99 protein-coding genes, 11 pseudogenes, 2 riboswitches and 1 other annotated feature (1 of these 113 running past the window's edge) are annotated in these 115343 nt (G+C 32.3%); of the genes and pseudogenes, 86 read left to right on the plus strand and 24 right to left on the minus strand.

Features of this window, described 5'->3' with window-relative positions; genetic code table 11:
• From RCJ96_RS14075 to RCJ96_RS14090, 4 genes are all read left to right on the plus strand, one after another.
• A partial coding sequence (locus RCJ96_RS14075) for an RNA-guided endonuclease TnpB family protein (protein WP_446699806.1) occupies positions 1–854 on the plus strand: 854 nt, incomplete at its 5' end.
• 208 nt (positions 855–1062) lie between these two features.
• Positions 1063–1656: an SGNH/GDSL hydrolase family protein gene (locus RCJ96_RS14080; protein ID WP_416503826.1), complete on the plus strand. Its 594-nt coding sequence runs from the start codon at positions 1063–1065 to the stop codon at positions 1654–1656.
• Between the two features lie 221 nt (positions 1657–1877).
• A complete protein-coding gene (locus RCJ96_RS14085; protein ID WP_000438317.1) occupies positions 1878–2411 on the plus strand; it encodes an RNA polymerase sigma factor in 534 nt (177 codons plus the stop codon).
• Entirely contained in the window at positions 2401–3228 is an 828-nt protein-coding gene (locus RCJ96_RS14090) for an anti-sigma factor (RefSeq protein WP_074610992.1), read from the plus strand. Before RCJ96_RS14085 ends, RCJ96_RS14090 begins: the two co-directional genes overlap by 11 nt.
• An 11-nt stretch (positions 3229–3239) precedes the next feature.
• On the opposite strand, the gene RCJ96_RS14095 is transcribed toward RCJ96_RS14090, so the two are convergent.
• Positions 3240–5006, minus strand: coding sequence for a peptidoglycan D,D-transpeptidase FtsI family protein (locus RCJ96_RS14095; protein ID WP_416503827.1), 1767 nt, complete (start codon positions 5004–5006; stop codon positions 3240–3242).
• Between the two features lie 364 nt (positions 5007–5370).
• On the opposite strand from RCJ96_RS14095, the gene RCJ96_RS14100 reads away from it, so the two are divergent.
• From RCJ96_RS14100 to RCJ96_RS14130, 7 genes are all read left to right on the plus strand, one after another.
• The gene (locus RCJ96_RS14100) at positions 5371–7503 is read left to right on the plus strand and encodes a peptidoglycan D,D-transpeptidase FtsI family protein (RefSeq protein WP_416503828.1); all 2133 of its coding nucleotides are present in this window, start codon (positions 5371–5373) and stop codon (positions 7501–7503) included.
• A gap of 230 nt (positions 7504–7733) precedes the next feature.
• Complete coding sequence (gene bla / locus RCJ96_RS14105) at positions 7734–8660, plus strand: class A beta-lactamase Bla1 (protein ID WP_416503846.1); 927 nt, start codon at positions 7734–7736, stop codon at positions 8658–8660.
• A 248-nt stretch (positions 8661–8908) separates the two neighbouring features.
• Positions 8909–9751, plus strand: coding sequence for a metallophosphoesterase (locus RCJ96_RS14110; RefSeq protein ID WP_074610376.1), 843 nt, complete (start codon positions 8909–8911; stop codon positions 9749–9751).
• Positions 9752–9965: 214 nt separating this feature from the next.
• Positions 9966–10217, plus strand: coding sequence for a hypothetical protein (locus tag RCJ96_RS14115; protein WP_000548624.1), 252 nt, complete (start codon positions 9966–9968; stop codon positions 10215–10217).
• A 185-nt stretch (positions 10218–10402) separates the two neighbouring features.
• A complete protein-coding gene (locus RCJ96_RS14120; protein WP_074610374.1) occupies positions 10403–11128 on the plus strand; it encodes an ABC transporter ATP-binding protein in 726 nt (241 codons plus the stop codon).
• Positions 11125–12144, plus strand: a complete 1020-nt coding sequence (locus RCJ96_RS14125) for an ABC transporter permease (RefSeq protein ID WP_001266741.1) — start codon at positions 11125–11127, stop codon at positions 12142–12144. Before RCJ96_RS14120 ends, RCJ96_RS14125 begins: the two co-directional genes overlap by 4 nt.
• A gap of 24 nt (positions 12145–12168) precedes the next feature.
• Positions 12169–12822 (plus strand): TetR/AcrR family transcriptional regulator, encoded by a 654-nt coding sequence (locus RCJ96_RS14130; protein ID WP_074610371.1) that lies wholly within the window; start codon positions 12169–12171, stop codon positions 12820–12822.
• 121 nt (positions 12823–12943) lie between these two features.
• Here the strand turns inward: RCJ96_RS14130 and RCJ96_RS14135 are convergent, their stop codons facing one another.
• A complete protein-coding gene (locus tag RCJ96_RS14135; protein WP_000728162.1) occupies positions 12944–13243 on the minus strand; it encodes a WGxxGxxG family protein in 300 nt (99 codons plus the stop codon).
• A 232-nt stretch (positions 13244–13475) separates the two neighbouring features.
• Here RCJ96_RS14135 and RCJ96_RS14140 point away from each other — a divergent pair, with 232 nt between their 5' ends.
• From RCJ96_RS14140 to RCJ96_RS14175, 8 genes are all read left to right on the plus strand, one after another.
• A complete protein-coding gene (locus tag RCJ96_RS14140) occupies positions 13476–14444 on the plus strand; it encodes a YbgA family protein (protein WP_416503829.1) in 969 nt (322 codons plus the stop codon).
• A gap of 216 nt (positions 14445–14660) precedes the next feature.
• Positions 14661–15806 carry an acyl-CoA dehydrogenase gene (locus tag RCJ96_RS14145; protein WP_000397274.1) on the plus strand — a complete coding sequence of 382 codons (1146 nt, stop codon included), beginning with the start codon at positions 14661–14663 and terminating at the stop codon, positions 15804–15806.
• Positions 15807–15821: 15 nt separating this feature from the next.
• The gene (locus RCJ96_RS14150; RefSeq protein ID WP_270795022.1) at positions 15822–17159 is read left to right on the plus strand and encodes an acetyl-CoA carboxylase biotin carboxylase subunit; all 1338 of its coding nucleotides are present in this window, start codon (positions 15822–15824) and stop codon (positions 17157–17159) included.
• Between the two features lie 26 nt (positions 17160–17185).
• A complete protein-coding gene (locus RCJ96_RS14155; protein WP_001985297.1) occupies positions 17186–17401 on the plus strand; it encodes an acetyl-CoA carboxylase biotin carboxyl carrier protein subunit in 216 nt (71 codons plus the stop codon).
• 21 nt (positions 17402–17422) lie between these two features.
• Positions 17423–18334: a hydroxymethylglutaryl-CoA lyase gene (gene mvaB, locus RCJ96_RS14160; protein ID WP_000775434.1), complete on the plus strand. Its 912-nt coding sequence runs from the start codon at positions 17423–17425 to the stop codon at positions 18332–18334.
• 4 nt (positions 18335–18338) lie between these two features.
• Positions 18339–19127 (plus strand): enoyl-CoA hydratase, encoded by a 789-nt coding sequence (locus RCJ96_RS14165; protein ID WP_242303890.1) that lies wholly within the window; start codon positions 18339–18341, stop codon positions 19125–19127.
• Between the two features lie 2 nt (positions 19128–19129).
• Complete coding sequence (locus tag RCJ96_RS14170) at positions 19130–20671, plus strand: acyl-CoA carboxylase subunit beta (protein ID WP_000566937.1); 1542 nt, start codon at positions 19130–19132, stop codon at positions 20669–20671.
• 49 nt (positions 20672–20720) lie between these two features.
• Positions 20721–22661 carry an AMP-binding protein gene (locus RCJ96_RS14175; protein WP_416503830.1) on the plus strand — a complete coding sequence of 647 codons (1941 nt, stop codon included), beginning with the start codon at positions 20721–20723 and terminating at the stop codon, positions 22659–22661.
• Positions 22662–22898: 237 nt separating this feature from the next.
• On the opposite strand, the gene RCJ96_RS14180 is transcribed toward RCJ96_RS14175, so the two are convergent.
• The gene (locus RCJ96_RS14180; RefSeq protein ID WP_416503831.1) at positions 22899–23135 is read right to left on the minus strand and encodes a hypothetical protein; all 237 of its coding nucleotides are present in this window, start codon (positions 23133–23135) and stop codon (positions 22899–22901) included.
• 886 nt (positions 23136–24021) lie between these two features.
• Between RCJ96_RS14180 and exsK the strand changes: the two genes are divergently transcribed.
• The 5 genes and pseudogenes from exsK (at position 24022) to RCJ96_RS14205 (ending at position 26202) form a co-directional block, all read left to right on the plus strand.
• Positions 24022–24351 carry an exosporium protein ExsK gene (gene exsK / locus RCJ96_RS14185; protein ID WP_000535712.1) on the plus strand — a complete coding sequence of 110 codons (330 nt, stop codon included), beginning with the start codon at positions 24022–24024 and terminating at the stop codon, positions 24349–24351.
• Positions 24352–24471: 120 nt separating this feature from the next.
• On the plus strand, positions 24472–25011 hold the full coding sequence (locus RCJ96_RS14190) for a GNAT family N-acetyltransferase (RefSeq protein WP_416503832.1): 540 nt from the start codon (positions 24472–24474) through the stop codon (positions 25009–25011).
• A gap of 51 nt (positions 25012–25062) precedes the next feature.
• Complete coding sequence (locus RCJ96_RS14195) at positions 25063–25623, plus strand: hypothetical protein (protein WP_242303888.1); 561 nt, start codon at positions 25063–25065, stop codon at positions 25621–25623.
• 49 nt (positions 25624–25672) lie between these two features.
• Positions 25673–25741, plus strand: a pseudogene (locus RCJ96_RS14200) (alpha/beta hydrolase); the annotation flags it as partial.
• 2 nt (positions 25742–25743) lie between these two features.
• Positions 25744–26202, plus strand: a complete 459-nt coding sequence (locus RCJ96_RS14205) for a DinB family protein (RefSeq protein ID WP_242303887.1) — start codon at positions 25744–25746, stop codon at positions 26200–26202.
• 58 nt (positions 26203–26260) lie between these two features.
• Here RCJ96_RS14205 and RCJ96_RS14210 read toward each other — a convergent pair whose 3' ends face one another.
• The 3 genes from RCJ96_RS14210 to RCJ96_RS14220 form a co-directional block, all read right to left on the minus strand.
• On the minus strand, positions 26261–27277 hold the full coding sequence (locus RCJ96_RS14210) for a D-alanyl-D-alanine carboxypeptidase family protein (protein WP_416503833.1): 1017 nt from the start codon (positions 27275–27277) through the stop codon (positions 26261–26263).
• 181 nt (positions 27278–27458) lie between these two features.
• Positions 27459–28616: a sensor histidine kinase gene (locus RCJ96_RS14215; RefSeq protein WP_001243300.1), complete on the minus strand. Its 1158-nt coding sequence runs from the start codon at positions 28614–28616 to the stop codon at positions 27459–27461.
• On the minus strand, positions 28606–29301 hold the full coding sequence (locus tag RCJ96_RS14220) for a response regulator transcription factor (protein ID WP_048554489.1): 696 nt from the start codon (positions 29299–29301) through the stop codon (positions 28606–28608). Before RCJ96_RS14220 ends, RCJ96_RS14215 begins: the two co-directional genes overlap by 11 nt.
• A 192-nt stretch (positions 29302–29493) precedes the next feature.
• Between RCJ96_RS14220 and yqeK the strand changes: the two genes are divergently transcribed.
• From yqeK to RCJ96_RS14295, 15 genes and pseudogenes are all read left to right on the plus strand, one after another.
• The gene (gene yqeK, locus RCJ96_RS14225; protein ID WP_074610354.1) at positions 29494–30102 is read left to right on the plus strand and encodes a bis(5'-nucleosyl)-tetraphosphatase (symmetrical) YqeK; all 609 of its coding nucleotides are present in this window, start codon (positions 29494–29496) and stop codon (positions 30100–30102) included.
• A 12-nt stretch (positions 30103–30114) separates the two neighbouring features.
• Positions 30115–30676 (plus strand): annotated as a pseudogene (locus RCJ96_RS14230) (DUF3885 domain-containing protein).
• Positions 30673–31410 (plus strand): phosphorylase family protein, encoded by a 738-nt coding sequence (locus RCJ96_RS14235; protein ID WP_416503834.1) that lies wholly within the window; start codon positions 30673–30675, stop codon positions 31408–31410. The pseudogene RCJ96_RS14230 and the gene RCJ96_RS14235 overlap by 4 nt, the downstream one beginning before the upstream one ends.
• A gap of 15 nt (positions 31411–31425) precedes the next feature.
• Positions 31426–32061: pseudogene (locus RCJ96_RS14240) on the plus strand (SDR family oxidoreductase).
• Between the two features lie 93 nt (positions 32062–32154).
• A complete protein-coding gene (locus RCJ96_RS14245; RefSeq protein ID WP_416503835.1) occupies positions 32155–33003 on the plus strand; it encodes a GNAT family N-acetyltransferase in 849 nt (282 codons plus the stop codon).
• 108 nt (positions 33004–33111) lie between these two features.
• Positions 33112–33486 carry a hypothetical protein gene (locus tag RCJ96_RS14250; protein WP_076873935.1) on the plus strand — a complete coding sequence of 125 codons (375 nt, stop codon included), beginning with the start codon at positions 33112–33114 and terminating at the stop codon, positions 33484–33486.
• 170 nt (positions 33487–33656) lie between these two features.
• Positions 33657–36332: a M4 family metallopeptidase gene (locus RCJ96_RS14255; RefSeq protein ID WP_416503836.1), complete on the plus strand. Its 2676-nt coding sequence runs from the start codon at positions 33657–33659 to the stop codon at positions 36330–36332.
• A gap of 182 nt (positions 36333–36514) precedes the next feature.
• Positions 36515–37075 carry a class I SAM-dependent methyltransferase gene (locus tag RCJ96_RS14260; protein WP_416503837.1) on the plus strand — a complete coding sequence of 187 codons (561 nt, stop codon included), beginning with the start codon at positions 36515–36517 and terminating at the stop codon, positions 37073–37075.
• A gap of 136 nt (positions 37076–37211) precedes the next feature.
• Positions 37212–37951, plus strand: a pseudogene (locus tag RCJ96_RS14265) (hypothetical protein).
• Positions 37952–38037: 86 nt separating this feature from the next.
• A complete protein-coding gene (locus RCJ96_RS14270; RefSeq protein ID WP_270795003.1) occupies positions 38038–38517 on the plus strand; it encodes an SRPBCC family protein in 480 nt (159 codons plus the stop codon).
• A 79-nt stretch (positions 38518–38596) separates the two neighbouring features.
• Positions 38597–41767 (plus strand): ATP-binding cassette domain-containing protein, encoded by a 3171-nt coding sequence (locus RCJ96_RS14275; RefSeq protein WP_270795002.1) that lies wholly within the window; start codon positions 38597–38599, stop codon positions 41765–41767.
• A gap of 432 nt (positions 41768–42199) precedes the next feature.
• Positions 42200–42505 carry a PadR family transcriptional regulator gene (locus RCJ96_RS14280; RefSeq protein WP_001992369.1) on the plus strand — a complete coding sequence of 102 codons (306 nt, stop codon included), beginning with the start codon at positions 42200–42202 and terminating at the stop codon, positions 42503–42505.
• On the plus strand, positions 42502–43032 hold the full coding sequence (locus RCJ96_RS14285) for a hypothetical protein (protein WP_074608813.1): 531 nt from the start codon (positions 42502–42504) through the stop codon (positions 43030–43032). Before RCJ96_RS14280 ends, RCJ96_RS14285 begins: the two co-directional genes overlap by 4 nt.
• Positions 43013–44458 carry a serine hydrolase gene (locus RCJ96_RS14290; RefSeq protein WP_416503838.1) on the plus strand — a complete coding sequence of 482 codons (1446 nt, stop codon included), beginning with the start codon at positions 43013–43015 and terminating at the stop codon, positions 44456–44458. Before RCJ96_RS14285 ends, RCJ96_RS14290 begins: the two co-directional genes overlap by 20 nt.
• Positions 44459–44579: 121 nt before the next feature.
• Positions 44580–45389 (plus strand): MerR family transcriptional regulator, encoded by an 810-nt coding sequence (locus RCJ96_RS14295; RefSeq protein WP_416503839.1) that lies wholly within the window; start codon positions 44580–44582, stop codon positions 45387–45389.
• Positions 45390–45480: 91 nt separating this feature from the next.
• Here the strand turns inward: RCJ96_RS14295 and RCJ96_RS14300 are convergent, their stop codons facing one another.
• Entirely contained in the window at positions 45481–46707 is a 1227-nt protein-coding gene (locus RCJ96_RS14300) for an MFS transporter (protein ID WP_074608808.1), read from the minus strand.
• Between the two features lie 224 nt (positions 46708–46931).
• Here RCJ96_RS14300 and RCJ96_RS14305 point away from each other — a divergent pair.
• The 3 genes and pseudogenes from RCJ96_RS14305 to RCJ96_RS14315 all read left to right on the plus strand — a co-directional run bounded on the left by RCJ96_RS14305 (position 46932) and on the right by RCJ96_RS14315 (position 49349).
• A pseudogene (locus tag RCJ96_RS14305) lies at positions 46932–47507 on the plus strand (NUDIX hydrolase).
• A gap of 181 nt (positions 47508–47688) precedes the next feature.
• On the plus strand, positions 47689–48483 hold the full coding sequence (locus RCJ96_RS14310) for a VOC family protein (RefSeq protein WP_000628019.1): 795 nt from the start codon (positions 47689–47691) through the stop codon (positions 48481–48483).
• A 116-nt stretch (positions 48484–48599) separates the two neighbouring features.
• Complete coding sequence (locus RCJ96_RS14315; protein ID WP_416504500.1) at positions 48600–49349, plus strand: aminoglycoside phosphotransferase family protein; 750 nt, start codon at positions 48600–48602, stop codon at positions 49347–49349.
• Positions 49350–49431: 82 nt separating this feature from the next.
• Here the strand turns inward: RCJ96_RS14315 and RCJ96_RS14320 are convergent.
• Positions 49432–50379, minus strand: a pseudogene (locus RCJ96_RS14320) (phosphotransferase enzyme family protein).
• A gap of 322 nt (positions 50380–50701) precedes the next feature.
• Here RCJ96_RS14320 and RCJ96_RS14325 point away from each other — a divergent pair.
• Positions 50702–51796 carry a helix-turn-helix domain-containing protein gene (locus RCJ96_RS14325; RefSeq protein ID WP_416504501.1) on the plus strand — a complete coding sequence of 365 codons (1095 nt, stop codon included), beginning with the start codon at positions 50702–50704 and terminating at the stop codon, positions 51794–51796.
• Between the two features lie 14 nt (positions 51797–51810).
• Here the strand turns inward: RCJ96_RS14325 and RCJ96_RS14330 are convergent, their stop codons facing one another.
• Together RCJ96_RS14330 and RCJ96_RS14335 are read right to left on the minus strand one after the other, a co-directional pair.
• Positions 51811–53502 (minus strand): M3 family oligoendopeptidase, encoded by a 1692-nt coding sequence (locus tag RCJ96_RS14330; RefSeq protein ID WP_416504502.1) that lies wholly within the window; start codon positions 53500–53502, stop codon positions 51811–51813.
• A gap of 17 nt (positions 53503–53519) precedes the next feature.
• The gene (locus RCJ96_RS14335; RefSeq protein ID WP_262726234.1) at positions 53520–54458 is read right to left on the minus strand and encodes a DMT family transporter; all 939 of its coding nucleotides are present in this window, start codon (positions 54456–54458) and stop codon (positions 53520–53522) included.
• A 127-nt stretch (positions 54459–54585) separates the two neighbouring features.
• Here RCJ96_RS14335 and RCJ96_RS14340 point away from each other — a divergent pair, with 127 nt between their 5' ends.
• Positions 54586–55956 (plus strand): aminotransferase-like domain-containing protein, encoded by a 1371-nt coding sequence (locus tag RCJ96_RS14340; protein ID WP_270796707.1) that lies wholly within the window; start codon positions 54586–54588, stop codon positions 55954–55956.
• 136 nt (positions 55957–56092) lie between these two features.
• Complete coding sequence (locus RCJ96_RS14345) at positions 56093–56296, plus strand: hypothetical protein (RefSeq protein ID WP_000290885.1); 204 nt, start codon at positions 56093–56095, stop codon at positions 56294–56296.
• A gap of 27 nt (positions 56297–56323) precedes the next feature.
• On the opposite strand, the gene RCJ96_RS14350 is transcribed toward RCJ96_RS14345, so the two are convergent.
• On the minus strand, positions 56324–56566 hold the full coding sequence (locus RCJ96_RS14350) for a hypothetical protein (RefSeq protein WP_011732930.1): 243 nt from the start codon (positions 56564–56566) through the stop codon (positions 56324–56326).
• A 111-nt stretch (positions 56567–56677) separates the two neighbouring features.
• Here RCJ96_RS14350 and RCJ96_RS14355 point away from each other — a divergent pair, with 111 nt between their 5' ends.
• The 4 genes from RCJ96_RS14355 to RCJ96_RS14370 all read left to right on the plus strand — a co-directional run bounded on the left by RCJ96_RS14355 (position 56678) and on the right by RCJ96_RS14370 (position 60830).
• A complete protein-coding gene (locus tag RCJ96_RS14355; protein WP_270796705.1) occupies positions 56678–57604 on the plus strand; it encodes an alcohol dehydrogenase catalytic domain-containing protein in 927 nt (308 codons plus the stop codon).
• 77 nt (positions 57605–57681) lie between these two features.
• On the plus strand, positions 57682–58179 hold the full coding sequence (locus tag RCJ96_RS14360; protein WP_270796703.1) for a DUF421 domain-containing protein: 498 nt from the start codon (positions 57682–57684) through the stop codon (positions 58177–58179).
• A 262-nt stretch (positions 58180–58441) separates the two neighbouring features.
• Positions 58442–59071, plus strand: coding sequence for a class I SAM-dependent methyltransferase (locus RCJ96_RS14365; protein ID WP_270796702.1), 630 nt, complete (start codon positions 58442–58444; stop codon positions 59069–59071).
• Between the two features lie 259 nt (positions 59072–59330).
• Positions 59331–60830: a UDP-N-acetylmuramoyl-L-alanyl-D-glutamate--2,6-diaminopimelate ligase gene (locus tag RCJ96_RS14370; RefSeq protein ID WP_446699807.1), complete on the plus strand. Its 1500-nt coding sequence runs from the start codon at positions 59331–59333 to the stop codon at positions 60828–60830.
• 155 nt (positions 60831–60985) lie between these two features.
• Here the strand turns inward: RCJ96_RS14370 and RCJ96_RS14375 are convergent.
• Together RCJ96_RS14375 and RCJ96_RS14380 are read right to left on the minus strand one after the other, a co-directional pair.
• A pseudogene (locus RCJ96_RS14375) lies at positions 60986–61686 on the minus strand (class I SAM-dependent methyltransferase).
• Positions 61683–62584: pseudogene (locus RCJ96_RS14380) on the minus strand (SMP-30/gluconolactonase/LRE family protein). The pseudogenes RCJ96_RS14375 and RCJ96_RS14380 overlap by 4 nt, the downstream one beginning before the upstream one ends.
• 143 nt (positions 62585–62727) lie before the next feature.
• Between RCJ96_RS14380 and RCJ96_RS14385 the strand changes: the two are divergent.
• Both RCJ96_RS14385 and lysS read left to right on the plus strand, forming a co-directional pair.
• Positions 62728–62898: a DUF2197 domain-containing protein gene (locus RCJ96_RS14385; RefSeq protein WP_000551046.1), complete on the plus strand. Its 171-nt coding sequence runs from the start codon at positions 62728–62730 to the stop codon at positions 62896–62898.
• Between the two features lie 72 nt (positions 62899–62970).
• Positions 62971–63227: a binding site (T-box leader), on the plus strand.
• A gap of 82 nt (positions 63228–63309) precedes the next feature.
• On the plus strand, positions 63310–64863 hold the full coding sequence (gene lysS, locus RCJ96_RS14390) for a lysine--tRNA ligase (protein ID WP_416504505.1): 1554 nt from the start codon (positions 63310–63312) through the stop codon (positions 64861–64863).
• Between the two features lie 59 nt (positions 64864–64922).
• Here lysS and RCJ96_RS14395 read toward each other — a convergent pair whose 3' ends face one another.
• Complete coding sequence (locus RCJ96_RS14395; RefSeq protein WP_001128419.1) at positions 64923–65351, minus strand: cell wall hydrolase; 429 nt, start codon at positions 65349–65351, stop codon at positions 64923–64925.
• 155 nt (positions 65352–65506) lie between these two features.
• Between RCJ96_RS14395 and RCJ96_RS14400 the strand changes: the two genes are divergently transcribed.
• The 8 genes from RCJ96_RS14400 to RCJ96_RS14435 all read left to right on the plus strand — a co-directional run bounded on the left by RCJ96_RS14400 (position 65507) and on the right by RCJ96_RS14435 (position 74697).
• Positions 65507–66421, plus strand: a complete 915-nt coding sequence (locus tag RCJ96_RS14400; protein WP_074608784.1) for an acetamidase/formamidase family protein — start codon at positions 65507–65509, stop codon at positions 66419–66421.
• 125 nt (positions 66422–66546) lie between these two features.
• The gene (locus tag RCJ96_RS14405; protein WP_446699808.1) at positions 66547–67254 is read left to right on the plus strand and encodes a response regulator transcription factor; all 708 of its coding nucleotides are present in this window, start codon (positions 66547–66549) and stop codon (positions 67252–67254) included.
• The gene (locus tag RCJ96_RS14410; RefSeq protein ID WP_416504507.1) at positions 67251–68234 is read left to right on the plus strand and encodes a sensor histidine kinase; all 984 of its coding nucleotides are present in this window, start codon (positions 67251–67253) and stop codon (positions 68232–68234) included. Before RCJ96_RS14405 ends, RCJ96_RS14410 begins: the two co-directional genes overlap by 4 nt.
• 457 nt (positions 68235–68691) lie before the next feature.
• Positions 68692–70320, plus strand: coding sequence for a ribosomal protection-like ABC-F family protein (gene abc-f / locus RCJ96_RS14415; RefSeq protein WP_416504508.1), 1629 nt, complete (start codon positions 68692–68694; stop codon positions 70318–70320).
• Between the two features lie 20 nt (positions 70321–70340).
• Positions 70341–70925, plus strand: coding sequence for a GNAT family N-acetyltransferase (locus tag RCJ96_RS14420; RefSeq protein WP_416504509.1), 585 nt, complete (start codon positions 70341–70343; stop codon positions 70923–70925).
• 362 nt (positions 70926–71287) lie between these two features.
• The gene (locus RCJ96_RS14425; RefSeq protein ID WP_074608773.1) at positions 71288–72058 is read left to right on the plus strand and encodes an ABC transporter ATP-binding protein; all 771 of its coding nucleotides are present in this window, start codon (positions 71288–71290) and stop codon (positions 72056–72058) included.
• Entirely contained in the window at positions 72033–73958 is a 1926-nt protein-coding gene (locus tag RCJ96_RS14430; RefSeq protein ID WP_074608771.1) for an ABC transporter permease, read from the plus strand. The genes RCJ96_RS14425 and RCJ96_RS14430 overlap by 26 nt, the downstream gene beginning before the upstream one ends.
• Before the next feature lie 67 nt (positions 73959–74025).
• Positions 74026–74697 (plus strand): lipoprotein BA_5634 family protein, encoded by a 672-nt coding sequence (locus RCJ96_RS14435; RefSeq protein WP_074608819.1) that lies wholly within the window; start codon positions 74026–74028, stop codon positions 74695–74697.
• A 76-nt stretch (positions 74698–74773) separates the two neighbouring features.
• On the opposite strand, the gene RCJ96_RS14440 is transcribed toward RCJ96_RS14435, so the two are convergent.
• Positions 74774–75115, minus strand: a complete 342-nt coding sequence (locus tag RCJ96_RS14440; protein WP_242303871.1) for a DUF3914 domain-containing protein — start codon at positions 75113–75115, stop codon at positions 74774–74776.
• A 255-nt stretch (positions 75116–75370) separates the two neighbouring features.
• Here RCJ96_RS14440 and RCJ96_RS14445 point away from each other — a divergent pair, with 255 nt between their 5' ends.
• From RCJ96_RS14445 to tenA, 5 genes are all read left to right on the plus strand, one after another.
• Positions 75371–76612 carry an esterase/lipase family protein gene (locus tag RCJ96_RS14445; protein ID WP_416504510.1) on the plus strand — a complete coding sequence of 414 codons (1242 nt, stop codon included), beginning with the start codon at positions 75371–75373 and terminating at the stop codon, positions 76610–76612.
• 87 nt (positions 76613–76699) lie between these two features.
• A complete protein-coding gene (locus RCJ96_RS14450) occupies positions 76700–77743 on the plus strand; it encodes a homoserine dehydrogenase (protein ID WP_070172271.1) in 1044 nt (347 codons plus the stop codon).
• A gap of 121 nt (positions 77744–77864) precedes the next feature.
• Positions 77865–79298, plus strand: coding sequence for a MocR-like pyridoxine biosynthesis transcription factor PdxR (gene pdxR / locus RCJ96_RS14455; protein ID WP_242303869.1), 1434 nt, complete (start codon positions 77865–77867; stop codon positions 79296–79298).
• Positions 79299–79465: 167 nt separating this feature from the next.
• On the plus strand, positions 79466–80380 hold the full coding sequence (gene ddlB / locus RCJ96_RS14460; RefSeq protein ID WP_416504512.1) for a D-alanine--D-alanine ligase: 915 nt from the start codon (positions 79466–79468) through the stop codon (positions 80378–80380).
• Positions 80381–80452: 72 nt separating this feature from the next.
• Positions 80453–80558: riboswitch (TPP riboswitch) on the plus strand.
• Between the two features lie 123 nt (positions 80559–80681).
• On the plus strand, positions 80682–81371 hold the full coding sequence (tenA, locus tag RCJ96_RS14465) for a thiaminase II (RefSeq protein ID WP_000144490.1): 690 nt from the start codon (positions 80682–80684) through the stop codon (positions 81369–81371).
• Between the two features lie 752 nt (positions 81372–82123).
• Here tenA and RCJ96_RS14470 read toward each other — a convergent pair.
• Together RCJ96_RS14470 and RCJ96_RS14475 are read right to left on the minus strand one after the other, a co-directional pair.
• The gene (locus tag RCJ96_RS14470; protein WP_416504513.1) at positions 82124–84067 is read right to left on the minus strand and encodes a YVTN family beta-propeller repeat protein; all 1944 of its coding nucleotides are present in this window, start codon (positions 84065–84067) and stop codon (positions 82124–82126) included.
• A gap of 358 nt (positions 84068–84425) precedes the next feature.
• Entirely contained in the window at positions 84426–84632 is a 207-nt protein-coding gene (locus RCJ96_RS14475; protein WP_074608760.1) for a hypothetical protein, read from the minus strand.
• A gap of 164 nt (positions 84633–84796) precedes the next feature.
• Between RCJ96_RS14475 and RCJ96_RS14480 the strand changes: the two are divergent.
• Positions 84797–85046: pseudogene (locus RCJ96_RS14480) on the plus strand (hypothetical protein).
• A gap of 390 nt (positions 85047–85436) precedes the next feature.
• Here RCJ96_RS14480 and RCJ96_RS14485 read toward each other — a convergent pair.
• Positions 85437–85901 carry an exosporium protein D gene (locus RCJ96_RS14485; RefSeq protein WP_074608758.1) on the minus strand — a complete coding sequence of 155 codons (465 nt, stop codon included), beginning with the start codon at positions 85899–85901 and terminating at the stop codon, positions 85437–85439.
• Positions 85902–86283: 382 nt separating this feature from the next.
• Positions 86284–86625, minus strand: coding sequence for a septum formation initiator family protein (locus RCJ96_RS14490; protein ID WP_074608756.1), 342 nt, complete (start codon positions 86623–86625; stop codon positions 86284–86286).
• A gap of 1563 nt (positions 86626–88188) precedes the next feature.
• Here RCJ96_RS14490 and RCJ96_RS14495 point away from each other — a divergent pair.
• The 4 genes from RCJ96_RS14495 (at position 88189) to RCJ96_RS14510 (ending at position 92461) form a co-directional block, all read left to right on the plus strand.
• Positions 88189–90576: an RNaseH domain-containing protein gene (locus RCJ96_RS14495; RefSeq protein ID WP_446699809.1), complete on the plus strand. Its 2388-nt coding sequence runs from the start codon at positions 88189–88191 to the stop codon at positions 90574–90576.
• A gap of 211 nt (positions 90577–90787) precedes the next feature.
• Positions 90788–91558 carry a DUF3959 family protein gene (locus RCJ96_RS14500; RefSeq protein WP_242303865.1) on the plus strand — a complete coding sequence of 257 codons (771 nt, stop codon included), beginning with the start codon at positions 90788–90790 and terminating at the stop codon, positions 91556–91558.
• Positions 91559–91700: 142 nt separating this feature from the next.
• Positions 91701–92117 carry a DUF3995 domain-containing protein gene (locus tag RCJ96_RS14505; protein ID WP_274431495.1) on the plus strand — a complete coding sequence of 139 codons (417 nt, stop codon included), beginning with the start codon at positions 91701–91703 and terminating at the stop codon, positions 92115–92117.
• A gap of 140 nt (positions 92118–92257) precedes the next feature.
• Positions 92258–92461: a hypothetical protein gene (locus RCJ96_RS14510; RefSeq protein ID WP_000878375.1), complete on the plus strand. Its 204-nt coding sequence runs from the start codon at positions 92258–92260 to the stop codon at positions 92459–92461.
• A 243-nt stretch (positions 92462–92704) separates the two neighbouring features.
• Here the strand turns inward: RCJ96_RS14510 and RCJ96_RS14515 are convergent, their stop codons facing one another.
• Entirely contained in the window at positions 92705–92917 is a 213-nt protein-coding gene (locus RCJ96_RS14515; RefSeq protein ID WP_000416564.1) for a hypothetical protein, read from the minus strand.
• 176 nt (positions 92918–93093) lie between these two features.
• Between RCJ96_RS14515 and RCJ96_RS14520 the strand changes: the two genes are divergently transcribed.
• The 6 genes and pseudogenes from RCJ96_RS14520 (at position 93094) to RCJ96_RS14545 (ending at position 98442) form a co-directional block, all read left to right on the plus strand.
• Positions 93094–94098, plus strand: coding sequence for a DUF1835 domain-containing protein (locus RCJ96_RS14520; RefSeq protein ID WP_416504515.1), 1005 nt, complete (start codon positions 93094–93096; stop codon positions 94096–94098).
• A gap of 144 nt (positions 94099–94242) precedes the next feature.
• Positions 94243–94647: pseudogene (locus RCJ96_RS14525) on the plus strand (hypothetical protein).
• Positions 94648–94806: 159 nt separating this feature from the next.
• Positions 94807–96042: a cytochrome P450 gene (gene cypA, locus RCJ96_RS14530; RefSeq protein WP_416504516.1), complete on the plus strand. Its 1236-nt coding sequence runs from the start codon at positions 94807–94809 to the stop codon at positions 96040–96042.
• A 268-nt stretch (positions 96043–96310) separates the two neighbouring features.
• Positions 96311–97594 carry an MFS transporter gene (locus RCJ96_RS14535; protein WP_416504517.1) on the plus strand — a complete coding sequence of 428 codons (1284 nt, stop codon included), beginning with the start codon at positions 96311–96313 and terminating at the stop codon, positions 97592–97594.
• Complete coding sequence (locus RCJ96_RS14540) at positions 97584–98216, plus strand: Vat family streptogramin A O-acetyltransferase (RefSeq protein ID WP_416504518.1); 633 nt, start codon at positions 97584–97586, stop codon at positions 98214–98216. The genes RCJ96_RS14535 and RCJ96_RS14540 overlap by 11 nt, the downstream gene beginning before the upstream one ends.
• Positions 98217–98286: 70 nt before the next feature.
• A complete protein-coding gene (locus tag RCJ96_RS14545) occupies positions 98287–98442 on the plus strand; it encodes a DUF1540 domain-containing protein (RefSeq protein WP_000046091.1) in 156 nt (51 codons plus the stop codon).
• Positions 98443–98543: 101 nt separating this feature from the next.
• Here RCJ96_RS14545 and RCJ96_RS14550 read toward each other — a convergent pair whose 3' ends face one another.
• Positions 98544–99041: a PadR family transcriptional regulator gene (locus tag RCJ96_RS14550; protein WP_074610341.1), complete on the minus strand. Its 498-nt coding sequence runs from the start codon at positions 99039–99041 to the stop codon at positions 98544–98546.
• A 140-nt stretch (positions 99042–99181) separates the two neighbouring features.
• On the opposite strand from RCJ96_RS14550, the gene RCJ96_RS14555 reads away from it, so the two are divergent.
• From RCJ96_RS14555 to RCJ96_RS14580, 6 genes are all read left to right on the plus strand, one after another.
• A complete protein-coding gene (locus tag RCJ96_RS14555; RefSeq protein WP_416504519.1) occupies positions 99182–100396 on the plus strand; it encodes a cytochrome P450 in 1215 nt (404 codons plus the stop codon).
• Between the two features lie 107 nt (positions 100397–100503).
• Positions 100504–101082: a cysteine dioxygenase family protein gene (locus RCJ96_RS14560; protein ID WP_074610336.1), complete on the plus strand. Its 579-nt coding sequence runs from the start codon at positions 100504–100506 to the stop codon at positions 101080–101082.
• A gap of 177 nt (positions 101083–101259) precedes the next feature.
• Positions 101260–102111, plus strand: a complete 852-nt coding sequence (locus RCJ96_RS14565) for a Cof-type HAD-IIB family hydrolase (protein ID WP_416504521.1) — start codon at positions 101260–101262, stop codon at positions 102109–102111.
• 476 nt (positions 102112–102587) lie between these two features.
• On the plus strand, positions 102588–104375 hold the full coding sequence (locus RCJ96_RS14570) for an ATP-binding protein (protein WP_416504522.1): 1788 nt from the start codon (positions 102588–102590) through the stop codon (positions 104373–104375).
• A gap of 222 nt (positions 104376–104597) precedes the next feature.
• The gene (locus tag RCJ96_RS14575; RefSeq protein ID WP_416504523.1) at positions 104598–106724 is read left to right on the plus strand and encodes a peptidoglycan D,D-transpeptidase FtsI family protein; all 2127 of its coding nucleotides are present in this window, start codon (positions 104598–104600) and stop codon (positions 106722–106724) included.
• Positions 106725–107061: 337 nt separating this feature from the next.
• Positions 107062–108240 carry a macrolide family glycosyltransferase gene (locus RCJ96_RS14580; protein WP_416504524.1) on the plus strand — a complete coding sequence of 393 codons (1179 nt, stop codon included), beginning with the start codon at positions 107062–107064 and terminating at the stop codon, positions 108238–108240.
• A gap of 49 nt (positions 108241–108289) precedes the next feature.
• Here the strand turns inward: RCJ96_RS14580 and RCJ96_RS14585 are convergent, their stop codons facing one another.
• Complete coding sequence (locus tag RCJ96_RS14585; protein ID WP_074610856.1) at positions 108290–108970, minus strand: aspartate/glutamate racemase family protein; 681 nt, start codon at positions 108968–108970, stop codon at positions 108290–108292.
• Between the two features lie 153 nt (positions 108971–109123).
• Positions 109124–109239, plus strand: a riboswitch (SAM riboswitch).
• Between the two features lie 139 nt (positions 109240–109378).
• Here RCJ96_RS14585 and RCJ96_RS14590 point away from each other — a divergent pair.
• The 4 genes from RCJ96_RS14590 to RCJ96_RS14605 all read left to right on the plus strand — a co-directional run bounded on the left by RCJ96_RS14590 (position 109379) and on the right by RCJ96_RS14605 (position 112674).
• Positions 109379–109927 carry an ECF-type riboflavin transporter substrate-binding protein gene (locus RCJ96_RS14590; protein ID WP_416504525.1) on the plus strand — a complete coding sequence of 183 codons (549 nt, stop codon included), beginning with the start codon at positions 109379–109381 and terminating at the stop codon, positions 109925–109927.
• A 10-nt stretch (positions 109928–109937) separates the two neighbouring features.
• The gene (locus tag RCJ96_RS14595; RefSeq protein WP_416504526.1) at positions 109938–111638 is read left to right on the plus strand and encodes an ABC transporter ATP-binding protein; all 1701 of its coding nucleotides are present in this window, start codon (positions 109938–109940) and stop codon (positions 111636–111638) included.
• The gene (locus tag RCJ96_RS14600; RefSeq protein WP_416504527.1) at positions 111631–112431 is read left to right on the plus strand and encodes an energy-coupling factor transporter transmembrane component T family protein; all 801 of its coding nucleotides are present in this window, start codon (positions 111631–111633) and stop codon (positions 112429–112431) included. Before RCJ96_RS14595 ends, RCJ96_RS14600 begins: the two co-directional genes overlap by 8 nt.
• Positions 112432–112566: 135 nt before the next feature.
• On the plus strand, positions 112567–112674 hold the full coding sequence (locus RCJ96_RS14605; protein WP_000120182.1) for a YjcZ family sporulation protein: 108 nt from the start codon (positions 112567–112569) through the stop codon (positions 112672–112674).
• 92 nt (positions 112675–112766) lie between these two features.
• Here the strand turns inward: RCJ96_RS14605 and RCJ96_RS14610 are convergent, their stop codons facing one another.
• Both RCJ96_RS14610 and RCJ96_RS14615 read right to left on the minus strand, forming a co-directional pair.
• A complete protein-coding gene (locus RCJ96_RS14610; RefSeq protein ID WP_270796557.1) occupies positions 112767–114035 on the minus strand; it encodes a LytS/YhcK type 5TM receptor domain-containing protein in 1269 nt (422 codons plus the stop codon).
• A gap of 105 nt (positions 114036–114140) precedes the next feature.
• The gene (locus RCJ96_RS14615; protein WP_074610864.1) at positions 114141–115004 is read right to left on the minus strand and encodes a serine/threonine protein kinase; all 864 of its coding nucleotides are present in this window, start codon (positions 115002–115004) and stop codon (positions 114141–114143) included.
• Between the two features lie 127 nt (positions 115005–115131).
• Between RCJ96_RS14615 and RCJ96_RS14620 the strand changes: the two are divergent.
• Positions 115132–115343: pseudogene (locus RCJ96_RS14620) on the plus strand (GrpB family protein); its annotated part runs 208 nt beyond the window's last position; the annotation flags it as partial.

A 115343-nucleotide genomic window follows, 5' to 3' on the forward strand; every position in this document is an offset into this window, starting at 1 on the left:
AGGTGAAAAAAAGTAAATACAAAGTTATTCCGATTCTAAAGAGACCTGTTTGTGTATGGAACAATCAAAACTATTCGTTTGACTTCACGCACATTTCAGTTCCACTCATGGTAAATGGAAAATCAACTCGCTTAAAGATTCATGCTTTATTAACTGATAAATATAATCGCAATTTTAATTTGTTAACACACAAGTTAGGTACGCTTCGTATCACGAAGAAATCTAATAAGTGGATTGCTCAAATATCTGTCACGATTCCTACAAATGAAAAAACAGGAACGAAGATTTTAGGGGTAGATTTAGGTCTTAAAGTCCCTGCGGTAGCCATCACAGACAATGATAAAGTTCGTTTCTTCGGCAATGGTAGACAAAACAAATATATGAAACGTAAGTTTCGTAGTGTTCGTAAGAAGTTAGGTGAAAATAAGAAATTAAATGCCATTCGACAACTTGATGATAAAGAACAAAGATGGATGCAAGACCAAGACCACAAAGTAAGTCGTGAAATCATTGACTTTGCAACCGATAATAACATTTCTGTTATTCGTTTAGAACAACTAACGAATATTAGACAGACGGCAAGAACAAGCCGTAAAAACGAGAAAAATCTACACACTTGGTCATTCTATCGTTTAGCACAATTCATTGAATACAAAGCGAATTTAGTTGGTATTAAGGTAGAATATGTGAACCCTGCTTATACAAGTCAAACATGTCCGAAATGTTCTGAAAAGAACAAAGCATCAGACAGAAAATACAAGTGCCGATGTGGATTTGAGAAACATCGTGATATTGTTGGGGCGATGAATATTCGCTATGCAACTGTGATTGATGGTAACAGTCAATCAGCCTAAGATGCTATACGCACTGTCTTAGGAGGGGCAATGAGATGCCCTCATCTTGAAGTCTGTTCAAAACAGAAATGGACTGCGAACGTTTAGTCATTCAAGAATCCCACCCGTCAATCCGTAAGGATTAGGGCTTGCGACTTTAGTCGTGGGAGTCTCAAGTTCCGAGCTATTGTATAGTAGAGATATGGTTCATAATAAAGGGGGAATACATATGTGGAAGCGATTTGTAGCGATTGGTGATAGTTTTACAGAGGGGATAGGGGATGAAGTTGAGGGTATAGCATTAAAAAGCTGGGTAGATCATTTTGTTCAACTGTGTGTAAACGATATAGAATATGCCAATTTTGCAAAGCGTGGGTTAGTAACGCGAGAAATTCGCTCGCAACAATTGGAAAAGGCGTTAACTTTTAATCCAGATTTGGTTAGCCTCATTGCAGGTGCAAACAACGTATTAAAAGGACGTTGGAATCATTATGCATATAAGGAAGATATGAAATGTATGATAGATACATTAAGTAAAACAGGTGCTGATATTATGATAGCAAACCTTCCAGATTTTACAGTCAGACTTCCATTTTCTACAGAAAAAAAACAAGTGTTAAAAGAACAATTATTAGAGGCAAATGAAGTTATACTTTCATTGAGTAGAGAGCATCAGCTTCATCATATTGACTTTTGGAATCATCAGTTAGTTAATGACAATACGCTTTGGTCTAAGGATTTCATTCATCCAAACTCAAAAGGATATGTAAAAGTTGCTGAACTGATCTTTAGTAGTTTGCCTGTACATGATGCTTCTAAATAAGCTTTTGAATGAACTAATCCCTTGCGCAGGGGGCTTTTCATATTTTCTGTTGCAGAACCCTTAGTATAAGGGTTCTTTTTTGTATCAAAAATCTAAAAAAGATACAATTGGAGAACTCGAACTAAATGGAACAAATGAAACTTGTATCTTGTCTATATATTGAAACCATAATAAAAGTGAGGGTAGTTTTATGTTTATTCAAATAAGTTTGAGGTGTGGAAATGGAACAGACGTTTATTGAAAAGTGTAATCATGATGAGCTGGACGATGTTATAAAAGACTATTGGCAAGATGTATGGAATTATTCATTTATTATTACGAAAGATCCACACTTATCAGATGATATTACGCAAGATGTATTTATAAAGGTATTTAAAAATTGGAATTCATTTCGAAAGGAGTCATCTATTAAAACGTGGATATTAAAAATCACAAGAAATACGGCAATAAACTATTTGAAATCATCTTATTTTAAAAGAATATCTTTAATAGGTTTTTTTAGTGACGATAAGCAATCCCAGTCGGCAGAACAAGAATTTTTTAAGCAAGAAGAAATGAATGATGTGTGGAAAGTTGTATTAAAGCTACCTAAAAAGCACCGTGAAATAATCATATTGGATGCAAAATATGAATTATCTTATGAAGAAATGGCTGAAACGTTAGGAGTATCCATTGGAACTGTAAAATCTAGATTAAGTAGAGCAAGAAGTAAGGTTTCAAAATTAATAGGGGAGGGTAGTAGTGATGAAAAGTAAAAAAAATCCTGACTGGTATAGTAAATTAAAGAACGGACCAATGGAACACCGTAAAGATGAAGAAGAATACGTTTATAAAATAAAGCAATCTATATATGAAAGTAATGAGGGAGGTTCTCCAAAACATACAAGACTGTTTCGTAAAAAAGCATTGCCAATTGTAGTGGTTTTAGCTTGTACATTTTTATTTTTTATTGTTCAACAACCTTGGCTTGATGATAATAAATCACCAGTACAAAGTAGTACACAAATTAAGCCTAAAACAAAAGATGAGTCTGCTCAAGATCCATCACTAAAACAATTTATGAATGAACTATATCAAAGTACGAACTCAAAAAATGAAAATGAGCTGTACAAAGCGTTAAATGATGAAGTTCTTTTTAAAGGGAAGAGTTATAAGAAGGATGAATTGAAGTTTGATGAAGATATTTTTCATGAGTTGCAAGTCGCTCTTACAATGGGAGGAGAATTTGCAAATGATACAAAACAAGTATACAGAGTACCAAGTGGATTGACAGAAAGTAACCAACCAAAGCAAGCACACTTTATATATGCAACTGTTACTGGAAATAAAACGAAAATTTTAGCTGAACCAAAGCGAGAATCTCAAGTTTTATATGAAGTATCTAATGAAATGGTAAAAGCTTGGATTCCAGAAAAAGTGCAGAATGATGAATATATAAAAATATCGACAATTAACGGTAATACTGGATATGTACAAAAAGAGTACGTTTTAACTGACATTAAATACTCATTTATGTTTGAAAAGAATAATGAAGGTGAATGGAAAATAATAAATATAGATTCTATTTGGTAAAAAAGGAAGGTTCACTTTAATGAACCTTCCTTTTTGTTTTTATTCTCTTTTTGAAGAGTATTCCAGGACTCTAAAATTTCTGATGTAACGAGAGCAGCAATGTTTTTTTCTGAATTACTACCAGGAATAACGACAGAAACGGCAATCTGTGGATCTTCGGTAGGAGCATATGCAATGAATAGAGAATGATTGATCATTCTTGCTTGCTCATTCGGAAAACCTGTAATACCTGTTTTACCAGCGACGTCGAAGGGCAACTTTTTAATCTCCTCTATATTTTGACTCATTCCACCTTGTACGACACTCCAAAATTTCGTCGGGTAACGATTTGAACTTTCTAAAATTGGTTTAAACTTTTTTGTTTCTTTACCATCTTGACCAATAATAGCACTTGCCATTTGTGGTTTATATTTATCACCTTTACTTGCTAAAGTTGCTGCATATTGAGCGAGTTGAAGAGGAGTATGCACTTCATTTCCGCCCCACGAGGCATTTAATAAAGCGGAGATTCCATTTTCAAACTTATTAGAAGGATGGAATTCATACTGACCGTCTTCTTCAAAGGGTAAATCAATCCCGGTTTTAGAACGTAGGCCGAATTGCATTAAATAATCTGTCCATATATGTGCCACTTTTTCTATATTGCCATTATGTTGGTTAAATAATGGAAGAGCTACTTTTGCTGTCATAAATGTGTTAGATGAATTAATGATAGCCTGCCTCGGTGTAATCTCACCTGTTGGCGTTCCGGGTGCATTTGTAATGTTATTTTGATTATCATACTCAAAAGTACCGTTATCTAAATACGTATCTTCAGGTTGAAAAAGCTTTTCGTTTAATCCAATTAAAATAGTAAGTGGCTTTATAGTAGAAGCCATATTTACATAAGATTCACCATATTTTAATTTTTGAATTGCTTTATTTTGCGAAAGTGATTTTATGTTATTTATTTTAGTTGTTACATGTGTATGTAATATATTTGGATCAAAAACTGCTGAGTTGGCCATAGTTAAAATCGCGCCAGTTTTTGTATCGCTCACTACAGCATAACCAGCTTTAGCATCAGGTAATTTCTTAATTTGTGATTGTAATGCTTCCTCTGATTTTTGTTGCAATTTAGAATCTAAAGCTAGCCTGATATCCTTACCTTTTTGTACTTTTTGAATGTTCCATAAGAACTCTTTGTTATTCATTTTAAAAATAAGAGTTTTACCCGGTTTTCCTTTTAAATCACCTTCATATTGCAGCTCAATCCCACTTTTTCCAACCGGCATATGCTTTGAATTAAGGTTATTTTCTACATACCCAATTACCTGTGAACCAATTTCATGTTTAGGATAATATCGAATCCATTCATCTTTAATTATTACATTATTCGGTTTGTTTTTGTTTATGAATGCAAGTTCATTCTCAGCTATATCAGAGTATAACGGTATATCATGCATAGTCTGTTTTTTACAAGATTGTTGTAATTGAGATTTTATGCTCTCTGAAGAAATATCATGTTGAAACTTACTTGAAAAGTTATCGAAAAAAGCTAATGTGTTTGATGTATCTTGTTTCGATAGCTTTTCATCATTAGAAGTACAATATAGAGACTTAACTTTCTTATTTGTAGCCAGTATTACACCATTTTGATCAAAGATTTTTCCTCTTTCGGCTGAAGAAGTTGCGATAGTAATTGAAATGAAGTTGATTTTAAATAGAATTAGTAAAATCAAACCTACAATAGAAAGAACCGCAAAAAATCCCCATTTTTTTATTTTTGTATGTAACATAAAATCCTCCCTTTTGTAGCCTACTTCATCTTATAGTTAATTATTTTTTTTGTAAATGTGGAACAACTTTATTATTTAGATTGTCTATTAAGTACTACAGCATGAAGAAAGGAATAATCAGTATGAAAAGTTACTAGTCAGCCTATGTGTAAATATATTATGAGTCACATTGCAAGCGACAAAAAACAAGTGAGAAAAAAGGAAGGGAGATGTATTAATTACGCGGCTATACAAAAAGGAATTAATACTTACAAAGATTTAGAAAAAAAGATAAGACACTATTTATAACCGAATAATGGTTTCAAATATATAGGGAACGTTTAAGTATTAGTGATAAGTTCCAGAAGAATTATATGGAGGATTTATGAAAGAACAAAAAGGAAAGAAGCAGAAGACATATATATCTATTCGATTAAATATAATGTTCCTTTGCATATTTTTACTATTCTCAGCTATTATTATGCAGCTAGGAAAAGTACAAATCGTTGAGGGAGAGGCTTATAAGAATCAAGTGGAAAACAGTCAAAATGCAACAACTAGCATTCCAGTTCCGCGTGGACAGATTTTAGATCGAGAAGGGAAAACGGTCGTTAATAATAAGTCTCTTCGTACAATTACGTATACAAAGGTGAAGGGGATTACGAGTGAAGATATTTTAAAAACAGCAAAAGACTTGGCGAAAGTACTTGAAATATCTGAACAAGATATTAATAAATTAACTGATATCGATAAAAAAGATTTTTGGATGCAGTTGAATACGAAACGTGCGGATACAAAGATTACTAAAAAAGATATAGAAAAGTTTAAAGAAAAGGGAATAGAGGGAAAAGAGTTAGATAAAAAAATAGAAGATTTAAGACGAAGTCGCGTTACAGAAGTAGAATTGGGTGAGTTAACAGAACAAGATTTAAAGGTGTTAGCTATTAAAAGTAAAATGAGTTCAGGTTATCAACTAACACCACAAATTATTAAAAAAGATGTAACAGATGAGGAGTATGCGCGGATAAGTGAAAATCTTGCGGATTTTCCAGGAGTAGATGCAACGGTTGATTGGGAACGTAATTATGTAAATGGTAATTTGTTTCGTTCCGTATTAGGTAATATTACGAGTAGTGAAGAAGGTCTGCCGAAAGAAAACTTAGATTCTTATTTGGTACGTGGATATAACCGTAATGATCGTGTCGGAAAAAGTTATATTGAACAACGATATGAAGATGTATTACATGGTACAAAAGAAGAAGTGAAAAACATAACTGATAAATCAGGAAACATTATAAATACAGAAGTAATCGCTAAAGGAAAAAGTGGAAAAAGTTTAACATTAACGATTGATATGGAATTACAAAAGAAAGTGGAAGAAAGTATAGAGAAAAACTTGAGAGCTTTTAAGAGTTCTGAGCCGCTACTCGATCGAGCTTTTGTCGTCATGACGAATCCAAATAACGGACAGATTTTATCTATGGCAGGCAAAAAGATTGTAGAAAAAGAAGGGAAAACAGAGATTGAGGATTTGGCATTAGGCAATATGACAACTTCGTATGAGCTAGGTTCTGCTGTAAAAGGTGCTACTTTATTAACTGGATATGAGACAGGAGCAATACATCCAGGAGATCAATTTTATGATGCACCGATGAAATTTAAAGGTACACAAGCTAAGAAATCGTGGAATGTATCTGGATTTGGTAATATTAATGATTTACGAGCTTTACAAGTATCTTCGAATGTATACATGTTCCAGACAGCTTTAAAAATTGCGGGAGTTAATTACGTACCAAATGGCTCATTGGATATTAAACAAGGAGCATTTGATACGATGCGCTATTATTTCAAGCAATTTGGTTTAGGCGTCCCAACAGGTATCGATTTACCAAATGAAATAATTGGACAAACTAGAAAAGTAGATAGTCAACCTGGGTTTTTACTAGACTTTTCCATCGGTCAGTATGATACGTATACGCCATTGCAATTAGCTCAATATATTTCAACGATTGCGAATGGTGGTTATAGAATGCAACCTCAAATTGTACAAGAAATACGAGAACAATCAATAAAAGACGAGGTTGGTAAAGTTATACGCTCTATAGAACCTGTCGTATTAAATCGAGTTGATATGAAGAAAGAACATATTGACCGGATAAAAGAAGGGTTTAGATGGGTATTCCAAGAAGGGGATGGAACTGGCGTAAAGTATTTCAAAAATGCGCCATATAAACCCGCTGGAAAGACAGGGACAGCCCAAACTGTATATGGCGGAGATGATCCAATTGGTAGAAATGCAAAAGGAGAACGTATGGAATGTTATAACTTAACGTTAGTCGGATATGCTCCATATGATAATCCAGAAGTAGCGTTTTCTGTAGTAGTCCCATGGCTTCATAATGACAAAAGTGGAATTAATTCTATAATCGGAAAGGAAGTTTTAGATGCATATTTTGATTTAAAACAGCAACGTATACATGGTGAGGGTGCTAGTACAGATAGTCCTAATCAAAATTAGTGAAATTTGATTACTTTTCTCAGGGGAAGAGACCCTATTTTATATAAAGCATTTATAAGTAAAAAGATGAGGTGTGAAATAAGGGGTAGCGTCGATCATAGTTGCTACTCTTTATTTTGTTAATAACACCGATATTAGTTATAAAGTTTTTTAAGATAATGGAACAAATTTATTTCGGTGATTGTCTATTATATGTAAGTAAAAAAAGTGTTAAGAACTTGAAAGGAATGATGATTTTGAAAAATAAGAGGATGCTAAAAATAGGAATATGCGTTGGTATATTAGGTATAAGTCTTACAGGTCTAGAAACTTTTAAAGGAGGAACATTGCAAGTTGAAGCGAAAGAAAAGACTGGACAAGTGAAACATAAAAATCAGGCGACACATAAAGAATTCTCTAAACTTGAGCAAAAATTTGATGCTCGATTAGGTGTATATGCGATTGATACTGGTTCAAATCAAACAATCTCTTATCGACCTAACGAAAGGTTTGCCTTTGCATCAACTTATAAGGCTTTAGCAGCAGGAGTATTACTACAGCAAAACTCTACTGAGAAATTAAATGAAGTTATTACTTATACGAAAGAAGACTTAGTGAATTATTCACCTGTTACAGAGAAATATGTAGATACTGGAATGACACTAGGAGAAATTGCGGAGGCTGCTGTTCGTTACAGTGATAATACTGCAGGGAATATTTTATTTAACAAAATAGGTGGACCGAAAGGATATGAAAAAGCGCTTAGACAGATGGGGGACCGGGTTACTATGTCTGATCGTTTTGAAACAGAATTAAACGAGGCTATTCCAGGAGATATTCGTGATACTAGTACAGCGAAAGCAATTGCTACGAATCTTAAAGCTTTTACGGTCGGAAATGCACTTCCTGCTGAAAAACGTAAGATACTTACAGAGTGGATGAAAGGAAATGCGACAGGAGACAAACTTATTCGTGCAGGCGTGCCAACTGACTGGGTAGTTGCAGATAAATCAGGTGCTGGAAGTTACGGGACACGAAATGATATTGCGATCGTTTGGCCACCAAATAGAGCACCTATTATCATCGCAATTTTATCTAGTAAAGATGAGAAAGAGGCTACCTATGATAATCAACTAATTAAAGAGGCGGCTGAAGTTGTAATCGATGCTATTAAATAATACTCTCTTAGTTATTTCAGTTCTTTACCATATGTTATTGGATGTATAAAATTAGAAAACGATTCTTTTTCGTATGAAAAGAATCGTTTTTGTGTTTTTATTATTAAGAGGATAAAGGTAAAATAAATATATATGACGTATCCGATGTGAAATTTCATGTACTGTACTATATTCAATAAAAATCAAAAATGTATCATATAATTCTGTTAACATAAAATAAGTGTTTTATGAAAATAAAAGGAGAGAATATGAAGAGAAATATTAATAGAATCATATTGTTTATTGGCATATTAGTAGCTTTTATTACTTTTTTATATTTACAGAACAATTTAATAGGTATAACTGAGGTTAAAATAACCTCTAGTAAAATACCCTCCTCTTTTAAAGGGTATAAAATTCTACAAATTTCAGACTTACACAATAAACAATTTGGCGATAAACAAGATGTGTTAATTCAAAAAATTGAAAGCATAGACCCAGATATTATTGCGATTACGGGTGATTTAATTGACAGTAAATCATACGATGCAGAAGTTAGTATGCAATTAATACGAGAAATTGTAAAGAAGTATCCTGTATATTTTGTGACAGGAAACCATGAACAATGGTCTGGAAAGTATAACCGTTTAGAAAAAGAGTTGAAGAAATATGATGTCAATGTTTTAAGGAATGAACATGTAAGCATTCGAAAGGGTGAGCAAGAAATAAACTTGCTAGGTATTGATGATCCAGAGTTTGGTACTGGAAACCGTGATGAAGGAAATATTATAATAGATGAAATTAAAAAAGCAAAAATTGAAATGCAGCCAGATAGATATAATGTATTATTATCCCACAGGCCTGAATTTATAAAGGAATATACGAATGAGAGGTTGGATTTGGTTTTATCGGGACATGCTCATGGAGGGCAAGTTAGATTGCCATTTATCGGTGGATTAGTTGCTCCAAATCAAGGTGTTTTACCTAAATATACAGCAGGTTTATATGTAGAACAAAATACATCAATGGTAGTGAGTAGAGGATTAGGAAATAGTATCATTCCGCAAAGAATTTTGAATAGGCCAGAGATTGTAGTCGTGCAGCTAAATTAAGTTGTACGATTTTTTTATACAATAATGAGTAAAGGTGTTTTATGTATTTTGCAGGAGTTAACATTACAATTTTGTTAAAAATTTTCTACGTTACATAAAGTAACAAAATTTGACCCTGATTGTTTGTTATAGTGTAAATAATCAAAAAACTTAAAATTTGTCGAGTGAAAATTGTGATAAGTAATTCATGTAAAAAACTTAAAGGGGTGTACACATGCATAAAGAATACGAAATTGAAGAGTATACGGCGATTGAGGAACAAATACATTATTATTGTAAATGTTTATTAGTAACTCATCCTGATCAAATTATAAAGTATTTAGAAAAAAGATTAGAAAAATATGCAGAAACATTACAATATGCACATTTATATCCCGACACAGTTATATTACCGTTACAGCAATTAGTTATCGAATATTCTTTAGATGTTGCTAGAATTAGAAAGTATATGAATTTAAAAACGTAAAGTAAAATTTATAGTTTAAATGAAACAGAGTCGACTTTAGGAAATGAAATTCTAATGTCGACTCTGTTTCATTGTTTAATATCGTCGAGTGAAAATACATACTAATCAATGAAGTTTGACATATAATTACGCAAGAGTAAAATAAAAGTGAGTACTCACTCATTTTAGAGAAGGGGGAAGAATATGTGAAGCAACCTGCCATTATTTTACGGACTGTATCAAAAAGTTTTGGGAAAAAAGAAGTTTTACACAATCTTTCATTACAAGTTGAAAAAGCAGAGATATTTGGTTTAGTTGGGCCTTCAGGTTCAGGGAAAACGACTCTTATTAAATTGATTGCGGGTATTAATGAGGCAACGGAAGGTGAAGTGATTGTTAATCATACTAATATGCCTAATTTAAATGAAATGAAAAGAATTGGTTATATGGCTCAGGCTGATGCATTATACGAAGAATTATCAGCATATGAAAATGCAGATTTTATGGCAACGATGTATGGATTAAAGGGAAAGCATAAAAAAGAAAGAATTGAAGAGGTTTTTGATCTCGTACAATTATCACAACATATGAAAAAGCAAGTGCAGCATTTTTCAGGCGGGATGAAGAAGCGTTTATCATTAGCAATAGCACTCCTTCATGAACCAGAAATATTAATTTTAGATGAGCCAACAGTGGGGATAGATCCGCTTCTTAGAAAAACGATTTGGGAAAAATTTTATGATTTGAAAAAGAAAGGCACTACCATTATTGTAACAACACACATTATGGACGAAGCTGAATTTTGTGAACGCCTAGGGTTAATTAGAGAAGGAAAGCTAGTTGCGAATGGAACACCTGAAGAATTGAAAAAATGGGTATCATCAGGACGAATTGAAGATGTCTTTTTGCTGGAAGAGGTGACTCTATCATGAGAGTTACCGGTGTAATCATTCGTATTATTCGCCAATTTTTTCGAGATAAACGTTCGTTAGCGATGATGTTTGGGGCACCTATGTTATTACTTTGGTTATTGTCACTAGTGTTTACACAAAAAGACTATGTACCGCATATTGCTGTTGTTGATATGCCCGCTCAGTTAGTAAAAGTGATGAAAAATCAGGAAGCGTCAATTTATGAATATAATATAGAAAAGGCAATGTCTGAGCTGGAAAATCAAAAGGTAGATGCAGTCATTCGTTTAGAAAATGGAAAAATGAATATTGTATTAGAAGGTAGCGATTCGTCAAAAAATCGTGCTGTACTTCAAATATTACAAAAAAGTACAGAGAAGAACGATATATCGATTATGAAACCTGAAGTGAATTATTTACATGGCTCTAAAAACTTTACAATGTTTGATGGACTTGGTCCTGTATTAATCGGTTTCTTTACCTTTTTCTTTGTATTCATTTTATCAGGGGTGTCTTTCGTAAGAGAACGTTTAAGTGGTACTTTAGAAAGGTTATTATCAACTCCAATTAAAAGATGGGAAATAGTTGTAGGATATATTATTGGTTTTGGGATCTTTGCATTTATACAATCCATTATTATCGTAAGTTTTTCAGTTTACATTTTAGACTTGTATGTAGCTGGCTCCATATGGCTAACGCTACTTATTACATGTATGCTTTCTTTAACGGCATTAACTTTAGGGACGTTTTTATCGGCATACGCAAATAATGAATTTCAAATGATCCAGTTTATACCGCTTGTCATTGTGCCACAAATTTTCTTTTCTGGTTTGTTTCCAATTGAATCGATGAATAAGTGGCTTCAAATGTTAGGGAAATTATTTCCACTCACATATGGCGCTGACGCAATGAGACAGGTGATGATTCGAAATCAAGGATTTACAGAGATTGCATTAGATCTTACCGTATTATTACTTTTTTCAATATTATTTGCAGTAGGAAATGTATTTGCTTTAAAGAAACATCGCAAAATATAAAAATGACAAAAAGGGGCTTTATAAATGCAGAAAGATTGGTTGGAGGAATTAATAGCTGCAACTAACACAGATAAACGAAATGAACGTCAAATGCGTATATTAGAGGCGGCTGTTGATATGTTTGGAGAAAAAGGTTATGCTGCAACTTCAACAAGTGAAATTGCAAAACGGGCTGGTGTAGCGGAAGGAACAATCTTCCGCTACTATAAAACGAAAAAAGATTTATTATTAGCAGTCGTCATGCCGACATTAACAAAGTTTGCTGCACCATTTTTCGTACAAGCCTTCGCAAAGGAAATATTTAAATCGGAGTATGAATCGTATGAAGGGCTTCTAAGAGTTATTATTCATAATAGATTTGAATTTGCAAAAAAGCATTTTCCAATGATAAAAATATTAATTCAAGAAGTGCCATTTCAGCCAGAACTGAAAAATGAGATACAACAACTAGTAGAAACAGAGTTGCTTTCCCATTTTAAAAAGTTAATTGCAAAGTTTCAAGTAGAAGGGGAGATTATTGAGATGCCCCCATCTTCTGTTTTACGACTTACTTTATCAGCTGTATTAGGTTTATTATTAACACGGTTTTTATTATTGCCTGAAGAAAAATGGGATGATGAAACTGAAATTGAAAATACGATTCAGTTTATATTGTACGGATTAACGCCACGAAATTAATCGTCGAAGTATGAATTACATATGTTACATTTAAGTAAAATAATAAATCGCCTTTAAAAAGGCGATTTATATTTGTTATATTTTTGATAAATAAGTACTTGTTTACTAAAAACATTCTAAATTAACGTACTTCTTTGTCTCTTCTTCTAAGACCTAATAATCCTGCTAGTCCTAATAAACCGAGCCAAGCCCAATTATTATTTCTATCACGATTATCATTTAAATCATTTGTTGTATTTACATTTCGAGTTCTTACATCATTATTAACTCTGTCTAAGTTATTGTCATTCACTCGAGTTGAAATGTCAGTGTTATTAACTCTATTCATATTAGTTCCATCGTATTCAGCATGGGCAGATGTACCTAAAAACATAATAGAAAGTGCTAAAACACTTACAATAGATGATAATTTCTTCTTCATAACGATCCCTCCTTTCTTACGTGTTAATTTCTCCAGAGTATGTGTATATTATTCGTTTCACAGTATTTAAACCGTCATTATAGAGGGCGCATTTATAGAAAATAGAGTTGAATGATTGCTAATATATTATTGGCTATATATTTATCATAAAATTAAATGAATCAAACTTTGCTTAAAATGTTAATATTAGTACAATTTATATTATACGGACTAGCACTAAGGAGGTAATGAAATGCGACAATTTGCAAAACCTACAATCGTTGTAAGTAAATGTTTAGAGTTTGATGCTTGTCGTTATAATGGAGAGATGATTCCGGATGTAACAATACGAAATTTGCAGCCATTTGTTACATTTATACCTGTTTGTCCAGAAGTGGAGATTGGATTGGGGACTCCTCGTGAAACGATACGAATTGTAGAAGAAAACGGTTTGAATAGACTTGTGCAACCGTCGACACGAGAAGATGTAACTGAAAAAATGGAGCAGTTTTCAAATGACTTTTTACAAACGTTATTGGATGTGGATGGTTTTATTTTAAAGAATCGTTCGCCAAGTTGTGGTACGCGTGATGTGAAAATTTATTCTAGTTTTGAAAAAGCGCCAGCAAAGGGAAAAGGATCTGGCTTATTTGGCGGAGCAGTAGTAAAAAAATTTTCGCATCTTCCAATTGAAGAAGAAGGCAGATTGTCGAATTTTATTATTAGAGAGCATTTCTTTACAAGGTTATTTACAATCGCATATTACAAGATGATTAAACGTAATAAAAATATGAAAGACCTCGTATCGTTTCAGTCGGATAATAAATATTTATTTATGGCATATAATCAGGTGAAACAAAAGGAATTAGGGCGTATTATTGCAAATCAAAAAAATGAAACGATCGAAGTTGTATTTGAAAACTATGAGAAGACTTTATATGAATTATTTATGCGCACACCCCGCTATACATCAAATGTAAATGTATGTGAGCATATTTTTGGATACTTTAAAACAAAGCTGAAAAAACAAGAAAAAGATCATTTTTTAAATTTAATACAAAAGTATATAGAAAAGAAAATTCCGCTTAGTAGCTTACTTGCAATTTTAAAATCATGGGCTCTTCGATTTGATGAAAAGTATTTATTAAGACAAACATATTTCGAACCATATCCTGAAGCTTTAGTAGAGATTTCAGATTCAGGTAAAGGTAGAGATTATTAAACATAAAATTACATAATTCGACAAGGAAACTCCTATGTTGTTGTAGAACAATGTAGGAATTTTTTTGTGCATTAGTACAGAATCTGTTTTAAAATTAAATTATGACAGAATTATAACAATTATCTAACTAATGTTCTTGTCTTTTCATTCGTAATGTTTGTAGTAGAAACTCGCACGCTGTCGAAACTCAATATTCGATAAGGGGTGTGTAGCGGAATGGAATTTACTCTAACTCGCGAAAAACAAATGATTAAAGAAATGGTACGTGACTTTGCTGAAAAGGAAATCGCACCGAAAGCTGTGTATTATGACAAAACTGCAGAGTTTCCATATGAAACATTTCAAAAAATGGGCGAACTAGGATTATTAGGCATCCCATTCCCAGAAGAGTATGGAGGTTCAGGTGGCGATACAGTATCGTACGCGTTAGCAGTTGAAGAAATTGGTCGTGCTTGTGGTGGGACAGGATTAAGTTACGCTGCAACAATTTCATTAGGTGCTTCTCCAATTTATTATTTCGGTACAGAAGAACAAAAACAGAAATATTTAGTTCCAATGGCATCAGGCAAAACTTTAGGTGCTTTCGGATTAACTGAGCCGAATGCTGGATCTGATGCAGGTGGCACACAAACGAAAGCTATATTAGACGGAGACGAGTATGTTATTAGTGGTGAGAAGTGTTGGATTACAAATGCAGAGTATGCAAATACAATTATTGTAACCGCTGTCAACGGTGTTGAAGAGAATGGTAGAAAACGTATTTCTGCATTTATCGTACCGACTACTAGTGAAGGGTTAACGATTTCAAGCCCTTACGATAAGATGGGCGTACGTGCTTCTAATACTTGTGAAATCGTACTTGATGGTGTACGTGTGCCGAAAGAAAATATACTTGGTGATGTAAATAAAGGGTTTAAACAATTCTTATATACACTTGATGGAGGACGTATTTCAATCGCAGCATTAGCTGTTGGTATTGCACAATCTGCATTTGAACGTGCACTGCAATATGCGAAAGAACGTCAACAATTTGGAAAATCAATTTCTAATTTCCAAGCGATTCAATTTAAATTAGCTGATATGGCAACTGAAGTAGAGCTAGCGCGTAATTTAGTACATAAAGCAGCTTGGTTAAAAGATAACGATAAACCTTTCGGTAAAGAAGCGGCTATGGCAAAACTTTTCGCATCTGAAGCAGCAAGCCGTATTGCAAATCAAGCAGTACAAATTCACGGTGGATACGGCTATATGCGTGAATATGAAGTAGAACGACATATTCGTGATGCAAAACTATTAGAAATTGGTGAAGGAACTTCTGAAATTCAACGTCTCGTAATTGCTAGACATTTAGGATGTAGATAAAAAGGAGGAATCACTATGTTTCAAAAAATATTAATTGCTAATCGCGGGGAAATTGCAGTTCGTATTATAAAAACTTGTCAAAAACTTGGCATTCGCACTGTTGCTATTTATTCTGAGGCAGATGAAAATGCCTTGCATGTAAAAATGGCAAATGAAGCTTACTTAGTAGGTGGGCCACGTGTCCAAGAAAGCTATTTAAACCTTGAAAAAATTATTGAAATAGCTAAGAAGACAAATGCTGAAGCAATCCACCCAGGGTATGGATTATTATCTGAGAATCCATCTTTTCCGGTTCGTTGTAAAGAAGAAGGAATCGTATTTATCGGTCCATCAGAAGAAATCATTACGAAGATGGGAAGTAAAATCGAATCACGTATTGCGATGCAAGCTGCAGATGTGCCAGTAGTTCCGGGTATTACTACAAATATTGAAACTGCTGAAGAAGCAATTGAAATTGCTAAACAAATTGGTTACCCATTAATGTTGAAGGCATCCGCAGGCGGCGGAGGCATTGGAATGCAGTTGATGGAAACTGAGCAAACGCTCACCAAAGCATTTGAAAGCAACAAAACAAGAGCACAAAACTTCTTCGGTAACGGAGAAATGTATTTAGAGCGCTATATTGCAGATGCACATCATATTGAAATTCAGCTTTTAGCAGATACACATGGTAACACAGTGTATTTATGGGAGCGTGAATGTTCAGTACAGCGCCGAAATCAGAAAGTAATTGAAGAAGCACCTTCACCATTTTTAGATGAAGGTACACGAAAAGCGATGGGTGAAGTTGCTGTACAAGCTGCTAAAGCTTTAGGATATACAAATGCTGGTACAGTTGAGTTTCTAGTAGATGATCAGAAGAACTTCTATTTCTTAGAGATGAATACGAGATTACAAGTAGAGCATCCAGTTACAGAAGAAATTACTGGTTTAGATCTTGTAGAACAACAACTTCTAATTGCATGTGGTGAAAAATTATCGTTTACACAAGATGATATAAAACGTAGTGGTCATGCCATTGAGGCACGTATTTATGCAGAAGATCCGAAAACTTTCTTCCCATCACCTGGGAAAATTACAGATTTAACGCTTCCAACAAACGTACGTATTGATCACTTTTTGGAGAATCAAGTAACGATTACACCTTTCTATGATCCAATGATTGCGAAAGTCATTGCTCATGGTGAAACACGTGAAGAAGCAATTTCAAAATTACATGATGCTTTAGAAGAATTAAAAGTAGAAGGTATTAAAACAAACACGCCAATGCTACTTCAAGTATTGGAAGATGATGTGTTCAAAAGTGGTATTTATACAACGGGTTTTGTAACGAAACAACTTGTTAAAAAATAAGATTTAACAATACTAAGGGGGAAAAAATGATGACGAAAGTATATGCATCGATGGCAGGAAATGTATGGAAGATTGTTGTAGGAGTAGGAGATACAGTAGAGGAAGAGCAAGATGTCGTCATTTTGGAATCTATGAAAATGGAAATTCCAATCGTTTCAGAAGAAGCTGGCACAGTTATGAAAATTAATGTGCAAGAAGGCGATTTTGTAAATGAAGGAGATGTATTACTAGAAATTGAATAGGGAGATATAGGGGGAAGCGAATTGAAACTACCTAATTTTGCTGTCATTAAAGAAGTCGGGCCACGTGATGGCTTACAAAATGAAAAAAAGATTGTTGGCACAAAAGATAAAGTAAAATGGATTCAACTACTTACAGAGGCTGGATTATCGTACGTTGAAGTTTCCTCATTCGTTCACCCTAAATGGGTCCCTGCATTAGCAGATGCAAATGATGTGTTTTCAGAGCTGAAAAGGGACCCAAATGTTACATATGCAGCGCTTGTTCCAAATCAAAATGGTTTGGAACGAGCTTTTTTGCAAAATGTAGATGAGGTGAATGTTTTTTTATCAGCAAGTGAATCTCATAATAAAAGTAATATTAATAAATCCATTAAAGAAGCATTAGTTGTAATTGAAGATATAACAAAACAGGCGTTATTTGAAGGTAAAAAGGTAAGAGGCTATGTTTCTACTGTATTTGGATGTCCTTATGAAGGGGATATAAGCGTCATAGCAGTTGACGAATTATGTGATCAACTATTTTCATACGGCATTTATGAAGTGTCTCTTGGTGACACAATCGGAGTAGCGAATCCGTTACAAGTAGAGCGAGTATTAGAGCATTTATTAAAGAAATATGATGCTTCGCAGTTTGCAATGCACTTCCATAATACGTACGGAATGGCTCTTGCGAATGTAGTAAAGTCTTTAGAATACGGTATTACAACATTTGATAGTTCTTGTGGTGGTCTTGGCGGCTGTCCATATGCACCCGGAGCATCGGGCAATGTTGCAACTGATGACTTAGTTCATATGCTCCATAAGTTAGGGGTCCAAACGAATATTGATGAAGAGAAGTTATTGAGAGCGAGTCAATTTATTCAAAGTAAGTTAAATATCCAATTACCGAGTCATGTGTATAGAGCGCTTCAACATAAAACGATAAGTAGGTGAGAAGATGCTACAATTACAAAATATTTCAGTTGATTATGTAACACCGCACGTTGTAAAGATTTCATTAAATCGTGAAAGACAAGCAAACTCATTATCTTTAGCGTTATTAGAAGAGTTACAAAACATATTAACTCAAATAAATGAAGAGGCAAATACTCGTGTAGTTATTCTAACAGGTGCTGGTGAAAAAGCGTTTTGTGCTGGTGCTGATTTAAAAGAACGTGCTGGCATGAATGATGAACAAGTTCGCCATGCTGTTAGTATGATTCGTACTACTATGGAAATGGTTGAACAATTACCACAGCCAGTTATTGCTGCTATAAATGGAATCGCACTTGGTGGTGGTACGGAATTAAGTTTAGCTTGTGATTTTAGAATTGCGGCTGAATCTGCAAGTCTTGGTCTTACTGAAACTACACTTGCAATTATACCAGGAGCAGGTGGTACGCAGCGTTTGCCAAGATTAATTGGTGTTGGTAGAGCAAAAGAATTAATTTATACAGGTAGACGTATTTCAGCACAAGAAGCGAAAGAATATGGTCTAGTAGAATTTGTTGTACCAGCTCATTTACTTGAAGAGAAAGCGATTGAAATAGCAGAGAAAATTGCTAGTAATGGTCCGATTGCTGTTCGATTAGCGAAAGAAGCAATTTCAAACGGTATTCAAGTTGATTTACATACCGGATTACAAATGGAAAAACAAGCGTATGAAGGTGTAATCCATACGAAAGATAGAATAGAAGGATTACAAGCATTCAAGGAAAAACGCACACCAATGTATAAGGGGGAGTAAATATGATAGATCAAAAAGAACAATCGAATACATTTGAAGAACGAGTTGAAACGATTAAACAAGGCGGCGCACCAAAATATCATGAACAAAACAAAGCGAAAGGTAAACTATTCGTTCGAGATCGCTTAGCTCTTTTATTTGATAATGGTGAATATGTAGAAGATGCATTATTTGCAAATTGTGAACAAACAGGATTACCTGCTGATGGTGTTATAACGGCAACGGGTAAAATACATGGTCGCACAGCATGCGTGATGGCAAATGATTCAACTGTAAAAGCAGGATCATGGGGCGCACGTACAGTTGAAAAGATTTTGCGTATTCAAGAAACGGCAGAGAAATTACGTGTTCCGTTATTTTATTTAGTTGACTCTGCTGGAGCGCGTATTACGGATCAAGTTGAAATGTTCCCAGGGCGCCGCGGCGCAGGAAGAATCTTCTATAATCAAGTGAAATTATCAGGTAAAGTTCCGCAAGTATGCTTATTATTTGGACCTTCTGCAGCTGGTGGCGCATATATTCCAGCCTTTTGTGACGTTGTTATGATGGTAGAAGGAAATGCTTCTATGTATTTAGGATCTCCTCGTATGGCTGAGATGGTTATCGGTGAGAAGGTAACTTTAGAAGAAATGGGCGGAGCTCGTATGCATTGCTCTGTATCAGGATGCGGAGATGTTTTATGTAAAACAGAAGAAGATGCAATTACACAAGCAAGACAATACATTTCATATTTTCCAAACAACTACTTAGAAAAGACTCCATTGGTTACACCTCAAGAACCGAAACAATTCGATAAAACGTTAGAAGAAATCATTCCAGAAAATCAAAATGCTCCTTTCAATATGAAAGATCTTATTAATAGAGTTATTGATGAAGGTTCTTTCTATGAAGTGAAAAAATTATTTGCTCAAGAACTCATTACAGGTTTAGCACGTATCGATGGTAAGCCAGTAGGTATTATTGCAAATCAACCGCGAATGAAAGGCGGCGTATTATTTCACGATTCAGCTGATAAAGCAGCGAAGTTTATTAATTTATGCGATGCATATCATATTCCATTATTATTCCTTGCAGATGTACCTGGATTTATGATTGGTACAAAAGTAGAACGTGCTGGTATTATTCGTCACGGTGCAAAAATGATTTCCGCAATGAGTGAAGCAACTGTACCGAAAATTTCTATCGTTGTTCGTAAAGCATATGGTGCTGGTTTATATGCGATGGCAGGTCCAGCCTTTGAGCCAGATTGCTGCCTAGCATTACCGACAGCTTCTATTGCGGTAATGGGTCCAGAAGCCGCGGTCAATGCTGTATATGCAAATAAGATTGCAGCTTTACCAGAAGAAGAGCGTGATAGCTTCATTGCTGAAAAACGCGAAGAGTATAAGAAGGATATTGATATTTACCATTTAGCATCAGAGATGGTCATTGATGGTATTGTTCATCCAAACAATTTAAGAGAAGAGTTAAAAGGACGATTCGAAATGTATATGAGTAAATATCAAGTATTTACGGATCGTAAACATCCGGTTTATCCAGTTTAAAAGCCCTATTTAGGGCTTTCTTGCTCAAAAAGTCAAGGAGGGGAAAACATTGAAACAAGCAGTTTGGTTTCCAACAGAAGAGTATAAAGAAAAAACGCGTTTATATGGTTGGATGAAATCATTAGGCTATGAAGATTATGAAACGTTTTATAAAAAGTCAATCGAAGAAACAGCTTGGTTTTGGGGAGAAGCTGAGAAAGCAGTTGGCTATCAATGGATGAAACCTTATACAGAAGTGCTAGATTTAGAAAATGGTACGCCGTTTGCACAGTGGTATAATGGCGGAACATGTAATGTTGTAGAATCGGTTTTATCACGCTGGCTTGCAGACGATGAAACAAGAACACAACCAGCACTTCAGTATGAAGGGGAAAATGGAACTTCAAAATCATTTACATATGAAGAGCTTGATAGCTGGGTAAGTCGTGTTGCAAACGGTTTGAAACATGCAGGTATTGAAAAAGGTGACCGTGTCACAATTTATATGCCGATGATTCCAGAAACAGTTGTTGCGATGCTAGCGGTTATGAAGATCGGAGCAATTATTTCACCAATATTCTCAGGATTTGCGTCTGATGCAGTCATGACACGTGTGCAAGCGGCAGGATCTAAAATGATTATTACTGCAGATGGTTTTTCACGCCGAGGTAAAGTTGTTTCATTAAAAGATGAAGTAGATAAAGCTTGTGAAAATTGCCCAACTGTTGAAAAAGTTGTTATTGTTCGCCATGCAGGAAATGATTTTACACCACATAATTATGATTTCTCATGGAGTACGTTAGAAAAAGAAAAGCCATTTGTACATGCTGAAGAAATGCATAGTGATGATCCATTAATGCTTATTTATACATCAGGTACTACTGGAAAACCGAAAGGGACAGTACACACTCATGCTGGTTTCCCTTTGAAAGCAGCATTTGATGCAGGGTTTGGGATGAATATAAAACAAGGCGACCGCGTATTATGGGTAACTGATATGGGATGGATGATGGGACCATTTTTACTATTTGGCTCTCTCATTAATGGAGCAACGATGGTTATGTATGAAGGTGTTCCGGACTTCCCAGAGGCAGATCGTTTATGGGAGACAGTTGATAAATATAAAATTACACATCTCGGTATATCACCAACATTAATTCGTGCGTTAATGGCAAAAGGTGATGAGTATGTAAATAAACATTCACTTAAGAGTTTAGAAGTATTCGCCTCAACAGGTGAGCCTTGGAATCCAGATCCTTGGATGTGGCTATTTGAAACGGTTGGAAAAAGTAATGTACCAATTTGTAACTATTCAGGCGGGACTGAAATTTCTGGTGGGATTTTCGGAAACGTCCTTATTAAACCAATTGCACCGATTAGCTTTAACGCTTCTTTACCAGGAATGGCAGCGGTTGTGCTCGATGATCAGGGCAATCCGATTCGTGATGAAGTTGGAGAATTATGTTTAGAGAAACCTTGGGTTGGTATGACGAAAAGTTTCTGGGAAGACGATGAGCGTTATGTGAACACATATTGGTCACGTTTTGAAAATAAATGGGTTCATGGTGACTGGGTGATTTATGATGGTGAACAATATATTATTACAGGGCGCTCAGATGATACGTTAAACATTGCTGGAAAACGTATTGGACCTGCTGAATATGAATCTATTCTTGTGAAGCATAATGATGTCATAGAAGCTGCCGCGATTGGTGTACCAGATGATGTAAAAGGTGAAGTTTGTCATTGTTTTGTAGTATTAAGAGATCATGTAACATTCACAGGAGAATTAAGGAAAGAATTAATGAGTTTAGTAAACTCTCATATTGGAAAAGCATTATGTCCAAAAGATATTCACGTTGTAGAAGATTTACCGAAAACACGTAATTCTAAAGTAATGCGACGCGTCATTAAAGCCGCTTATTTAGGAAAAGAATTAGGCGATTTATCGTCACTTGTGAATCCTGAGGTAGTTCCTTTTATTCAGGGGTTGCAGTCTAGCAAACTATAAAACTAGGAATGAGCTCTATTTAATTAGAGCTCATTTTTTGTATTAAATAATTATAGGAGAAAAATAGAAGTTGAAAACAAGAAGGGAGAAAGTATTGAGGGAGAATAATGAAGAAGTAAAAGATAGACGTTAAACTATGATGCTGTTTATATAAATCTAATTATATAAGTATTTTGTACCTCTTAAATTGAAAAATATAAAGAGCAGTCCGATTCTCTTAATAATTTCTAAATTTAATTAAGGTTGAGTGATGTTCGTTGTAATGCAACCAGCTAAAAACTTATCATTAAATGTAAGTGAACCCTCAACAGTGAATGGCATTGTAATTGTTAGATTCTTACTCACATAATCAAATCCAATTTCTTGTTCACACTCGCCGCAATTAACTGAAGAAGATATTAGTGTGCCAGATAAAATATTATAAACAATGGTTAAGCAAACTGGCTGAGTTAATCCTGGTAAAACACAAGGCATTGTATTTTAACCTCCTTTTCTATTAACAGGAAATGTAACAGGTTCGATCTTTGGAAAGTATTAATAGATTAGATTATAGTGTAGAAATAAAAAATATTGTACAACAAGATTTAAAATGAAAATAAAGTGTATGTTTTTTATTAATTTAGGAAGGGGAGAGGGAAAATAGAAGTTATACTTTTATTTTCCCCTGAAAAATTACTTAGATTAAGGTTGTGTTAAATTCGTTGTAACGCAACTTGCCTGAAATTTGTCATTGAATATAAGAGTACCTTCACCAGTAAATGGCACTCTAATAACTAGATTCTTACTAGTATAATCGAATTCCGTTTCTAGAGTACAACGTCCACAATCAACAGTAGAAGATATTAGTATACCCGATGAAACATTATAAACAAGCGTTAAACAAAGAGGCTGAGTTAAACCTGTAACAATACAAGACATCTGTTTACACCTCCAATGCTACTTATTAATAATAGTAAATGTAAATAGGACAACTTTTGAAACGGTACATGCGGAAAAATTACAACAAATAGATAGAATATTTTTTGTAATAGAAAGAAAGTTTTGAAGTAGATTTAAATAGTAATTTGATAGATCTTTCTAAAAAAATAGCTGTAACTCATATTTTCTATAGATACATACTGGCGTCTAATTATTGGTGGCCAGTTTTAAATTTTTAAATACAATTACTAAAGAGAATTTTTTTGGGGTTTTACATATATGAAGGGTTTAAATTAAAGGTAGAAACGGTAATGGATTAGTTTTTAATTAAAATAAAAAGATTTAGTACAAAAGTTTGTTTTTTCTTTTCTATGTTTTTGCCTCGTACACTTTGAAGCTAGTGGACATACTATATTAATAGAAATGACTAGGGGGTGAGATTTTGGGATCTCGTTATAGTAATTCTAGAAAAAAGTGTTCATGTAAACAGTGTTCAGGCAAACAGGATGATTGTTGGGATGTTTTTGAAGAGTGTAAAAAAGAACATGAAGAGCAAAATAAGGCATGTGACTGTTGCTGTGTACAAGGAATTAGAGATGAGCTGAGAAAGTTAGTAAACAGATCAGTGCGTATTACAACAGGGACTAATAATTATGCAGGAACTGTTTCTTCCGTCACTTGTGATGTTGTAAAGCTTGCTAATAGTGCTGGCGTAGTTACAGTAATTATTTCAGTTTGTAAAATTGAAGCGATTGAACCATTGTTAACATAGGAAACATAGCATAATTAGGTTATGTTTTTTGTAAAGCCATTCTTATGAATGGCTTTATCTTCATTTCGTATAAAAGGAGAATATATTCTATATATAGAAATAAGTTTGAGGATATATAGAATGGTGTATGAAAGGAGAATGGAGTTGATTAAATTAGAACCCTTAAAAAGATCCGATTTCAAACAATTAATAAATTGGATTGATTCCGAAGAATTTTTAATACAATGGTCAGGAAATGCATTTACATATCCTTTAAATGATCAGCAATTAGAACAATATATAGAAAGTAAAAATACACTTGCATTCAAAGTAATAGATGAAGAGAGTAAAGAAGTAATTGGTCATATTTCACTTGGACAAATAGACAATATAAATAAATCTGCAAGAATTGGAAAGGTACTAGTTGGTGATACGAAAATGCGAGGACGCTCTATAGGGAAACATATGATGAAAGCAGTACTTCATATTGCATTTGAAGAATTAAAACTACATAGAGTAACACTTGGTGTTTATGATTTTAATACGTCCGCCATTTCTTGTTATGAAAAAATAGGATTTGTAAAAGAAGGTTTATTAAGAGAGTCAAAAAAAGTAGGGGAAACGTATTGGAATTTATGGGAAATGAGTATTTTAGAATATGAATGGAGAGCTAAAATATAATTGTTTTCTATAATTATATTATGTTAATTAAAAGGGGATTGGGGGAAAATGATGAATAAAAAGACGAAAATCATTACAATTGCAGCTGTTTCAGGAGGAGGTAAAACTACTGTTACAGAAGGATTAACTCATAAGTTAATGAATTCAAAAGCACTATATTTTGATAGCTACAGCTTTGATAACTGTCCTGCAGATATTTGTAAATGGATTGATGATGGAGCAAATTATAATGAATGGGTACTCACACCATTAATTAAGGATATTCAGCATCTTATACGAGATAGTAATATAGATTATATTATTGTAGATTATCCTTTTGCATACTTAAATAGTGAAATGCGACAATTCATTGATGTAACTATATTTATCGATACGCCTTTAGATATTGCGATGGCTAGAAGAATTTTACGAGATTTTAAGGAAGAAACAATGAGTGAAATACATAATGATTTAAAGCATTATATAACATATGCTAGAAAAGGCTATTTGGAGGCGCTTCATACTGTAAAGCCAAATTCAGATATTGTTTTGGATGGATCTTTATCTGTAGATGAAATACTTAATCAAATTGAAGAGGAACTGAATCGAAGAGAAGTGATCGTCAATGGTTAAATGTATAGAGGGATATGTACAAGTTGATGATTTTAAAATGTATTCAAGTATTCAAAAAGATGAGCCGCAATATATAATAGATGCTGTAAAGTGGATAATCGAGGTAGGGGAGAGATAAATGTGTACACTTTATTTCGATACAATTGGCAAGTAAGAGATGATTGGTTTAAGTGGTGTGAGCAACTTTCAGAGGGAGAATTACTCCGCAAACGTGTTGGTGGTGTTGGAAGTATTTTAGAAACATTATTTCATATTGTTGATGTTGAGTATAGCTGGATTAATGCGCTTCAAGAAAAAGAAGATCGGGCACCGCAGTTTAAAGAGTATCAATCAATCCAGAAAGTGAAAGCGCTATCTAATTTATATAACAGAGAATTAGAAGAGTTTTTACAAGTATGGTCTGCTAACTTAGAAGGTAAAATATTAAAAGCTTCGTGGGCAGATAAAACATATACATATGGTGAGGTCTTAAGGCACGTAATTGTACATGAAATTCACCATATCGGTCAGCTATCTATATGGGCGAGGGAGTTAAATCTTCGGCCTGTTTCAGCGAATTTAATTGGGAGAGGACTATAGATTTATAAAACGGCTTGCACTGTAAATGCAAGCCGTTTTATATATATAAGAAGATTTCCTAGTTGAAATCCTCGGATTTTTTCTGACGTATATGTAAGAACATTAAAATTGTTATAATGAAGAAAATTAACAATGTTTGTATAATCAAATTTTTAAACTGAAGCAAAACTGCCCAAGATGTAACAGCATCTTTAAACGCTTGGAGTGTAGAGTATGAAGAAGGATCAAAGCCGTACTGAAGTAACTTTTTTGTTTCAATAAAAGTACTGTTTTCATTTTCGGCGTCTAATATTACTGAAATAAGTCGAGTATCTCCTCGTTTTGCTGTACTGACAAAACTATAATTACCATTAGTTGAAAAACTAGTTTGTAAGCCATCAACACCTTGGTGTTTAATGTTTTTATTAAGGGAATAAATCATTTTATTGGTGTTGAAAACTTTCGTATCTTTGAAGGTGAACTGGTAAGAGGTTAGTTTTGTAACGTTCAGTACATCTGGAAAGTCTGTTACTAATTGTGTTGCTAGTTTAGCAACTTCAATTGCTGTTGTAGTTGAAAGTTTATTTGTATCGTTATTCATTCCAGTAGCGTTTAGAAACGGAGATGATTGTGATAACTTTAGGTGTTTTGCTTTTTCATTCATTAACTGTGTGAATTTATCTTCGTTTCCAGCGATGTGTTCTGCAAGAGCAAGTGCGGAACGATTATTTCCTGTCAATAACAGTGTATGAAGTAAATCACGAACCGTCGTTTTATCTTTCGAAGTTACTTGTATAGGGCTCGTTTCTGCTCGGAAAACTTCGTTACTTATTTTTACTACTTCATCTAACTGTATAGTTCCTTCATTTAGTTGTTCCAGTGTGATATATTCAGTCATTAATTTAGATAAAGTAGCTGATTGTATAGGAGTTTCTTCATTTTTTTTATAAACAACTTCACCAGTATGAGCATCTATTAAAATAGCTGATTTAGCTTGAATAATTGGGCCATTTACATAAAGGTAAAAATATAAAACGATAAGTGCGGTAATAACAAAAGATAATAATAAAATTGTAATTTTTTTTAAGAATTGCATAAGCGATCCTCCTATTATGACATCGATAATAATATTGTAAAAAGGAATACTTAATTAGGAAGAAAGAAAAGGTAAAGAATTTCTAAAGAATTATAAAGGATTATTAAAATTTGGATGTTGCTGGAAAATAAAAGGTCCAATTTCTTATATCATAAGAAATTGGACCTAAAATTAAGCTGTATTAACATTTATATGGTTGTAGCTTTACAGTGAATGTTGTTTTTTTGTCATCACTATACACTTCAATTGTTCCTTTATGCAACTCTACAATACTTTTTGCAATTGCTAATCCGAGTCCAGATCCACCAGTGTTTGTAGAGCGTGATTTCTCAACGCGATAAAAACGTTCAAAAATATGAGGTAAATCGGTACTTGGAATAGGTTGGCCATAATTGGTTATATCGATTGCAATCATATTATTATTTTCATAAGCAGTAATATCAATATAATCACCATCGTTACCGTAAGCGATAGCATTAATAATTAGATTTTCAAATACGCGTACTAATTTGTCTCCATCAGCTAATACCATTAACTTCTTTGATGGGAAAAAGGGGCGACAATCAATATTAGCCTCTTGAAGCTGTATTCGAAATTGAACGGTTAATTGTCCGAGAAGTTCTACAATATCAATAGGGACAGAATATAAACTTAATTCTTTATTTTGAACACGTGTATATTCAAACAGATCATTCATTAATGCATTAAGACGAGTTACTTTATCGTAAATGACTTGTATATAATGCCGTAATTCTACTTCATCTCTATAATTATCATGGTGGATTAAATTCACGTATCCAACTATAGAGGTAAGTGGAGTACGTAAATCATGCGATACATTTGTAATAAGTTCGCTTTTTGCTTGTTCTGCCTGTCTTTCTTCATCAATCGAGACTTTCAATTGTTCAACAATTTGATTAACCCCGCTTGCTAACTCTTCTAGATAATTATGGTTTACGATAGAAACTTTATGATTGAAGTTTCCATTTGCAATATAGCGAATCTCTTCTATCATTTTTTTAATACAAGTTTCATAGTAAAGCTTTCTTTCATGACGATAAAAAATGTATAGGTAGGATGAGAAAATAGAAAATAAAAATAAATAAGAGACAATCATCATCCATAGAGATTCTTTTATTCCTTTATATTTTTCATAACCAAAAATTCTAATGAATTCTTTGCCAAGTTCGCTTAACGTAAGCGAACTCTCAATTACACTCGTAACGAGGCGATATATAATTAATTCAGTAATAGGAGTGAGTGTGATAGCTAATAAGAGCCAAAAAATAAGTTTCCATTTCGGGATATCTTTTAATATATCAAATGCTTCATTTCTCAATTTTGTAGCCTACTCCCCAAACAGTATGAATAAATTTTTCTCCATTCATTCCTGTTTCAAGCTTATCTCGTAAATTACTAATGTGGACCATTACAGTTTTATTTGAACCATAACCATCTTCATTCCAAACACGTTCAAATATTTCTTCAGAACTAAATACTCTTCCTGTATTACTCGCAAGTAAATATAAAATATCAAATTCAATAGATGTAAGCTTAATATATTCGCCATTTACTTTCACAGTATGATTATGTTTGTGTATTTCAGCAGAACGAATGCGAATCATACCATCTTCATTCTTTTGGGAAGTGGCATTTTGGAAAGATGATCGTCGTAGCAAAGCTTTCACTCTAGCTACTAATTCTAATGGATTGAATGGTTTAATCATATAATCGTCTGCACCAGTCATAAGACCTAATATTTTATCCATATCTTCTGCTTTTGCACTCAGCATAAGAATAGGTACAGTATTATTTTCACGAACTTCTTGGCAAACTTCTAATCCATTTCGTTTTGGCATCATAATATCCAAAATCATAAGGTCAATTTCATATGTAGAAATCATTTGTAATGCTTCATCGCCATCATATGCTTTATAAATGTTATAGCCTTCATTTCGCAAATAAACAGCAAGTAATTCAACAATTTCTTTATCATCATCAATAATTAATATATTTTTATTCATTATGTAGTTCCTTTCCTTACAAATCATTAACATTACTATAATATCAAACATTTATGTACTTGTAGCGATGATTCTGTATAAAATTTCATGTAACGTATTAAAAAAGGGATTACAACATTTATAACGAATACAAAACACAAGGATATTAAGATTATATATTATATTGAAAGTTAGTTTTAAGGAGGATTTACTATGTTATATAAGGAGATATATTCATTTTCTCCAACTGGAAAAATAGAAAATGATATTAAAGATTTTTTATTAAAATATAATCAGAAGCCTACATATAAACATTCAATTCGTGTAGCAAATGAGGCGAGGAAAATTGCAAAAATGTTTTATGAAGATGAAGAAAAAGCAGCGATTGCGGGATATTTACATGATATTAGTGCAATTTTTCCAAATGAAGTACGGATTGTAGTTGCTGAAGAATTTGGAATAGAGATATTAGAAGAAGAACGAAAATTCCCAATGATTATTCATCAAAAACTTTCGAGAGTAATCGCAAAAGAGATATTTAAAGTGCATGATGAAGAGACTTTAAATGCAATTTGTTGCCATACCACACTGCGTAAACATGCAACGAAGATGGATTTAGTGTTATTTGTTGCTGATAAAATAGAATGGGATCAAAATGGGACACCACCATACTTAGTAGAAGTAAAAAAGGGGTTAGAAAAATCTTTAGAACATGCAGCTTTTGCATATATTTCATATTTGTGGGATAGAAAAGACACGTTGAAAGTTTTACACCCTTGGCTAGAAGATGCATATTGGCAGTTAAAAGAAATTGTAGAGTAGAAAGAATATAAAATACAGTTAAAAGAATATATGAATGAAATATTTACTGGGGTTACATTAGTACCATACATATAATAAACACTTATTTGAAGATATAAATTCAAAAGAAGATAAAGTGTTTTTAATAGCAAATGTTTATTGACTTAAAAAGGGAAATGTAAAAAATCCACAGAAAATAAATATATAGTCGATTTATTCAAAAAGAGATTTAAAGTATCATACAAGACAAGAAACAATACTTTTTTATTTGAAGATGAAGAAACTGACTTGTATTGTACATATCAATTTTCATTAAAATATTTCGCTGGTGATATAAAGTATAAACGACTTATTCAAGCAGCGAATCATGAAGATTTACCAGGTCTTTATCCTTGTTTAGGACGCAAAAAAAGAAATTTCTTATCCAGATGTATTTCTCATAAATGTAACAAAAGATATTATCATGTTTATGTATGATGATAGAGGAAGTGAAGTAATTTCGAAGAATAAAGAAACAATACGAAATTTATATGAGAAATATAAAGAGTGGATTCCAGATTATAAAAGAGAAAGCATAGATAAATTATTTAAATGACAGTGAGGGAAGTGAAGTTTGTAATGAAACGTATTGCAATCGTAGCCGCTTGGGAACCTGAACTTACGTATTTGCATCAATCTTATCCAAGTGAACGCATTGAAAAAAGAGCCGCTTGGGAATTTCATTTTCATACTATAAATGATCTGGAAATTATTTCAGTTATAACTGGTGTTGGGAAGGTAAGCTGTGCTAGTTGTGTACAATTATTAATTAGTGAGTTTCAGCCGGATGAGTTGTTTATGACAGGGATATGCGGGAGTTTATCAAATAAGGTGAAAAATGGTCATATTGTAGTGGCACTGAACGCAATACAACACGATGTCACTGCTGCTGGTTCGGGCGAAGATGTTTTTAACTTATATAATGGTAGAACAGTACCTATTGAAACAACAAAATCACTTGTAAGAAGAATAAAAAAAATACGATCTTATGACCCGATTCATTTCGGTACATTTTTATCTGGAGATCAACGTATTCGTAGTTCAGAAATGAGATATTTACTGCATACTGTATATGGAGCATTAGCGGTTGATCAAGAAGTGGCAGCTTTTGCTTATGTGTGCCAAATCAATAACAAACCTTTTCTATGTTTAAAAGCTGCTTCAGATCAAGCGAATGATAAAACGAAAGAGGAACAAAAAATCTTTAAAATGTTAGCATGTGAACGAGCGTGTGAGCATTTAATTGCTTTTTTACGTGTATATGAGATTAATGTAGTAAATCATAGATAGTAAGAGGGGTTAATATTGGAAAGTACAAATAAAATAGCTATTTTGGGTGCGAACGGAAAAGCCGGAAAAATTCTTGTAAATGAAGCATTAGAAAAGGGATATCAAGTAAAAATATTAACGAGAAACTCTACAAATACAGAGAAAATAAATGGAAATATAGAGACTATTATTGGGGATGCACGTAACTTTTCAACGATACAAGACTTACTTCAAGGTTGTAGTGCTGTAATTAATGCAGTAGGTCAACCGAAAAATGAATCTTACATTTTTAGTACAGTAACGAAGCATATTTTAGAAGCGATGAAGGAGTCTAAAATAAAAAGATATATTCTAATTTCCGGAGGTTCTTTAAATGTTACGGGAGATCAGAAGGGAATTGTAAATAAAATAGGAGCTACTTTGTTTAAATTGTTTTTACCAAAAATGATGCAAGATAAATATAAAGAATTACAAATTATCCAAAATAGTGAGGTAGATTGGACAATTGTTAGATTACCATTTGTTATAGAGGGAAATGGTATTGGAAGTATAAAAGAGAGTTTAGTTGATATGCCAGGAATTAAAATATAAAATGGCGATATTGCACCGTTTGTTATAAAACAAATTAATAGTGATAGATATGTAGGGAAGTGTCCGTTCATTTCAAATTAAGCAGTAGAATTCAAAATTAAAGTATGATGTGACTAGTAGATCTTATGTATTTGAACGTTAAGTTTAACACGAGTAAGTGGGGGATAATTTTATATGATTCAATATAAAAGATGCAGTGAAGTAAATATAGATTTAGTGTATGAAGCTTTTAAGGATGGGTTTTCAGATTATATTATTAAGATGGAAGTTTCAAAAGAGAATTTTATAAAAAGGTTTTTTGGAGCTGAAGGGAATTCGTTAGAACACTCGTTTCTTTCTTTAGACGGTGACAAACCAGTTGGTGTAATACTTGGTGGTATTAAGATTTATGAAAGTATAAAAACAATGCGTTGTGGAACATTAGCTATTCACCCTAGGTATCGCGGTATTGGTGTGAGTCAAAAGTTATTTGAACTGCATAAAGATGAAGCGATTCAAAACGGGTGTAAGCAACTTTTTCTTGAAGTCATTGTAGGTAATGACCGAGCGATTCGTTTTTATAATAAATTAGGCTATGAAAAAGTGTACGATCTATCTTATTATAATTTAAAAGATATGACTAAAATAATACATAAAGAATGTAAAGGAATTGAAGTAAAACAATTAGAATTTGCAGCTTTTAAAGTTGAAATTCAGAAATGGTTACACTTCCATATAAACTGGCAAAATGATATGGATTATATCGAAAAAACAAATCATACATTTTACGGTGCATATGTCAATAATGATTTAAAAGGTGCTATATGTATGAATGAACAAGGTAAAATTAGTTTTCTTTTCGTAGACAAAGATTATAGAAATCGTAGTATTGGATCAAAATTATTACAAGTAGCAAGAGATGAGTTGAATTTAGAAAGTTTATCAATTGGATTTCCAAATAACAATTTACTAGAAGGATTTTTAAAGAAAACCGGATTTGAAAAGAATCCTTTAGCACAATATGAAATGTATGTATTGATATAATAAGCGGGAGAATTTATTCTTTCGCTTTTTATTTTTGTACTATATTGATATTTTACTTTGTATAATATTCTTTTTTTATGTAGAATAGATAGGATGGGAGGGGATGAAATGAATAATGGATTAAAGTTTAAGATTTTTGAATTGCATTGTTTCGTTCAAAAGACTTATTCTGATATGAAAATAGCATGTGATATTGCTATTTATCAAGAAAACACTTCTAAATATTTAATTTCATTAGGTTTTTTAAATAAATCATACATGACTTATATAGAAACAAAAAGATTTTATCGTGAAAATGAAGAGCTTGTAAGTGTAGAATTTGATAATTTCTTTGATACATATGATATATTAGAACAGGAGTTAAAAAAAGTTATTTCAACTGAAGATAAGAATCCTTCATTGTTACATAGTAGATTTGATCAGTTTCAGCAGAAAGTTGAAAATATAAATGACCTAATAAAAGTAATGCAAAATGCTCGTTAATGAATGCTTTTTCTGTTTTATATAGAAATTATGCATTAAAAATATATTAGGGATATTACATATTGAAGAGGTGACTTTTGTTGATTACAGAAGTCATCTTTTTACATTAGAAATAGATTGTATAAATTTTAGTAATTTCATATTTTAGGAAATCATAAGAGGGAAATAACATGAAAAATAAAAAAGAAATAGCTATAGTTGCATTAACAACAGGATTAGCTTTAACAAGCATAGTACCATACGAAATAGGTTATGCGGAGGAAACGGATCAAATGCAAGTTGATATTCAAGAGGATTCGTTCCGTACAGGTGAACTTACAAAACCATCACAAAAAACGCCAGAGAACGTAGTGAAAGATGCACTTAAGGAAAAGACGGAACATGCTTTGTCACCAAAACAAGTGAGTGGAGACAAAGGGGTAGATTACGAAGTTGTTCAAAAACGTGGTTCTTATGATGGGACTACACTTGTTCGTATGCAACAAATATATGAAGGTAAAGAAGTATACGGACACCAATTGACTGCTCATGTAGATAAAAAGGGTATTATTAAAAGTGTTTCAGGGGAAAGTGCACAAAACTTAGAAAAAGAAGATTTAAAGAATCCTATTAATTTATCAAAAGAAGAAGCAAAACAATATATTTATACGAAGTACGGAAATGATATTCAATTTATTTCTGAGGCAGAAGTTAAGGAAGTTATTTTTGTTGATGAAAATCGTGGGCAAGCTACAAATGCATATCAAGTTACATTTGCAGCTGCCACACCAAACTATGTATCTGGAACTTATTTAGTGGATGCTCATAGTGGTGATATGTTGAAAAATATGGTGCAAGAGTCAGATTTAAAAGTAAATGAAGAGCGTGTTGAAGCTATTCAAGAGAGTAAAAAAAGTAATTTTAAATCATTAACCGGGACTGGAAAAGATGATTTAGGAACAACTCGTACATTCGGTATTTCTGAACAAAGTAACGGGAAATATGCGCTTGCTGATTATACAAGAGGGCAAGGAATTGAGACGTATGATGTAAATTATAGAGATATTACTTTTGAAGAAAAATATTATCCTGGTATATTAACAACTAGCACATCAACAACATTTAATGACCCAAAAGCGGTAAGTGCTCATTTCTTAGCGACAAACGTATATGATTTTTATAAAGACAAATATAAGCGTAATAGTTTTGATAATAAAGGGAAAAAAGTAGTTTCAGTTGTACATGCATGGGATTCTGGAGAAACAGATGATCCTAAAAATTGGGGGAATGCATTTAGCGCTAATATTAACAATGTTAGTATGCTTATATATGGTGATCCAATGGTTAGATCGTTTGACATAGCGGGTCATGAATTTACACATGCGGTTACATCTAGTGAATCTAATCTTGAATTTTTTGGAGAATCTGGAGCAATTAACGAGGCGTTATCTGATATTATGGGAACGGCTATTGAGAAATATATAAATAATGGGGAATTTAATTGGACAATAGGAGAACAAAGTGGATCAGTTCTCCGTAATATGAAAAATCCATCTTCAGTCAAATTCTTTAATGGAGTACCGTATCCAGATGATTATAGCAAATACAGTGATTTAAACGGAGAGGATAATGAGGGCGTTCATTTCAACTCAAGTATTATTAATAAAGTCGCATATTTAATTGCACAAGGTGGCATTCATAACGGTGTAACTGTAAATGGTATTGGTGAAGATAAAATGTTTGATATTTTCTATTATGCAAATACTGATGAATTGAACATGACTTCTAATTTTTCTGAATTAAGATTAGCGTGTCTTAAAGTTGCAGCAAATAAATATGGGGCAAATTCCATTGAGGTTGAAACGGTCCAAAAAGCTTTTGATGCAGCAAAAATTAAAGGAACAGTGAAAGAAAACGAAAAAACTGAGGCAAACCAAGTCCCAGAGTTAACGGTACCGCCAACAATTACACTACGTGTCGGTGATAAGTTTGACCCAATGAGCAATATAAAAGCTATTGATAAAGAAGATGGTGATTTAACAAATCGAGTAGAACATAAAGGTGATGTAGACACTTCTAAACCAGGCAAATACATTGTGGATTACTCTGTCGTTGATTCTCAAGGTGGGAAAGTAACGGTAACACAGACTGTAATTGTAGAGGGAGATGGAGAAACATCAGATCTAAAACCTACATTAACAGTTCCTATTGCAACGACAATTACTGTAGGAGAATCATTCGATCCGATGGAAAAAGTAAAAGCTATTGATAAAGAAGACGGCGATCTTACTTATAAAGTAAAAGTTGATGGTGAAGTAGATACCTCTAAAGCCGGTACTTACATTTTAACGTATACAGTTACAGATTCTAAAGGTCATGAAGAAATTGCGAAACAAACTGTAACAGTCACAGGTAGAGAAGAAGTTAAGAATGACATACCAATACTAAAAGTACCTTTTACAACTACAATTACTAAGGGAGATGAATTCAATCCAATGGTAGGTGTATCAGCTACGGATAAAGAAGACGGTGATCTTACTTCTAAAGTAGTATATAAAGATATTGGAGATACCACTAAAGCTGGTACTTTTGAAATAATATATAGTGTCACAGATTCTGTAGGTAATAAGGTACATGCAATACAAAAAGTATTAGTGAAGGATACAGACGCTAGCAAAGCTAAAGGTAGTACTAATAACAGTAATAACGGTAATATCCAAAACAACAGTAATTCCGATAAAAAAGAATCTACATATAAAGAGCTTCCAAACACGGGGGGCAGTACAACTAATAGTACAACAATGGGCTTATGGATGGTTTTTGCAGGTATAGTGTTCACTTTAGTTCGCAAATTTAGAAAAATATAAAAGTAGATAGTACAGCTTATTCGTTTGAAGAATAGAGTACAAAAATAATTGTGCATCATGAATTGTTTCCATAACTCATTTTTGTTAAACCAATCACCATTTTTTCTTAATTTATTTTAGAAGGTAGAATAATAGTAAACATAGAATATATTAATAATTAAAATGTTTACGAAGTGAAGGTGATGACAATAAAACAAGACGAAATTAAAGTAGTAGTCGGAGCAGGGGTGTTTAATAATAATCCTGGATGGATACAAACGCAAGAAGATGAACTTAATTTACTAGATAAAGCTACGTGGGAAGAAAGATTTGAATACAATTCTATTTCAGCTATCTTAGCTGAGCATGTATGGGAACACCTTACGTTTGAAGAAGGTGTAAGAGCTGCTGAAATTTGCTATGAATTTTTAAAGCAAGAGGGGCATATTCGGTGCGGTGTTCCTGATGCATTTTTCCGAGATGAGGCGTACCAAAACATAGTTCAAATAGGTGGACCTGGCCCAAAAGATCACCCAGCAGCAAGTCATAAAATTGTTCATAATTATAAAACTTTAACGAAAATGTTTGAAACTGCTGGATTTGAGGTAGTTTTGCTTGAATATTGTGATGAAAATGGTCAGTTTTATTACAATGAATGGGATGCAAACGACGGTGTTATTTTCCGTTCGAAAAGGTATGATTCTAGAAATAAAGGTGATAAACTTGGTTTTCCATCGTTAATTGTTGATGCGATTAAGCGGTAAATCATTAAAGTAAATTACGTGCTTATAATATAAAATTATGAATTGTAGTGGAGTTTATTTGTTTATACTATTTTATTATAAAAATCGCAGAAAGTATTCTTTCTGCTTTTTATTTTGCAAAGGGGACGAATATAATATGCAACCTATAAAACAAGTGGCATTAACATGCATTACTCATGATCCAACAGGGAGCTTATTATCTACAATAAAAGAGCTAAAAGAGAAATTAATACATTTAAATTATCATAAAAAATATATAACAATTAGTAATGTAACACCTAAAGAAATTGTAAAAGAACTAGAGGAATGTAACTTCCATATAAATATAGTAGAAAAATCAGGGGTAGGGAACGCGCACGTAGGGATTGTTTGAAGTATGTTAGTAACTATAATCATGATTACTATCACTATTGTAATTTTGATCGTTTGCTAACTTGGATGAAAGAATATCCAGCTGAGCTTAATTCGTTCATTCAGAATATAGTAGATGTAGATTACTTAATCATCGGCAGAACGGATCGAGCTTTTCAGACACATCCTGAAGAATGGCAAGTTACAGAAACAGTATCAAATAAAATTATGTCATTACAATTAGGGAAACAAGTAGATATTACAGCAGGGTCATGTGGGATTTCAAAACAAGCAGCTGATTACATAATAAAATATTCTAAATGCAGAATAACTGATGGTGAATGGCCGATGATTATAAAAGAATTTACCGATTTTAAAATCGGGTATATTGCAGCAGATGGTTTAAAATACGTCAATAGTCTTAATCAAGATAATATTACTGATCCAATAAAAGCATGGTCAACCAGATTAGAACTTGCACATACAATAAGTCAATCAATTACGAATATAACAAAAACTAATTAAACTAAGTGGGTGAATAGATATTTCTTTTTTTTATAAAATCGTGTAAAATGGAACATACATTCGTATTTGGAGGGGGATAATTAATAATGTTAGCTGTAATAGATAAACAAGATAATGAATACGTAGTACAATTTGATCGTCATTTTTCATATTCAATGGAAGAAGTTTGGTCAGTTTTAACAGAAAACAGTAAGTTAAAAAAATGGATGTCTAATTTGCAGATTGAAAGCCTTAAAACAAATGGTGTAATAAAGTTCGACATGATGGATGGTTCATTTATAAATATTGATATTATAGAGTGCCAACAAAACTCAGTGCTTGAATTTACTTGGGATAAAGATCGGGTCCGATTTGAAATACATAAAGAGGAAAATGGTTCTCTTTTACTTCTTAAAGAATACATTCATGAATTAACTGATCATACACCGAAAGATATAGCAGGTTGGCATATTTGTTTAGATCTTTTTTCTGCCGTTTTAGAAGGAGAAGAAAAAGAATTTTCTAAAGATAAATGGCAACAATGGTTTGAAATATATAAAGATAAGGTCCTTGAATTAAGAGCGTAATCAACTTAAAGGTTATATTCATTGTGTAATTATTATATTGCAAATATGATTTTAATGAGAAATAAGAATAGAGGTTAATATGAAGGTAAATCAATTAATTGCTAATAACATCAATAAATTAGATACAGTCATTCCATTTAATAAGTCGTTTGGAATTGCTGGTTTATCAGGATCGGGGAAAACAACTTTTTGTCAAACGATTGGTGAAGAATCAAAAAAACGATTAATTTCCTTATTGCCAAAGGCTGAATATCAATATTTATTTCCTAATATTATGGAAACGAATTTTAGTACGATTAAGATGGAGGATATGCCTTTAGTACTTTTTCTAGGAAAATCATCGATTTCTTCCAATCCACGGTCAACGATAGGTACACATACTGGTGTTTTCACTGAAATTCGCGAAAAACTTGCTGACGTATTTCATCTTTCTCCTGAGGTTTTTTCATTTAATAATCAGTTAGGTTGGTGTTCTGGTTGTAAAGGGCGAGGTACTACTAAAAATATTGAGTGTAAAAAATGTAAGGGAAAACGTTATAGTGAAGAAATTGAACAACATACTATAGATTTATTTGCTAAACCACATACCATTTCAAATATTAATGATTTAAGTGTTGAGTCTATTCTTTCGTTAGCGGAAGAGCTAAATATTAGTGAAGCGAAGCAACATATACTGCAAAATATAATTAATATGAACATTGGTTATTTAACATTAAATCGAATAATGGGTACATTGTCAGGTGGAGAGTTAACACGACTGTATTTGGCTGAATTTATGGCAGTAAGTGAAAATGCCGTAATTATTATTGATGAGATTTCAGTTGGACTTGATCATGAAACATTATTACAAATATTAGCGGAGATTAAGCAATTAGGATGTAAAAATCAAATTTGGCTCATTGATCACTCAGATACAGTACTGGATACAACAGATGAGCAATTGTTCTTTGGACCTGGTAGCGGAAAATATGGTGGACAAATTGTGAAAGAATCACCAAGGCCAAAACCAATACTGTGGGATTTAAATAAAGAATTTCCAACAGAATATTATACATTTCGAGAATTATATTGCCGTAATATCCAAATGGCGGAGTTTCAGATCCCTAAAAATAGGCTTGTAACAGTTACAGGAGAATCTGGTTGCGGGAAATCTACCCTTGTCAATGAATGTTTAGCTACAGATTTCTTGAAACGATATCCAAAAGATAGACTAGTTATGGTAGGGCAAGATCGCAATCAATCCATTACAAGTCGATCAACTGTAGCAACTTTTCTAGATATTAAAAAGAAACTAACAAAGTATAGTGAAGAAATTGATGATATTTTTGAGCGTTCGATTGAAGATATTATTGATGAACTTCCAAATGAAGATATTGCGTATAAACGCTTGAGCCTACTAATTAAATTAGGGCTTGGCTATTTAACATTAGAACGAAAAACACAAACATTATCAACAGGTGAGTTTCAATGTGTTCATTTAGTTTCGGAATTATTTGCAAAGACAAGAAATCCACATACATTATTTATTTTTGATGAGCCTTCAAAAGGTTTATCACAAAATATTTTAAATCAATTTATAGACAGTGTTAGAGGAATATTGCAAGATGAATCAGTCTCTATCATTATGATTGAGCATAATAGTTATATGTTAGAAAGCTCTGATTATATTGTAGACTTTGGGAAAAGACAGATTGAAGCTATCAATCATCTTGAAGTAGTAAGTCATGATGATTATTATCGTCAGAGAACCACTGTGAATAATGTTGAGCAAATCCATATTACTTCAACACTTAAGCCTAAAGAAGGCGTTCACTATTTAGAAGGAAATCATATTAACTATTTTAAAAATGCTGAAAATGTTTATAAGGGTGGTATTTTAAAAAGTTTATCATCAATGGCGCGTTTAATTTATGGTGAGTATGAATCTAATACAATTGCACCGGTTATTGCTATTGATCTTGAGAGACATTTATACAGTCAATATAGTTTTTTATATGAGGTTGGTGGAATAATTAATCATATTGTAGCTGCTCATCCAACTAATAAAGATACGAGAAGTTTTGATTTCTATTCACAGGACAATCATTGTCCATCTTGTTCTGGACGTCTTCAAATTGAAGTTTTCGATAAAGATATTACAATCCAAAATAAAAACGTTCCATTTTGGGACGGTTTATTCGATCCAGAAATCATGAAAGTATTAAAATTTTATCAATATGAGAAAATAGAGTTTCTATTCGAAGAAATTAAAAATGAACTTGGTCACGATTTGTCAAAGAGCTATAATGATATGTCAGAAGAAGAAAAGCATACGTTTTGGTATGGATATTTTGAAAAATCATTTTATGATAAAAAAGGAAAGACGCGCAGAACATGGGTAGGATTTAATACGATTATTGGTGGATATATTGTTATTTCAAAAGCACCTGTTAAAGAAGAAATTAAGGCTTCTAAAGAAATGGTAACATGTCCAATTTGCGAAGGGACGGTTTTAAACCATCATAAACCACTTAAATTTGGCAACTCAGATATTCGTGAGATTATCAATCAACCAGTTAATGAAGTGTTGAAATTAGTCGGTGATTTACCTGAACTTCATAAATTGAAATCTATTGTTGGTGGCGATATGAGATTGACAGAAGATGTTTCTTTATTGCCAAGAAAAGCACAAGTTGCATTGAAAATGTTTGAGTTAGAACAGGCAAGCTTTTCAAACTATGAAATGGTGTTACAAAATGTCTTACCATTCTGGGATGAAATAAAAGGGAATATCGAATCCATTAGTGTTAATAATCTAGTGACTGTTTGTGATTTCCCAAATGTTTATGAAACGAGAGAAAACATGATAGATAAGTATTTCACAAATGGTAAATATAAAAAACTTACGTATGTATATGAAGCGTTTGGATACAAAAAGTTAGTTACCCAAATTAATAAAATTAAAAAAAGCAATCCATGTCCATTCTGTAAAGGAAAGAAAGTTATTACTGAAGATAATTTGCATGATGGTGTGTTTAAACTAACAATTCCATGTGTAACTTGTAATGCAAGTGGTATTAGTGATGAAGGACTAAAAGAAGTTGTTGAGGGTGTGGATGTACAAACATGGTTAACTGGAAAAGTTAGTGATGTTGTGGATGAGAGCTTATTAACAGAAGCTGTTGCTAAAATACCAATTTTTAATCGTATTCGTGAGTTGGATAAACGAGATATGATGGCGGTTTATGAGTGTCTTGAGCGTAATCAGTAAAGTTTTATTAGCTTATGTATTATTAACATAACTTATATAAAATGTATATTCTTTATAATATATATTAACGCAGTATGATTAATACAAGGTAATGAAAGAAGATTCAATTTCTTAATGTTAAAATTAAGAAATTGAATCTTTTATTATTTTTATGTGCTGCATACAATGTTTTTTACTAAGGAAAGAATTATGGAAAGGAGGAGAGATGGAAAACTAAAAGGGATAAACAGTTGATATATTATGTAATTATTATATTATAAAAGTGATGAATAAGGTCGAAAACATTTCATAAGTTATAGTTGTTGCTTATTAATATTTTTGTTTTATTGTCAGATTTTTTAAATTTAACAGAAATATATACTTGAATGAAGTATATATTTCTGTTAAATTTATCCTATGGATAGAACAAGCTTAATTAAAGGTCATTTAGAAATGTGTGTATTATCTATTTTGTCGAAAAAGAAAAGTTATGGTTATGAGATTATGAAAGAACTTGAAGTATACAATTTAAAATTGAAAGGAGTAGGAAGTATTTACCCCATTTTAACTAAGCTGAAAAATCAAGAGTGGGTTAATACTTATCAAGAAGTAACAGACAGTGGTAAAGTTAGAATTTATTATGAAATTAATGAAAACGGTAAAATACGTCTTGAGAAAAAAATTAATGAGTGGTTAGAATTGCAATCGGATATTCAAACATTATTAAAAAGCGGTTTGAAAGGAGATCTTCTGAAATGAGGAATAGATTGATAGGTAAAGAACAGCAATTTTTAACAGACGTACTAAAAGAATTAAAGAAATATGATATAAGTTTAGAAGAAAGGGAAAATATAAAGCGACAAATATTAGAACATATTCAAGAATGTCGTGAACACGGTGAAGATAGTATAGATGATTTAGGTACACCTCAATTATTTGTTCAAGATTTTTTAGAAATAAATGAAATTGATTTACAAGTTAAAATGAAACAACTTCAAAATGAAAAGGACAAATTCAACAAATTTATGTTACGTGGCATATTCATCTCAGTTATTACTTACCTCAGCTCGCAAAGTATATTTTCAATATTTTTAACTGAATCATTTAATCCAACTAATAGTAAAAATGCATTTCAGTATAATCTTTTATATCGCATATCAGAGAATCAATGGTGGAACGCATTATTAATAATGACTAGTTTGACACTCTCTGTAGTAGTATATATTAGCTTAGTAAGTTATAAAAAAAGAAAGCATCTAAAGTATAATGAAGAATGCGATCTATAAAGTCTTTCTAATTTGTATTCTTTGTAATGTATTTATGCTATGTATCACACATCCAAAAGTTTACGCTGAGCAAAATGTTAAAGTTACATTAGATAAGTATATTGAAAAATTTATAAAGGAACAGAATATTCCAGGAGCTGCTGTTGCAATTGTACATAATAAAGATGTATTCTTCACAAAAACGATGGGGGTTACTGGAGAATCTGAAAAAAAGGTAACTAGTAAAACGCCATTTGCAATCGGCTCAATAAGTAAATCTTTAACAGCTTTAGCTATCGTGAAATTAGTAGAAGATAAAAAAATAAAATTAGAGGATCCAGTTCAACGATACCTCCCCTGGTTTAAACTAAAAGATTCTCAAATATCCTCAACTATAACAATCCAACATCTACTAACTCATACAAGCGGAATCAACACATATGAGGGCTTAGCATTATCAGATAAGCAATCCAAAAGTTCTACAGCATTAAAAGAAAATGTAATGAAGCTTTCAAATGTAAAAGTAACTGCTCCACCAGGTGAGAAATATCAATATAGTAATGCGAATTATATGGTTTTAGGTGCACTTATTGAAGAAGTTACAAATGATACATATTCCTCATATATGGAAAAACATGTTTTTCAGCTATTAAATATGAATGGTGCGGCAGCAAGAAAAGAAATTGCATATGAAAAAGGCTATTTAAAAGGTTATCAGTCGTGGTTTGGCATACCAAGAAAAAGTGTAGTGTCCTATGATAATGCCGGGGCACCGTATGGCTATATTACTGCAAATTTAGAAGATATGATTCAATATATTATGTTTTTGAATCGTCCAGAGGATGCTCAATTATTAAAGCAAGAAAATATGCATCTTTATCTATCACCACTTTATAAAATAAATTCAGAAAAAAGTTATGGTTTTGGATTAAGAACAACAAATATAAATGAAAGTGAAACGATGATTTGGCATTCAGGATCAACGCCCGATGCTCGTGCAGAATTATTTACTTTAAAAGAAAGTGGCTGGAGTGGAGTAATTTTAACAAATAAAAATCATGTATTAGAAGAAACAGCACTATCAGTATTGAAAAAGGGGATTATTAGTATTTTGAATGGAGAAGAACCGGTTGATATCCCTAAAAAAATACCATTAACACAAATTATTTTGTTGGTAGTTACACTCATACTTTTCATAATATCAATTATGTTAATTAAAAAGTATAAACATATGAAAACTGTAAAAAAGGTAATTTGGTTATTCATAGGGAGTCTATCTCTACTATTATCTATTATTTTTATCCCACTGCTTACTTATAGTACGAGTTCACCTTGGCGTACGATTAAAATATTTGCGCCAGACGTAGCTTTATTTACAAGTATTAGTGTAACTTTATTAGCTGTTAACGGACTAATATCAATTTTTATAGCTTTAAGAAGGAAGTAAGTATAAGGGGAAAGAATGAAAGAAATATAAGTTAAGTGTTAGAAACAGTTGACTCTCACACAATGTCATTGTTTAAGATGAAGTTGAACTTCGAAGTAGATGTAATTTATAGGAGGAAATCATGTTTAAAATAGGAGACTTTTCAAAACTATCTTCCATTAGTATTCGGATGTTGAGACACTACGACAAAGTGGAATTATTACAACCAGTAAAAGTCGATGAGCTGAGTGGATATCGATTTTATTCAGCAGACCAATTAAAAAAAGTAAATCAAATTCAAACGTTAAAAAATATGGGATTTAATATCGCTACCATTAAAGAAATAATAGAATGCGATAATATAGATAGCATAAAAGAGCAATTTTTAAATCGTAGTGTTCAAATTAAAGAAGACATGTATAACCTCCAAAAACAATTACGTCTCCTCGAAGACTCAATGAAAACGATGAGAGAGGATGTTGTTGAGATGAATTATCATGTTTCAATAAAAGAAATTCCAGAAAGATATGTAGCCAGTGTTAGAAAGGTTATTCCATCATATAATTGTGAAGGCGATTTATGGACCATGTTAATGCAAGAAATTCATATGAAAAATATTAATATGGCCCATCCGAGTTATAGTATCGCTGTCTTCCATGATCAAGAATACAAAGAAAATGATGTAGATGTAGAAATACAGCTAAATATCTTAGGAAAGCATGAAAATACAAAAGATGTTTATTTTCAAAAAATAGAGCCAATCAAAGTAGCTTCTGTAACAGTAAGCGGAAGTTATGAACAAATGACAAAGGTAAATGAAGCAGCCGCAAAATGGATTGAGACAGAAGGTTACGAATTAGCAGGCCCGATGTTTAATATTTATCATGTGAGTCCAGCAATGGAGTCGGATCCTAATAAGTGGGTTACAGAAGTTTGTTATCCAGTTAAATGATTGTAAAGAAAAAAGGCATATCATAATGCCTTTTTTCTTTATAAACTTATCCGTAATTGCAATTAACCAATCATAGTTATCTTTCCTTTCATCATAGTTTTCGTATTGGACTATATAGTGCAATAAAAACTTCAACTAGCTTCGTGAAAGCAGCTAAAACAAATACAAACACTGGATTATAAGCTGAAATAATGCCTCCCGCTAATGCTCCGAGTGGCATAGCTAATCGTGTAAGTACACGTGAAAATCCTAAAACTCTCCCTTGCATATTTGATGGAACTGTTTCCTGACGAATTGTGGCTACAATTGTATTCCATGCAATATTACAAGTCATTGCAACACCGAAAGCAATTCCGGGAGCGAGCCAATATGTGCTCCAAAGTGCAAAAGTTAAGCCAATTGCCCCAACAAATAAGAGTAAAGGGATTAGTATACCGCGCTGTAACCTCTTTTCTAAAGGAACTGCAATCAAGCTTCCTAAAAGACCACCTATTCCAATTAATGAATAATTCACCCCACTTTGTTCTGGGGTAAGTTGTAATGTGGATAATAAATAATACATGAATACACCTAAAACCGCACTTGCTCCAAAGTTTCCTATCATAGCTTGAAAAGATAAAGCTATATTTAAGCGATCATTTTTGAGCCATGTAAATCCATTAACCAAATCAGATAGTACATTTTGAAGTGTATTTTTATCTTCACATTTTTTATTTGTGGTTTTCATAGACGGTAATAACATCACAGCAACTAATGTTGCAATAAATGAAAGAACATTAATCCAAAGCAACTGAAAGCCGCCAAAAAAAGAAATGAAAACCCCAGCTATCATTGGACCAAATAAACTAGCCAATTGATTGACCATTTGATAGAAAGAATTGGCCTTCGTTAAGGATTCTCCAGCAATTTGCGGAATGACTGTAACAGTTGTTACATCAAAAAGCATGGACATAACTGCTAAAATAAAAGTAATTATGTACAAGTGCCATATTTCTAATAGATGTAATGAATGTAGTATTGGAACAAGACTAACTAAAATAATATTAGTAATATCCGCTACCAAAAGTAACTTTTTTCGATCATAACGATCAATTATTACACCAACTAAAGGGCCAAATAAAACGATTGGCAATACGTTAATAGCAAATAAAGAACTCATAATTACAGCTGAACCGGTTAATTGATAGGCAATCCAAGGTAACGCAAAAGTATACAATGAGTCTCCAATTCGTGAAATGAGTAAACCAAAAATAAAAATCTTGTATTCTTTAGAAAAAGTTGTCTTTACGGTAAGGCTACGTTCTTGTATAAATTTCACACTGTTTATACCACCTTTATTATAGAGGAATTTGAAAATAATCCGTCCAATATTTGTTATGTATAGAATTCTATGATTCTTTCGTGAATCCTACTTTTTAGATGTATTTTTAAATTTTAAGGAGGAAATAAAATGAAGGTAGTTTTTTGATTGAAGGTTATTTAAGAACATAACAAAATTATAGTAAACTAGTTTGCGAGATAGTTAATTTAGGAGGGAAAATATTGATACATATAGATAAGAATGTTCGAACATCTGGTGCATACGTAATGTATAAGAATTCATTTGTTTTTCAAGTGGGACCAACGAGTAAAGGGGATACATTAGGTGTAGTAAGACTTGGAGGACATAAAGAAGCGGATAAAACAGCAGTAGAAACTGCTAAAAGAGAAGTGGAAGAAGAAGCTTCTATCGATATTACTATATTGAATTCACCAACTACATATTATAAAGAGTATTGGAATGCACAATCAAAGAAATTAAAAATAGAAAATAAAGTCAATCCAATATTAATTATTGATAGCCCAGATGAAAGTTTATCGATCATGTATGTTGCCTATTCAAAGATGCAACCTAAACCATCTTCTGAAACTAAAGGACTACTGTTACTTTCATTGAATGATATTGAATTAATTTGCACGGGGAAAATAACATTAAATGATTATATCAATCAAGGTGGAGTTTCTATATTGAAAGAAAAAATGGATAAAGAGTTAATTTTACAACCTTTTCCATAACTTATGTTTTTATCAGAACTTTTAAAAGAGGATCCTGTATTACTTCAGCAGTTTCTAAATTAGAAAAAAACTTAAAAATGTATCTTTATTGATGGTGTGTATCAAACAAAAAGACTTTTGAAGCTAACATATTCATACTAAAGTTGTAGTTTTTATATGAAAAATCCATCCTTCCGTTTGATTTTATCTATTTATAATTGTAATACAATACGAATAGATAATAAGAAACAAGGGGGAATGTAATGTGATTACACATATTACAGATATAAAACTACAAACGATTTCCATAGAAGGGGTAAAACAAGTTTATAAAGACATATTATGTTTCCCCATAAAAAAAGAAACGACATCATTTATTCAATTTGAAGTAACACCGTACACTACAATTAGTTTTCAAGAAGTATATGAACCAATTGCATCTGCGCACTTTGCTTTTGAGATTCCATATTCAAAATTTCATGAAACTGCAAGATGGCTTGAAAAGTCTGGATTACTCATTGTGAAATGGAAAGATGGTCATACAATTGATGAAGAGAGCGGCCGATTCAACTTATATTTCAGAGATGGTGATGGAAATCTACTCGAAATTATCGCACATAGTTATGTTAAAGAAGATGTATTAGTACCGCAGTCACCTTTAAACATTTTATATATAAGGGAAATCGGTCTTCCCGTTAAAAGTGTACCTGTATTTACGGAATGGTTGAAATTAAATCTAAATATGAAAACGATGGAAGATGGGGATATTTTTAACTTTGTTATAGGTGGCACTGCATATATTGTTGCAACTTGGTGGCAGCGACCGTGGATTCCAATCGCAATGAAAGCTTTACCATCGAAAGTACATGTTTCTTTCGGAACACCAGATCAAGCATTTTTACAACGCATACAAAATAACTTGAAGAAAAATAGTGTTCCATATGAATGTAAACATGATGAAGTATCATTTATTCAGCAAGGATATTCATTTACTATCTTGCATACACCAAATCTCCATGCTGATATTCCAAGTAAATTAAACTTACCGCTTTCTATTTAAGGATGGAAAGTGGTAGATTTTTTGTATCTTCGTGAAGAAGGTTTTTGTTATGTTTACAGTGAATGTAAAGAAAGGGAAAAGGCACTATTCAAATTTATTTTATGGAGGTAAACGAAATGAATCTAGATAATCTGGTTGCAAAAGGGAATACAGCAGAAATTTATCTATATGATAATAAGATTGTAAAATTATTTAAAGATTACCTCCCAGATACAGAGTCTATGAATGAAGCGAAAAAACAAAAATACGCTTATTCATGTGGGCTACCAGTTCCAAACGTATTTGAAGTGACAAAGATACAAAATAGACAGGCAATTATTATGGAATACGTAAAAGGGGAAAGTATTGGTAATCTCCTGCTTAATAATTTAAATGAAGTAGAGCATTACATAAATATTTGTGTTAATGAACAAAAGAAGATTCATTCTATTTGTGTGAACACAGATGAAATAGAATCAATGAGAGGAAGGTTAGAGCGACAAATAAAATCTGTACATAAATTAGATGAAAAGCAAAAGGAAAATATATTGAATAAGTTACATTCAATTAAATTTGAACCTAGATTATGTCATGGGGATTTCCATCCATTTAATCTAATTTTGAGTAAAAAGAATGTGAATATTATAGATTGGGTAGATGCTAGTTCAGGTGACATTCGTGCAGATGTGTTTCGAACATATTTATTATATGCGCAGTCTCATATAAAATTAGCGGAAATGTATTTGCAAATATATTGCAATAATACCGATTTAACAAGAGGTGAGATCTTTCAATGGGCTCCTATTATTAGTGCAGCTAGATTTTCTGAGAAAGTGTCTTCGCAAAATGAAGTGGATTTGAGCAGACTATTGAATCAGTATTTATAAGTTATAAAAAAGGTTGTCTAGTAGCTAATTAATAAATACTGTTGTTTAACTAAAGTTTCCTTGTAGTTAAACAACAGCGTTTTTAAACATTAATATAGGCATATTTAGTTTCAATCTTCATCCTATAAAGGTTCATTATCCGTACTTGTTCCGCAGTTAATTCTTCTTTATCCCAATACATATGCATTAAGCTATATTCAAAAATCTCCTTTAATTTAATAAACAATGGAAACTTGTCTATCATCTCTTTTGGAAGTTCATTTTCTTCTTGATATCCTTCAAATATTGCTTTTGTAATAGAATGCTCATAGTCAACGATATTCCCATTTCCAACAAATGAATATTCTATCGCACTATAAATAGGAACTGCTAAATCAAATATGTAAAAATGTTTTTCACAGTCTTGAAAATCAATCATCGTTAAGTTTGAATTGTTTTCAACTAAAATGTTTTCTAACCATAAATCTCCGTGAATTAAGCCGTAATTTGAAGTGGATTTTTGTAGCTCTTTTATAGAAGTTAAAACGTCAGATGCAATTTCTCTTATAGCAGTTTCTTCTTAAGGGATATACTTAAGAAAATTATATTCTTCATTTCTATACCAATCGTTTATATGTTTAGCCGGTTTAGTCTTTTCAAAGCTTTTAGAAATACGATGTAATTTTCCAATTTGTTTACCAAGCTTTTTAAATATTTTAGAATCCCATTCATACTTTGGTAAATGTATACCAGGCGCAGCTTTATATAGTACGGCAAAAATCTCTTTATCTAATGTTAACTTTTCTACAAAATTCCCTTGCAATGAAGGGATGATTGGTGGAACAGCTAAACCGTTTTGGTATAAAAAATTCGTATATGTAACTTCTTCTAATTGTTCTTCATACGTTGTATAGTTTGTAATTCTAATGAAGTATGTACCTTGTTCTGTAAGACATTTATACATTTCATTTGTTATTGGTGTAATGTTAATAAAATTCAACGGATATAGTTCATTTATGAATTGAAGTATTTCTTTTTCTAGTTTGTTCATTGTAACTTCCTTTCTAAACTTTTATTTTTTTAATTAGAGAATTAAAAGAATCTTATTTTACAAAATTCTAGTTTTATTTTTGAAATCCTTTAAAATGAAATATGATGTAAATTGACCTTTAATAATTAGTTAGGTCTTGCCAGCATACGATTTAACACTAAATTGAAAAATGAATAGAAGGTATGTCAAAATAAGATAGGTAAAAAATATAAAACCAATACGTATATATAGATTTTACAGAATGGCTCATGTTATAAAACACAAGAAATATCAAAAGAATGAAACGCACTTCTCTTATACTTTTATATAAGGAGTGAAGGAAATGAATGAACATATACAGCAGATGATTGATTGGATTGAGCACAATTTGAAAAAGGGATTTTCATTAGATGAATTATCTCGTTATATGGGGTATTTTCCTTATTATTGCTCTTTTAAATTTCATCAAGTAACGGGTTTCAGTATTAGACACTATATTCTTCTTAGAAGGTTGTATTTATCTACAGAAGATTTAAAGAATGGTAGGAAAATAATTGAGATCGCATTGGATTACGATTACTCTTCCCAAGAGGCTTATAGTAGAGCTTTCAAAAATGTTTTTGGAATCAATCCAAGAGAATACCAACTTAGCAAAATGCCTATTCAATCATTTGTTAAACTCAATTTAAATAAAGAAGGGGTGTTTCATATAAATATTTCTAGAAAAATAGAGGTTGATCAGTTACGAAATAGGAAAAGTGAGCTATTCGATAAAGAGGTACTTAACATATTAAATGGTCAAGTTATGTATGAAGAATTTAAAAACGAAAAGTTAATGGGTGATTCTGATTATGCACCATTTAATGAGGCTATGTGTGTGAATCCCGCTACTACACAAGTTTTTGGTGACGATTTTATTAAAACAAGAGCGGAAGGACACAACAGTTCCGTAGAAAGTTATACAAAAAAGGTTATAGATCCATTAGAAAAACTTTTTACGAAAAGGTATAAATGTATTGTTTTATGGTTTGGTGAAGATATGTTTTGCCAAATGAACTTACTTACCATACTTTCTTACCTTGAACAGTCTTCTTATGAAGGGAAGGTATACTTAAATAGTTTCAGAGAAGATGAATTTAAAGTAAATCAAATTGAACTTGAATTAGGAAATTATTCTTCGGTATACAGTGAAGTATTAGTAAATCATAAAAAGACTTTCTATAAGGTACCACCTGTCATGTATCAGGCTATAGATATATATTTAGAAATGCTAAAAGAAGATAATACCGTAATAAAATTCATCTCTAAAAATAAAGATTTACCAACTCGTGAATTGTTAACAAAGTTGTTTCAACTTTTTCCAACAATCGGATATGGAGATTCTCAGTACATAGAATTGATAAATAAAACAAAGAAGAAAGCTGAACCTAAAATATAGGAACAGCTTTCTTCTTATAATTGCTCAAGTAACTCTAATTCACTCTCTACAAATAACATTAGTTCTTTAATCGTTTCTCCAGAAAAATCAAAACGAATTCCAGCAACTTCATATACTTCAGTTAAAGATTTAGAACTACCTAATGATAATGCTTTTTTATAATTCTCTATTGCTTGTTTAGGATTTTCTTTATATTGTTTATACATTTGCAGCGCACCAAGTTGTGCGATTGCATATTCGATGTAATAGAATGGTAATTCGAATATGTGTAATACAGATAACCAGCCAGTTGCTATCCAATTTTCATAGCCTTCAATATTTACGACGTTCGATTGGTAAGTGTTATGTAATTCTAAATACTTTTCGTTTCTTTCCTTCGCAGTATGGTTAGGATTTTCATACATCCAATGCTGGAATTGGTCAACGATAAGCATTTGTGGTAAATACTTAACAATATCTTTAAAGAAATCTATTTTTGCTTTTGTAAAGTCTTCTGTATTCGCATAAAAGGTATCCCAATACTCCATCGAAAATAATTCCATTGTCATGCTAGCTAGTTCAGCTGATTCTGAAGGGATTTCTAAATACTTTTGAAGCTCTAACTGCTTCATACACTCATTATGAATACTATGGCCCATTTCATGGAGGAAAGTAGTAACATCATAATGTGTATGATTGAGATTCATGAAAATAAAAGATAATTGAGAAGCAGGTAAATATTCGCAAAATCCTCCAGGTCCTTTTCCTTTACGACTTTCTAAATCTAAGCAATTATTTTTCTGCATACGATTCAGTAATGCGGAAAACTCAGGGTCTAGTTTATGTAAAATATGAGAACTTTTTTCAATTAAATTATTTGCGTTTTCGATAGGTTTTAATGCTTTTTGATTTGGTGCGGCTGCTTTTAGATCCCATGGACGAAGGCTATCTACTTGAAGTTCACATTTTTTCTCATTCAATATCTTATCGATAAGTGGCACTACATGCTTACGGATAGATTCAGCAAGTTCATAGCAGTCTCCAGGTGTATAATCAAAACGTTCATGTTTTTTAAACATATAATCACGATAATTATGTAATTGAATGTTTTTTGCCTTTTCATGACGGATTACGATTAATTCATTTAATATATGTTGTAATTTATTTTCAACAGATAAAAACTTTTCGGAAATGAGCGTTTTTGCTTTTTTTCGTGTATGACGATCCGGATCTTGTAAGTAAGACTGTAGTTCAGTAATTGTTTTTTCTTCACCGTCCCATAGTGCAGTTAAACCACCTGTAATTTCAAAGTACTCGGTTACTAGTTTGTCTTCTTTTACTTCTAAATCAATGTTCTTTTCACAAAATAATGTTTGAGAATTCTTTATTTTTTTATCTAGTAAGTTATACGTTTTTGGATCAAGTTCCATTCGAAAAGGTGACTCTAAATATTTAGTATCAAATGAATTTTGATAACGTTTCATAAGAGGTCTTACAAATTGTTGATCATATTCGAAAGTATCTTTTATTTCTTTATTATTTGTATTACATTGAAAGGCGATATAGTGCGATCTTAATTGTTCTTTAATTTCCCAAATGAAAGTAGAGTGTTTTTTTAACCAGTTTTCAAGTTCTAGCTTTGAAGAAATCACTTCATTCAATAAAGTAGAAAGAGTATTTTCTAATTCTAGAACGTTACTAATATCAATCGAATTTACACGTTGCAATATATATCCCTCACTTTTTATTTACTTAAGGAAGTATTCTTCTTCTGTACTACAATCCCTCTTTTTCCTAGGAAGTTTGTGCCCACTACTCCAAGAACAATCAAAATTGTTCCGATGATGTGATAGTATGCGATTTGTTCATGTAAGAATACAACACCCACGATAATTGTAATAAGTGTAGAAAAGTTGCTGAAAACACTTATTTTAGCTGCTTCAATATAAGATAAGGAATAGTTTAATAACAATGCCGTCAGTAAGGAAGATAGTAACCCTAAATATAAAATGGAGATAAGAAATGTTCCATTCGTAAAAGGTTTAAAGTATACCGTTATTGTACCTTTGCTTATATGGCTGGTAATCGCGATTAAATTAAAGCTAATAAAGCCGATTACTGTCATTGTGTAAGTTAAATCCATTAGTTTGAATTTCTTCGTCATTTTTCGAGCTAACACATTATAGAAAGCAGATGATAATGCCGATAGCAAAATAAGAATAACACCTATGAAACTAGTTTCATGAGTCCCTATACCATTCATGATAAATATATAAATGACACCGATGACGGAAATGAGTACAGATATTTTTTGCCATGTATTTGTATACTCTTTTAAAAAATAGGAAGCTAACATCATCGTAAATATAGGAATCGCTGCTTGTATAATTCCAGCTTCGGATGAACTTGTATACACTAAGCCAAATGCTTGGAAAGCAAAAAATAGTGCTGGATAAAATATTGCAAGTGGTAAAAGGGCAAGTATATTTTTGAATGACATATTTAACTTTACAAAACCGAAAACAATAGGAATACTTGCCGCTACGAAAGCAACTGTAAAACGATGAGCCAGAGTATCAAGAGGGCTTGTAATGGTTAGTGTTAGTTTCACGAATAAAAAGGAAAATCCAATAATAAATGAATAGAGTAATGCTGATATATATGCTTTTGTTGTATTCTTCATAATTTCACCTCATAGTAGTTAATTTCTTACTGGCCAGTATACGTACATAGTAAACTTTCTGATCTAGTGCTACAATGTGAATAAATACAAACTGTACCGGTACAAAATAAATGTAAGAGGTGTCATGATGTATAAGTATTTACATATTTTAAATGATATAGAAAAAATGATTCAACATGGAGAGATAAAAGAAGGACAAAAATTACCATCAATACGGTCACTCGTTGCGCAATATGAATGTAATAAGGCAACAGTTATACGTGCGCTTTATGAATTAGAAAAGCGTCACATTATATATTCTGTCCCTCAAAGTGGATACTACGTTGTTAAGAAATCTGGGAGTACTATAGAAAATAAAGAGATAATTGATTTCGCTTCTTCAGCACCAGATCCAGATGTTTTCCCATATTTAGATTTTCAGCATTGCATTAATAAGGCTATTGATACTTATAAAAATGATTTGTTCGTATACGGAACACCGAAAGGGTTACCATCTTTAATTCCAGTCATTCAAAAACAGTTGGCAAATTATCAAGTGTTCACGAAAGAAGACAATATTTTTATAACGTCAGGTGTGCAGCAGGCACTTGCAATATTAACTTCTATACCATTTCCAAATGAAAATGAAACAATATTAGTTGAACAACCAACGTATCATTTATATATAGAGTATCTAGAAATAAATAAAGTTCCTGTAATCGGTATTAAACGTACGAATGAAGGTATTGATTTAAAAGAATTGGAGCGTATTTTTCGAACTGGTAAAATAAAATTCTTTTATACAATACCAAGATATCATCATCCACTTGGAACTTCTTATTCTAAAGATGAGAAAGAAAAAATCGTACTATTGGCTAAGAAATATAATGTATTTATAGTGGAAGATGATTATTTAGCAGATTTAGAAACAGATTCAAAAGCCGATCCATTATATAGCTTGGATCATGGTAATCATGTCATATATTTAAAAAGTTATTCGAAAATTATTTTTCCAGGTTTACGAGTTGGTGTAGCAGTTATTCCACCGATTATTTCGAGTGCTTTCCATACATATAAAAAGGTTTTAGATATTGATAGCCCGATGATATCCCAAGCTGCTTTAGAAATTTATATAAAGAGTGGCATGTTCGAACGCCATAAAAATAAAATTCAATCTTCCTATAATAACAGATCTAAAAAACTAGCAGAAGTATTAGAAAGAATGTATAGTGAAAACCCGCTTTTATTCACACATAAAAAGCAAAATACAATTGGAATCCATACTTGTTTAGAAGTACATAAAACAAGTATTTCGGGCATGTTGATACAAAGACTAAGTGGAATGCAAATCAGTATTGATACGATTGATAAGAATTATGTGAGAGGTTTTCCGAAACAAAGACTATTAAAGTTGAACGTATCGAATGTAAAGGAAGATAGGATTGAAGAAGGAATTCGTAAAATAATGGAGGAAATCAAACAAGTGGAACGTCTAAATTTTAAATTTAAAAAAGAATAAAATGATATTTTTAGAGCACCCAATGGCTGAGTGCTCTTTTTATTTTGGACATAAGTAATTTAAATGGGAATTAACTACCAATAAATGTTAACCTTAAAGCGTAGCATTTATTTTGAATAGGAGGGTGATGGGGTCTATGGCAGTACGTATAGTCGATGATTTACAACAATTATCGTTGTTACTTATGTTTTTAAGTACATTTATATTTTATAGATACTTAAAGAAGGTTAAACGAGATAGAAAATTGACTGGTTTTGAATGGACAATGTATTTTGTCACTCAGTTTGCGACATTAATTTGGGCAATGACTTATTTTATTAAACACTTAGCTGAATCGTAATTTCTATTCACTCAATCTAGTTTACTGTTATCTATTAGGGATATAAATATAGTCTGTATCTAAATCAATGACAATATCGCTTAAGACGTCTTCTTGTAATAACTTTTGGATTTTTTCATAATGATACCGTACACAAAATAAGTTTAGAAGTTCTTCATTAGATATCTCTTCATTTTTTACATTTAAATACATTATTATTAACTCGTTAAGAGAACAGTTACGGCCAAAAACATACTCATTTATACCATATCCATCAAATTCAATTATCATTTTATCACTGTTGGGTGCTAGTCAACGTTATAGCTTAAATTTTAGATGAATTTATTATACATTGTTTGAAATTTAGTGAGAATATATTTTTATAAAATGAGAGGGTCATAAATGGAACAAAATAAATTAGTTTTAGAAGGACCAAAATACCTTAAGTGGCAAACGTGTAAAATAAAGTCTATACAGGATGATGAAATTATCGTTAAAACAATTGCAGGTGCAATAAGTATTGGTGCAGAGTTACCACAGTATAATGGATCCGATGTTACAGATACACATCCTTTTTATCCAAGAAAAACTGGATATGAAAGTTATGGTGAAGTGATTCAAGTTGGTAATAAAGTAACGAATTTAAAAATAGGCGATAAAGTAGTTTCTTTTTATGGACATGAAACGATAGGAATAGTTAAGGGGTATAAAGTAATTCGAGTACCTAGTTATATAAAACCTAAAGTCGCTTTATTATCTATTCTTTCGTGCGATGCCGCTAAAGGCATATTGAAACTAAACCCGCGACAGGATGAAAAGGTACTTATAACTGGAATGGGAGTTATTGGTTTACTTGCTTGTTATTTCTTAAAATACTATGTAGGTATTGAGCATGTGGATATTGTTGAACCTGATAGGACTAGAAGGGAATTTGCACAGAAATTTAGTGTGAAAAACACATTTGATGCAGAAGAACAGATAGTAGAAACATATAATTATGGTTTCGAATGTTCTGCTACAAATAGCGGATTCCATACATTACAAAAAACACTTAAAACTAATGGACAAATATGTATACTTTCTGATGGTAATATTGAAGAATTAACATTAACCGCCGATTTTTATCAGAAAGAATTGCAAATCATTGGTTCAAGTGATGGGTATGATTATCAAAAACATGCAGATTGGTTTTTTAGTCAAATAGAACAAATACCATTGTTAGAAGAGATTTTTCAACATGAAATTCATTATACTGCACTTGAACAATGTTTTGAGACATTGAGCAAAGGGACAATACATCCATTAAAAGTATTTGTTTCATATGAATAATAGATAAACTTGCAGCTTATAATTCATCCTTAAGTGGAGAATGCTACTAACATTACCCATTAAAGGATTAGGTTATTATGAATGTTATTTTTGAAAGCATTATTTTAATTTTAACTGGAATTATTGCATTAAAAATGACAGGTAGTACATCTGTTAGCCAAATGACAAGAGCTGAAATCATTATAGTAGTATCAATTGCACGTATTATTGTAGAGCCTGTATTAAGTAGGAAAGTAGTCCCATCTATATTTGCAGCTGTAATCTTTGCAAGCGTACTTCTTATCATTCATTTCTTTGAATTGAAGTCAAAGAAGTTGGAACAATTCCTAAATGGCAGTAGCATTATAATTGTTGAAAACGGAGAGATTGTAAAAGAGAATTTGATGAATGCGAAAATGTCGGAACAACAACTTTATATGCAATTAAGAGAAAAAGGTATTCATGATTTAAAGAGTTTACAGCAAGTTACAGCTGAACCGAATGGGCGGATTGGTTACCAATTAATAGAGAAAGCTCAGCCGATAACTTTAGAAATGTTAGAAAAAGTAATAGATCAGTACAATATAAAAAGATAATTTCTCTTGGGAAAAGCCAATACTACAACGGAAGTATTGGTTTTTCTATTTTTTACACACGAATATAGCATAATAATAAGCCAATCTTAAAATTAGATATAGGCTTATTATTATGCTATATTCAATGGAGCCAAGATGAATAAGGTAAGTGGTATGAATAGAAGAAAAAACTATATAGCAACAACACCCTATAACAACAACACAAAAAACTTGCCTTTAATTTAATACTAAAATGGATTGAAAACAAGGAGATAGAAACATAATGGAATTTTGGGAATCAAGCTTTATTGAGAAACAAACGATGTGGGGATTTGAACCTACAGAATCAGCAATTTTGACAAAGGATTTTTTTCTAGAAAAGAACGTTAAGGACATATTAGTTCCGGGTATTGGATATGGCAGAAACGCAAAGGTGTTTATCGATAATGATATAAATGTAACAGGAATTGAAATTTCAAAAACAGCTATTGATTTAGCGAAACAAAACGGATTAGAAGATATTAGTATATATCATGGTTCAGTAAACGAAATGCCTTTTGATAATAAACTGTATGATGGGATATTTAGTCATGCACTTCTTCATTTGTTGAATGAACAGGAAAGAGAGAAATTTATTAAAGATTGTTATAATCAGTTAAAACCTGGTGGATATATGGTTTTTACAACTGTTTCTAAAAAAGCTCCAATGTACGGAAAAGGAAAACAGTTGGAGCAAGACTATTATGAGATAATGGAAGGCGTAAAAATGTTCTTCTATGATTCTGAATCTATAAAACAAGATTTTAAAAAATATGGACTAGTACAAGTTTCGGAAATTGATGAACCAAATAAGAATATGGTCAATAAACCTTCAATCAATTTCTTAAAGATAACATGTCAGAAAGAACTATAACGAAAAGTTATTAAGAATTATTAAAGATGTTTATATATTGATTATGCACAAATAAAAAGGACAAGCATATAATAGAAATACCTATTAACTTTAAGTAACCGTAACTTTCGTTAATAGGGTATCTCAAAATCCCCAAAAGAGCACTTGCGGAAACAAGTGCTCTTTTATTTTTTGTTTATTTTAGATGAATAAATTTCGTTAAATCAATATGGTATTTTAAGCCATTATTTTATATAAAGTGGTAAAATAAATAGGGGAAATGTTTAAGGGGGCGGGACATTTGAAACTAAAAGAGCTGGCGAATTTGTTATTGATTAAAGAAACTATTGGCAATATGGATGTAGAAATTACGGGGTTAGAAATGGATTCTAGAAAGATAACTGATGGAGATCTATTTATATGTGTATCAGGTATCGATGGTTTTCTTGAAGATCGACATCAATTTGTTGAAGATGCAGTGAAGAATGGTGCTGTAGCGTTAATTGTAGAAAGGGATGTAAATATTGAGATACCTAAAATAATTGTTAAAGATGCTAGATATGCTATGGCAGTTATTGCGTCACACTTCTATGGTTATCCATCTAATAAAATAAAGCTAATTGGAATTACAGGTACAAATGGAAAAACAACTACTTCCTATTTACTTGAAAAAATTTTAAGTGATTATGGATATCACACGGGGCTCATGGGGAATAACGGAGTGAAAGTTGATTCAAAATGGTATCCTACTGATATTAATACGCAAGAGCCTCCAACACTTCAACGGAATTTGCAAATGATGAAAAATCAAAATGCAGATTATTGTGTTATGGAAGTTACGTCACAAGGTTTACATATGGAAAGAGTGAAAGGATGTAACTTTAAAATAGCTGTTTTTACAAATTTAACGCAAGATCATTTGGATTATCATGGAACATTTCATGAATATAAGCATGTAAAAGGTCTTCTTTTTTCAAGATTAGGAAATGATTTATCTACTACGGATAAAAAAATAGCTGTTTTGAATGCAGATGATCCATCGGTAGAATACTTTAAAAAAATTACTTCAGCTGAGGTTATCACATATGGAATACATAATAGAGCAGATGTTCAAGCGAAGAACATAACTTTAAGCCCAAAAGGAATTCGTTTTTTAGTTTCGTCCTTTAATGGAGAAATAGAGGTTAGTCTTAATCTTGTAGGTCGTTTTAATGTTTATAATGCATTAGCAGCAATAACAGTTGCAATAGTTGAAGGTATTCCGCTTACAAACATTTGTGATAGCTTATCAAACTTAAAGAGTATTGAAGGTAGAATGGAAATTATAGATGAAAATCAAGATTTTCTTGTAATAGTGGACTATGCTCATACACCGGATGCATTAGAAAATGTTCTCTCTACAATTAGCGAGTTTGCAAAAGGTAAAGTTATTACTGTTTTCGGTTGTGGTGGAGATAGAGACGCAAAAAAACGATCTATAATGGGCGGAATTGCTGGAAGTTATAGTGATTTTGTTTTTATTACTTCTGATAATCCACGTTCGGAAGATCCGCAGGCAATAATGAAAGATATTGAAAAAGGATTTTCGCAAAATAATAATTTGAATTATAAAGTGGAGGTAGATCGTGAACTTGCAATAACTCACGCAATAAACATGGCATCTTCTAATGATATCGTTTTGATTGCAGGCAAAGGGCATGAAACGTATCAAATTTTAAAAGGTTCAACTATTTATTTTGATGATAAAGAAAAAGCTCGACAAGCAATTATTAATAAATGAATGAATTCAATTAGTAGCTGAATAGTATTTCTAATAAAAATAATATTTTAGATGAAGCTAAAACTAATAACTGAGCAATTTTATGAAGAATTTATAATTGAAAGGTAAGGGTGTTTCTCTGAATGTATGAGGGGAAAACCTTACCTTTTATAGTTTTATTTCTGAAAAACAAATGTTATAGCATTTGTTTTTAATTGAATATGCCTTTCATCGCGAACAATATCATAGACTAATTCTTTTATTTCAACTTTAATTTCTTTCCATTCCTTATAAATGCTTTTTAATAGATATATCATATCTTCAGTAGGAAGGTTAATTTCAATTAAAGCATCTAATTCTTCATCCGTATGTAAGTCAATTTCTTGTATGTTCGAGTTAATAATTAAACAATTAATACCGCCACTTTTTGTACCTTCTTTCATAGAATGGAGCACGTTTTTTAAATCTTCTTCTGATTGAACATGCTCTAAACTTGATACTGCAATGATATAATCATATGTATCAGGTTGGATGTAGTAGTTTTCAATTGCTGCTTGTTCGGTTTTAATATTATTAATTACACATATTTTCTACTATAAGTTTGTAATTTTGTTAAAGCGGAATCAAGTAAGTCCACACATGTAATAGTGCCACTAGTATTTTGTATCTTTTGTGCAATGGGAATACTATTTCTTCCGACGCCAGAGCCGAGATCAAGTACTTGCAAGTTGTTTTGTCCTTCAAAGTGATCCATCAAGTCCATAACTGTTTTAACTGGTTTGTACAGCCAAGAGCCAGTTTCAAATAGTTTATATTGTTCATAACAAAGGTCGTGATATTTCTTTTCTGCTTGTCTTATGTAATTAATACGATTCATAGTGTTTCAGCTCCAATATTATTATTGCAAAATGAATGGGTAGGACAACCTTTTACATTTGTTTGAATTCGAAAAATACCACCAGCATGTGGATATTGCTTTAATTCGTCATCCGTCATTCTTGTTCTGGCTGTTGTAACATATAGGTCGGTTAAATTGGGTCCTCCAAATGTACAAGATGTTACATGCAGCGCTGGAATCGGGATACTTAATATTTGTTCTCCAGTTGAAGGGTTCCATCTAGTAATCTTTGAACCTCCCCAATGAGCAATCCATAAGCAACCTTCCTCGTCAATTGTCATACCATCAGGTAAACCTTCATTCTCAGAGAAAAGGATTACATCGCTTGGATTGCAAATTTCTCCAGTACTTATATTATAATGAAAACGAACTACTTTTTTAGTAGGTGTATCAATAAAGTAAAGGTATGTATGATCAGGTGACCAAGCAATTCCATTTGATGTATTTACATGTGAAACTTTTTTCTCTACCTTTAAATTATTATTTAAACAATACAAGGAGCCAGCAGCATTAATACCGTATGTATCTGTAGTACCTGCCCAAAAACGTCCTGCCGGATCGCATTTTCCATCATTAAAACGATTATTAAATAAATGTGGTTCAGGGTCAAAAATATGTGTCAGTTTTTCTGTTTCAACATTAATAGAATAAAAGCCGTTTTCCATAGCTAGGAGTAGTACGTCATCTAAATACGGAACAACACAACCAATTTGTTGATTGAGAGCAATTACTCGGTTTGTATTAGCGGTAGGACTAAATATGCATAATTGTTTCTCCGCAATATCAACCCAGTATAAAAGTTGCTTTTTTCATCCCAACATGGTCCTTCGGCTAAACTTGCTTTTGCATCTAAAATTAATTCTATATTACTGTCCAAGATGTTCACCTCGCTTTATAAGATATTTATATAATTCGATAAGAATAGAGGTAAACCTTTTAATCAGAAGATATTAAGATTTGTACCATGGAAAAACTGATTTTCTCGAGTGATTAAAAAAATGTATAAATATGGAGAGGAAAATGCATATGATGTTTTATGAAATTGTTTGCTTTTCTTGTAAAAATATATTTCGTGTTTATGAAGGTAGTGAAAAATATAAGCGATTTAAAGAGAAACCAAAAGGGGTATATTGTTGTGATGAGTGTAGCCACAAAATTCAATTAGAAGCGATAAAGAATTTTTTTAGATAATTATATAATTTTATTTCGGAAAAGTTTGACAATGATAGCGTTATAAATTATCATATGAAAAAACTAATATTTAAAATGGCATGGAAGAGAAGAGTAGTTAAGAAAGAATACGTACAGAGAGCTCTGGTAGCTGAGAAAGAGCAGTATACATCTTAATGAAAAAAGACTTGGAGCTGCGCAAGGAACTAATTTATTTAGGGATGGTGCGACGGGATCTCCCGTTATAGAGATAGGGTATAAGCATATTTTGCCGTACCTGAAGAGGTTAATATGGTGACATATTGACAAACTGAGGTGGTACCGCGAAGCTAACAACTCTCGTCCTCAAGATGAATAATCTTGGGGGTGGGAGTTTTTTTATTGTATAAAACTGAAAATCTGAAAACAAAAAACAATTGAGGTGAGTAACATATGCATTGGGCGTATGAAGTAGCACACGAATTAATTAGAAAACATCCAAACAAAGAAACTTTTGTTTGCGCATCTGGAATTAGTCCATCTGGTTCTGTTCATATTGGGAACTTTCGTGAAATCGTAACGACTTATTTTGTTGTAAGGGCGCTTCAAGATTTAGGGAAAAAGACTCGTTTTATATTTTCATGGGATGATTACGACAGATTTAGAAAAGTCCCTAAAAATGTTGATTCATCTTTTGTAAAGTATATCGGAATGCCATACTGTGATATACCAGATCCGTATGGATGTCATAATTCATATGCCGAGCATTTTGAAAAAGAGTTTGAGGAATCGCTTCAAGTATTTGGGATTGAAGTGGAATTCATATATCAACATGCTGAATATAGAAGTGGAAGATATAACAAAAACATATTGGAGGCTTTATATAAAAGAAAAGAAATATATGACATTTTAATGAGTTTTAAAACGGGAGAGTGTAGTGAAGAAGAGCGAGAGGGCTTTTATCCGGTTACATTATATTGTGAGAAATGCGGGAAAGATGCGACAACGATTACACATTTTGATGAAGTATTAAAAACAGTCCGGTATGAATGTGAATGCGGAAATCAAACTGAATTATCGGTATTAAATACAAATGAAATGAAACTGAATTGGAAAATCGATTGGCCGATGAGATGGATGATAGAGGATGTTGTTTTTGAGCCGGGCGGTAGAGATCATTCATCAGAAACGGGTAGTTATAATGTATCAAAAGAAATTGCGAGAAAAATATTCAATCGTGAAGCGCCTCATTACATTGCTTACGATTTTATTGGAATTAAAGGGCATCATGAAAAAATGTCTAGTTCCTCAGGGAATAGTATTACACCTAGCGAGTTGCTAAAAGTGTATTTGCCCGAAGTGATTCTATTTATGTTTGCAAAATATAGGCCAGACGCAGCGTTTCATATCGGTCTTGATGAAGATGTAATTCGCAATTATACAGAATATGAACGATTGAAAGATAGTTATGAGAATAAAATGCTCAAAAATGAAGATTTATTTGATGCAATTAAGCTTTCTAGAGTAGATAGCGGATTTAAAGAATATCCGAAATTTAATCAAGTAGCAGGAATATTGCCGCTATTAAATTTTAATTCATCTATTTTACAAGGTACATTAGAAGAAATAGATAGAAGTTATGCATTAGATGCTATGATTGCGATAAGTAATCGTGCAGAGCATTGGATAAGAAACTTTCAATCCGAAAAATTAATTGCGGTAAATCAGGAGAAAAATACAGAGTTTTATAACACATTAGAGGGAAAGCAGAAAAAATGGTTAGTAGAAGTTTGTAAAATATTGCGTTCAAATAAAGATTATTCAAACATAATGGAGCAATTTTATTCGATTTGTCATCATGAAAATAAAAAAATAATGAAAGAAAATCAAAAACAATTATTCACTATTATATATAAACTCATTATGAATCAATCAAATGGTCCTCGTATACCATTATTAATACATGTGGTAGGTATAGAAAAAACCATTGCATTATTAGATTTCTAAAACAAATTTAAAAGTAACGCAAGTACCCAAAATTCTAAGTACTTGCGTTCCAAATTTTACTACCGTGAATACAATTTCGGACATTCATCACCACTAGGTTCATAAAAACAGTGACTTTTAAACTGTCCTACAAATGGCTGATTATACCATTCGGGCGGACAAGCTCCAACTGGACGGAAATACCAAAGAGCCCATCGTGCAGGCCAGCGCCACTCACCTTGTAAAACTTTTCGTGCGATTTCTTTTTCTGATTCACGAGCGCGTTGATAAAAATATCCGTATTGCACTGCTTCGAATCCACCAGGGCTTTGATATACAGCATCACGTACGGTACGGAGTTGTTTAAAATCTAAGCAATCACAAAATACACGATTTACTACTACGCAGCCAACAAGTTGTTCACCTTGTCGACCTTCGCCTTCAGCTTCAGCACGCATTAAACGAGCTAGTAAATCAACATCGCTTTCGTTATATGGAATAAGGGGCATAGTGATACCAACTTTCTTTACCTGTTATAGTAAAGAGTGTATGTATGAAAATAAGCTAAGTGCTTTTCTATATGTAAATTCATTAATTATTAAAAGGAGCTTTTATGAAAAAAGCTAATTAGTAATTGTAGACTAATATAAAGAGGAGAGATAATATGCATCGAATTCAGAAAGACCATATCATTTACGCAATGTCACCAGAAAATAAACCATGTATGGAAGTAGAAATTGGGAGTCGCCTTATATTTGAAACATATGATTGCTTTGAAAATCAAATTGATTCTGAAGATGTTGCGTTTCAAGAATTAGATTGGAACCGAATTAATCCGGCGACTGGACCTGTATATATCAGTGGTGCAGAGCCTGGTGACATATTAGCCGTAACGATTGAAAAGATTCAAATTGCAGAGCAAGGTGTTTTAACTACAGGTATGAATCTTGGTGTAATGGGTGAAGAGCTACATGAAAATACAGTGAAAATTGTCCCAATACATAATAAACATGTTTTGTTTTCGAATGAACTACAAATCCCAATTAATCCAATGATCGGTGTAATTGGAACTGCTCCAAAAGAAGAGAGTATTTCATGTGGCACACCGCATGATCACGGCGGGAATATGGACTGTAAAGAGATAAAAGAAGGGACAACATTATTATTACCTGTAAATGTTCCTGGTGCTCTATTAGCATTAGGTGATTTACACGCAGCGATGGGTGACGGTGAAATTGGTGTTAGTGGAGTAGAGGTTGCTGGTGAGGTGACGGTAACAGTTCATATTATAAAAGGAAAGAAATGGCCATTACCAATGGCTATTCAAAAAGAAAAAATAATGACGCTTGCTTCAGAGAAATTGCTAGATGATGCAGCGAATCGTGCTGTACGTAATATGGTGACATTTTTACATGAAGAATTACAAATGTCTAAAGCTGATGCCACGCTTTTATTATCAGCTGCCGGTGATTTAAAAGTTTGTCAAGTTGTGGATCCACTTAAAACGGCACGAATGGAACTAAGTATGGATTATGTGGAGAAGCTAGGTTTTAATTGCAGTAACTTTCATATTAAGTAAGAATAATAGAAGAAGGATGCTTTTGTATAAAAGTATCCTTTTTAAATTTACGAATTAAATAAAAAAAGGTATTATTTATTTTATATAATTGTATATACGATTGCGGATCGAAAAAGGAGTAAATAATGGTTAAAATTATGATTGTAGAAGATGATATGAAAATAGCAGAATTATTATCAACACATGTTGCGAAATACGGGTATGAAGGAATTATTGTATCGGATTTTCAAAATGTATTAAATATTTTTTTAGAAGAACAACCAGAGTTAGTTTTATTAGATATTAATTTACCGAGTTTTGATGGGTATTATTGGTGTCGTCAAATTCGCGGAGTTTCTACATGTCCGATATTATTTATTTCAGCTCGTGAAGGTACGATGGATCAAGTTATGGCGTTAGAAAACGGTGGAGATGATTTCATTTCAAAGCCCTTTCATTACGAAGTTGTAATGGCTAAAATTCGAAGTCATTTAAGACGTGCTTACGGAGATTATGCACCGAAAGTAGAAGAACGAATGGTTGAGCAACATGGTCTTAGTTTATATCCTGAAAGGCTTGTATTGAAGCTTAAGAATCAAGAAATTGATATAACGAGAAATGAAGCTATTTTATTAGAAATGTTAATGAAAAATTATCCGCGTGTTGTGAGTAGAGAAGTGTTGTTAAATAAATTATGGGATAGCGAATCCTATGTTGATGATAATACATTAAGTGTAAATACAACACGTGTGCGAAAAAAGTTAAAAACATTACATATTGAGGATGCGATTGAAACGATTCGTAGTGTTGGATATAGACTACATATTACTTGGGATACTGGTATGGAAAAATGATAAGGCTGTTTATACGTGATCATATACCTCTTATTTGTTTTACAGTCATTCAACTATTATCCATATTTCTCGTTTATTGGTTTGATGGACATAAGCATATTGCGACGGCATTGTATGCAATGTTTTTAGGTGCCTTTTTTATGGTAGGCTATTTAGTACTTCGTTACTTTACTCATCGTACTTTCTATGAACGATTAGCAAACCCGATGCAATCTTTAGATGAATCGGTTCAAACATCTGATTTTGCAGCTATATCTGCTGCTCTTCAACACTTGCTTGAGGTACAGTATCGCCATTATCAAAATCAGCTTCAAATACAAGAGAGAAAAAATAATGATCATTTAACCTTTATGAATCAGTGGATTCATCAAATGAAAACACCTTTATCTGTCATAGAATTAATTACACAAGATGAAGTTGATCCACGCTTCGAAAGTATAAATGAGGAAACAGATAGACTGAAAAAGGGGTTAGAGATGGCATTGTATGTTGCACGTTTAGAAGCATTTACACAAGATTTTTATGTAGAAAAAGTACAGCTACATAAAATAGTGAATGATTCTGTGCATGAACATAAACGTTTCTTTATCCGGAATTTTGTGTATCCAGAGCTTAAAGTTGAAAAAGATATTACTGTAGAAAGTGATGCGAAATGGTTACAATTTTTAATTGGACAAATACTATCGAATGCGATTAAATATTCATCTGGTAGTAGAGAGAAGATTAAAGTGAAAGCTTGTAAGGAAGGTAATACAGTCATACTTGAAATTGCTGATAACGGTGTAGGCATACCGAAACAAGATTTACCAAGAGTATTTAAACCTTTCTTTACAGGAGAAAATGGCAGAGATTTTAAAGAATCAACTGGAATGGGGCTATATCTTGTATATGAAATTACGAAACAATTAGGACATAGTGTAGAAATCCATTCAGAAGTTGGTAAAGGTACCGTTGTACGTATTAAGTTTTTTAATGTGTAAAAATGACTCAGGCTAAAGAATTTTTGAAATAAGTTTTTTAGCCTTGTATTGTATATTTCATAAAGTTTTCATATGAATAAACTTCACAAATTAGTGAAAAATTAAAGATAAGAGCACAGGAAATTGTAAAAATGACAAATAAACTTGAAGAAAATCTTTGATTTTGTAGTACAAATATTAATATTTACGCATACAGTACTATCATGGTACAATATGGTTACTAATGATGGAAAGGAATGATGGGTGGACGATGATTAACTAATCTTATTTTTAAATGTTGAAATTCAATACATTTCAATTTCTAAAAAATAGGATTAGTCTGCCCAATTTCCAAACAACGGTATTGCTATTTATGTTGCGCAATAGCTTATTTGGGTATAAATATTTTAACGACTAATCCTGCCAAATTTATTTGGGAGGATTTTTTTATTCTCCCTTAACGAAAGGGATCGGTATTATGAAAGAACTATTAAAATTAAATGATGTTTATGTTGAAATAAAAGAAAATAGGTTGTTGGAGAAAATGAATGTGACAGTAAAACAAGGGGATGTTATCGGATTAATTGGTAAAAACGGTGCTGGTAAATCAACGTTACTTCAATTAATAAATGGGAAGATTGAACCTTCAAAAGGTACTGTTGAATGGATGCAAATGAATATGACAACAGCATATGTTGAACAAGAAAAAGAATCTTTTGTTAGTAAGGATATAATTGCAAAAGAAGCAGAGCTTCTTGCGAAATGGGGCGTGCCAACGAACGACTTTCATACTTTAAGTGGTGGTGAAAAGCTGAAAGTACGATTAGCAAAAGGATTTGCTAAAAATCCTAATGTCTTAATATTAGACGAACCGACAAATCATTTAGATGAGATGAGTACAGAATTTCTTATTAAGCAAATTAAAAATATGAAAGGTACAGTTATCGTCGTATCGCATGATCGATATTTTTTAGATGTTGTCGCGACTAGAATATGGTCAATTGAGGATAAGAAATTAATTGACTATAGCGGTAATTATACGAGTTATATGAAAGCACGTGAGCATAAAAGAATGACGCAGCAGCGTGAATATGAAAAACAACAAAAAAAGATAGAACAAGTAGAAACTCATATAAAAGAACTAAGTTCATGGTCACAAAAGGCACATGCGCAGTCTACAAAACAAGAAGGAGTTAAAGAATTTTATCGTGTAAAAGCGAAGCGCATGGATGCACAAGTGAAGTCGAAACGAAAACGTCTCGAAAAAGAGCTAGAGAAAACGAAGATAGAACGTGTGAAAGAGGAGTATTCAGTTGAATTCTCTATTCAAGCGAGTAAAAAAGTAGGAAAACGTTTCTTAGAAGTAAAACAATTGCGGAAAGAATTTAATAATCGAATATTATTTGAAAACGTTAATTTTACAATTCAACACGGTGAGAAGATTGCGATTGTTGGACCAAACGGTAGCGGGAAAACAACTTTACTGAAGATGATTATGGGAAACGAAACTGCTGAAGGAGAAGTATGGATTTCACCATCAGTAAACATAGGTTATTTAACACAAGAAGTATTTGATTTACCGCTGGAAAAAACACCAGAAGATTTATTTTTCAAAGAGACGTTTGAAGAAAGAGGAAAAGTCCAAAATTTAATGAAACATTTAGGGTTTGAATCTTCTCAATGGAAAGAGCCGATTCGATATATGAGTATGGGTGAACGAGTAAAATGTAAGCTAATGGCTTATATTTTAGATGAAAAAGATGTACTTATTTTAGATGAACCTACGAATCACCTTGATCTTCCTTCACGTGAACAGCTTGAAAATACATTAGCTGAGTATAACGGAACGCTCGTTATCGTTTCTCACGATCGATATTTTCTGGAGAAAACAACTAATACAAAGCTTGTGTTTGTAAACAATACAATACAAAAGCAGCTCGAAGAACCTACGAAAACAAGAGACGAAATCGAAGAGCTACGTTTAACATTAGAAACAGAGAGACAAGAAGTATTAGGGAAATTAAGCTTTTTAACTTCTAAAGACAAAGAATATAAAGAACTGGATGAACGGTTTATGGAACTTACGAAGCAGATTAAGGCGCTTTAACGTAAGTAAGGGGGATTAACATGGGGGAAGAGAGTGTGACTAATTTATTTAGAATAGATTGTGGAGAAATATACCTACAAGAGTTTACAGTCGAAGATGCAGAGAGTATTTATAACATATCCAATCAACCGGAAGTAGAAAAATTTTTGCCAGACTGGAAATCAACGAAAGAACAAAGGATTAATTGGGTTGTAAATTATGAGATACTAGAAAATAAAGCGTTTCTTCATGCAGTGAGAATTACGACTAACATAGATGATCACATATTGAAACTAGGAATATTTAAGAAAACCACAAATGAATTTATTGGATGGTGCTGCACAGGTATGAAAGATGAACTCCCTGCACCGAACAGAGAAATTATGTATGCAGTTTCAAGTGAATATCATAATAATGGTTATGCAACGAAAGCAACAAAAGGACTGATTAACTATTTGTTTGAAAAAACAAATGTAGATGTTCTTAACGCAATTGCTTTAATTAACAATGTAGCATCAAATAAAGTTATTGAAAAATGCGGATTTATTTATAAGTGCCAACAGAGGATAGAAAATCAAATATATAATCATTATATATTGAGAAAATCTGAGTGGATAAAAATATAACGTTGAGTAGTAAAAGACCGATAAAGCAATCGGTCTTTTCTCATTTATCCCACTTTAATGGGCAGTAAGACCCCCACCTGAAAATTCAGCGAAAGCAAAGAAGTTTGGTGGGGGATGAAGAAAACCCCCACTGATTAAAGTTTCACTTTATATAATAAAGGTTTCATATACTTTGTATTTCCTGCTACTATACAATTATTATAAGATAGTTATGTGTTACTTTTAGTTTGAAAATAGTTGTGTTATCAGTTTTTTCAGAAACCTTACAAGCGTGTAAGATAAATGAAAGACGAATCAATATGAGCTGTAAGACAATTCATTTACACTCTGTTATGAGACGTGCAAATGAAGGGAGAATATACATGGAAATTTTACATGCAAAAAGTATTAGTAAAGTATATAAAGGGAAAGTACCTTATAAGGCATTAGTTGATATTGATTTATCAATTCAAGAAGGTGAATTTGTAGGGATTATGGGGCCATCTGGTAGTGGGAAAACAACGTTATTAAATATGGTATCTACTATTGATTCTCCATCATCTGGAGAAATTTTAATAAATGGCACAAATCCTTTCCAATTATCATCAGAAGATTTAGCGTTATTCCGCAGAAAACAATTAGGATTTGTTTTTCAATCATTTAATCTTCTTAGCACACTTACTGTAAAAGAAAACATCGTATTGCCAATGACTTTAGATGGTGTTTCTGTGAAAGAAATGAACAAACGAGTGGAAGAAATTGCAGAGAAATTAAACATTACAGAAATATTAAATAAAAGAACGTTTGAAATATCAGGGGGACAAGCTCAAAGAACGGCAATCGCTCGCGCAATCGTTCATAAGCCGCAATTATTACTCGCAGATGAACCTACAGGGAATTTAGACTCTAAATCTTCAAATGATGTAATGGAGATGCTTGATACTCTAAATAAACAAGAAAAAGCTACGATGATGTTAGTTACTCATGATCCGTATGCAGCGAGTTTTTGCAGCCGAGTAATCTTTATTAAAGATGGTCAACTATATAATGAAATTTATTGTGGTGAAAGTAGGCAAGCATTTTATCAAAAGATTATGGATGTCCTTTCTTTGTTAGGAGGGAAAAGTCATGACTTTTCGTCAGTTCGCATTTAATAATATTTTTCGAAATAAGCGTACATATGCTGCTCATTTTTTAAGTAGTGCATTTTCTATTATGATTTTCTTTACATATGCTCTTTTATTATTTCATCCTGATTTACAAGGGGAATTAAAATCAACAAGTGCAACAATAAGTGCATATGGTACGATGGGATTTACAATTTCGCAAGGTTTGATTTTTGTATTTTCATTTTTCTTTATTCTATATTCAGTTAGTTCATTTTTAAAAACTCGTAAGAAAGAATTTGGTATATTAATGATGCAAGGTATGTCAATGAGACAATTTAAGAAATTATTATTAATTGAAAATATGTTGATTGGATTTGGTTCAATTTGTATAGGGATTTTCATTGGACTCATATTTTCTAAACTAGTCTTATTGATAAGCGCAAGTGTATTAATGATTAATAATGGTTTGCCTTTTTATACACCAGTGAAGGCTGTATTATTAACAATTATCACTTTTCTTTTCTTATTTTTCATTGTTTCACTATTTACATTTAAAATGGTAAAAATAACGGAACTTGTGGAACTTATTCGAGCAGAGGAAAAACCAAAACCTGAGCCGAAATCTTCAATTTTATTATCACTGCTTTCTTTAATTAGTATAGGATATGGATATTTCTCAGTATTTCGCTTCATTTCAAATTCCAGTTTTACTACACTCGGAATGGGTGTCCTACTAGTAATTATAGGAACGTACTTTTTATATACACAGTGTAGCGTGTATATATTACATCTTGCTAAAAGGAGAGAATCTTTCTTTTTAAAGAGAACAAATATATTAACGATTTCTGAATTAATTTACCGTATGAAAGATAATGCAACAATGTTTTTTATAGTTTCTATTGTTTCAGCAGTTGCATTTACAGCGATTGGTACAACAGCTGCAATTGGAAGTAAAGATTTAGTAAGGATGACAAATCCGTATACATTTTTATATGGGGATTTTGAAAACGACAAAGCATTAAATAAAAATCTTTCTATTATAAAAAAACATCTTGCTGATGCTAATATTCCATATCGAATGGCTTCAGCTTCATATATATACACAGAAAGTAATGTAATTGTAATGAAGTTAAGCGAATATAACGATCTTGCTAAAGTACTTGGATATCAACAAGAAACAATTGAAAATGAAGGTGAAATTTTATTAATTCCTGGAGTCGTATCACAAAAACACGAATTTAAAAATGGCGACTATAAAAAAAGTATAGAAGTCATTCAAGGTGAATGGACAAAGACATTTCAAGTGGAAAAAGCTGTAGAAAATTTAGTTTTACCACATGATACTAGAAAAATATATATCGCTGTTCAGGATCAAGTATATGATGAAATACCTATTACTAGTGATCCAAATAATATTCATATTCCATATCGTACTTACGGATTTGTTGTAGACGATTGGATAAAAACGAAGAGAATTTCAAACGAATTAATTAGTACATTCGCGAAAGAAGAAGGTAGTTTTCAATTTCGAGCTTTAACTCTAGATTTGTTAAGTGCGAAGCAAACGAATGGACTATTACTTATGGCAAGTGTTTTAGTCGGAATCGTCTTCTTTACATTCGCTGCTAGTTTTATCTATTTCCGATTATATACGGATTTGGATCGTGATCAACAGCAATATAAAATGATTTCGAAAATGGGATTAGGTAAACGAGAGCTAAAGAAAGTTGTAACGAGACAGTTATTATTAATGTTCTTCTTACCGATTATCATTGCAGTGATACATACCGTAGTCGCTTATATGGCATTACAACAATTACTCGATTTTTCTATTATGAATAGTTCTATCGTAATTTTAATTTCATTTATTTGTATACAAGTTTTATATTTCTTTATAACCCGTTGGCGTTACCTGCAAAAGCTTTATAAGGTTATGGATCAATAGAGTTTATTAGCTTGTAAGACTATATGAAAGTATGTGAAAAATCAATTGTATGATGAAAGGAAACGCGATGAAAAGAACTCTAACTATTTTTATGTTAATGATACTATTATTAATAAGTTTTAGTGCATGTTCTAAAAAGGAGAATCTATTTCCTGCAAACGGTATATTAATCATTGGAGATGAAAATAAAATTTCACCAATTATTAATCGTTATCAGGAAATTACGAAAGAAAATGAAGTGTTTTCTGTAAAAAAAGGTAAATTTGGAAATGGGCAGGTATTAATTTTAAATGAGTCTACAGCACAAGCATTGATTAAAGCTAAAGTTTTTCGTGAAAGAGACAATGGCTCTAATTATATACCTGTAAATACGTTACCAAAATTTCCAAAAGAGGGTTCGCTACTGTTTGCACAAGACGACGAAAAGACTTTGAAAAGTATTAAACTAGAAGGGAAAGAGATTCCTGTCATATACAATAGTGACGCTTGGATAGGTAACAAGCGTATTTATCCAGCACAATGGTATGTAATTGTATCGAAAAACAATGTATATGAGAAAATAAAAGCAAATGAAACAAAAATGCATCTTCTTCAATTTAAAAAATCTATAGGTGACGAAAAACCTAAAATGTCGACAGATAATGCATTGGTTAACGAAAATATCAAAGTAAAAAAGCTAATTAAAGGTTTGGAAGGAGAAGTATCTTTTCAGTTTGTAACGATTGGAGAAAAATCTTAAAAAAGAGTTCGAGCTTGATAGAAACTTTATCAAGCTTGAACTCTTTTTATTTTATAGACTATTCATATAAAAAAGATTACATTACTTCATTTAATCGAGTCTCGTTTGTTTCCTCAATCGCATTAGTATTTTGAGCCGAATTATTTTGAGCTTCTTTTTCTTTACGAACTTTTTGTAGCATTTCAAGGATGATCCATAAAGGAACACCTTTATCTTTTAACATCTTCCATAAATCTAATTCGTTAAATTTATGCTCTGGCTGTTTCATTTCTTTTTCGGATGAACGAATATCGAACTTGATGGGATCAGTTACTTTCTTACTTTCAAGTTTAGTAGAAGAGATAGTATTATGCTCAAGATTAGATGGAGTTATTTTAGTAGGTTGAGACAATGTATGAATATTTGATCCGATTTTCATGATTTTTCCTCCTTTTGAAGCAATGAGATTAGTTTTCTTATGGTTTTTAAATCTTTTTAACATGAGGAAACTATATCTAATTATAAATTCAAATAAACAGATTTACAAGTTGTATTGTAAAAAGTAAATATTTATCAACATTTGTATATGTTTTCTATATATACAACGTATATAAAATACTTTACATTATGTTTAAGTTATTAAAGCATGCTGTATAGCAAAAAAATGTAAACGTTTTATTAGGGGGGAGAAAGTATGGGGAAGTTATTTTTAAAAATATGTTTTTTTGCATTAGTGGCTGTTTGTTCATTGGTAGCGAAAATAACATATGCTGAAGAGAGACAACAAAATAATTATCCGATCATATTAGTGAATGGATTTGCTGGATGGGGTAGAGAGGAAATGCTAGGGGTTAAATATTGGGGTGGTGTTCATGATATACAGGAAGATTTGAAACGCAATGGTTATACAGTTCATACCGCAGCTGTTGGGCCAGTTTCTAGTAACTGGGATCGTGCATGTGAATTATATGCCCAAATTAACGGTGGAATAGTAGACTACGGTGCCGCACATGCTGAGAAACATGGACATAATCGTTTTGGCAGAACTTATAGTGGTTTTGCGCCGAATTGGAGTGAAACAAATAAAGTTCATTTAGTTGGGCATAGCATGGGTGGACAAACGATTAGAACATTAGTACAGCTATTAAAAGAAGGCAGTTTTGAAGAAAAAAATTATGTGAAAAATCACCCAAACAACAAAATATCACCACTATTTGAGGGCGAGAAATCATATGTTCATAGTGTTACAACATTAGCAACTCCTCACAACGGTACAACACTTGCGGATGGTAGTCTTCTACTACCGTTCGTTAAAGATTTACTCATTACAGCTGCAAGTTTTGGAGGAAACGATAATTTATCACTATATGATTTTAAATTGGATCAATGGGGGTTAAAAAAGAATACTGGAGAGTCCTTTTTCCAATACAGTAATCGTATTCTAAATAGTTCAATTTGGAAAAATACAAAAGATATAAGTCAATGGGATTTAAGTACAGATGGTGCAAAGGAGTTAAATAATTGGGTAAAGACGCAACCGAATGTGTATTACTTATCCTATAGTGGACATGCATCACAAGCGGCACCTATAACGGGTTTACATTTTCCTCATATAACGATGAATAAAGTGTTAATGGGGAATGCATTTTTCTTAGGTTCCTATGCAAGGTATGAAGAAAATCGTCCATTAATTGATACTACTTGGTGGCAAAATGATGGTGTAGTAAATACAAGTTCTATGATTGCACCTTCTTCTAATGCTACTGTAAATAATAACGAGTCATTACAGATTGGGAAATGGAATCATATCGAAACGAAAGCAAATTGGGATCATCTCGACATGGTAGGACTTAGTGTTTCAGACACGTTAGGTTTTTCTAGCATTCAAGAGTTTTATAGAGCAATTGCTGAAAAGTTATCACGTTTACCGAAATAGGTAATAATAAAGCGCTCTCGATGGAATTCGAGGGCGCTTTATATTATATTGAAAGAGGGATTTGGTAGAAAAATATGGGGGGATATTATGAAAATTAAAGTTGTACTATCAGGATATGGAACAGTAGGAAGAGAGTTTATAAAATTACTACATGAAAAATGTTCATATATATATGAAACATATGGTATAGAGTTAGTTGTAAGTGGCGTATTAGGCAGAAATGTTGCAATACATAATGAAGATGGATTATCTATTCATCATTTATTAAGATATGGTGGTGGTAGCTGTGCAATTGAAAAATATATTGAACATCATCCAGAGGAACGTGCAACAGATAACATAAGTGGTACAGTGCTGGTAGAATCAACAGTTACAAACCTTAAAGATGGAAATCCAGGGAAGAGATATATAAAACAAGCGATTGAGAAAAAAATGGATATAGTAGCAATTTCAAAAGGTGCGCTAGTTACAAACTGGAGAGAAATAAATGAAGCTGCAAAAATCGCAAATGTACGAATTCGCTACAGTGGGGCAACTGCTGCGGCATTACCAACACTTGATATTGGTCAATTTAGTTTAGCTGGTTGCCATATTGAAAAAATAGAAGGAATATTAAACGGGACAACAAATTATATTCTTTCGAAAATGAATGAGGAAGATATTACATTTGAAGAAGCACTGAAAGAAGCGCAAAGTAAAGGAATTGCTGAAACGAACCCAATATTAGATGTAAGTGGTTCTGATAGTGCGTGTAAATTGTTACTTTTGACAAACAGTTTAATGGGAACAGAAAATACGCTTACCGATTTACATATAAAAGGAATCGAACATGTTACACAACAACAAATTCGAAATGCTAAAGAACATAATAAATATATTAAATTAATAGCTTCAGCATATAAGGATAAGGATGGTAAAGTGGTTCTTCATGTGGAACCACAAGAAATAAATAAAGATCATCCGCTAGCAAATGTAAATGGGACAGAAAAAGGGATTACGTTCTTTACAGATACGATGGGCCAAGTTACTACAATTGGTGGTGCATCAAATCCACGCGGAGCCGCAGCAGCAGCTTTAAAAGATATAATTAATTTATATCGTAAAGATTTGTCACGTATTAACGGGGAGTAAAGTTAATAATTGATTAAAGTTGTATTTTATAAAACCGTACCGCCCTTTATAAAAAATACCTATGCAGTGGACCTTTTGAGAATGAAATAAATATGCAAAAATAATTGCAGGGGGTAAGAATTTGTTTAAAGATTTTAAAGTTGTGAAAGATCGTCCCGTTTATATTCAATTAAAAGATTATTTAAAGAAGATGATTATGAAAGGGCATTTGCTTGGGAATCAAAAAATTCCCTCAACAAGGGAACTAAGTGAATTACTTAGTGTAAGCAGAAACACTGTACTCGCTGCTTATGCAGATTTAGAGCAAGAAGGGCTCATTTATGCAGTTAAAGGAAAAGGAAATTTTGTTGCGAAGGTTGATATATCGAACACTTCGTCTGTTGAAATAGATTGGAAAAATAAACTTAATACAGTTACCTTATTAGCTGATGAATTAGATTTAATGAAACATGGTGTTCGCTGGGAAAAAGGAATGATTGTTTTTAACAGCATCGCTCCGGATGAAAAGCTATTTGATGTGGAAAATTTCAAAAGAGCTTTTCTTACTCGTATGTCCATTGAAGGTGATGTCGTATTAAACTATGGATACGCAAAAGGTTATAGACCGTTAATGAATTATCTACTTCATTATATGGAAATGAAAGGTGTAGATATATCGAACAAAGATATTTTAATTACAAATGGATTTACAGAAGGATTAGACATTGTAATATCCTCGTTGTCAAAGAAATCAGGTCGAGTTATTTGTGAGAATCCAACTCACCATGCTGCGCTGAAGCTATTCCGCTTACACGGCCTTGAAGTTCATGGTATTGATATGAATGAAGATGGTATTGATACGAATCAAGTTGAAAAAAGCTTGCGTGAAAAAGAGTTTGATTTTGCGTATTTAATTCCTTCCTATCATAATCCAACCGGCATTGTGACGAGTTCAGAGAAAAGAACGGAATTGATGAGATTATTTTCAAAATATAAGATTCCTATTATAGAAGATGGATTTAATGAAGAGTTACGTTATTCAGGTTCACATTTAGCACCATTATTAACTTTTGCTGGTGCTGGTAATAATGTGATTTATATTAGTAGCTTTTCAAAGGTACTTTTCCCTGGCTTGCGTGTAGGCTGGATCATTGCAGATAAAGAACTAATTCATTATTTAGAAAGTGTGAAAAGAGCAAGAACGATTCACACATCTACTTTAGATCAAGCTGTTCTTTTTCAATATTTACATGAAGGATATTTTGAAAAATATTTAAAAAAGGCAAGGTCTGTTTATAAGAAAAAATATGAGTTAGCTGTTGGGGCGTGTAACGAGTACATTCCGTTTCAAAGAATGACCGGTGATGGTGGACTTCATTTATTTATAGAGTTAGAAGAAAAAATTCATGCCCGTACACTTTTGCAAAAGTGTTATGAGCAAGGGGTTACTTTTTCTCCTGGAGATGTGTTTTATTCTGATGGAGGAGGAGCGAACACGTTTCGATTAGGATTTTCACGTTTGAAAGAAGAAGAAATAGTTCGGGGAATCAAAATAATCGGTGATACAATAAAGTGAAACTTTAATCAGTGGGGGGGCATCCCCCACTGATTATTAGCCCTCACCAATCGGGCTTTTACGGGCAGTTGATCCCCCACCTAACTGCATTGCTTCCGCTGCATTTTGAGGTGGGGGTCTTACTGCCCGTTAATGCGGGATAAAAAACGAAATTAGGAGTTGAGGAAATGAGAATTGGCGTTATTATGGGAGGAGTATCCTCTGAAAAACAAGTATCCATTATGACTGGAAATGAAATGATTGCAAATTTAGATAAAAATAAATATGAAATTGTACCAATTACATTAAATGAAAAAATGGATTTAATCGAAAAAGCGAAAGACATTGATTTTGCATTGCTCGCATTACACGGAAAATACGGAGAAGATGGGACAGTTCAAGGAACGCTTGAAAGTTTAGGTATTCCTTATAGCGGGAGCAATATGTTATCTAGCGGTATATGTATGGACAAAAACATGTCAAAAAAGATTTTACGTTATGAAGGAATAGAAACACCAGATTGGATTGAACTTACAAAAATGGAGGATCTAAATCTTGATGAATTAGATAAGTTAGGATTTCCATTAGTGGTAAAACCAAACTCTGGTGGTTCGAGTGTTGGGGTAAAGATTGTCTATGATAAAGACGAACTAATTTCAATGCTGGAAACTGTGTTCGAATGGGATTCTGAAGTAGTAATAGAAAAGTATATTAAAGGTGATGAGATTACATGTTCCATTTTTGATGGAAAACAGTTACCTATCATTTCAATTCGACATGCGGCTGAGTTCTTTGATTACAATGCGAAATATGATGATGCAGGTACTATTGAAGAAGTTATCGAACTTCCAGCCGAACTTAAGGAACGTGTAAACAAAGCGTCGCTGGCTTGCTATAAAGCATTAAAATGTAGTGTTTATGCAAGGGTTGATATGATGGTGAAGGACGGTATTCCATATGTAATGGAGGTTAATACATTACCAGGGATGACACAAGCAAGTTTACTACCAAAAAGTGCAGATGCAGCGGGAATTCATTATAGTAAACTATTAGATATGATTATTGAAACTTCATTAAGAGTAAGAAAAGAAGAAGGATTTTAAGTAGCGGCATTATGAATACTTTTGACAGTAACAAGAAGTATGTTATGATAAATAAGATACGAAAATAAAATATTTATCCACTAGGGGGGCCTATTATAGGCTGAGATCAAATTGGAATTTGAGACTCTTAGTACCTGATCTGGTTAATGCCAGCGTAGGGAAGTGGGAAAGACATTGCTATTTCATGTATAAATACTGTCAATTTCACTTTCTTTACGCCTGTAAAGAAAGTTTTTTTATTATAAAGCGTTAATTGCTGTGGATAAATACTTATATGAAATGGATTATTGGAGGGAATCAAATGACTTTTTCACAATCATTACGTAAAGAAGTAGATTCAATTTGGGAAGCTAGTTTTCATCATCCTTTTGTAAAAAAACTCGGTGAAGGAACGTTAGATTTAGCTAATTTTCGCTATTACGTGCTTCAAGATTCATATTATTTGAGTCACTTCGCTAGAGTACAAACATTAGGAGCTGCAAAAGCGCTTGAATTAGAAACGACTGCTCGCATGGCACATCATGCTCAAAATACATATGAGGCGGAATTATCTTTACATGAGAACTTTGCGAAGAAACTAGGGATTACACAAGAAGAAAAAGATAATTTTATCCCTGCTCCAACTGCATATGCATATACTTCACATATGTATCGTGCTGCGTATGAAGGACATTTAGGCGATATTATTGCAGCAATTTTACCTTGCTATTGGCTGTATTATGAAATTGGTGAGCGTTTAAAAGAGTGTCAGCCAGAAGAGCCGATTTATAACGAATGGATTTCTGCTTATGGATCTGATTGGTTCCGAACATTAGTTGAAGAGCAAATTACACGATTAGATGCAATAGCTGAAAAGGTGACAGAGTCTGATCGTAAGCGTATGAAACAGCATTTTATTATAAGTAGTCAATATGAATATTCATTTTGGGAAATGGCTTATACTTTAGAAAAGTGGCCGGTAGATACAGAAGTAAAAGATGTAATAGGATAAAGAAAAGAGGTATTGCTATACGTATGTATGGGCAATACCTCTTTTTTAGGTTTTTGTAAAATTATTGTAAAAATCATAAATAAAACACATAATACATATTTAATATCTCTAATGTATGACATTACAGATATAAAGGAGTGCTTTATATTGTAATTACTTTTAACTTTTATAAAGGTTATTGGCGTTCTTGATGAAAAGGATTCACTTCAACAAGAATTGAGAGAAGTATAGCAGAAACAAAGTTACGCTTGGAGGCGGAAGTGCACTCAAACTCATGCAAGCTCAGTTTCAATATCGTGATGAGGATTACAATACATTATTTAATGAAGTTAAAGCGATTATGGAAAAGAATCCTGAACTAAAGAATGACCTTTATGTATGTCAATGTACGTGTTGTAGAAGAACAACCGCGAAAAAACGTGCACACCGGATAAGGATATTGGTATTATGTATAATCTTAGTCCCTCGTTTGTTACTTGCGGATTACTCTATTTTGGTTTTAGAGCAGAGGAAAGCAAGGAAGCTGATATACAAAGAAAAGAATGCAGGAAATAAAGCTCATTACAATTTGAAATTTATTGAAAAAGAGCAGCTAACAACAGCTAGCTGCTCGGCAGGTTCTTTGAGATAAAACAGAAGGGAATATTGACAAAATATAGAGGCTTATTCTGGTTGTTTGAACGTAGTTAAAGAAAGAATATCACATACTATTGATATTAATAAAAACTATCTGTGAATTTCTTTTCTTTATTTTATTCACAAATAGTTCCAGTAGCTATTCCGGTTGGAGCGATACCTACTGGGACATTAGTGATAACAGTATTCGTAGCAATATCAATAGCGGAAACAGTATTACTAGCTTGATTTGTAACATATGCAAGAGTGCCATCAGGTATGATGGTTACTTGATCAGGGGATAAACCAACAGAAATTGTATCAATCACAGCATTTGTCGCCACATCTATTACCGATACATTATTGCTCACTTTATTTACAACGTAAATAAGATTTCCACCCGGTGTAATATCTATACCAACAGGTTCTGTACCTACGTTAATTGTAGCAATAACTGCATTGGTAGCGGTGTTAATAACAGAAACAGTATTGCTGTTTTGATTGGTGACATACGCACGAGTGCCATCTAGTGTGAACACGATTATTCTAGGACGAATACCAACGGGGATGGTAGCGATAACCGTGTTTGTAGCAGTATTAATAACAGAAATTGTGTTGCTTAATTCGTTTGCAACATATGCAAGGGCTCCATTTGGAGAAACAGTGATTCCTTGCGGAGCGATACCAACAGGGATGGTATCAATAACCGTGTTAGTAGCGGCATTAATAACAGAAACGTCATTACTCGCGTGGTTTCCAACATAAACAGTTGTGTTATTTGGAGAAACAGCTACGCCAATTGGATCAGCTCCAACAGGAATGGTAGCAATAACAGTATTCGTAGCAGTATCAATAACAGAAACGGTATCAGAAAAAATATTAGTAACATAAGCACGAGCCCCATTGGGTGAAACTGTTACTTCAAGAGGTGCATTATCTACAGTAATTGTAGCGGCTACAGTATTTGTTCCGGTGTTAATCACTGATACTGTATCATCTGCAGGGTCATCGATGGCTCCTGCGTTTGTAACATATACAAGGAAATTACATGCAGGTCCAGTTGGACACTCACATTCCCCAGTAGGTCCTGGTGGTCCTTCGGGCCCTTGAATTCCTTGCACACCTTGAGGTCCAGTGGGTCCTTGAATTCCTTGCACACCCTGAGGTCCAGTGGCTCCTCCTGGTCCTTCAAGACCTTGAATTCCTTGTATACCCTGAGGTCCAGTGGGCCCTTCCGGTCCCTCCGGTCCTTGAATCCCTTGTATACCCTGAGGTCCAGTCGGTCCCGGTGGTCCTGGTATTCCCATTCCGGTTCCTGAACCAGTCGGTCCCGGTGGTCCTGGTGGTCCTTGAATTCCTTGTACGCCTTGAGGTCCTTGAGGTCCTGGTGGTCCTTCGGGCCCCTGAATTCCTTGAGAACCCTGAGCTCCTTGAGGCCCTTCTGGTCCTTCCGGTCCCTGGATTCCTTGCACACCTTGAGGTCCTTCCGGTCCTTCGGGCCCCTGAATTCCTTGAGAACCCTGAGCTCCTCTAGGTCCAGGAAATCCTCTAGGTCCACGAAATCCTCTAGGTCCAGTGGCTCCAGTCGGCCCCGGTGTCCCGATGTTACTTAATAGCGAACTATTCAAGATTCCTTGTAAAATTAAGTTGAATGTTTGCTGCAATAGTGGATCCGATATATTTGAACAACTAATAAGTGAAGATAAGTTTTGAAATAAAAATTGAAACAATGCTGAAATTTGAGTAAGAGATGCAGTAGGTAAGGAATTAATTAATTGGTTTATAGTTCGTATAACTAAATTTCTATTTGGAGTATTTGGTTGTACTGTAATTAATAAATCATTTAATGCCTGTAATGCAGATTGGAGTATTTGTATATTTGTCGGATTTGGTGTGGTAAAGAAGGAAAGGATACCTTGGTTTAATTGGTCAATTAAGAGTAATAATTCTTGTTGTTGAGAATTCGAGAAAAAAACAGGTGTACAGCAATTACTTTGATCACAAGGAGATATAGAAATAAAACAAGGTTGCTGAAATTTATCACACGAATTTTTGGGATTAGATTTTCGATTATATCTCATAAATACCTCCTTTTAAAAAATTAAATGTTAAGTAAGTTTTGATAAATTATTAGCAACTGAGTTTGTAGGTATATGTTTAATGTGAAATGTTATTTCCTTCAAAGTATATGCCAATAAAATTGAGGTGTTCATATGGGATATATAATCAATACCTAGTTATTAGTAGGTTAATGTAATCATAGGAAATGAAGGTTACCAAGTGAATAGGAAAGCGATTATATATGTGAAATTTAATAAAATAGTTATTTGAAAATAAATAATCGCAAAAACGTCAGGCAACCAATTAAGTTGCCTGCTACATTCTTGCATGGTAAATGATAGATTTCTCAACAAAAGAGAGAAATAAAGAAAAATGTTTTTAAATGAAATTCATAAAAGTTTGATAGGCACTACCGAGGAAAAATACCGTAGCTACCGCATGGGCATTCCATTTAGGCATATTTAATTTTAATATGGTGTTGTATAAGATTCCATATACGATACAAATGATTAATACAAATGCAATTAATTGAAGTGCTAACAAAAATAGTGGCTGTTCTAAAGCACTAAAGTCAAGTTGTTCCATTAATTTATCACACCAATTATTTAATATATTAATATAATTAAATTGAAAATAAAGGATTTATTTCTATAAAGTTCCGAATTTGTAGGGGGGGTTAGGGGCGGTAGTTGAATTTTTAATCAAAACGCTATTTTAATAGGAAACGAGGGAGTGAAATGGAGTAATTATTGATATTTGAAATAGATGAAACGAAAAATAAGCTGTATGAAGTATTGGGAGCTAACAACTACCATTACGAAATTAAGGATTATTATCTACACAACGATTGCATAGGTGAGTTTAAGTATTTCTATATTAGAACAACAGATGACACGATTATTGATATGCGTTTAAGTGAGTTTCTTGAAATGTTTGCAGTATACGAGGGATTCACTAAAGCGGCAGATCAAAAAGATATACAAAGGAAGATTACAGTAACAATGCTTTAAAAAAAGAGAAGCCCTTAATTAGGTCGCTCCTCTTAATGCCAATATACAATAACTATTCCATTATAATGTATAAATATAAAATATTTAATAATTATTTTCATGGTAAAAATTTCATTTTGTAGAACAGGGGAATGGATATTTGTACTAATTGGAAAAACACAGTTAAAGAGTTCTCTAAGAAGCAAGAACTAGAACGAAATACAAGAGCAGTTAGCAAAAGCTAACTGCTCCGTGAATAAGAAGAACACAATGGTCATTCGTATTCAACCATGGTGTATCTATAGTATTAACGTATTTTAGAGTTTTCAATAAAAAAGGGGGTTAGGGGAGTGTAAGGAAAAAGACTTTATATAAAGGCTCCTTTTGGTGATTTAATCTATTAATTGCACTCGTGGTAATATTCATCAAATGAATCGTTATTATCGTTACAGCATATACAAAATGTTTTTTGAATAAATAAACTAACTACGCTAGTAGAACCTTCCTGCTTTGTAAGAGTAAGACTTTGAAAATCTTCAACTTGAAATATTTTTGTTTGAACGGGCTGTAATGTAGTAGTAATTGGTATGCTAGATCTTCTTGTTAGAATAGTAACTTGAACGGGTGCACTCATACCGACAATGAATAACTGAATTAATGTTTTATTGTGATTGTTGGTGAAATCTTCAAATACTGTTTGTGGAGTGGTATTTAGGAGGTCAACAGATATAGGTATATTTCCATTTAAATTTTCTCCTGAACCACCGATTGTATGAGTCTCAACAAAACAGTTATTTTTTTGATGATCCGAATGTGATTGGTTTTTATAATACTTTTTACCATCTTTATAAAAGTAATCAGCCATATGAATTTAAAGCTCCTTTCTTTTAGATGTCTATATAGTTTATTTAATAAAGCGAAGTAGTGCTTGTACAACATAATAAAATCCGCTCTCGTAATTGCTTAAAAATGTTATTTGAAAATTAAAGAGCACCTTTGGAGGAAGGTGCTTTATGACCAAGAGTTATTTAGAAAAAAGGGTTCAAATCATATTGTATGTATCATTTTTAGGGAGGCGCAGTTTTATACAAAAATCTGTATTTCATAACAAGAGACACAAGCACGCATATAAGCATGCTCTTTGACAAGAAAAGTAGATTTTTATGAGTGGATATCTCCATACAATTGCATATGTTTGTCCAGTTAAAAGGTGAAAAGTTTTAATGAAATAGTTATTTAATAGAAGGTTATTCAGCTATTTGAAATATAGTTTCATTAGGCTTAGAAAATCCATACAATTTCCTTGCGAATTTTAAAATACCTTCTTCACTCTCTGTTAAAGTTTTAATATCTTTGTCAAAATAGCGTCCAAGCATTTCTAATTCAGATAGTTTTTTCTTTTCGTTATTAAGTAAAATTTGTTTTTCCTTAATCATTTGCTCTTGCTTATAGAGAGAAATTTGGACGGAAATAATCATAGGTAGCATAAAAGCTATTGCTAGTAAAAGACGACGTCTCAGTTTTTTATCCTTTTGTGAATAGTTTTTAGGATTCAATTGTTGTTGTGATAATTTTGCGATACTACCCATTTAAATGCCTCCATTACTGATTTTAGAATTCGATTGTTTAACGGTATTATACATGAGAAATGGGGAATTTTGAAACTATCTTGGTAAAGCTAGGTTCTTAGATGGTTAATAAACTCCTTATTATATTGAAAAAACATGCACAAAAATTGTGCATGTATAATAAAAAGCTATGTCTTGTCTATATAAATATATGCTTAGTTTATATAAATCGTGAGTATGTTTGAACAAAAGGGTTATTTATTTCAAATATAAAGAGCGCTTTTTAAGGCGCTCCATGACCAAAACTAATATTGAAAAAGAATACCGCATGATATTTTATGTATGTTCTTAATAAGTGTTCAGTTTGAAAAATCTTTCTTTTGCACAACGAAGCAGATAGTTAATAAAACTAACTGCTCGTTGTACAAAAGAAACGCCACACTTACAGAAATATTTTGTAACTTTAAGTTACAAAAATAGTATGAACAGGGTTAAAAATATTATTCAGGAATAAAAGAAAACAAAATAAAAAAGAGCACCATGCATAAGTGCTCTTTAAGATAGGAGGTAACATTTTGAGCTGGATGTTTAGGTTAAAATTATATGGCGTAAAAAAGAAATAAGACCTAAAACTTATTTTTAATTCAATACAAAAGAGCAGTTAGCAAAAGCTAACTGCTATAAGAACATTACATCCACGAATTTAAGGAGTATCAATTTATCGTGAGTTATATATAGTATGGGCAAAAACTTCAAGTTTATATAACAAGAATTAAAAAGAGCAGCTATTTATAATAACTGCTCTATTCGATACAACCTGGGTAAGAAGCAGATTGTATTGTGATTATTATTGGCGGAATATTGAATTTTATTCAGTTCTTTAACAAAATGCTTATTTAGCAACAAATAAAGAGCACCGTAAAAAGGTGCTTAATGGCTAATTCTGAAATAATCATGAGTATTGTATGTATGTTTCTAGTATATGTGCAGTTTTTATATAAAATCTTTATTTAAATATAAAGAGCGCTTTTCTTAAGCGCTCTGCTCAAAATATAAATTTAAAGAGGAAACATGACATTATATGCAAGTTGTTTTAAAATGGTGTGAACTTATAGCTGAGTCATCATTGAATAACAAATTAAAAGAGCACACATATAAGCGTGCTCTTAGACAAGAAAGGTAGATTTCTATAAGTGGATTGCCTCCATACAATAATATATGCTTGTCCAGTTAAAAGGTGAAGATGGAAAACCAGTCATGGAAACCATTAGTTATGTTGATTTTAATGAATCAGATATTTTTTTTTGTAAAATTTTCGTAAATTGTAAATACAATACAAGGGTTTATATCGTATAATTCGAATGTGAAGTATTAATAGTGTGAGGGATGTGATGCATATGCTTTGTTTAATAAAATATAGAAGATAAGTAAATGTTACTTTCATTAGTGGGCTACTTAAATTGTATTATTAAAATAAATGAATTATATTTTCAAAAAAGAAATTGGTTTAAATTGATTTAATTAAGTAATTATTTTTCTAGTTTTTTGTGATCAAGAAAAATGAAGAAAGGAAGTAATCATTTTATGGAAAAATTAAAGTTGTTAACATTTGAAAATATAGTAGAACCTCTTTTAAACGAAAGCGTATCATTTATATATTTTCCTATTGAATGGCTCGATATTGTAGAGATACATTATAAGACATTTTTATTAACGAGTAAGTTGAAACGATTGAATGAAAGATTATATGATATGTTTTCTGATATATTATTTATTCAGCATAATCCATATGTATTAAATGAAAACACACCATGGATTGTATGTAAAGAACCTATAAGAAAAGAACAACTTGATTATATTTTTCAAAGTTGGTATGAGATTATTCATGATTGGAAACCTAATAAATTAATAGAATCGCCAAAATATGAATGGCATTACGATTTAATTTCTAATTTAACAGTACTACATGATAAGGAAGTATATTCTAAATGGGTGCCCGCTTTAATTTCACATATTTTTTGTGAACGTCCTGTACAATTAGAAAATATAAATGAAGAAGATATATATTTTTCTCCTCTTAGATCACAAAATATTTGTGAGGTGATGTCAGAGCCTATTAAAGATGAAAAAACACAAGACTATTTCGCCTATGTATTTCGGTTCGAATATATAACGCGCGGAGGAGAGAACATTCCATTATTAAATGTTTCAATAGGAATTCGGAGATTTTATCAAGAATATAACCATCCAGACATTCCTTTGCTATTAAGACGAAAACGGGGCATGATATTAATTTCTACTCCAGAATTTGCATCGAATAATAAGAAATTACGATTTGTAAAACTAAAAGTTCAGCAGGCTACAAACGGCATCAAATGGATTAAGATATTTAGAAATTTAAAAGATGATTTTCGTATAGGTGGAGAAGTTGAATTAGATCATATTCTTCAATATCCGAAAGATTATATGCTAGGAGCAAATCTTAGAGTATTGCTTCCATACAATGAGAGAATATATAAAGTTCAAGGTACTAAAATAAAACAAGGTATAAAAGTAAAGGAAAGAGAGTATCTATTTAAAGCGTTTCAGCAAAAATTTGCTTATTTCACATTAATACCAGAATGTAAGAAACTAGAAATAAATAATGAAAACGAAATATTCCCTTTAATTGCTCCAAAAGGATTAGAGACTATAACGTTAGAAATATGGTCTGAAAAAATATCGATGGAAGTAGAGCAAGCGTTATTTGAAAGCGAAATGGTGTTAGCTCAAATCAGTGAGTCATCATATGTATTACATGCAGACTCTCCAGTATTGTTAAAAATAGTAAGATGTAATATTGAAAAAGTATTGCAAAATCCATATAAGATGCAATATTGCCAGAAGTATAAAACGGATTTAGTAGAGGATGTTATAAAAGCGGTTTATGCTACTGCAGGTAAGCGCAATGATGCGACATTGGCGTTAATTGCAATGAAAAATTGTGATGGACGTGAAAAAATTGATCCAAAGCAAATTGTTAGAGAAGGATTTGCACGAACAAACCGTATTTCAGCATTTATTAATTTATTTATAGGCCAAAGTGTATCTCGTAAAACGATTATAAATGGTATTTTTAGTTTATTAGAACAAAGAGGATTTTTAAAACGTAGTTGGAATAAGATAAATTTACCTTGTACATATGTTAATTTATCAATTGAACGAATCTCGAAATTTGATTTCTTACCCATTTTTTCACAAATAAAAGGAAAAGAAATTTCATATAAATTATATGGGAATACAGAGTGGCAAACGATTGATTATTTATTGTTAAATGTAAATAAACATAATGCCTTTTTACCGCAGCCTTCAAAAAGAAATGATATGGGCATTCAATTTAAACAATTTGTTTCTGAAACATTAACGGAAGTTTTACAACATGCAAAAGAACAAAATGAGCAAGTATACTTCATAATAGATGCGAATGTAAGAAAACATTGGATAAAAGAGTTACAAAATGAAAAAATTGATATAGATACTTTCCCTGACATTGTTCCAGATGTGCTAAAGGTTCCAAACTTAAATGCTGTAAGAATAAATGCATCTTTTGATGTGCCAAAATACGGTGTGATAGAATGTGATGATGTACTGGATAGTACAAGTTTATATATAGATCAAAAAGGAATGTATTATAGCACTGGTGAGTATTCGTCTAATGGTAGTGAAACCTTACATCGATATATACTTGAAATATTCCCGCTAGGTGTAAAAGCTGTTGAAAGGAACTATATTGCCAAAATGGTACATTACATGTGCTGTAATTCAAGTATGCTTTTGGAAAAGAATATACACATGCCATATCCCATGCATATGGCGAAAGTAACAAAGAGCTATATGACGGATATAGATGCAAGAGAGTTTAAAGAGTTTGATGATGAATTGGATGTAGATATTATAAAAATAGAAAAGAAAGATTCAATTATTCTACTGTAAATAATAATAATAAACAAATCCTGCTCATTATATCGATCAGGATTTGTCATTTTTTCATGTAAATAAGGATATCTTTTGTCATGTATCTTCTCTTTTATATATTTACTTTATTTCCATACAGGATTAAGATGTTTTTTAGAAATAAAAAACTATATCATACGGAAAAGCTATATGAATTGACTCAAAAGAAATTTGAAAGGAATGAGGAATTGTGAAGAAATTAGATGTGCTATTCATGCTATTGAGCGGCCTCTTTCCAGTTGCAGGAATTTTAAAGCAAATCCCACTAGAACAATCTTTATATATTGGAGGCCTTTTATTTTTTACTAGTTTCGGTAGTTATTTTGCGAAAAAAATATATTCACGTATATGTAGTTGGATAGCGTATGCGCCATTTATTACATTATTGTTAATCATTTGGCATCAAGATATTTCAACAAGTTCAATCATAGCGAATGCGAAAATCGCTGCTTGTATCGCTTTAATCCCATGTTTATTCCGTTTTCGTACATATGGGCTTACTTTCGGTTTATTCGCATTATGGGCCGCTTTACTATGGGATATTAAAGAAGTGCAATCGTTAGTCATACTTGAACGTATGTCGAGTTTAATGACAAGTAATTTCAAATATCTTATGCTTTTAGTTGGTGGACTTATATTAGGTGGATTAATTGCTATGTTATTACACCGTAAAGAAGAGGATTATAAAGAAAATATAACTTTATTTCAACAAAAAAAGAAACGTAAAAAGCAATCATTTCAGATTCCGATCCCAAGATTACCGAAATTTAAGTTAAAATTATTTAAGTTTGGTGGCAAAGTATCGAAACAAAAAACGCCTGAAGAAATACGTGAGCATAATTACGAAGAACCAACTGCAGTTGCAACATATGAAATGGCAGAGCAAATACCTCAATATAAAGAAGAGACTGCTCAAGGACAAACGAGGATGGAACGTCGTAGAAATCGGTATAATGCATAATAAAGTTTAAAAGCCCCTTAATGATTAATCAATTTTAAGAAAAATCATTAAGGGGTTTTATGTTATTAAAAATAGATTGCTAAGGTGAAATTTATAGCATACTCTAAAGTTGAGGGCTTAAATAAAATAATAGGAGGACAAAATGTTTATTATTACATATATTTCTGTCTGTATATTATTTTTAGTTAGCTTTTTACATGTTTATTGGGCTTTTGGAGGTAAGTGGGCGACAAATAGTGTCATTCCAACAAAAGCTGGAGAAAAGGCATTTACACCAGGTACAGGGATGACTTTGTTCATTGCGTTATTACTAAGTATGGCCGCAATAATTTTATTACAACAAACAAATATTATTCATTTCGCATTTCCTAATATTATTGTTCAAATGGGATCCTGGGTTTGTATGGTTGTTTTTTTTATAAGAGTAATAGGTGAATTTCATTATTTTGGTATCTTCAAACGAAAAAAAGATACGCGTTTTGCTAGAATGGATACTGTTTTATTTATACCACTTTGTGCATTTCTATCTTTATCATTTTTACTCGCAATTATAATGTGAATAAAAAATAGTATCAGCTTTTTTCATATTAAATATAAACGTAAATTGGCAAGTGTAAAAGTGTAAAATCTAGTATTAAATAAAAAGGATGTAAGCGCCTTTTTATCGAATTATAGATTATTATGAAAGGCGGGTGCACGATGAAGTATGTAAAAGTCAGTATGAATGGCGGAAGTGAACATAAATTCTCGATGACTTTAGAACGGTTTGAAGAACTTATTACAACAGAGAATGGACTATTAGAAAATAAATTAGTTAGTATTGAAAATGTAATGATTAATCCTACTAATATATCTTCTGTAGTTGAAAAAATTGGTGTACCGGCTAAGTTTATGGAAGCTTAAAAATCGGTACATAAAAAAACATCCACGGGGGATGTTTTTTTATGTATAAATATGTTAATTGTACAAGGAATTTATGAGGAGAATTTATAGTGATACTTCGTACATGCACAAAAAATAAGTACAAGCATATATTAGATAGTGGGACAAGACCTTCGTGTCCTACTTAATACTCAGAAAAACCTCTATCACATGAGAGCATCTGATTGCAGGGTGCTCTTTTTTTATCCCACTTTATCCGGATCTTTAACTTTTAATTTTAAACATATCTTTGATGCTCATAAATATTAAAAATAAAATAATAGCAAAAATTAAGTTAGATAAATAGAAATCTTGATGAAATATTAATTCAAAGATGACATCAAAAGCAAATAAAAAGGCGATAGTAGGTAATATACAAATAAATATAAATCTCCAATTTTTTAGATAATGTTTATAATTAGGAAATACTTTCTCCATAAACATAGCTCCTATATTTTTATTTTCTATATAATTATACATTTGAATAAAAAGATTTACAAAAGGTTATTTAGCAATCTTTCTAATACATGATTTGACTAAAAAACTTTTAAAGATTAACACTTAAATGATACACTATAATCTACGTTATTTTTGAAATGAATAGAGGGGTTTACATGATAGATAAAATTAAAAATGCTGTAGAGGATATGCACGAAGATGAAGCAAAACACTTACTTCAAAGTATTCTAATCCAATTAAATTTATTAAAAGAAAACTATAGTGAAGATACTATTAAAAATTTGATGGATATTCCTAAGCAACTAACGAGTAATACATCTTATAAAAGAAATGTAAAAGAAGTCTCACACGTACATATTGCATTTGATGATTCAACAGCTGGATGTTTAAAGCATATGCTTGGTCAAGAAGAACGATTGGAGGAGATGGTTGTTGCTTTTTCTGAATTCTTTTCAATTGGGCCGATAAATAAGTTACATATGAATGAAGGGCAACTAGCAAGACAGGAATGGTTAGTAAACAACTTAAATGCTTATGAAAATTATTTTGAAGAAGAGTATTTACCAAGGTTTTTAGAAACTATGAAAGAACTATACGCTATTCCTAGTGAAACGCCTATTACAATTTGGAAAGCCGATAACGCACATGAACATGTAGGTCTATGTTTTGTAATGGCGCAATTAAAAGATAAGAAAAATATTCGCGTTATGAATACATCTGAAGCAGGTAAAGAAATATTAAAACTAGAGTATGTTATTCGTGGAACAGGAGAGTTACCACCTGAAAGTTTAGCTCTAATTCAAAAAAGTTTTGTAAAATTGCCGTATTTAACTGTAGAGAAACGTATGCAGCTTGAATGTGAGTGGGATCGTCTATCGAATAGTAAGGGATTTTTAAGAGTTTGGACAGACAATGAAGTGCGTTCTGTACAAGAAGATTATTTTGATCAATTTATTATTGAATGTGCGAAAAGTATAGGTGCTGATCGAGAATTTTTAAAAGCCCCTAGAGTAATTAGTGAAGCACTTGGTCTTGTAGAGCAATCAGTTGGCGATACGTTTTTAGAGTATCGTTTAAAGGAATTAATTAAACAAGAAGTATTTGAATTTGAAGGTTCATTAGATGAAATGCGTTTCTATAGTGTGAAATTAAGAAAATAATACATCTATTCCGTTTATGAAGAAGCTCGTATTTTTAAAATACGAGCTTTATTTTTGGTTGAATTTAGGCTATACATAAGCTTCCCATAGAGGACATATCACATATGAATGATAAAGGTAATGAAAAGAAGGTGATTTGTTAATATGTATAACCAACAAAATTATCCATATGATCAAGCGATGTATTATAATCCACAAAATTACGGATATGAAGCTACAAATGAAGTGAGAGATATGGAACAAGAAGATTATAGACCAGATGATGCGGAAGATGCTCCAACGTCACCACCACCGTCTCAAGCTCCATCGTTACCGTCTACATTTTCTTCTCCAGCACAAGCAGGCAATATGAAATCATAGATGTGTAACTGTTTAGGCAGGTGGGGCTATTTACGTTTACATCGTCCTGGACCTTTCGGAAGAGACTTATGGTTCTTTCCGACTGAAGTGAGAAGAAACGGAGTATCAGGTTACACGTGGCAAGGTGGTCGTCGTCGTAAAGTAAGTTATCGCTATCAACAAATTAGTAATTTTATGTGCTTCGCATAAAGAGAAGTGAGAGAGTAGAAAGATTTTACTCCCTCACTTTTTTATTTTTCAATATACGAAGTAAGGTTTTGATTAAAAAGTTACAATTTTCACGTTTTTATTAGCGTATAATGCATATGTTGGTTGTTTTTTTAAAACAAATGAGAGTGAGGGAATACAATGTCAATGAAAAATAAAGTTGGGCTAAGAATAGAGGATGGCATTAATTTAGCTTCAGCGCAGTTTAAAGAAGATGCATATGAAATTTATAAAGAATCCCGAAAAATGCAACCTATCTTATTTGTGAATAAAACAGAATTAGGTGCAGAGTGGCTTATAACAAGATATGAAGATGCTTTGCCGCTTTTAAAAGACAATCGCTTAAAAAAAGATCCTGCCAATGTATTTTCTCAAGAAACATTAAATGTGTTTCTTACTGTTGACAATAGTGATCATTTAACGACGCACATGTTAAATTCAGATCCACCTAACCACAATCGTCTGCGATCACTTGTGCAAAAAGTTTTCACACCGAAGATGATTGCACAACTGGGAGGAAGAATTCAGGATATTGCAGATGATTTATTGAACGAAGTTGAGCGAAAAGGTTCATTAAACCTTGTGGATGATTATTCATTTCCTTTACCAATCATTGTAATAAGTGAAATGCTCGGCATTCCAAAAGAAGATCAAGCGAAATTTAGAATTTGGTCGCATGCTGTCATTGCTTATCCAGAAACACCAGAAGAAATAAAAGAAACTGAAAAGCAACTATCTGAGTTTATTACATACCTTCAATATTTAGTTGATATGAAACGAAAAGAACCGAAAGAGGACTTGATTAGTGCTTTAATACTTGCAGAAAGTGAAGGACATAAACTTAACGCTCGGGAACTATATTCAATGATAATGTTACTAATTGTTGCAGGGCATGAGACAACGGTAAATTTAATAACAAATACGGTATTAGCACTTCTTGAAAATCCGGATCAATTACAGTTATTAAAAGAAAATCCAAAGTTAATTGATGCAGCAATTGAGGAAGGATTACGATATTATTCTCCGGTTGAGGTTACAACTTCAAGATGGGCAGATGAACCTTTTCAAATTCACGATCAAACAATTGAAAAAGGAGATATGGTTGTCATTGCCTTAGCTTCTGCAAACCGTGATGAAACAGTATTTGAGAATCCAGAAGTATTCGATATTACTCGCGAGAACAATCGTCATATTGCCTTTGGTCATGGTAGCCATTTCTGCCTAGGTGCTCCACTTGCTAGGTTGGAAGCAAAAATTGCTATTACTACTTTGTTTGAGAGAATGCCCGAACTACAAATAAAAGGGAATCGTGAAGATATTAAATGGCAAGGTAATTATTTAATGCGTTCTTTAGAGGAATTGCCATTAACATTCTAGAATATTTATTGTAAGACATGCATACATAGAAAATAATTTACATAGAGTATGTATGTGTTATTTAAATTCGAAACGGAAGGGTGAAAACATCCCAATGATCAACTAATTCTATTTGTAAGAGATCTTCGTTAAAAAACGAAATATTCTTCTGAATAGGATTAGTCTGTACATTTATAGAAAAGGGATGTATTTCGCTCTGCGAAAAATATAGTCTTTTCATATGATTTGTGCTGCCTCCTGTTCAGAACATGAAATAGGGGGCTTTTTTATGTCGACAAATGTAGAAACGAAACAAAATAATGGGGTATCACAAGTATTAAAAAACCGGTTTGTACAGGGGATTCTAGCATCAGCATTATTTTTACAAATTGGAATATGGGTTCGGAACTTTGCGGTATTACTATATGTCATGGAAATGACAAAAGGTGATGCTTTTGCTATTTCGATGATTTCAGTTGCGGAGTTTGCTCCAATTTTCATCTTTTCCTTTATTGGTGGAACGTTTGCTGATAGGTGGAAGCCGAAAAAGACAATGATATGGTGTGAAACGTTAAGTTCTATTTCAGTATTTGCTGTATTAATTACTCTAATGTTTGGAACGTGGAAAATCGTATTTTTTGTAACGCTTATTTCTGCAATCCTTTCGCAGTTTTCTCAACCATCTGGAATGAAATTATTTAAACAACATTTATCGGCAGAACAAATTCAATTAGCAATGTCTATTTATCAAACAATATTTGCGATATTTATGGTTTTAGGACCGATTCTTGGAACATTTATTTTTCATAGTTTTGGAATTTACATTTCAATTATTATAACAGGTATCGCTTTTTTACTTGCAGCAGCGGTGTTGTTATTTCTTCCGAAAGATCTTGAGAATGATAATGAGAAAAAAGAAATCACTTTATTACAGGAAATGCTTGATGGTATTAAATATGTGAAAAAGAAAAAAGCATTAACTTTGCTAGGGCTTTGTTTTATGGCAGCAGGACTAGGAATTGGTTTAATTCAGCCGTTAGGTATTTTTATTGTAACTGAGCAGTTAGGATTATCAAAAGAGAGTTTACAATGGTTACTAACAGTAAATGGCGCAGGAATGATTGTTGGTGGTGCTTTAGCGATGGTGTTTGCAAAAAACGTTGCGCCGCAAAAGATGTTAATTATCGGTATGCTTGGTCAGGCAATCGGTATTGGTATTATAGGTTATTCGACAAATTTATGGGTAACACTTACAGCACAACTTTTTAGTGGGTTAGCTCTTCCATGTATCCAAATAGGTATTAATACGCTCATTATTCAAAATAGTGATACAGATTTTATTGGTCGTGTAAATGGCATTTTAAGTCCACTATTCACCGGTTCAATGGTAGTAACGATGAGTATTGCTGGCTCATTAAAGGAGATGTTTTCATTAAGTATGATGTATGAAGGAACGGCTTTCCTATTTATAATTGGATTATTGTTTATTTTACCTATATACAATTTAAAGCCAACGATAGCAATAGAAAGTGAAATAAGTGGTAAAGGAAGTGCTATACAAAATGAATCCTAATCCCAATGTTAAGTACCCTATTGAAGGAAATGAAAATGTCCAATTTATAAAAAATACAATAACAAAAGCTAATATACTCGTTGGAGACTATTCATATTATGATGCGAAAGATGGAGAAACATTTGAAGATCGAGTATTACATCATTATGAATTTCTTGGAGATCGCCTTATTATTGGAAAGTTTTGTTGTATTGCAAGTGGAGTTACCTTTACTATGAACGGAGCGAATCATCGGATGGATGGGTTTTCGGCATATCCATTTAATATATTTGGAAATGGGTGGGAGAAGTATACACCTAGTTTGTCTGATCTACCTTACAAAGGGGATACAGTCATAGGTAATGACGTTTGGATCGGTATGGATGCAACCATTATGCCTGGAATAAAAATAGGGGATGGTGCAATAATAGCAGCTAAATCTGTTGTGACTAGAGACGTTGCACCATATACAATTGTTGGTGGAAACCCCGCGAATAAAATAAAGGAACGATTTACAAATACAATAATAGAGGAATTACTGCAAATTCAATGGTGGCATTTTGATATTGAAAAAATAACTGAAAATATAGATGCCATTGTACAAGGGCATATAGAGCCATTAAGAAAGCTAAAAATGGAATAAAAAATGCATAACAAAGAGTATCATACCTCCGAATTTTGTTAATGATAATAGAACGAGGAGGTGTGATACTATGGCACAAGACGTTTTATGTGAAGTAAACAATTGTAAATTTTGGGCTAACGGCAATAAATGTAGCGCAGACGCAATTTATGTAGTAAGTCATAAAGGAAAACAAGCATCGACTACAGAAGAAACAGATTGCAAAACTTTCGATCCGGAAGTATAAATTTTTGAAGGGTAGCCAAATCGTGGTTGCCCTTTTATTAATCATAGTATTGATAATAAATCTCATTTTCATTCATTGTTTTTAACTTTTCTTTTATTTTTTCATATTTTCTTCATAAGTGATGTAATCCAGAGCAATTCATGTTCGATACGTGATTTACTAAATTCAATGACTTCTGTAATAAAAGATGAGTTAGCATCTAGAGATTGAATAGCAGTAAGTTGTTTATGTAGTATGTCTTGGCGTATTGTTAAAATTTCTTTTCTAGCTTCATAATCAAGTTTTTCAAATAGCGCGATACGAACAAGAAATTCTATATTGTTTGTCGCAAGTTTTTCGGGAAACTCGCGCAACATTTCAGAAAAGATTTCTTCTCCTGTTTTAGTTATGTCATATATATTTCGGTTTGGTTTACCGACTTGTGTATGTACCTTTTTCGTTATAGCCCCCATATTCTCAAAACGTCGAAGAGAAGGATAAAGCATATTATGATTTAATTCAAAATTCTCTCCTAACCGATTTTGGATATTTTTCTTAATTTCATAGCCATATTTTGGCCCTGACGTCAATTCTGCCAGCAATAAAATATCAACATACATAAAAATCCCCCTTATTTATTTCTCAAGTTCTCCTAGGAAAAATCCCCTTTAGTATATGTTAAAATAACATATGTTAGATTATACAACTTTGAATTACCGACCTATCACTTTTATTGTAAAAGAAAAGGGAGGAAAGGACTATGGCTTCGCCTGAAAATGTGATTTTAGTTCATGAAATTTCAAAGCTGAAAACGAAAGAGGAATTGTGGAATCCGTATGAGTGGTATCAATTTATGAGGGATAATCACCCCGTACATTATGATGAAGAGCAAGATGTTTGGAATGTATTTTTGTATGAGGACGTAAATCGTGTTTTATCAGACTATCGCCTGTTTTCAAGTAGAAGGGAGCGAAGACAATTCTCAATCCCTCCTTTAGAAACTCGAATCAATATTAATTCTACTGATCCACCAGAACATCGCAATGTACGTTCTATCGTTTCTAAAGCATTTACTTCAAGAAGTTTAGAACAATGGAAACCTCGAATACAGGCTATCGCAGATGAACTTGTAAAAGATATTGAAAAATTTAGTGAAGTTGATATCGTTGAACAGTTTGCTGCCTCTTTACCTGTTACCGTCATATCCGATTTATTAGGAGTGCCAACAACTGACCGCAAAAAAATTAAAGCATGGTCTGATATTTTATTTATGCCGTATAGTAAAGAAAAGTTTAATGATCTGGATGTAGAAAAGGGGATAGCACTAAATGAATTTAAAGCATATCTTCTACCGATCGTTCAGGAAAAGAGATACCATTTAACGGATGATATTATCTCAGATTTAATACGAGCTGAATATGAAGGCGAAAGATTAACTGATGAAGAAATTGTTACTTTTTCATTGGGTTTATTAGCGGCTGGCAATGAAACAACTACAAATTTAATTATTAATAGTTTTTACTGTTTCTTAGTGGATTCACCAGGAACATATAAAGAATTAAGAGAAGAACCTACATTAATTTCAAAAGCAATTGAGGAAGTATTACGCTATCGTTTTCCCATTACATTAGCTAGGAGAATTACAGAGGATACAAATATATTTGGCCCTTTAATGAAAAAGGATCAAATGGTGGTTGCGTGGGTAAGTGCAGCAAATTTAGATGAGAAAAAGTTCTCGCAAGCCTCTAAATTTAATATACACCGAATAGGAAATGAAAAGCATTTAACATTTGGTAAAGGTCCTCACTTTTGCTTAGGGGCACCACTTGCACGTTTAGAAGCTGAGATTGCATTAACTACCTTTATAAATGCTTTTGAAAAGATAGCATTATCTCCATCGTTCAATTTAGAACAATGTATATTGGAAAATGAGCAAACTTTGAAATTCTTACCTATCTGCTTAAAAACTCAATAAACTGTTCAGCAAGGTACTACTGTACCTTGTTTTTTATTTCTCAATTGTAAAATTTTAGTTGGTTATTTAGTATGGAAGTGTGTGAATAAGAGTAGAGGAGGATGCTTATGTTAACATGTAATGGAAGTAAGACGTTCCAAACATTTATTAAAGCTGTAACGGATTTAGTAAATAGCAATTTATTAGAAGATCAAATTGTTTGTAGGATTGAAAAATTATTAGAAAAACTTTTAGAAAAGAAAACATGGCTTCCGTTAGAAAAACAGAAGGCGAATTCAGCTCAATATGCACGACACTTGCTATATGAAGATCCTTTAAATCGCTTTGAAGTATTAGCTCTTGTATGGAAAGATGGACAATCGACTCCTTTACATGATCATGATGGCACATGGGGAGTAGAAGGCGTATTTACAGGAAGAATAATGGTGCAGAACTTTATACAAACGAAGCAGCTTGAAAATTCACTTGTTTATTTAACTCATACAGGAAATCTTTATTTGGGAGAAGGAGAAACAGATAAAGTCATTCCACCAGCTGATTGTCATATTCTTGAAATAGCAGAAAATGAAAGCGTTGTCACTATTCATGTTTACGGAAAACGTTTAGAAAAGTTTAAAATATATGTCCCGACTGAAGAAAAGAATGTGTACATGTGTGAGACGAAATATATTAGTTATAGTTCATAGTTTAAAATCAGAAGCTTTTCTTTAAAAAGAAAAGCTTCTGATTTTATTTTTAATTATTTCTTGACCTGAAACGCTTTTCATAAATTATAAATAAGGAGTACTTCACGAAATCAGTATGAAAACGATACCTTTCGTTTAATATAAATTCGTGTATATATAGAAAGTGGTGAAGAAATAATGAAATTAATCGCAATTGATTTAGATGGAACCCTTCTTTCGGGGAATAAAATGATTAGTAAAGAGAATGCAGAAGCGATTCGAAAATGCCAGGAAGCGGGCCATGTTGTAGCAATTTGTACAGGACGTTCTATAGTTGACATTGAACGATTGTTGCTAGAAGTGAATTTAGAGTGTCCAATTATCGCTGAAAATGGTGCGCTTATATATAAAGATAAAAAAATGATGAAACGATATCCAATTCAAAATATGCAAGCACTTGAGATTGTGAACTATCTTGAAGAGAATGGTTTATATTATCAGCTTTATACTGACAAAGGTGTGTACGTACCAGACTATGGAGTAGAGAGTGTACGTAATGAAATTGATTATGTGAAAAATTCAAATGAAAATATCGATTTGAAAGAGTTGGAAACGATCGCAGCATTATACCTTGAACATACAGCGTTTCTTAGTGCAGAAAGTTGTAAACCAATTGTAGAAACTGATATACACGTGCATAAGCTTTTACCATTTTCTTATGACATGGAAAAATTAAAAAAGTTAAAAGAAACGTTTCTGCATAATACGGATTTAGCAATTACATCTTCATATTGGCATAATTTAGAGATTAATCACCGAGATGCTCAAAAAGGAAATGGACTATATACTTTAGCAGAACATCTGAATATTCCAGTTGAAAATACTGTGGCAATAGGTGATGGGCTGAACGATGTATCTATGATGGAAAAAGCAAATATATCAATTGCAATGGGAAATGCAGTTGAAGAAATAAAAGCGATGTGTCAATACAAAACATTGACTAATGAAGAACACGGTGTCGCACATGCTTTATATAAATATGTAATGTAATATAAAAAGAAAAAAAGAATCTAAATAGATTCTTTTTTTCTTTTTATTAGGGGTAAGGTATTCTATGAGATTCATAGAAGCCTTATTACATTTTATTATATAGAATATATTGGAATAAATGTTTATATTTTTCATACTAATTGTTAAAATTTTATGAACTTTATATTTAATGTATTTTTATACTGCTACTAGTGCGTATGAACCCATGTCAAAACTTAACGAATGAAAGGACGTTAAGGAGAGTTTTTGCAACAAAGAAGATCATGATTGAATCGGATAATAGTCAATCGTAGATGAATAAAACTTACTAATTAGAGTTTTAAATTGGACGGATATTCTTTTCTGATTTTAATTGAAAAATAAAATTTATTCGAATAATTATTCTTCAGCTATATACCTATAGGCACATTCTTCGTATAATGGAGAAGTATGAATTTTAAATTTGTATGAATTTTACATATTGAGGTGAAAAAGGAATGAATGCGCGGCTAATGGAACTTATTGATGTGAGTACAATAGAAACCATGGCAGAACAATTTTATCAATTAACCAACATATCACATCAACTTCTTGATGCTGAAAAAGAATGTATATTTTCATTTGGAATAAATGAAAAGAAAATATGTAAACTTCCCAAAATTGAAATCCCCATTTTTTTATACAATCAATATTTAGGATCTTTTGTTGTATGGTCTCAGAAAAGCGAAATTTTCAATTGCCAAAAATACTTTGAAATGCTTTCAAATCTAATTATAGATGGAGTAATGAAATGCTTTCAAAGTAAAAATACAACGTTACTTACTCGAAAAGAGGAGGAACTACATACAATTTTACAAAACATGCCTGTTATGGTTGATGCGCTTGATTATAATGGAGACTTTGTTTTGTGGAATCGCGAATGTGAAATTGTAACAGGATATACTGCGGAAGAGGTAATTGGAAATCCAAATGCACTTCGATTACTGTATCCTGATCATAATTATCGTCATGAGATACAAAAGAAATTTTTGACTCGTGGAAAGAATTTTAGAGATTGGGAAATGCGCTTAACATGTAAAAATGGTGAAATTAAAACGATAATGTGGTCCAATATATCAGAACAGTTTCCTGTAAGTGGATTTAGCTATTGGGCTGTTGGTGTAGATATTACACATTTAAAAGCAATAGAAGAGAAATTAAAACAACAAACGTCTGAATTGGAATTAATTTTTCAAGCTTTACCAGATTTATGTTTCTTAACAGAAGATGATGGAACAATTATTGATTATAAAGCAGGATCCCCCACAAAATTTTACGTACCCGCAGAAGCTTTTATGGGAAAAAAGTTTTACGAAGTATTACCATCTACAGTAGCACAAAAATTTCAAGAAGCAATTTGTCAAGTGAAAGAAAAAGGAACAAATGCAATTATTGAATATCCACTTACAATTAATGGAAGTATCGATTTCTTTGAAGCTAGATGTTTACCTTTATTGCATGATAAAATTATGATTATTGTACGGGATATTACAGAGCGAAAAAAGACAGAAGAATTGCTAAATAAATCAGATACACTTGCAGCAATCGGTCAATTAGCAGCTGGTGTAGCTCACGAAGTTAGGAATCCATTAACAGTCATTAAAGGGTTTATACAGTTATTCCAAATTAATAAAGAAGATCAAGAAAAATATTTTGATCTAATGCTTTCTGAAATTGAAAGAATAGAAGCGATTCTTCAAGAGTTTTTGTCGATTGCTAAAACAGACGAAATAAGTACCGAAAAGAAAAATATTTATCAAATATTTAAAAATGTCGTCTCATTAATGAATACAAAAGCAATTATGACAAATATTCAAGTTGAATTATATACAGATTCCAAAGATATAATCATTGAATGCTCAGAAAATCAACTGAAACAAGTATTTATTAACATTTTGCAAAATTCGATTGAAGCTATGCCAGATGGCGGAAGAATTTCAATTCACATAAAAGAAATAGGTAAAGATGGTATCATTATTAGTATAATTGATAAAGGAATAGGAATACCCGAAGAAAGAATTAAAAGATTAGGTGAACCGTTCTATAGTACGAAAGAAAAAGGTACCGGTATTGGATTGATGTTAAGTTATAAAATTATTGAAAGTCATCAAGGGAATATAAGTATTATGAGTGAGGTTGGTGTCGGGACAACAGTAACGATTTACTTGCCAAAAATTCAGAGTAAAAAGCCTTTATCAAATTATGATGATAGATTAGAATCAATACGTTCAATTATTAACTCTTAAATTATTAAATACCCAATAACGAAAAGTTAAACTTTTTGTTATTGGGTATTTTTGTATTTAATTTAGAAAACTTTACCTTTTCTTTAGATTTGCTTTAATTTCTATTAAGTTTTTATCAATATATTAGTATTTGTGCAAGGTAATGTATAGGAAACGTGCATTACTTTTAATATATAGATTCAATTATTAATAGAAATACAGTAAGGAGGAGATTATGACAAGGTGAAAAAACAAGAGAAAAAAAGTGGTAGAGCAGTAACAATGCGTTTAAACATTCTATTTTTTTGTGTATTTATATTATTTTCTGCCATGATCATACAATTAGGTAAAGTACAAATTATCGATGGTGAGACGTATAAAAATGAAGTAGAGAAAAGAGAAAATGCAACCGTAAGCCTTTCTGTCCCGCGTGGAAAAATATTTGATCGAGAAGGGAATCCAGTAGTTGATAATAAATCTTTACGTACAATTACATATACAAAGATGAAAGGTGTAAAATCAGAAGAAATATTAAAAACAGCAAGACAACTTGCAGACATAATTGAAATACCACAAGAGGATATAGATAAACTAACTGAGACGGATAAGAAAGATTTTTGGATGCAATTAAATCCGACACTAACCGAAAAATTAGTATCTAAAAAAGAAATAAATAAGTTCAGAGATAAAGATATTACCGGGAAAAATTTAGATAAAAAAATTGAAGAGTTAAAAAGAAAACGAGTTACGGATAAAAATCTTCAGGATTTAACTGATAAAGATATAAAAGTGTTAGCTATTAAAAGTAAGATGACTTCTGGTTATCAAATGGCTCCTCAAATTATTAAAAAAGACGTTAGTGAAAAGGAATTTACTATAATTAGTGAAAGTTTGGCGAATCTCCCAGGTGTAGACGTGTCGGTTGATTGGGAGAGAGTGTATGTGAATGATGGATTATTCCGATCCGTTCTTGGAAATGTTTCTAATTCCGATGAAGGATTACCAAGTGAACGATTAGATTATTACTTGGTACGTGATTATAGCCGAAATGATAGGGTTGGAAAAAGTTATATCGAGCAGCAATATGAAGATGTACTTCATGGTACAAAAAAAGAAGTAAGAAGCGTTGCAGACAAACAAGGTACTACAATTAGAACGGAAACAATTTCTGAGGGAAAGAGCGGTAAGAACTTAACTTTAACAATAGATATGGAATTACAGAAAAAGGTAGAAGAAAGTATAGAAAAAATATTAAAAGCATATAAAGGATCAGAATCCATGTTGGACCGTGCTTTCGTTGTAATGATGAATCCGAAAAACGGACAAGTATTATCAATGGCTGGCAAAAGACTTATAGAAAAAGACGGGAAAACAGAAATTGAAGACTATGCATTAGGTACAATGACTAGTTCATATGAGCTGGGATCAACAGTTAAAGGTGCCACAGTTTTAACTGGATTTGAAACGAAAGCTATAACACCAGGTACTTATTTTTATGATGCACCTATGAAGTTTAAAGGTACTAGGGAGAAGAAGTCTTGGAAAGAGTTTGGAAATATTGATGATTTAAGAGCGTTACAAGTCTCTTCAAACGTTTATATGTTCCATACAGCATTAAAAATTGCAGGTGTGGATTATGTGAGAAATAGTTCATTAAATATTAAACAGGAATACTTTGATAAAATGAGGTACTATTTTAGACAATTCGGATTAGGTGTTCCAACGGGTATCGATTTACCGAATGAAACAGCTGGACAAATTGGTAAAAAAGATAATCAACCTGGTTTCTTATTAGATTACTCAATTGGCCAGTACGACACGTATACACCACTTCAGCTCGTACAGTATATTTCAACAATTGCAAACGGCGGATATCGAATGAAGCCACAAATTGTTCAAGAGGTAAGAGAGCAAACTTCGCAAAAAGATGAGATTGGTAAAGTTGTGCATGCAGTAGAACCAATTGTTTTAAATAAAGTTGATATGAAAGAGGAATATATAAAGCAAGTAAAAGAAGGATTTAGAAAGGTATTCCAAGAGGGAGATGGAACAGGAGTAAGGGCGTTCCAAAAAGCATCTTATAAACCAGCAGGTAAAACAGGAACAGCACAGACAGTTTACGGTGGAGAAAGTGATATTGGAAGAAATGAAAAGGGCGAGAGAAGAGAATGTTATAACTTAACGTTAGCAGGGTATGCGCCATATGATAATCCAGAAGTAGCATTCTCTGTAGTTGTGCCGTGGGTTATGAATGATAAATCTGGTATTAACTCTGATATTGGAAAAGAAGTTTTAGATGCTTATTTTGAATTGAAAAATAAGAGATTGAATGGAGAAACTTTACAAATAGATAGCTCTCAAGAAAGTTAAAACATATGAAATAATATAGAAACTAGAGTCGTTTAATTTAGGGATAGATTCAAAATGGGTGATAGAAAGGTAAAATCATTCTATCAATTGTTCACGTTTTATAAAAAAAATCATATATTGATAGCATAGGACAAGCTGAAAAGCTTATTCTAACCTCACAGAACACTCCTTATCACGGTTAGGCATCTACTTATGTAGATGCCTTTTTTAATTAAATAACTGACAATTATTTATCAATCTAAAGTAGCAAGTATATTAGGACTATTAGGGGAAGATTGACCGTAATCATTACAGTATGATTATCAAGAGCGTTGAAATGTAAGGGAGTGAGAAAGAAGTGAGAAATATTTTAATGGTTAATTTTCCAGCAGAGGGACATGTAAACCCGACATTAAGTTTAGTCAAAGCCTTTACTGAACGGGGGGATCACGTACACTATATTACAACAGAACACTTTAAAGGCAGAATTGAAGATTTGGGAGCTACTGTATATACTCATCCAGATTTATTAAAGGATATTTCTATTGATACTGAAACTTCATATGGATTGAACTCTTTCTTTCATGTACATGTTCAAACTTCTTTATATATATTAGAAATTACGAAACAATTATGTGAAAGCATTAATTTTGATTTCGTAATTTATGATATATTTGGTGCTGGAGAGTTAGTAAAGGAGTATTTACAAATTCCAGGCATAGTTTCTTCTCCTATATTTTTAATTCCTACTGAATTTTTGGAGATTTTACCTTTTCATCCTAATGCAGAAATACCATTCCAACCTGATGAAATTTCTGAACAGTTACTATATCGAATGGAACATGAATTTGGAGTAAAGCCTAAAAACAATCTTCAATTTATGCATAACAAGGGAGATATTACTCTTGTGTACACAAGTCGCTATTTTCAACCTAATAGCGATTTGTTTGGAGAAAATAATATTTTTATTGGACCAAGTATTTCAAAGCGTAAAACAAATGTAGAGTTTCCACTTGAATTGCTTAAAGATAAGAAAGTTATTTATATTTCAATGGGAACACTGCTTGAAGGAATCGAACCATTCTTTAATGCATGTATTGATGCTTTCTCAGATTTTAATGGATTAGTTGTAATGGCAATTGGCGATAGAAATGACCGTTCTAAAATTAAGGAAGCGCCAAACAATTTTATAATTGCTCCATACGTACCTCAATCAGAAGTATTAAGTGAAGCAGATGTTTTTATTACACATGGAGGTATGAACAGTGTACACGATGCTATTCATTTTAATGTCCCATTTGTCATCATTCCACACGATAAAGACCAGCCAATGATAGCACAAAGATTAACTGAGCTTGAAGCGGCGCATCGGTTATTGAAAGAGAATGTTAATGTGCAAACGTTAAAAGAAGCGGTAACCGATGTTCTTTCAAATGAAAAGTATAAGCATGGAATACGAAAACTGAAAGATAGTTTTTTAGATTGTGGTGGTTCAAATGAAGCAATCACAGTGATTACATCTCTTTTAAATAAATAGTGTGAGTAATATAAAAGCATAGAGGCGGCACCTTTATGCTTTTATATTATTATCCCGCAAACTGCACAGCAGTATTTGCATGTAAAAAAGCAGTATCAAAAACAGGAACAGTAAGGTCGTTTTGGGAAATGAGCAACGGTATTTCGGTGCAACCTAGTAGTATACCTTCTGCGCCATTTTGAATTAATGATTTTGTAATTTGTAATAGCTTTTCTTTTGATGTTTCTGAAATAATCCCTTTACTTAATTCATTTAAAATTACATGATGAATAAAATTTCTGTCCTCTTCATTTGGGATGATTGTCTCAATGTTATAGTTTGCTAGACGTGATTTATAGAAGTCTTGTTCCATCGTTTGTTTCGTACCCAATAGTCCGATACGCTTAATATTCTGTTCTACCATTTCTTTAGCACTTACATCACCAATATGAAGAAGCGGGATGGATATTGCACTTTCTACTTCTTCAGCAAATAAATGGACAGTATTAGAACACATTAATAAACAGTCAGCTCCAGATTTTTCAACTTTTTTTGCAACTGTGACTAATTCGTTTTTCACTTCTTCATATTGATGATTTTGTAATAAAGTAGTTACTTCACCAAAGTCCATGCTATATAAAACAAGCTTTGCATTTTGGTCATATTGAGAGAGTGTAAGTGTATTAATATGTTTATAATATAATGATGTAGATTCCCAACTTAGTCCGCCAATTAAACCGATTACTTTCATCGTACATTCCTCCCGTAACTATTTTAAATTCATTATTTCATAATTCCGATAAGAATACAATGATTTAAATGTACTGTTGAACAAAAAATAAAAATAATTAGAAAAGTGTTGAAATTTATACTTCTTAATGCCATAATACGAATTACAAATTAATACTTATCCAGAGAGGTGGAGGGAACGGCCCTATGAAACCTCAGCAACCCCTATGTCAATGTATAGGAAGGTGCTAATTCCGCAGAGAACACGTTGTGTTTTTTGGAAGATAAGAGGATTCTTGAACGTGAAAGAAAATGGCCTCTTATGTAAGAGGTCATTTTTTGTTGTATAGAAAGGGAGTGTCGATGCATAATTCATTTTCAAAATAAATATAGAGTAATAAAAGTTGACTATTAAGAGAGGGGAATTGTAATGAACAAATTATCAACAAAATTAGTAGTAGCAATCGGAATTGGATCCGCATTATACGGGATATTAGGACTTTGGGGATTTACTATTGCACCAAATACATTTATTAAACCTGCATTAGCTATTTTAACCGTTTTTGGAGCGTTATTTGGTCCAGTGGCAGGACTGTTAATAGGACTTATCGGTCATACCTTAACAGACACAATCGCTGGTTGGGGTATTTGGTGGGGATGGGTTATTAGTTCAGGCATTATTGGCTTTGCAATGGGGTTCATTCAAAAAAGAGTTGGCTTTAGTGTGAAAAACGGGACATATAATAAGGGGGATATTTCTTATTTAGCCATTACTGGCTTAATTGGAATTGTCATTGCTATTATATTTGCTGGGGCATTCGATATTATTGTGATGGGAGAACCGTTTGACAAAATTGTTATACAAATGTTAGGTGCAACAATTGCTGACGTTATTGTATTTTTAGTTCTTGGATTGCCAATTACAATAGGCCTAGCTAAATCGAATAAGAAACATACACATTTAAAAATTGAAAAGTAGGGATATTAAAATGCAACCAATTATTTCTTTTGAACAATTCAACTTTCAATATAAGCATGCAGCGCAGCCTACTGTTAAAGACATTACATTTCATATATATCCTGGAGAAAAAGTGCTAATTGCTGGACGAAGTGGTTCAGGGAAATCAACGTTAGCTCATTGTATGAATGGGCTAATCCCATTTTCTTATGAAGGGACTAGTACTGGTAATATTTTAATTGCTGGAAAAGATCCGAGGAAAAAGAGTGTTTTTGAACTGAGTAAACATGTAGGCACAATTTTGCAAGATCAAGATGCACAATTTATTGGTCTTACAGTAGAAGAAGATGTAGCCTTTTATTTAGAAAATGAATGTGTAAATCAGGATGAGATGAAAAAGATTGTCTCGGAGTCATTAAAAAAGGTAGGGATGCATACTTTTCATAAACAAAGTCCGCATGAACTATCTGGAGGGCAAAAACAAACTGTTTCTTTAGCGGGTTTGTTAACAACAAATGCTCCTATATTATTGTTCGATGAACCGTTAGCAAATTTAGATCCAGCTAGCAGCTTACATACAATTGAACTTATTAAAAATATACATAAGCAATATAATAAAACAATTGTAATTATTGAACATCGAATAGAAGAAATGTTAAATCTGGATTTAGATAAGATCATTTTAATAGAGGAAGGGGAAATTGTTGCGATAGGGACACCAGATGAGATTTTAGCGTCAAATATATTACCCTCAATCGGATTAAGAGAACCTATGTACATAGAAGGATTAAAAAGATTACATTTTGATAGTAATAATGACGTAATATATCCACTTGAAAATCTTCATAAGGAAAGTATTAGTGGTGTAATAAAAGAGTGGATGGAGAAAAAAGCTTTTTGTAAAGATACTCCTACAAAAAAAGAATTATTGAAAGTAGAGAATTTATTATTTTCATATCCTAATAAACAAAAAGTATTAGAGAATGTAAATTTATCCATATATGAAGGAGAAATTGTAGCACTTTTGGGCCATAACGGAGCTGGAAAATCAACATTAGCTCATAGTCTTATAGGAATAAACAAAACAAAAAATGGCAGGATTTTAATTGATGGAGTAAATATCAATTCTTGGTCTATACGTAAACGCGGTGAGATTATATCTTATGTCATGCAAAATCCAAATCATATGATTACACAACCTACTGTTATAGAAGAGGTTTCATTCACATTAAAATTAAAAAAGGTTTCAAAGGAAGAAATTAAGTTTAGAGCGGAGGAAGCGTTAAAAATTTGTGGTTTGTATCCATTTCGAAATTGGCCAATTCAGGCGTTAAGTTATGGGCAAAAAAAGAGATTAACGATTGCATCTGTACTAACAACAAATCCAAAACTTATTATTTTAGATGAGCCCACAGCCGGACAAGATCATTATCATTATAAACAATTTATGACGTTTATTAGAAAACTAGCTGCAAAGGGAATGTCTTTTATTTTCATCACACACGATATGAATCTCGCATTGGAATATGCGGACAGGGCGATAGTTTTACACGAAGGGAGAATTATTGCGAATAATACCGCGTCTACTGTATTAGGGCATCCAGAAACATTAAAAAGAGCGAACTTAAAGGAGAGTTCTTTATTTAAACTCGTTAAATTTAGTGGTATTGCAGATCCTGAAAGATTTATGAAACTTTATTTTGATGATATTAGGAGGGAGGAAGGTGTATAATACATATTTTCATCGCATGGACGAGGCAGTGAAATTGTTGTTATTTATTTTTTGTATGACACTTATTTTTTTATTTTTTGATTTTCGCGTATTGTTATTTTTATTTTTCATTGGATGTATCGGACTTGTAGTTGCTAAAATTCCATTTCGTAAAATTTTTATTGTTTTTAGTGTTATATTTACATTTAGTTTATTAAATTCTGTCATGATTTTATTTATTACACCAACCCATGGATCGGAATTAACGAGATCGTATACTTCATTTGTGTATATTGGATATGCAACAATTACATACGAAACCTTATTTTATGCAGCTACACTTTCGTTAAAGTATTTTACGTTATTACCATTTACACTTATTTTTATTTATACGACTAATCCAAGCAAATTTGTGAGTAGCTTAAGTAAATTTCGAATTCATTATAAAATTACTTATGCGATAAATATCGCATTACGTTATATACCTGATATACAGTCCGAATATAAAGTTATTAAACATGCTCAAGAGGCGAGAGGAGTAGCTTTTGAAAAAGGAGAAGCAAGTTTATGGATTCGCATGCAAAACCGTGTCTTAATTTTCTGGCCTTTAATTATTCATTCTTTAGAGAGAATCGATACAGTTTCAAACGCAATGGATTTAAGAGGATTTGGAAAGAAGGATACACGTACGTGGTTCTATACAAATAAAGCGAAAAGCGGAGATTTCATTGCTTTATTTGTAGGTGTTTTTATTTTAATTGCTGCAGTATATTTAAAGTTACATGTATTTCAAAATTTTTGGTATCCATTTTAAAGCACTCTAAAATGAGTGCTTTTACTTATTTTTATATAGACATGCTCAAAAAAGGGATATTTACATAATGTATAATACGAACCAGTTAAAATGATCAACTACCTATTAGTTTTCAAACCAAAAGGAGGAGAAAATATGAGTTACGGTGGTTCTTGTGGTTTTGGTGGAGGTTTCGCTTTATTAGTTGTGTTATTTATTTTATTAATTATCGTTGGATGCAGCTGCTGGGGCGGAGGGTACTAATTTTTAATTAGTCTCCACAAATGTAAACTAAAAAAACATAGAAGATACTTCTGTATCGAAACAAATAAAAAAGGAGCGATTATGCTCCTTTTTTATTTGTTGTTAGATGAGTTTTTATTACATTTCGGGAATGTAATTGTCAAAGTAGTTCCTTTATTAATAACGCTTCGGATTTTTAAACTACCTTGCATCGTTTCAATGATTTTCACAGCAACCATTGTACCTAAACCTGTACCTTTCGTTTTTGTACTAAAATACGGTTCGCCAAATCGATTTATTTGCTCTTGTGACATACCAATTCCGCTATCTTCAATTCGTATGATAACCTTATTATTACTAATAGAAGAGGAGATATTTAAAGTACCGCCATTAGGCATTGCTTCAATACCATTTTTTAATAAGTTTAAAAAACATTGCTGAAAGTGCTGTTTATTACCAACTATTGTTGCCGTAGAGAAATCTTTTGTAATATGTATTGTATTCATATTACATAAAGGTAAGATCATATTAATAACTCGATTTAATTCTTGTTCTACTGAAATCTCATCTAATTTTTCTGAAGCAGGTTTGGCAAACGTTAAATAATCATCAATAATTCCTTGGGCGTGATGTAATTCTTCCAGTATATGCTTAATATACTCGTCTCTTGATTCTGGAGTTAAATTTGGTGTTTTTAAAAGTTGTGTAAATCCTTTTACAACAGTTAAGGGATTTCTTACTTCGTGCGATATACTAGCAGCGAGTTGGCTAACAATCTCCATTTTTTCCATTTTAATTAACTTCGATCGCATGCATACTGCATCTTTTAAAACTTCATTAAAATAAACTACAAACAACATTAAAACGGTTGGTAATATTATGAAATAAATGATGTACAAATTATTCACTTCAAAATCTGATAAAGTTAATACAATTACAGTTGTAAATATTGCTAAGAAAAATGTTAAAAACATTGCATAAGCTACTTTAATTTTTCTATTATACGTATTAAATTTTGCGGATGCGAATGCTGTAATGATAAACATTGTTCCATACACTACTATTGTTAACATACTAAATCCATAAAATGAAAATCTTGTAATTAATAAAATAGCAAACAATGTTATACCGACAGGGAAGCCACCATAAAGCGTACCTACTATAACCGGTATTTGTCTTAAATCATGAATACAATTTTCATCCATATAGATAGGATAGCGCATACATAAAATAAGAGGGATACTCGTACAAAGTATAATAAGTAGTTTTTTATATTTCTTCAAATTGCGCCCGCTATCATATATAAAATAAAAAATAAATATGCTACTTAAAATGTATAGAAGGTTATTTAACACGTGTTGATTGATATACACAAAGTTCATAATATTTGCCTCGTTATTTTTAATTTCCTTTCATATATATTATCATGATAATAGTATAAACTATATATTTGTTTGAATAATATAGGTTTATATCTTTTTAGTATTTTACACGTTTACCCACTCTTCATAAAATTCTTTAACTGATGCATATCGTTCGGTTCGGTTTTCATTTACTGCGCGATACGCTATTTCATATAAATCCCTACTTGCTTCCCATTTTGTAAAGGAGCGATCTTTTCCACCACCTAAAATTGCGAAAGCCATTGCCCCCATATTAAATACATTTGTTCTCGAATCAATTATAGCGTTTAGCTCAAATTCTTCAGGAGACATAAAACGTGAGGAACCCCATAATCGTCCCATTTTATTCACAAATGGTTTTTTAGAATATAAATCAATATCACAAACCTTTGTCTTATTTGTATGGAAATCATATAAAATACTACCATCATAAAAATCTATCGCTACATAGTTTTTCTTTTCGACATATGTATGGAAAGAAAAAATGGAATTTAAAGATTGAATCCGTTTTATAACAGGTAAATGCTTAAATTTATAAAATGGAGAGTTTGGATTTTTATATTTGTCAGGAGGCGGGAAACTCCAATGCGAATGAAGACATTCACCATCAAACCAATCAAAAATTAATACATATCCAGATTGAACTGGAAAATGATCGATTAGTTTTATAAGTGAGTCATGCATTAATTCCTCGTATAGGGAAACTGAACTTTTTAACCGTTCAATAGCGTCTTTCATTGTTCCTTCATATGCAATTGTTCGTGCCCCTGCATATTTAATAAATTTCTTATGTCCGTCTCTTTCTACACCGAAAGATAGATTTCCTGAATCTTGTTGGTCAAAAACCGCAAATACGTTTCCTAATTTCAATAGCCAATCAAAATTATGATGTTCTTTTAACTGGAATGTAACTTGATTCAACTGAATTTCAACTGGAATATCTTTCATATTATACCTCGCATTTATTATAATTAAGTTATATCTTTCAGTATTCGACACATTTTGTAAAAATCCTATGTGAATCACATGAAATTTTGTAAATATAGTAATAAATAATTATAAGAAGGTGGATAAAATGGAACAACAAATCGTTATTAAACCATATGAAAAAGAGTGGCACGAAGAGTATTTAATAGAAAAAGAGAAATTTATTTCTTTATTCGGGGAAGATTGTATTGCTATTGAACATATAGGGAGCACATCTGTACAAGGGCTAGGAGCGAAACCTTTAATTGATATGATGATTGGCGTAACAGATTTGCAAATTATCGAAAAGTGGATTGATGA

The sequence above is a fragment of the Bacillus sp. BSL6 genome, from assembly GCF_052928345.1.

Bases quoted from the DNA above. Each gene is read 5' to 3' on its own strand.
- RCJ96_RS14080 (WP_416503826.1), top strand. From the start codon at position 1,063: ATGTGGAAGCGATTTGTAGCGATTGGTGATAGTTTTACAGAGGGGATA.
- RCJ96_RS14085 (WP_000438317.1), top strand. From the start codon at position 1,878: ATGGAACAGACGTTTATTGAAAAGTGTAATCATGATGAGCTGGACGAT.
- RCJ96_RS14090 (WP_074610992.1), top strand. From the start codon at position 2,401: ATGAAAAGTAAAAAAAATCCTGACTGGTATAGTAAATTAAAGAACGGA.
- RCJ96_RS14095 (WP_416503827.1), bottom strand. From the start codon at position 5,006: ATGTTACATACAAAAATAAAAAAATGGGGATTTTTTGCGGTTCTTTCT.
- RCJ96_RS14100 (WP_416503828.1), top strand. From the start codon at position 5,371: ATGAAAGAACAAAAAGGAAAGAAGCAGAAGACATATATATCTATTCGA.
- bla (WP_416503846.1), top strand. From the start codon at position 7,734: ATGATTTTGAAAAATAAGAGGATGCTAAAAATAGGAATATGCGTTGGT.
- RCJ96_RS14110 (WP_074610376.1), top strand. From the start codon at position 8,909: ATGAAGAGAAATATTAATAGAATCATATTGTTTATTGGCATATTAGTA.
- RCJ96_RS14115 (WP_000548624.1), top strand. From the start codon at position 9,966: ATGCATAAAGAATACGAAATTGAAGAGTATACGGCGATTGAGGAACAA.
- RCJ96_RS14125 (WP_001266741.1), top strand. From the start codon at position 11,125: ATGAGAGTTACCGGTGTAATCATTCGTATTATTCGCCAATTTTTTCGA.
- RCJ96_RS14130 (WP_074610371.1), top strand. From the start codon at position 12,169: ATGCAGAAAGATTGGTTGGAGGAATTAATAGCTGCAACTAACACAGAT.
- RCJ96_RS14135 (WP_000728162.1), bottom strand. From the start codon at position 13,243: ATGAAGAAGAAATTATCATCTATTGTAAGTGTTTTAGCACTTTCTATT.
- RCJ96_RS14140 (WP_416503829.1), top strand. From the start codon at position 13,476: ATGCGACAATTTGCAAAACCTACAATCGTTGTAAGTAAATGTTTAGAG.
- RCJ96_RS14145 (WP_000397274.1), top strand. From the start codon at position 14,661: ATGGAATTTACTCTAACTCGCGAAAAACAAATGATTAAAGAAATGGTA.
- RCJ96_RS14150 (WP_270795022.1), top strand. From the start codon at position 15,822: ATGTTTCAAAAAATATTAATTGCTAATCGCGGGGAAATTGCAGTTCGT.
- RCJ96_RS14155 (WP_001985297.1), top strand. From the start codon at position 17,186: ATGATGACGAAAGTATATGCATCGATGGCAGGAAATGTATGGAAGATT.
- RCJ96_RS14165 (WP_242303890.1), top strand. From the start codon at position 18,339: ATGCTACAATTACAAAATATTTCAGTTGATTATGTAACACCGCACGTT.
- RCJ96_RS14170 (WP_000566937.1), top strand. From the start codon at position 19,130: ATGATAGATCAAAAAGAACAATCGAATACATTTGAAGAACGAGTTGAA.
- RCJ96_RS14180 (WP_416503831.1), bottom strand. From the start codon at position 23,135: ATGCCTTGTGTTTTACCAGGATTAACTCAGCCAGTTTGCTTAACCATT.
- RCJ96_RS14190 (WP_416503832.1), top strand. From the start codon at position 24,472: ATGGTGTATGAAAGGAGAATGGAGTTGATTAAATTAGAACCCTTAAAA.
- RCJ96_RS14195 (WP_242303888.1), top strand. From the start codon at position 25,063: ATGAATAAAAAGACGAAAATCATTACAATTGCAGCTGTTTCAGGAGGA.
- RCJ96_RS14210 (WP_416503833.1), bottom strand. From the start codon at position 27,277: ATGCAATTCTTAAAAAAAATTACAATTTTATTATTATCTTTTGTTATT.
- RCJ96_RS14220 (WP_048554489.1), bottom strand. From the start codon at position 29,301: ATGAATAAAAATATATTAATTATTGATGATGATAAAGAAATTGTTGAA.
- yqeK (WP_074610354.1), top strand. From the start codon at position 29,494: ATGTTATATAAGGAGATATATTCATTTTCTCCAACTGGAAAAATAGAA.
- RCJ96_RS14235 (WP_416503834.1), top strand. From the start codon at position 30,673: ATGACAGTGAGGGAAGTGAAGTTTGTAATGAAACGTATTGCAATCGTA.
- RCJ96_RS14245 (WP_416503835.1), top strand. From the start codon at position 32,155: ATGATTCAATATAAAAGATGCAGTGAAGTAAATATAGATTTAGTGTAT.
- RCJ96_RS14250 (WP_076873935.1), top strand. From the start codon at position 33,112: ATGAATAATGGATTAAAGTTTAAGATTTTTGAATTGCATTGTTTCGTT.
- RCJ96_RS14255 (WP_416503836.1), top strand. From the start codon at position 33,657: ATGAAAAATAAAAAAGAAATAGCTATAGTTGCATTAACAACAGGATTA.
- RCJ96_RS14260 (WP_416503837.1), top strand. From the start codon at position 36,515: ATGACAATAAAACAAGACGAAATTAAAGTAGTAGTCGGAGCAGGGGTG.
- RCJ96_RS14270 (WP_270795003.1), top strand. From the start codon at position 38,038: ATGTTAGCTGTAATAGATAAACAAGATAATGAATACGTAGTACAATTT.
- RCJ96_RS14275 (WP_270795002.1), top strand. From the start codon at position 38,597: ATGAAGGTAAATCAATTAATTGCTAATAACATCAATAAATTAGATACA.
- RCJ96_RS14280 (WP_001992369.1), top strand. From the start codon at position 42,200: ATGTGTGTATTATCTATTTTGTCGAAAAAGAAAAGTTATGGTTATGAG.
- RCJ96_RS14285 (WP_074608813.1), top strand. From the start codon at position 42,502: ATGAGGAATAGATTGATAGGTAAAGAACAGCAATTTTTAACAGACGTA.
- RCJ96_RS14290 (WP_416503838.1), top strand. From the start codon at position 43,013: ATGAAGAATGCGATCTATAAAGTCTTTCTAATTTGTATTCTTTGTAAT.
- RCJ96_RS14295 (WP_416503839.1), top strand. From the start codon at position 44,580: ATGTTTAAAATAGGAGACTTTTCAAAACTATCTTCCATTAGTATTCGG.
- RCJ96_RS14315 (WP_416504500.1), top strand. From the start codon at position 48,600: ATGAATCTAGATAATCTGGTTGCAAAAGGGAATACAGCAGAAATTTAT.
- RCJ96_RS14325 (WP_416504501.1), top strand. From the start codon at position 50,702: ATGAATGAACATATACAGCAGATGATTGATTGGATTGAGCACAATTTG.
- RCJ96_RS14335 (WP_262726234.1), bottom strand. From the start codon at position 54,458: ATGAAGAATACAACAAAAGCATATATATCAGCATTACTCTATTCATTT.
- RCJ96_RS14340 (WP_270796707.1), top strand. From the start codon at position 54,586: ATGTATAAGTATTTACATATTTTAAATGATATAGAAAAAATGATTCAA.
- RCJ96_RS14345 (WP_000290885.1), top strand. From the start codon at position 56,093: ATGGCAGTACGTATAGTCGATGATTTACAACAATTATCGTTGTTACTT.
- RCJ96_RS14350 (WP_011732930.1), bottom strand. From the start codon at position 56,566: ATGATAATTGAATTTGATGGATATGGTATAAATGAGTATGTTTTTGGC.
- RCJ96_RS14355 (WP_270796705.1), top strand. From the start codon at position 56,678: ATGGAACAAAATAAATTAGTTTTAGAAGGACCAAAATACCTTAAGTGG.
- RCJ96_RS14360 (WP_270796703.1), top strand. From the start codon at position 57,682: ATGAATGTTATTTTTGAAAGCATTATTTTAATTTTAACTGGAATTATT.
- RCJ96_RS14365 (WP_270796702.1), top strand. From the start codon at position 58,442: ATGGAATTTTGGGAATCAAGCTTTATTGAGAAACAAACGATGTGGGGA.
- RCJ96_RS14370 (WP_446699807.1), top strand. From the start codon at position 59,331: ATGTTTAAGGGGGCGGGACATTTGAAACTAAAAGAGCTGGCGAATTTG.
- RCJ96_RS14385 (WP_000551046.1), top strand. From the start codon at position 62,728: ATGCATATGATGTTTTATGAAATTGTTTGCTTTTCTTGTAAAAATATA.
- lysS (WP_416504505.1), top strand. From the start codon at position 63,310: ATGCATTGGGCGTATGAAGTAGCACACGAATTAATTAGAAAACATCCA.
- RCJ96_RS14395 (WP_001128419.1), bottom strand. From the start codon at position 65,351: ATGCCCCTTATTCCATATAACGAAAGCGATGTTGATTTACTAGCTCGT.
- RCJ96_RS14400 (WP_074608784.1), top strand. From the start codon at position 65,507: ATGCATCGAATTCAGAAAGACCATATCATTTACGCAATGTCACCAGAA.
- RCJ96_RS14405 (WP_446699808.1), top strand. From the start codon at position 66,547: ATGGTTAAAATTATGATTGTAGAAGATGATATGAAAATAGCAGAATTA.
- RCJ96_RS14410 (WP_416504507.1), top strand. From the start codon at position 67,251: ATGATAAGGCTGTTTATACGTGATCATATACCTCTTATTTGTTTTACA.
- abc-f (WP_416504508.1), top strand. From the start codon at position 68,692: ATGAAAGAACTATTAAAATTAAATGATGTTTATGTTGAAATAAAAGAA.
- RCJ96_RS14420 (WP_416504509.1), top strand. From the start codon at position 70,341: ATGGGGGAAGAGAGTGTGACTAATTTATTTAGAATAGATTGTGGAGAA.
- RCJ96_RS14425 (WP_074608773.1), top strand. From the start codon at position 71,288: ATGGAAATTTTACATGCAAAAAGTATTAGTAAAGTATATAAAGGGAAA.
- RCJ96_RS14430 (WP_074608771.1), top strand. From the start codon at position 72,033: ATGACTTTTCGTCAGTTCGCATTTAATAATATTTTTCGAAATAAGCGT.
- RCJ96_RS14435 (WP_074608819.1), top strand. From the start codon at position 74,026: ATGAAAAGAACTCTAACTATTTTTATGTTAATGATACTATTATTAATA.
- RCJ96_RS14440 (WP_242303871.1), bottom strand. From the start codon at position 75,115: ATGAAAATCGGATCAAATATTCATACATTGTCTCAACCTACTAAAATA.
- RCJ96_RS14445 (WP_416504510.1), top strand. From the start codon at position 75,371: ATGGGGAAGTTATTTTTAAAAATATGTTTTTTTGCATTAGTGGCTGTT.
- RCJ96_RS14450 (WP_070172271.1), top strand. From the start codon at position 76,700: ATGAAAATTAAAGTTGTACTATCAGGATATGGAACAGTAGGAAGAGAG.
- ddlB (WP_416504512.1), top strand. From the start codon at position 79,466: ATGAGAATTGGCGTTATTATGGGAGGAGTATCCTCTGAAAAACAAGTA.
- tenA (WP_000144490.1), top strand. From the start codon at position 80,682: ATGACTTTTTCACAATCATTACGTAAAGAAGTAGATTCAATTTGGGAA.
- RCJ96_RS14470 (WP_416504513.1), bottom strand. From the start codon at position 84,067: ATGAGATATAATCGAAAATCTAATCCCAAAAATTCGTGTGATAAATTT.
- RCJ96_RS14475 (WP_074608760.1), bottom strand. From the start codon at position 84,632: ATGGAACAACTTGACTTTAGTGCTTTAGAACAGCCACTATTTTTGTTA.
- RCJ96_RS14485 (WP_074608758.1), bottom strand. From the start codon at position 85,901: ATGGCTGATTACTTTTATAAAGATGGTAAAAAGTATTATAAAAACCAA.
- RCJ96_RS14490 (WP_074608756.1), bottom strand. From the start codon at position 86,625: ATGGGTAGTATCGCAAAATTATCACAACAACAATTGAATCCTAAAAAC.
- RCJ96_RS14495 (WP_446699809.1), top strand. From the start codon at position 88,189: ATGGAAAAATTAAAGTTGTTAACATTTGAAAATATAGTAGAACCTCTT.
- RCJ96_RS14505 (WP_274431495.1), top strand. From the start codon at position 91,701: ATGTTTATTATTACATATATTTCTGTCTGTATATTATTTTTAGTTAGC.
- RCJ96_RS14510 (WP_000878375.1), top strand. From the start codon at position 92,258: ATGAAGTATGTAAAAGTCAGTATGAATGGCGGAAGTGAACATAAATTC.
- RCJ96_RS14515 (WP_000416564.1), bottom strand. From the start codon at position 92,917: ATGGAGAAAGTATTTCCTAATTATAAACATTATCTAAAAAATTGGAGA.
- RCJ96_RS14520 (WP_416504515.1), top strand. From the start codon at position 93,094: ATGATAGATAAAATTAAAAATGCTGTAGAGGATATGCACGAAGATGAA.
- cypA (WP_416504516.1), top strand. From the start codon at position 94,807: ATGTCAATGAAAAATAAAGTTGGGCTAAGAATAGAGGATGGCATTAAT.
- RCJ96_RS14535 (WP_416504517.1), top strand. From the start codon at position 96,311: ATGTCGACAAATGTAGAAACGAAACAAAATAATGGGGTATCACAAGTA.
- RCJ96_RS14540 (WP_416504518.1), top strand. From the start codon at position 97,584: ATGAATCCTAATCCCAATGTTAAGTACCCTATTGAAGGAAATGAAAAT.
- RCJ96_RS14545 (WP_000046091.1), top strand. From the start codon at position 98,287: ATGGCACAAGACGTTTTATGTGAAGTAAACAATTGTAAATTTTGGGCT.
- RCJ96_RS14550 (WP_074610341.1), bottom strand. From the start codon at position 99,041: ATGTATGTTGATATTTTATTGCTGGCAGAATTGACGTCAGGGCCAAAA.
- RCJ96_RS14555 (WP_416504519.1), top strand. From the start codon at position 99,182: ATGGCTTCGCCTGAAAATGTGATTTTAGTTCATGAAATTTCAAAGCTG.
- RCJ96_RS14560 (WP_074610336.1), top strand. From the start codon at position 100,504: ATGTTAACATGTAATGGAAGTAAGACGTTCCAAACATTTATTAAAGCT.
- RCJ96_RS14565 (WP_416504521.1), top strand. From the start codon at position 101,260: ATGAAATTAATCGCAATTGATTTAGATGGAACCCTTCTTTCGGGGAAT.
- RCJ96_RS14570 (WP_416504522.1), top strand. From the start codon at position 102,588: ATGAATGCGCGGCTAATGGAACTTATTGATGTGAGTACAATAGAAACC.
- RCJ96_RS14585 (WP_074610856.1), bottom strand. From the start codon at position 108,970: ATGAAAGTAATCGGTTTAATTGGCGGACTAAGTTGGGAATCTACATCA.
- RCJ96_RS14590 (WP_416504525.1), top strand. From the start codon at position 109,379: ATGAACAAATTATCAACAAAATTAGTAGTAGCAATCGGAATTGGATCC.
- RCJ96_RS14595 (WP_416504526.1), top strand. From the start codon at position 109,938: ATGCAACCAATTATTTCTTTTGAACAATTCAACTTTCAATATAAGCAT.
- RCJ96_RS14605 (WP_000120182.1), top strand. From the start codon at position 112,567: ATGAGTTACGGTGGTTCTTGTGGTTTTGGTGGAGGTTTCGCTTTATTA.
- RCJ96_RS14610 (WP_270796557.1), bottom strand. From the start codon at position 114,035: ATGAACTTTGTGTATATCAATCAACACGTGTTAAATAACCTTCTATAC.
- RCJ96_RS14615 (WP_074610864.1), bottom strand. From the start codon at position 115,004: ATGAAAGATATTCCAGTTGAAATTCAGTTGAATCAAGTTACATTCCAG.